This is a genomic window from Paracraurococcus lichenis (genome assembly GCF_030657435.1).
Taxonomy (GTDB): domain Bacteria; phylum Pseudomonadota; class Alphaproteobacteria; order Acetobacterales; family Acetobacteraceae; genus Paracraurococcus; species Paracraurococcus lichenis.
On record NZ_JAUTWS010000014.1, the window covers coordinates 53,692 to 164,269 of the forward strand.

100 protein-coding genes and 1 pseudogene (1 of these 101 cut by a window edge) are annotated in these 110,578 nt (G+C 71.8%); 47 read left to right on the forward strand and 54 right to left on the reverse strand.

The genetic code is table 11. The features are described from left to right. The 12 genes from Q7A36_RS16085 to Q7A36_RS16140 form a co-directional block, all read right to left on the reverse strand. Positions 1–503, reverse strand: the 5' portion of a protein-coding gene (locus Q7A36_RS16085; protein WP_305104740.1) for an electron transfer flavoprotein subunit beta/FixA family protein. Its footprint begins 352 nt before the window's first position; the window shows 503 of its 855 coding nt (coding positions 1–503); the start codon lies at positions 501–503; its stop codon lies off the left edge, out of view. Positions 504–506: 3 nt separating this feature from the next. After that, on the reverse strand, positions 507–830 hold the full coding sequence (gene nifW, locus Q7A36_RS16090) for a nitrogenase stabilizing/protective protein NifW (protein WP_305104741.1): 324 nt from the start codon (positions 828–830) through the stop codon (positions 507–509). Continuing rightward, the gene (gene cysE, locus Q7A36_RS16095) at positions 827–1,588 is read right to left on the reverse strand and encodes a serine O-acetyltransferase (protein WP_305104742.1); all 762 of its coding nucleotides are present in this window, start codon (positions 1,586–1,588) and stop codon (positions 827–829) included. Before cysE ends, nifW begins: the two co-directional genes overlap by 4 nt. 7 nt (positions 1,589–1,595) lie before the next feature. Next, positions 1,596–2,792, reverse strand: a complete 1,197-nt coding sequence (gene nifS / locus Q7A36_RS16100) for a cysteine desulfurase NifS (protein WP_305104743.1) — start codon at positions 2,790–2,792, stop codon at positions 1,596–1,598. Positions 2,793–2,794: 2 nt separating this feature from the next. Further along, on the reverse strand, positions 2,795–3,715 hold the full coding sequence (gene nifU / locus Q7A36_RS16105; RefSeq protein WP_305104744.1) for a Fe-S cluster assembly protein NifU: 921 nt from the start codon (positions 3,713–3,715) through the stop codon (positions 2,795–2,797). Between the two features lie 13 nt (positions 3,716–3,728). Beyond that, positions 3,729–4,049, reverse strand: coding sequence for a HesB/IscA family protein (locus tag Q7A36_RS16110; protein WP_305104745.1), 321 nt, complete (start codon positions 4,047–4,049; stop codon positions 3,729–3,731). A 510-nt stretch (positions 4,050–4,559) separates the two neighbouring features. Then, positions 4,560–4,718: a hypothetical protein gene (locus tag Q7A36_RS16115; protein WP_305104746.1), complete on the reverse strand. Its 159-nt coding sequence runs from the start codon at positions 4,716–4,718 to the stop codon at positions 4,560–4,562. Between the two features lie 2 nt (positions 4,719–4,720). Further along, positions 4,721–4,915, reverse strand: coding sequence for a 4Fe-4S dicluster domain-containing protein (locus Q7A36_RS16120; RefSeq protein WP_305104747.1), 195 nt, complete (start codon positions 4,913–4,915; stop codon positions 4,721–4,723). Between the two features lie 192 nt (positions 4,916–5,107). After that, positions 5,108–6,781, reverse strand: coding sequence for a nif-specific transcriptional activator NifA (nifA, locus tag Q7A36_RS16125; RefSeq protein WP_305104748.1), 1,674 nt, complete (start codon positions 6,779–6,781; stop codon positions 5,108–5,110). A gap of 96 nt (positions 6,782–6,877) precedes the next feature. Further along, a complete protein-coding gene (locus Q7A36_RS16130) occupies positions 6,878–8,065 on the reverse strand; it encodes a homocitrate synthase/isopropylmalate synthase family protein (protein WP_305104749.1) in 1,188 nt (395 codons plus the stop codon). A 176-nt stretch (positions 8,066–8,241) separates the two neighbouring features. Continuing rightward, positions 8,242–10,206: a molybdopterin biosynthesis protein gene (locus tag Q7A36_RS16135; RefSeq protein WP_305104750.1), complete on the reverse strand. Its 1,965-nt coding sequence runs from the start codon at positions 10,204–10,206 to the stop codon at positions 8,242–8,244. Between the two features lie 6 nt (positions 10,207–10,212). Continuing rightward, positions 10,213–11,220 (reverse strand): molybdopterin-binding domain-containing protein, encoded by a 1,008-nt coding sequence (locus Q7A36_RS16140; protein WP_305104751.1) that lies wholly within the window; start codon positions 11,218–11,220, stop codon positions 10,213–10,215. A gap of 105 nt (positions 11,221–11,325) precedes the next feature. On the opposite strand from Q7A36_RS16140, the gene Q7A36_RS16145 reads away from it, so the two are divergent. From Q7A36_RS16145 to Q7A36_RS16155, 3 genes are read left to right on the forward strand one after another with little or no spacing between them, the layout of a single operon-like run. Next, a complete protein-coding gene (locus Q7A36_RS16145) occupies positions 11,326–12,396 on the forward strand; it encodes a type III polyketide synthase (protein WP_305104752.1) in 1,071 nt (356 codons plus the stop codon). Next, the gene (locus Q7A36_RS16150) at positions 12,396–13,082 is read left to right on the forward strand and encodes a methyltransferase domain-containing protein (protein WP_305104753.1); all 687 of its coding nucleotides are present in this window, start codon (positions 12,396–12,398) and stop codon (positions 13,080–13,082) included. Before Q7A36_RS16145 ends, Q7A36_RS16150 begins: the two co-directional genes overlap by 1 nt. After that, the gene (locus Q7A36_RS16155; protein WP_305104754.1) at positions 13,079–14,143 is read left to right on the forward strand and encodes an NAD(P)/FAD-dependent oxidoreductase; all 1,065 of its coding nucleotides are present in this window, start codon (positions 13,079–13,081) and stop codon (positions 14,141–14,143) included. Before Q7A36_RS16150 ends, Q7A36_RS16155 begins: the two co-directional genes overlap by 4 nt. Before the next feature lie 7 nt (positions 14,144–14,150). Here the strand turns inward: Q7A36_RS16155 and Q7A36_RS16160 are convergent, their stop codons facing one another. The 4 genes from Q7A36_RS16160 to Q7A36_RS16175 form a co-directional block, all read right to left on the reverse strand. After that, positions 14,151–14,564, reverse strand: coding sequence for a cupin domain-containing protein (locus tag Q7A36_RS16160; protein ID WP_305104755.1), 414 nt, complete (start codon positions 14,562–14,564; stop codon positions 14,151–14,153). Positions 14,565–14,760: 196 nt separating this feature from the next. Further along, positions 14,761–15,150 carry a cupin domain-containing protein gene (locus Q7A36_RS16165; protein WP_305104756.1) on the reverse strand — a complete coding sequence of 130 codons (390 nt, stop codon included), beginning with the start codon at positions 15,148–15,150 and terminating at the stop codon, positions 14,761–14,763. A 23-nt stretch (positions 15,151–15,173) separates the two neighbouring features. Continuing rightward, positions 15,174–16,142: a tripartite tricarboxylate transporter substrate binding protein gene (locus Q7A36_RS16170; protein ID WP_305104757.1), complete on the reverse strand. Its 969-nt coding sequence runs from the start codon at positions 16,140–16,142 to the stop codon at positions 15,174–15,176. Positions 16,143–16,168: 26 nt separating this feature from the next. After that, on the reverse strand, positions 16,169–17,155 hold the full coding sequence (locus Q7A36_RS16175; RefSeq protein WP_305104758.1) for a tripartite tricarboxylate transporter substrate binding protein: 987 nt from the start codon (positions 17,153–17,155) through the stop codon (positions 16,169–16,171). A gap of 205 nt (positions 17,156–17,360) precedes the next feature. Here Q7A36_RS16175 and Q7A36_RS16180 point away from each other — a divergent pair, with 205 nt between their 5' ends. The 4 genes from Q7A36_RS16180 (at position 17,361) to Q7A36_RS16195 (ending at position 21,242) form a co-directional block, all read left to right on the forward strand. After that, positions 17,361–18,356 (forward strand): catalase family peroxidase, encoded by a 996-nt coding sequence (locus tag Q7A36_RS16180; RefSeq protein ID WP_305104759.1) that lies wholly within the window; start codon positions 17,361–17,363, stop codon positions 18,354–18,356. Between the two features lie 57 nt (positions 18,357–18,413). Continuing rightward, positions 18,414–19,421, forward strand: a complete 1,008-nt coding sequence (locus Q7A36_RS16185) for a sialic acid TRAP transporter substrate-binding protein SiaP (protein ID WP_305104760.1) — start codon at positions 18,414–18,416, stop codon at positions 19,419–19,421. 80 nt (positions 19,422–19,501) lie between these two features. After that, positions 19,502–20,404: a DUF2092 domain-containing protein gene (locus Q7A36_RS16190; protein WP_305104761.1), complete on the forward strand. Its 903-nt coding sequence runs from the start codon at positions 19,502–19,504 to the stop codon at positions 20,402–20,404. Between the two features lie 64 nt (positions 20,405–20,468). Then, a complete protein-coding gene (locus tag Q7A36_RS16195) occupies positions 20,469–21,242 on the forward strand; it encodes a hypothetical protein (protein WP_305104762.1) in 774 nt (257 codons plus the stop codon). Position 21,243: 1 nt separating this feature from the next. Here the strand turns inward: Q7A36_RS16195 and Q7A36_RS16200 are convergent, their stop codons facing one another. Both Q7A36_RS16200 and Q7A36_RS16205 read right to left on the reverse strand, forming a co-directional pair. Next, positions 21,244–22,524: a TRAP transporter large permease gene (locus tag Q7A36_RS16200; protein WP_305104763.1), complete on the reverse strand. Its 1,281-nt coding sequence runs from the start codon at positions 22,522–22,524 to the stop codon at positions 21,244–21,246. After that, the gene (locus Q7A36_RS16205; RefSeq protein ID WP_305104764.1) at positions 22,521–23,072 is read right to left on the reverse strand and encodes a TRAP transporter small permease; all 552 of its coding nucleotides are present in this window, start codon (positions 23,070–23,072) and stop codon (positions 22,521–22,523) included. The genes Q7A36_RS16200 and Q7A36_RS16205 overlap by 4 nt, the downstream gene beginning before the upstream one ends. Before the next feature lie 203 nt (positions 23,073–23,275). Between Q7A36_RS16205 and Q7A36_RS16210 the strand changes: the two genes are divergently transcribed. Then, positions 23,276–24,595 (forward strand): MFS family transporter, encoded by a 1,320-nt coding sequence (locus tag Q7A36_RS16210; protein ID WP_305104765.1) that lies wholly within the window; start codon positions 23,276–23,278, stop codon positions 24,593–24,595. Between the two features lie 80 nt (positions 24,596–24,675). Beyond that, the gene (lpdA, locus tag Q7A36_RS16215; RefSeq protein WP_305104766.1) at positions 24,676–26,067 is read left to right on the forward strand and encodes a dihydrolipoyl dehydrogenase; all 1,392 of its coding nucleotides are present in this window, start codon (positions 24,676–24,678) and stop codon (positions 26,065–26,067) included. Between the two features lie 24 nt (positions 26,068–26,091). Here the strand turns inward: lpdA and Q7A36_RS16220 are convergent, their stop codons facing one another. Continuing rightward, on the reverse strand, positions 26,092–26,355 hold the full coding sequence (locus tag Q7A36_RS16220) for a DUF2798 domain-containing protein (protein WP_305104767.1): 264 nt from the start codon (positions 26,353–26,355) through the stop codon (positions 26,092–26,094). Positions 26,356–26,702: 347 nt separating this feature from the next. Here Q7A36_RS16220 and Q7A36_RS16225 point away from each other — a divergent pair, with 347 nt between their 5' ends. Together Q7A36_RS16225 and Q7A36_RS16230 are read left to right on the forward strand one after the other, a co-directional pair. Then, positions 26,703–27,749, forward strand: a complete 1,047-nt coding sequence (locus Q7A36_RS16225) for a DNA adenine methylase (protein ID WP_305104768.1) — start codon at positions 26,703–26,705, stop codon at positions 27,747–27,749. Beyond that, a complete protein-coding gene (locus Q7A36_RS16230; RefSeq protein WP_305104769.1) occupies positions 27,749–28,021 on the forward strand; it encodes a PGPGW domain-containing protein in 273 nt (90 codons plus the stop codon). Before Q7A36_RS16225 ends, Q7A36_RS16230 begins: the two co-directional genes overlap by 1 nt. 547 nt (positions 28,022–28,568) lie before the next feature. Here the strand turns inward: Q7A36_RS16230 and Q7A36_RS16235 are convergent. From Q7A36_RS16235 to Q7A36_RS16245, 3 genes and pseudogenes are all read right to left on the reverse strand, one after another. Further along, a complete protein-coding gene (locus Q7A36_RS16235; RefSeq protein WP_305104770.1) occupies positions 28,569–29,342 on the reverse strand; it encodes a zinc ribbon domain-containing protein in 774 nt (257 codons plus the stop codon). A 446-nt stretch (positions 29,343–29,788) separates the two neighbouring features. Beyond that, a pseudogene (locus Q7A36_RS16240) lies at positions 29,789–29,906 on the reverse strand (IS5/IS1182 family transposase); the annotation flags it as partial. A gap of 164 nt (positions 29,907–30,070) precedes the next feature. After that, positions 30,071–30,682 carry a TetR/AcrR family transcriptional regulator gene (locus Q7A36_RS16245; protein WP_305104771.1) on the reverse strand — a complete coding sequence of 204 codons (612 nt, stop codon included), beginning with the start codon at positions 30,680–30,682 and terminating at the stop codon, positions 30,071–30,073. A 135-nt stretch (positions 30,683–30,817) separates the two neighbouring features. Between Q7A36_RS16245 and Q7A36_RS16250 the strand changes: the two genes are divergently transcribed. The 8 genes from Q7A36_RS16250 (at position 30,818) to Q7A36_RS16285 (ending at position 42,008) form a co-directional block, all read left to right on the forward strand. Then, positions 30,818–31,987, forward strand: a complete 1,170-nt coding sequence (locus tag Q7A36_RS16250) for an efflux RND transporter periplasmic adaptor subunit (protein ID WP_305104772.1) — start codon at positions 30,818–30,820, stop codon at positions 31,985–31,987. Between the two features lie 25 nt (positions 31,988–32,012). Beyond that, a complete protein-coding gene (locus tag Q7A36_RS16255) occupies positions 32,013–35,186 on the forward strand; it encodes an efflux RND transporter permease subunit (protein WP_305104773.1) in 3,174 nt (1,057 codons plus the stop codon). Positions 35,187–35,847: 661 nt separating this feature from the next. Further along, positions 35,848–37,251: an amidase gene (locus Q7A36_RS16260; RefSeq protein WP_305104774.1), complete on the forward strand. Its 1,404-nt coding sequence runs from the start codon at positions 35,848–35,850 to the stop codon at positions 37,249–37,251. Positions 37,252–37,309: 58 nt separating this feature from the next. Next, positions 37,310–38,554, forward strand: coding sequence for an urea ABC transporter substrate-binding protein (locus Q7A36_RS16265; RefSeq protein ID WP_305104775.1), 1,245 nt, complete (start codon positions 37,310–37,312; stop codon positions 38,552–38,554). A gap of 68 nt (positions 38,555–38,622) precedes the next feature. Continuing rightward, complete coding sequence (locus Q7A36_RS16270) at positions 38,623–39,489, forward strand: ABC transporter permease subunit (protein WP_305104776.1); 867 nt, start codon at positions 38,623–38,625, stop codon at positions 39,487–39,489. Continuing rightward, positions 39,486–40,574 (forward strand): branched-chain amino acid ABC transporter permease, encoded by a 1,089-nt coding sequence (locus Q7A36_RS16275; protein ID WP_305104777.1) that lies wholly within the window; start codon positions 39,486–39,488, stop codon positions 40,572–40,574. The genes Q7A36_RS16270 and Q7A36_RS16275 overlap by 4 nt, the downstream gene beginning before the upstream one ends. Beyond that, complete coding sequence (locus tag Q7A36_RS16280) at positions 40,571–41,302, forward strand: ABC transporter ATP-binding protein (RefSeq protein WP_305104778.1); 732 nt, start codon at positions 40,571–40,573, stop codon at positions 41,300–41,302. The genes Q7A36_RS16275 and Q7A36_RS16280 overlap by 4 nt, the downstream gene beginning before the upstream one ends. Then, positions 41,289–42,008, forward strand: a complete 720-nt coding sequence (locus Q7A36_RS16285; protein WP_305104779.1) for an ABC transporter ATP-binding protein — start codon at positions 41,289–41,291, stop codon at positions 42,006–42,008. The genes Q7A36_RS16280 and Q7A36_RS16285 overlap by 14 nt, the downstream gene beginning before the upstream one ends. A 126-nt stretch (positions 42,009–42,134) precedes the next feature. On the opposite strand, the gene Q7A36_RS16290 is transcribed toward Q7A36_RS16285, so the two are convergent. Continuing rightward, complete coding sequence (locus Q7A36_RS16290; RefSeq protein ID WP_305104780.1) at positions 42,135–44,825, reverse strand: EAL domain-containing protein; 2,691 nt, start codon at positions 44,823–44,825, stop codon at positions 42,135–42,137. 573 nt (positions 44,826–45,398) lie between these two features. Here Q7A36_RS16290 and Q7A36_RS16295 point away from each other — a divergent pair. After that, entirely contained in the window at positions 45,399–49,382 is a 3,984-nt protein-coding gene (locus Q7A36_RS16295) for a bifunctional diguanylate cyclase/phosphodiesterase (RefSeq protein WP_305104781.1), read from the forward strand. On the opposite strand, the gene Q7A36_RS41590 is transcribed toward Q7A36_RS16295, so the two are convergent. Together Q7A36_RS41590 and Q7A36_RS16300 are read right to left on the reverse strand one after the other, a co-directional pair. Further along, entirely contained in the window at positions 49,353–49,628 is a 276-nt protein-coding gene (locus Q7A36_RS41590; protein ID WP_370655673.1) for an IS66 family transposase, read from the reverse strand. The genes Q7A36_RS16295 and Q7A36_RS41590 overlap by 30 nt on opposite strands. Continuing rightward, complete coding sequence (locus Q7A36_RS16300) at positions 49,625–49,834, reverse strand: hypothetical protein (protein WP_305104782.1); 210 nt, start codon at positions 49,832–49,834, stop codon at positions 49,625–49,627. The genes Q7A36_RS41590 and Q7A36_RS16300 overlap by 4 nt, the downstream gene beginning before the upstream one ends. Before the next feature lie 213 nt (positions 49,835–50,047). On the opposite strand from Q7A36_RS16300, the gene Q7A36_RS16305 reads away from it, so the two are divergent. The 3 genes from Q7A36_RS16305 to Q7A36_RS16315 are packed head-to-tail and all read left to right on the forward strand — an operon-like array spanning position 50,048 to position 53,586. Next, a complete protein-coding gene (locus Q7A36_RS16305; protein ID WP_305104783.1) occupies positions 50,048–51,010 on the forward strand; it encodes a sugar-binding protein in 963 nt (320 codons plus the stop codon). Positions 51,011–51,019: 9 nt separating this feature from the next. Next, complete coding sequence (locus Q7A36_RS16310; protein WP_305104784.1) at positions 51,020–52,585, forward strand: sugar ABC transporter ATP-binding protein; 1,566 nt, start codon at positions 51,020–51,022, stop codon at positions 52,583–52,585. After that, positions 52,585–53,586 (forward strand): ABC transporter permease, encoded by a 1,002-nt coding sequence (locus tag Q7A36_RS16315; protein ID WP_305104785.1) that lies wholly within the window; start codon positions 52,585–52,587, stop codon positions 53,584–53,586. Before Q7A36_RS16310 ends, Q7A36_RS16315 begins: the two co-directional genes overlap by 1 nt. Positions 53,587–53,821: 235 nt before the next feature. Here Q7A36_RS16315 and Q7A36_RS16320 read toward each other — a convergent pair whose 3' ends face one another. From Q7A36_RS16320 to Q7A36_RS16335, 4 genes are all read right to left on the reverse strand, one after another. Then, entirely contained in the window at positions 53,822–55,468 is a 1,647-nt protein-coding gene (locus Q7A36_RS16320; protein ID WP_305104786.1) for a virginiamycin B lyase family protein, read from the reverse strand. A gap of 77 nt (positions 55,469–55,545) precedes the next feature. Next, complete coding sequence (locus Q7A36_RS16325) at positions 55,546–56,067, reverse strand: DUF2721 domain-containing protein (protein ID WP_305104787.1); 522 nt, start codon at positions 56,065–56,067, stop codon at positions 55,546–55,548. A gap of 62 nt (positions 56,068–56,129) precedes the next feature. Then, positions 56,130–57,077 carry an SMP-30/gluconolactonase/LRE family protein gene (locus tag Q7A36_RS16330; RefSeq protein ID WP_305104788.1) on the reverse strand — a complete coding sequence of 316 codons (948 nt, stop codon included), beginning with the start codon at positions 57,075–57,077 and terminating at the stop codon, positions 56,130–56,132. A gap of 70 nt (positions 57,078–57,147) precedes the next feature. After that, positions 57,148–58,167, reverse strand: coding sequence for a calcium-binding protein (locus Q7A36_RS16335; protein WP_305104789.1), 1,020 nt, complete (start codon positions 58,165–58,167; stop codon positions 57,148–57,150). 147 nt (positions 58,168–58,314) lie between these two features. On the opposite strand from Q7A36_RS16335, the gene Q7A36_RS16340 reads away from it, so the two are divergent. From Q7A36_RS16340 to Q7A36_RS16370, 7 genes are all read left to right on the forward strand, one after another. Beyond that, positions 58,315–60,012, forward strand: coding sequence for an acyl-CoA dehydrogenase family protein (locus Q7A36_RS16340; protein ID WP_305104790.1), 1,698 nt, complete (start codon positions 58,315–58,317; stop codon positions 60,010–60,012). Between the two features lie 58 nt (positions 60,013–60,070). Further along, positions 60,071–60,745, forward strand: a complete 675-nt coding sequence (locus Q7A36_RS16345; protein WP_305104791.1) for a methyltransferase family protein — start codon at positions 60,071–60,073, stop codon at positions 60,743–60,745. 68 nt (positions 60,746–60,813) lie between these two features. Next, entirely contained in the window at positions 60,814–61,968 is a 1,155-nt protein-coding gene (locus Q7A36_RS16350; RefSeq protein WP_305104792.1) for a Gfo/Idh/MocA family protein, read from the forward strand. A 145-nt stretch (positions 61,969–62,113) separates the two neighbouring features. Beyond that, positions 62,114–63,271, forward strand: a complete 1,158-nt coding sequence (locus Q7A36_RS16355; protein WP_305104793.1) for a dihydrodipicolinate synthase family protein — start codon at positions 62,114–62,116, stop codon at positions 63,269–63,271. Continuing rightward, positions 63,271–64,089, forward strand: coding sequence for a sugar phosphate isomerase/epimerase family protein (locus Q7A36_RS16360; protein ID WP_305104794.1), 819 nt, complete (start codon positions 63,271–63,273; stop codon positions 64,087–64,089). The genes Q7A36_RS16355 and Q7A36_RS16360 overlap by 1 nt, the downstream gene beginning before the upstream one ends. Before the next feature lie 160 nt (positions 64,090–64,249). Continuing rightward, complete coding sequence (locus Q7A36_RS16365) at positions 64,250–65,728, forward strand: hypothetical protein (RefSeq protein WP_305104795.1); 1,479 nt, start codon at positions 64,250–64,252, stop codon at positions 65,726–65,728. A gap of 24 nt (positions 65,729–65,752) precedes the next feature. After that, entirely contained in the window at positions 65,753–66,133 is a 381-nt protein-coding gene (locus tag Q7A36_RS16370; protein ID WP_305104796.1) for a hypothetical protein, read from the forward strand. A gap of 237 nt (positions 66,134–66,370) precedes the next feature. Here the strand turns inward: Q7A36_RS16370 and Q7A36_RS16375 are convergent, their stop codons facing one another. After that, positions 66,371–67,624 (reverse strand): alpha/beta fold hydrolase, encoded by a 1,254-nt coding sequence (locus Q7A36_RS16375; protein ID WP_305104797.1) that lies wholly within the window; start codon positions 67,622–67,624, stop codon positions 66,371–66,373. Positions 67,625–67,748: 124 nt separating this feature from the next. On the opposite strand from Q7A36_RS16375, the gene Q7A36_RS16380 reads away from it, so the two are divergent. The 3 genes from Q7A36_RS16380 (at position 67,749) to Q7A36_RS16390 (ending at position 70,495) form a co-directional block, all read left to right on the forward strand. Then, positions 67,749–69,089: an ABC transporter substrate-binding protein gene (locus Q7A36_RS16380; protein ID WP_305104798.1), complete on the forward strand. Its 1,341-nt coding sequence runs from the start codon at positions 67,749–67,751 to the stop codon at positions 69,087–69,089. Between the two features lie 68 nt (positions 69,090–69,157). Further along, a complete protein-coding gene (locus Q7A36_RS16385) occupies positions 69,158–70,036 on the forward strand; it encodes a phytanoyl-CoA dioxygenase family protein (protein WP_305104799.1) in 879 nt (292 codons plus the stop codon). A 60-nt stretch (positions 70,037–70,096) separates the two neighbouring features. Next, a complete protein-coding gene (locus Q7A36_RS16390; protein ID WP_305104800.1) occupies positions 70,097–70,495 on the forward strand; it encodes a low affinity iron permease family protein in 399 nt (132 codons plus the stop codon). A gap of 287 nt (positions 70,496–70,782) precedes the next feature. Here Q7A36_RS16390 and Q7A36_RS16395 read toward each other — a convergent pair whose 3' ends face one another. Further along, entirely contained in the window at positions 70,783–71,775 is a 993-nt protein-coding gene (locus Q7A36_RS16395; protein WP_305104801.1) for a tripartite tricarboxylate transporter substrate-binding protein, read from the reverse strand. 154 nt (positions 71,776–71,929) lie between these two features. Next, positions 71,930–72,901 (reverse strand): Bug family tripartite tricarboxylate transporter substrate binding protein, encoded by a 972-nt coding sequence (locus tag Q7A36_RS16400; protein ID WP_305104802.1) that lies wholly within the window; start codon positions 72,899–72,901, stop codon positions 71,930–71,932. Between the two features lie 120 nt (positions 72,902–73,021). Here Q7A36_RS16400 and Q7A36_RS16405 point away from each other — a divergent pair, with 120 nt between their 5' ends. The 4 genes from Q7A36_RS16405 (at position 73,022) to Q7A36_RS16420 (ending at position 76,413) form a co-directional block, all read left to right on the forward strand. Then, on the forward strand, positions 73,022–73,633 hold the full coding sequence (locus Q7A36_RS16405; RefSeq protein ID WP_305104803.1) for an NIPSNAP family protein: 612 nt from the start codon (positions 73,022–73,024) through the stop codon (positions 73,631–73,633). A gap of 5 nt (positions 73,634–73,638) precedes the next feature. Beyond that, on the forward strand, positions 73,639–74,454 hold the full coding sequence (locus Q7A36_RS16410) for a sugar phosphate isomerase/epimerase family protein (RefSeq protein ID WP_305104804.1): 816 nt from the start codon (positions 73,639–73,641) through the stop codon (positions 74,452–74,454). A gap of 322 nt (positions 74,455–74,776) precedes the next feature. Next, positions 74,777–76,111: a hypothetical protein gene (locus tag Q7A36_RS16415; RefSeq protein ID WP_305104805.1), complete on the forward strand. Its 1,335-nt coding sequence runs from the start codon at positions 74,777–74,779 to the stop codon at positions 76,109–76,111. After that, complete coding sequence (locus Q7A36_RS16420) at positions 76,108–76,413, forward strand: hypothetical protein (RefSeq protein ID WP_305104806.1); 306 nt, start codon at positions 76,108–76,110, stop codon at positions 76,411–76,413. Before Q7A36_RS16415 ends, Q7A36_RS16420 begins: the two co-directional genes overlap by 4 nt. Positions 76,414–76,485: 72 nt before the next feature. On the opposite strand, the gene Q7A36_RS16425 is transcribed toward Q7A36_RS16420, so the two are convergent. The 4 genes from Q7A36_RS16425 to Q7A36_RS16440 all read right to left on the reverse strand — a co-directional run bounded on the left by Q7A36_RS16425 (position 76,486) and on the right by Q7A36_RS16440 (position 79,160). Then, positions 76,486–77,460: a Gfo/Idh/MocA family protein gene (locus Q7A36_RS16425; RefSeq protein WP_305104807.1), complete on the reverse strand. Its 975-nt coding sequence runs from the start codon at positions 77,458–77,460 to the stop codon at positions 76,486–76,488. Between the two features lie 169 nt (positions 77,461–77,629). Next, entirely contained in the window at positions 77,630–78,001 is a 372-nt protein-coding gene (locus tag Q7A36_RS16430) for a VOC family protein (protein ID WP_305104808.1), read from the reverse strand. Then, complete coding sequence (locus tag Q7A36_RS16435) at positions 77,998–78,927, reverse strand: histone deacetylase family protein (RefSeq protein ID WP_305104809.1); 930 nt, start codon at positions 78,925–78,927, stop codon at positions 77,998–78,000. Before Q7A36_RS16435 ends, Q7A36_RS16430 begins: the two co-directional genes overlap by 4 nt. Then, positions 78,924–79,160, reverse strand: coding sequence for a sulfurtransferase TusA family protein (locus Q7A36_RS16440; RefSeq protein ID WP_305104810.1), 237 nt, complete (start codon positions 79,158–79,160; stop codon positions 78,924–78,926). Before Q7A36_RS16440 ends, Q7A36_RS16435 begins: the two co-directional genes overlap by 4 nt. A gap of 44 nt (positions 79,161–79,204) precedes the next feature. Between Q7A36_RS16440 and Q7A36_RS16445 the strand changes: the two genes are divergently transcribed. From Q7A36_RS16445 to Q7A36_RS16455, 3 genes are all read left to right on the forward strand, one after another. After that, entirely contained in the window at positions 79,205–80,161 is a 957-nt protein-coding gene (locus Q7A36_RS16445) for an ROK family protein (protein ID WP_305104811.1), read from the forward strand. After that, the gene (locus Q7A36_RS16450; protein ID WP_305104812.1) at positions 80,158–80,547 is read left to right on the forward strand and encodes a hypothetical protein; all 390 of its coding nucleotides are present in this window, start codon (positions 80,158–80,160) and stop codon (positions 80,545–80,547) included. Before Q7A36_RS16445 ends, Q7A36_RS16450 begins: the two co-directional genes overlap by 4 nt. A gap of 178 nt (positions 80,548–80,725) precedes the next feature. Next, positions 80,726–81,481 (forward strand): DUF4410 domain-containing protein, encoded by a 756-nt coding sequence (locus Q7A36_RS16455; RefSeq protein WP_305104813.1) that lies wholly within the window; start codon positions 80,726–80,728, stop codon positions 81,479–81,481. 224 nt (positions 81,482–81,705) lie between these two features. Here the strand turns inward: Q7A36_RS16455 and Q7A36_RS16460 are convergent, their stop codons facing one another. After that, positions 81,706–82,527, reverse strand: a complete 822-nt coding sequence (locus tag Q7A36_RS16460; RefSeq protein ID WP_305104814.1) for an ABC transporter permease — start codon at positions 82,525–82,527, stop codon at positions 81,706–81,708. Beyond that, a complete protein-coding gene (locus Q7A36_RS16465; protein ID WP_305104815.1) occupies positions 82,527–83,465 on the reverse strand; it encodes an ABC transporter permease in 939 nt (312 codons plus the stop codon). The genes Q7A36_RS16460 and Q7A36_RS16465 overlap by 1 nt, the downstream gene beginning before the upstream one ends. Before the next feature lie 139 nt (positions 83,466–83,604). Here Q7A36_RS16465 and Q7A36_RS16470 point away from each other — a divergent pair, with 139 nt between their 5' ends. The 3 genes from Q7A36_RS16470 (at position 83,605) to Q7A36_RS16480 (ending at position 88,000) form a co-directional block, all read left to right on the forward strand. Then, a complete protein-coding gene (locus Q7A36_RS16470; RefSeq protein WP_305104816.1) occupies positions 83,605–84,069 on the forward strand; it encodes a (2Fe-2S)-binding protein in 465 nt (154 codons plus the stop codon). A 3-nt stretch (positions 84,070–84,072) separates the two neighbouring features. After that, positions 84,073–86,268, forward strand: a complete 2,196-nt coding sequence (locus Q7A36_RS16475) for a xanthine dehydrogenase family protein molybdopterin-binding subunit (RefSeq protein WP_305104817.1) — start codon at positions 84,073–84,075, stop codon at positions 86,266–86,268. Between the two features lie 181 nt (positions 86,269–86,449). Then, positions 86,450–88,000, forward strand: a complete 1,551-nt coding sequence (locus Q7A36_RS16480; RefSeq protein ID WP_305104818.1) for an alpha-amylase C-terminal beta-sheet domain-containing protein — start codon at positions 86,450–86,452, stop codon at positions 87,998–88,000. A 45-nt stretch (positions 88,001–88,045) separates the two neighbouring features. On the opposite strand, the gene lepA is transcribed toward Q7A36_RS16480, so the two are convergent. Then, positions 88,046–89,851, reverse strand: coding sequence for a translation elongation factor 4 (gene lepA / locus Q7A36_RS16485; RefSeq protein ID WP_305104819.1), 1,806 nt, complete (start codon positions 89,849–89,851; stop codon positions 88,046–88,048). A gap of 172 nt (positions 89,852–90,023) precedes the next feature. On the opposite strand from lepA, the gene Q7A36_RS16490 reads away from it, so the two are divergent. Further along, complete coding sequence (locus Q7A36_RS16490; protein ID WP_305104820.1) at positions 90,024–90,500, forward strand: hypothetical protein; 477 nt, start codon at positions 90,024–90,026, stop codon at positions 90,498–90,500. Positions 90,501–90,522: 22 nt separating this feature from the next. Here the strand turns inward: Q7A36_RS16490 and rsmA are convergent, their stop codons facing one another. The 11 genes from rsmA to Q7A36_RS16545 form a co-directional block, all read right to left on the reverse strand. Continuing rightward, the gene (gene rsmA / locus Q7A36_RS16495; RefSeq protein ID WP_305104838.1) at positions 90,523–91,353 is read right to left on the reverse strand and encodes a 16S rRNA (adenine(1518)-N(6)/adenine(1519)-N(6))-dimethyltransferase RsmA; all 831 of its coding nucleotides are present in this window, start codon (positions 91,351–91,353) and stop codon (positions 90,523–90,525) included. Then, positions 91,350–92,669: a peptidylprolyl isomerase gene (locus Q7A36_RS16500; RefSeq protein WP_305104821.1), complete on the reverse strand. Its 1,320-nt coding sequence runs from the start codon at positions 92,667–92,669 to the stop codon at positions 91,350–91,352. Before Q7A36_RS16500 ends, rsmA begins: the two co-directional genes overlap by 4 nt. Positions 92,670–92,703: 34 nt before the next feature. After that, on the reverse strand, positions 92,704–93,318 hold the full coding sequence (locus tag Q7A36_RS16505; RefSeq protein WP_305104822.1) for a biliverdin-producing heme oxygenase: 615 nt from the start codon (positions 93,316–93,318) through the stop codon (positions 92,704–92,706). After that, on the reverse strand, positions 93,315–95,558 hold the full coding sequence (locus Q7A36_RS16510; protein ID WP_305104823.1) for a GAF domain-containing protein: 2,244 nt from the start codon (positions 95,556–95,558) through the stop codon (positions 93,315–93,317). Before Q7A36_RS16510 ends, Q7A36_RS16505 begins: the two co-directional genes overlap by 4 nt. Next, complete coding sequence (gene ppsR / locus Q7A36_RS16515; RefSeq protein WP_305104824.1) at positions 95,555–96,904, reverse strand: transcriptional regulator PpsR; 1,350 nt, start codon at positions 96,902–96,904, stop codon at positions 95,555–95,557. Before ppsR ends, Q7A36_RS16510 begins: the two co-directional genes overlap by 4 nt. A 181-nt stretch (positions 96,905–97,085) precedes the next feature. Next, positions 97,086–98,600: an ABC transporter ATP-binding protein gene (locus Q7A36_RS16520; RefSeq protein WP_305104825.1), complete on the reverse strand. Its 1,515-nt coding sequence runs from the start codon at positions 98,598–98,600 to the stop codon at positions 97,086–97,088. Further along, complete coding sequence (gene biuH / locus Q7A36_RS16525) at positions 98,597–99,268, reverse strand: biuret amidohydrolase (protein ID WP_305104826.1); 672 nt, start codon at positions 99,266–99,268, stop codon at positions 98,597–98,599. The genes Q7A36_RS16520 and biuH overlap by 4 nt, the downstream gene beginning before the upstream one ends. A gap of 156 nt (positions 99,269–99,424) precedes the next feature. Next, entirely contained in the window at positions 99,425–100,441 is a 1,017-nt protein-coding gene (locus Q7A36_RS16530) for a formamidase (RefSeq protein ID WP_305104827.1), read from the reverse strand. A 25-nt stretch (positions 100,442–100,466) separates the two neighbouring features. Beyond that, positions 100,467–101,381 (reverse strand): ABC transporter permease, encoded by a 915-nt coding sequence (locus Q7A36_RS16535; protein WP_305104828.1) that lies wholly within the window; start codon positions 101,379–101,381, stop codon positions 100,467–100,469. Continuing rightward, positions 101,381–102,496 carry an ABC transporter permease gene (locus Q7A36_RS16540; RefSeq protein ID WP_305104829.1) on the reverse strand — a complete coding sequence of 372 codons (1,116 nt, stop codon included), beginning with the start codon at positions 102,494–102,496 and terminating at the stop codon, positions 101,381–101,383. Before Q7A36_RS16540 ends, Q7A36_RS16535 begins: the two co-directional genes overlap by 1 nt. Positions 102,497–102,503: 7 nt before the next feature. Beyond that, positions 102,504–103,622, reverse strand: a complete 1,119-nt coding sequence (locus Q7A36_RS16545; protein WP_305104830.1) for a BMP family ABC transporter substrate-binding protein — start codon at positions 103,620–103,622, stop codon at positions 102,504–102,506. Between the two features lie 260 nt (positions 103,623–103,882). Here Q7A36_RS16545 and Q7A36_RS16550 point away from each other — a divergent pair, with 260 nt between their 5' ends. Then, positions 103,883–104,758 (forward strand): hypothetical protein, encoded by an 876-nt coding sequence (locus tag Q7A36_RS16550; RefSeq protein WP_305104831.1) that lies wholly within the window; start codon positions 103,883–103,885, stop codon positions 104,756–104,758. Between the two features lie 571 nt (positions 104,759–105,329). Next, a complete protein-coding gene (locus Q7A36_RS16555) occupies positions 105,330–105,665 on the forward strand; it encodes a hypothetical protein (protein ID WP_305104832.1) in 336 nt (111 codons plus the stop codon). A gap of 411 nt (positions 105,666–106,076) precedes the next feature. On the opposite strand, the gene trmB is transcribed toward Q7A36_RS16555, so the two are convergent. The 3 genes from trmB to dapB all read right to left on the reverse strand — a co-directional run bounded on the left by trmB (position 106,077) and on the right by dapB (position 109,103). Next, entirely contained in the window at positions 106,077–106,787 is a 711-nt protein-coding gene (trmB, locus tag Q7A36_RS16560) for a tRNA (guanine(46)-N(7))-methyltransferase TrmB (protein WP_305104833.1), read from the reverse strand. A gap of 158 nt (positions 106,788–106,945) precedes the next feature. Next, complete coding sequence (gene metK, locus Q7A36_RS16565) at positions 106,946–108,133, reverse strand: methionine adenosyltransferase (RefSeq protein WP_305104834.1); 1,188 nt, start codon at positions 108,131–108,133, stop codon at positions 106,946–106,948. A 193-nt stretch (positions 108,134–108,326) separates the two neighbouring features. Further along, a complete protein-coding gene (dapB, locus tag Q7A36_RS16570; RefSeq protein ID WP_305104835.1) occupies positions 108,327–109,103 on the reverse strand; it encodes a 4-hydroxy-tetrahydrodipicolinate reductase in 777 nt (258 codons plus the stop codon). A 166-nt stretch (positions 109,104–109,269) separates the two neighbouring features. Here dapB and Q7A36_RS16575 point away from each other — a divergent pair, with 166 nt between their 5' ends. Then, positions 109,270–109,842: a flavodoxin family protein gene (locus Q7A36_RS16575; protein WP_305104836.1), complete on the forward strand. Its 573-nt coding sequence runs from the start codon at positions 109,270–109,272 to the stop codon at positions 109,840–109,842. Here the strand turns inward: Q7A36_RS16575 and Q7A36_RS16580 are convergent, their stop codons facing one another. After that, on the reverse strand, positions 109,843–110,268 hold the full coding sequence (locus tag Q7A36_RS16580; protein ID WP_305104837.1) for a PRC-barrel domain-containing protein: 426 nt from the start codon (positions 110,266–110,268) through the stop codon (positions 109,843–109,845). Between the last annotated feature and the right edge of the window lie 310 nt (positions 110,269–110,578).

A 110,578-nucleotide genomic window follows, 5' to 3' on the forward strand; every position in this document is an offset into this window, starting at 1 on the left:
TCGGACCGGCGGCGCACCGTCATGGTGCCGGCCACCGGATCCAGCGCATCGATCGCCGCGACATAGGTGAGCTGGTTGAGGCCGAGGCGGCGGGCGATGCCCGGGCCGACCTGGGCGGTGTCGCCATCGATCGTCTGCTTGCCGGTGAAGACGATGTCCGGCGCGCCCCAGGTCTCGCCGATCTTCCGGATGGCCTGGGCCAGGGCGAAGCTGGTCGCGAGGGTGTCGGAGCCGGCGAAGAAGCGGTCCGTCAGCAGCACGGCGCGGTCGGCGCCGAAGGTCAGCGCCTTCCGCAGTGAATCCTCGGCCGAGGGCGGGCCCATGGTCAGGATCGTCACCTCGCCGCCGAGCCGGTCGCGCAGGCGCAGCGCCTCCTCGACGGCGAAGAGGTCATAGGGATTGATGACCGTCGGCACGCCCTGCCGCATGATCGTATTGGTCACCGGATGGACGCGGATCTGCGCGCTGTCCGGCACCTGCTTGATGCAGACGGTGATGTGCATGGCTCAGGCCTCCAGGATGGAGGAGAGCGGGACGAAGGCCTTGCCCGCCGGGCGCACCGCGTCCTGGTGGACCTTGAAGACCCGCTGCTCGATGGGTGAGGAGGCGACGAAATCCGCATAGGCCCGCGCCAGATGCGCGCGGACCAGGGCTCGCGCCTCCTCCTCCGGCTTGCCCTCCAGCGCCTCGCCGCGGAGATAGTCCCGCATGCGGCGCAGGATGTGCAGCCGGGCGACGTTCAGGACCTGCTGGTCGAAGGGGACCTCCAGCAGGGTGAAGAAGTCCTCGGCGGCCGAGACCCGGCCGAGATCCTCCAGGATGGGGCTCATGGCGCCTTCCCTTCGTCGCAGATGTCGCAGCCCGGCACGGCCTCGCCGCGCCGCGGGCGCTGGAGATGCGCGACGCGCGCCTCCAGGAAGTCGATGCGGTCGAGCAGCGCCGAGAGCGCCTGGCCGACCGGGTCGGGCATCAGGTGATGCTCGAGGTCGATGCGGCCATGGGCGAGGCGCCGGCGCTCCCGCGGGTCGCGCACCACCTTGCCGGGAATGCCGACCACGGTCATGCCGGGCGGCACGTCCTCGATCACCACGCTGTTCGCGCCGACGCGGGCATTGGCGCCGACCTCGATCGGGCCGAGGATCTTGGCGCCGGCGCCGACCAGCACGCCATCGCGCAGCGTCGGGTGGCGCTTGCCGGGCGACCAGCTCGTCCCGCCCAGCGTCACGCCGTGATAGAGCGTGACGTCGTCGCCGACCTCGGCCGTCTCGCCGATCACAACGCCCGCGCCGTGGTCGATGAAGAAGCGGCGGCCGATCGTCGCGCCCGGATGGATGTCGACATTGGTGGTCAGCCGAGCGAACCAGGAGAGCAGCCGCGCCGGGAAGCGCGCGCCCGCCTTCCAGAGCCGGTTCGCCAGGCGGTGCAGCAGCACCGCATGCACGCCCGGATAGGTCAGCAGGATCTCCAGCGTGAAGCGGGCCGCCGGGTCGCGGGCCTTCACGCAGGCGACGTCGTCGCGGAGCGTCCGGAGCAGGCCGGGCATCCGGACCTCCAGCGAGGCGATCTGCTCGGCGGCGGCGCCCGGCATCACACCCTCACACATAACTGGGCGCAAATTGCGTCTGGCCGTTCTTCGACCAGAAGGGCGAGAGCGCGCGCAGCTTCTCGATGACCGGCGGCATCGCCTCGAGCACCTGGTCCACGTCCTCCTCGACGTTGTCGCGGGAGAAGGAGAAGCGGATGGCGCCATGCGCCGCGGTATAGGGCACCTTCATCGCCCGCAGCACGTGGGAGGGCTCGAGCGAGCCGGAGGTGCAGGCCGAGCCGGAGGAGCAGGCGATGCCCGCCTTGTTCAGCAGCAGCAGGATGCCCTCGCCCTCGACGAATTCGAAGGCGATGTTGGTGGTATTGGGCAGGCGGCTGTCCTGGTCGCCGGTGACGATGGCATTGCCGATGCGCTGCACCAGGCCCTTCTCCAGCCGGTCGCGCAGCGCCCGGACGCGGGTATTCTCCTCCTCCATATGGGCGAGGGCGAGTTCGGCGGCCTTGCCCAGGCCGACGATGCCCGGCACGTTCTCCGTCCCGGCGCGCCGGCCGCGCTCCTGGTGGCCGCCGCGGATCATCGGCCGCAGCCGCACGCCCTTGCGGACATAGAGCGCGCCGATGCCCTTCGGCGCATGCAGCTTGTGGCCGGAGAGCGAGAGCAGGTCGATCTCCGAGTTCTTCAGGTCGATCGGCAGCTTGCCGACGGCCTGCACCGCATCGGTGTGGAACAGCGCGCCGGCCTCATGCGCGAGCTCCGCCAGCGTCTCGACCGGGAAGATGGTGCCGGTCTCGTTGTTCGCCCACATGATGCTGGCGATGGCGGTCTTCGGGCCGAGGGCGCGGCGATAGGCCTCCACATCCAGCCGGCCGCGGGCATCCACAGGGATGTGGTGCACCTTGATGCCGCGGCTCTTCTGCAGCCATTCGCAGAGATTGAGGATCGCCGGATGCTCGACCTGGGTGGTGACGATCTCGTTCCGCCCGCCCTGCGTCTCCAGCGCGGAGAGCAGCGCGGTGTTGTCGGATTCCGTGCCGCCGCCGGTCCAGACGATCTCGTGGTCGAACTCGGCGCCGAGCAGCGCCTGCAGCCGCTCCCGCGCCGTCTTCAGCGCGCCGCTGACCGAGGCGCCGAAGGCATGCATGGAGGAGGCATTGCCGAACTGCTCGGAGAAGTAGGGCAGCATCTCCTGCACCACGGCAGGGTCGACGCGCGTCGTGGCATTGTTGTCGAGATAGACCGGGCGCATGGTCAGTGACCCTTCACGGGAATGACGCGGAGCGGCGTGCCGAGCTTCTCGATCAGCTTCTCCTGGATGCCGTTCACGGTGACGCTCGCCATCTGGCAACCGACGCAGGCGCCGGAGAGCTTCACCATGACCCGGTCGCCATCGACGTCGACCAGCTCGCAATCGCCGCCGTCGCGCTTGAGGAAGGGCCGCAGCTCCTCGATCGCCGCCTCGATCAGCCGGATCTTCTGCAGCGTCGTCAGGCCCTGCTTCGCCGCGGGGGCCAGCGGGGACTGCTTCTGCTTGCGCCGCACCGGCGCGACGGAGTTGGACGGGTCGAAGGCGAGCGAGGCCTCGAGGATCCCCTCCTCCACCATCGCCGCATTGGTCTTCGCCAGCACGCCCTCGACGCCCTCGACGCAGGTGCCGCAGCTTCCCGCCGCCTTGGTGAAATGCGTCACCTGCTCGACCGAGGTCAGGCCGTTGATGCGGATCGCCCGCTCCAGCATGCCCTCGTCGATGCCGAAGCACTTGCAGACCAGCGCGCCTTCCTCGTGGTCGTCATGCCATTCCTCGCCCTTGTAGTTGGCGATGGCGGCGCGCAGCGCCTCGTAGCCCATGACGGAGCAGTGCATCTTCTCCGGCGGCAGGCCGCCGAGGAAGTCGGCGATGTCCTGGTTGGTCAGCTCCAGCGCCTGCTGCACGGTCTTGCCGATGATGATCTCGGTCAACGCCGAGGAGGAGGCGATGGCCGAGCCGCAGCCGAAGGTCTGGAACTTCGCCTCGGTGATGACCTCGGTCCCCGGCTCCACCTTCATCATCAGCTTCAGCGCGTCGCCGCAGGAGATCGCGCCGACCTCGCCGACCGCGTTCGCCTCCTCGAGCACGCCGGCGTTCTTCGGGTTGAAGAAGTATTCCTTGACCTTGTCGGTGTAGTCCCACATGGCGCGCGCCCCCTCAGCCGAAGGACTTGCCGCAGGAGCATTTGCTCGCGGCATTCGGGTTGTCGAAGGAAAAGCCGGAGCCCTCGAGCGCGGTGACGAAGTCCACCACCGTGCCCTTCAGGTATTCCTCGCTGACGGCGTCGACATAGACGCGGACGCCGTCCTTCTCGATGACGACGTCGGTCGCCTCGGGCTGCTGCACGATCCCCATGGCGTATTTGAAGCCGGAGCAGCCGCCGGCCTCGACCATGATGCGGAGACCGGTGTCGGGCGCCTGCGATGTCCCGAGAGCCTGGCGAACCGCCCTCACGGCGCTGTCGGTCAACTCGATCATGCCTGCCTCCGCGTTCCGCAGCGGGCCCGCCTGGCGGACCAGCCTTTCGGAAGCCTTGGCAGCAAGGCCCGTGCCAGAGCCGGAAACCAAGGAATTCCGCGGCTTTCCGCGCGAGGACGGCATCCCGACACGGATGCTGTCGTGATGCCGACATGGCGCGTGTCGGCCCAAGCCGACACTGGCTTCGCGCCGCATCGATGCGCGCGCGGCCGCACGCGCCGCGGGCGGCGGGTGCGGTTCGCCATCGCTGTGGGGGAGAGGCGGCGGTGGCCGCGCATCCGGCGCGGCAGCACGCCGCGGGCGTCGGGAGGTGCGGCGCGTTCAGCCTCGGGGAGGGGGACCGGCGGTTCGCCGGGTGCGGCGACCGGCAGGCCTTCGCTGGCACGCCGGCGCCTGCATGGTCCTTGCCGGCCGGCACGGATGCCAGCCGGCATGTCCTGTCGTGTGACGCCGCATCGGCATCCTCGCCATGCGCCGCCCGGCAGCCGGCGGGATGTCCGCCGGTCGGGGTCAGTCCGCCGCGGCCTGTCCGCCGGCCTCGGCCGCGGCGCCGCTGCGGGGCGCCGTCGGCGGCAGGGTCTGCAGCCAGCCCTGCATCAGCCGCGCCCAGGGCGCGGCACCCTCCGCCACAGGGGCCGCACGCGCCGCCTGGTCCGGCGCCGGCGTCATGCTCAGGCCTTGATGCAGGTCTTCGGCACGGGGCAGACGGCCGCGCATTGCGGCGTGTCGAACTGGCCCTCGCACTCCGTGCACTTCTTCGGGTCGATGATGTAGGTGTCGCCCTTCATGCGGATGGCGGCATTCGGGCACTCGAACTCGCAGGCGCCGCAGACGGTGCACTGGGAGGCGACGATCTTCAGGGCCATGGCACTCTCCTTGACAGGCCGCGTCGGGTCTCGGGCGCTTGGCACGACGGGGCCGTCCTCGCCGCGCCCTGCTGCCGCGCCGCGGATCGCAAGCCCCGTGCCATGAAAAAAGCCGCGGAAATCCGCGGCTTTTCACTCCACATCGCCTGTCCGCTCCCGGACAGGCGCGTCCGCTTCCTGACAGCGCCCGTGCTACAGCTTCTGGATCGGGATGCCGTGCTTGCGCAGCGCGTAGCCGATCTGGCGCGGCGTCAGGTTCAGCAGCCGCGCCGCCTTGGCCTGCACCCAGCCGGTCTTCTCCATGGCCTCGACCAGCCGGTCGCGCTCGCTCCTGCCGCCGCCCTGCAGGGCGGCGCAACTCTCGGCCTTGTCGCAGGGCGCCTCCGGCGCCTTGGCCGCCGGCGCGGGCCGCGTCACCACCGGCAGCGGCGCCGCCGGCTGCCCCGGCTTCCACAGCAGGGCGGAGAGGCAGCCGTCGTTGCGGCAGGCGAAGTCGTGCTCGACGATGCGGGCGCCCGGCGTCAGCGTCGCGGTGCGGCGGATGCAGTTCTCCAGCTCCCGCACATTGCCGGGGAAGTTGCACTGCGTCAGGACGTCGTAGGCGGACCGGTCCAGCGCGATGCCGGTCGCGTTCTCCTTGTTGAAGCGCGCCAGGAAATTGTCGGCCAGCAGCGGGATGTCGCCGCGCCGGTCGCGCAGCGGCGGCAGCAGCACCGGGACAACGCTGATGCGGTAGTAGAGGTCGGCGCGGAAGGTCCCCTTCGCCACCGCCTCCTCCAGGTTGCGGTTGGTCGCCGCCACCAGCCGGACATTGACCTTCAGCGTGCGGCTGCCGCCGACGCGCTCGAACTCGCCCTCCTGCAGCACGCGCAGCAGCTTGGCCTGGAAGGCGGCCGAGATCTCGCCGATCTCGTCGAGGAAGAGCGTGCCGCCATCGGCCAGCTCGAACCGCCCCTTGCGGGTATTGAGCGCGCCGGTGAAGGCGCCCTTCTCATGGCCGAAGAGCTCGCTCTCCAGCACGCTCTCGGGCAGGGCGGCGCAGTTCAGCGTGACGAAGGGGCCCTGCGCGCGGGCCGAGAGGTTGTGGATCGCCTGCGCGAACAATTCCTTGCCGGTGCCGGATTCGCCGCGCAGCAGGACGGTGACGTCGCGCCGCGCCGCCACCCGCACCTTCTCGACCACCGCGCGGATCTGCGGGCTGCGGCCGACGATGCCGGCGATGCTGCCGGGCAGGGGCGCGCTCGGCGCCGCGTCGCGCGCCTTCTCCATCCGGCGCTGCTCGTCCAGCAGCCGGTCGCGGTCGCGCGCCAGCACGCGGTGCAGGCGGATGGTCTGCGCCATCAGGTTGCCGACCATCTTGAGGAAGCGGATGTCGCTGTCCGGCTCGATCGTCGGATGGTCCGTCCAGGCCCGGGCGATGATCAGCAGGCCGAGCGTCCTCTCGCGCTCGCGGATCGGCACGCCGATGAAGGTGAAGCGCCGGTCGGGCGCGCCCCAGAGCGAGGTGTCCCAGGGCCCGAACTCGTCATGCGCCGCGACGTCGTCCAGCACCACCGGCACATGGGTGACGACGATCTGGCCGATGGCGCGTTCCGGCATCGCCTGGAAGCAGCGCTCGGCATCCGCCTCGTTCAGGCGCCCGCCGGTAATGAGTTCCGGCTCGCCCGCCTCGTCGAGCAGCACGATCAGCCCGAGGCTCATGTCGAGAAAGCTGTCGAGGACGCCGAGCGTCGATTTCAGGATCCGCGGCAGCGAGTCCGGCCGGCACAGGATTTTTGAAATTTCATATATCCCGTGGAGGTCCATGCTTCTTCGAGGCGCCTTCGGGATCGCTTCGACATCCGTGGCCATGGGCACAGCCGGCATGGTCGCCTCCAGGGCACTGCCATCAGGGAGCGGTTGCGGAAGCCGGTGCGGGCGCTTTCCACTAAGGCTAGGGAAATTGCGTCCGACTTCGCAAGCCTATTTCGCAGTGCACAATCCCATATGGCGCGCCGCATGCAAGCCCCGCAGATCGGCCAGGCTCACGGCACGCTTCGTCCGCTCGGCCAGGGCGCGCACGGCCTGCAGCAGGTCCTGCGCCGCCGCCGCATCCGCCTCCAGCCCGAGATCCTCGAGCGCATGCAGCACCGCGGCGAGGCCGGAATGCTTGCCCAGCACGATGCGCCGGGCCCGCCCGAAGAGCGCGGGGTCGAGCGCCTCGTAGGTGCCGGGATCGCGCAGCAGGCCGCTGACATGGATGCCGGATTCATGGCTGAAGGCCGCCTCGCCGACGATCGGCTGGCTTTCCGGCACCGCGCGTCCCGCCGCCGCGGCGACGATGACGGCGAGGCCGCAGAGGCGGGAGAACTCGGCGCGGCTGCGGTGCCGCCCGGTGCGCGCCAGGGCGACGGCCACCTGCTCGAGCGGCGCATTGCCCGCCCGCTCGCCGAGGCCGAGCACGCAGACGCTGGCATGCGTCGCGCCGCCGGCGACGGCCGCGAGCGTATTGGCCGTGGCGAGGCCAAGATCGTCATGGCCGTGGAATTCGAGGTCGAGGCCGGTCGCCGCGCGCATCCGGCGGAACAGGTCGCGGGTGCCGAAGGGCTCGAGCACGCCGAGCGTATCGGCGAAGCGGAACTTGCTGCCGCCGGCCGCCTCGACGGCCTCCAGCACCCGCAGGATGGTCTCGGGCTCGGCGCGGCTGGAATCCTCGCCGCCGACCATGACGTGCAGCCCCGCATCCTGCGCCAGCGGCAGGATGCGGGCGATGCGCGAGAGGACGTCGGCCGGCCCGGCATAGCCCTTCGCCCGCATCTGCCGCGCCGACATGGGGACGGAGAGGCTGACATGGCGGAGGCCGGTGCGCCGCGCGGCCGCCACGTCCTCCTCCTTCATCCGGCCCCAGGCGATGACCGTGGCGCGGCGCGCGACGCGCCCGATCTCGGCGATGACCTCGATCTCGGCCTCGCCCATGGCGGGCGTGCCGGCCTCGATCTCGTCGATGCCGGCCTCGTCCAGGGCGTGGGCGATGGCCAGCTTCTCCGCGCGGGTGAAGCTGACGCCGGGCGCCTGCTCGCCGTCGCGCAGCGTGCTGTCGTTCAGCCGGATCAGGCGCGGCGCCGCCTCGGCCAGGGTGGGGGGCAGCGCGGGGGGCATGATGTCGGGCATGGCGCATTCCCGTCCGAGGATGGCGGGGTTCAGCAACCGGCATGCCAGGGGCGCGGCACCGGCGCCGGCGGGCGGTGCGGCCTTGTCGTGCAAGGGCTTGGGCAGGCCGGGCGGGTGGCGGGGGATGCGCCATGCGGGCCGCGGCGCTGTCGGGCCGCGTCGGATATCCGACGACGTTATGAAGGCGGACTGAACCCCAGCGCCGCCAGCCGCGCCTGCACCGCCGGCATCGCGATGGCCGCGAGGAAGGCGCGCACCGCCGGCCGCTCCGCCCGCGCCTCCGGCAGGAAGAAGTCGTAGTGCTCCTCGGCCAGCGGCAGGAAGCCGAGGTCATAGGCGGCGGCCACCGTGGCGATGGCGACGCCCCAGTCCGCGCGGCCCTGCGCCACCGCCGCGGCGACGGCATTGTGCGACTTCGGCTGGTTGGCATGGCCCGGCGGCCGCGCGCCCTGCAGCAGCCCGTCCAGCAGGATGCGCGTGCCGCTGCCGGCATTGCGATTGACCAGCAGCAGCGCCGGATCGGCGGCGGCGCGGCGCACCGCCTCCTCGCCGGTGAGTCCCTCGAAGCGCGGGTCGCCGCGGCGATGCACCACCCCCTGCATCCGCCGCCAGCCCGGCACCAGGCGCAGCCCGGGCGCGAGGAAAGGCGCGTTGTAGGTCCCGGTCTTCGGGTCCAGCAGATGCGCCCCCGCGAGGTCGCATTCGCCGCGCTTCGCCGCGGCCAGGCCGCCGAGGCTGCCGACCGCCAGCGTCCGGGCGCGGATGCCCTCGGCGGCCAGCACCTCCAGCACCGCGTCGAGGCCGAGGTCGTGGCTGCCGATGATGGTCAGGTCGGGCGGATGCGCGGCGCCGATCAGCCGCACCTGCACGCTGGCGCCGGCCTCGGCGCCCGCATCCAGCGCCGGGATGGCGAAGAAGCCGTCCGCCTGGGAGAAGGCGGTGACGCTGCCCGAGCCCTTGCCGAGCGGGAAGGCGCGCAGCCCGCCCTCCGCCTCGGACAACGAGACCATCACGTATTCCGTCCGCCCGAGCTCACTCGGCGTGCGGACGGCGAGCCTGGCCGCGACCTCAGCCTCCTCGCGCGCGGGCAGGCCGGCGAGCGCCCGGATGACGGGGACGACGAATTCCTGGAAGGTGAAGACCGCGCTCGTCGGGAAGCCCGGCAGCACCACCACGGGCCTGGCCTCGACGACGGCAAGGCAGAGCGGCTTGCCCGGCTTCAGCGCCACGCCATGCACCAGGATCCCCGGCGGCCCGAGGCGCGAGAGGATGCGGTGCGAGACATCGCCCGCGCCTTTGCTGGTGCCGCCCGACATGACGACGAGGTCGGCCTGCGCCAGCGCCGCGCGCACCGCCTCCTCCAGCGCCGCCTCCTCGTCGCGGAAGATGCCCATCGGCACCGGCTCGCCGCCATGCTCGGCGATAGCGGCGCAGAGGATCGCGGCGTTGCTGTCGTAGATCCCGCCCTGCGGCAGGGCGCTGCCCGGCGGCACCAGCTCGTCGCCGGTCGAGAGCACCGCGACCCGCGGCCGGCGCACCACCGGCACGGCATCGAGGCCGGCGGCGGCCAGCATGCCGATCTCGCGGCTGGTGACGAGGGTGCCGGCGCGCAGCAGCGTCTCGCCGCGGGCGATGTCGCTGCCGGCGAAGGCGATGGACTGGCCGGGCGCGGCCGGCCGCGCCAGCAGCATCTCCGGCCCCGCCTCGCCTTCCTCGCAGCGGGTGTGCTCGATCATGACCACCGCATCCGCCCCGCGCGGGATGACGCCGCCCGTCGCGATGGCGGTCGCGGTGCCGGGCGCGACCTCGATCGCCGGCGCCGTGCCGCAGGCCAGCAGCTCGGCATTCAGCCGGAAGCGGCGCGGCGCGGCCTCGGTCGCGCCCGCGGTATCGGCGGCGCGCAGCGCGAAACCGTCCACCGAGGCGCGGTCGAAGGGCGGCGCATCGGCCAGCGCCGCCATCCCTTCCGCCACCACCCGGCCGAGGCTGGCCGCGAGCGGCACGGTCTCGGCCGGCAGGGGCCGCAGGTCGAGCGCGGCGCGGAAGCGGGCCGTCGCCTCCCCGGCGGGGAGGACATGGAGAAACTGCTCCTGCCGCGCGGCACGGCGGATGCGGTCGAGGAGGTCGGTCGTGTCAGGCATCGTGGCTCATAGCGGCTCGAGTTCCACCGCGTTGCCGGCCTCGTAGCCCTCGACGCCCGGCGGCACGAGAAGGAGGGCGTCGGCCGCGGCCAGCGCCCCGGCGGGCAGGGCACCGGTGGCGAGCGGCTCGGCCAGGCCGGAGGGCAGCAGCCGGACGGGCAGGATCTCCAGCAGGCCGACGGCGGAGGCGACCTTGCGGGCCAGGGTCGCGCGGATGGGCGGCGGCGGCAGCGCGCCGGCGAGGTGCCGCAGGGCGGGGCGGCCGAGCAGGTACCAGGCCGCCAGCGCCTCCTCGGCCAGCGGCGGGAGGACGAGGGCCGGGCGCCCATCGCGCAGGCCGAGGCCCACCGCCATGCCGGGACGGGCGCCGAGGCCCTGGACCAGCAGGCGGTCCGCCGCGTTGCAGAGGAGGAGGTCGCCTTCGCCGCCGTGGTGCAGCGCGCCGCCCTCGGCCGCGACCAGCGCGGCGAGCAGCGGGTGCAGCGGCTCCGGGCCAAGCCAGCCGAGGCGCGGCAGGCGCACCGCGACCTCCGCGATCCCGCAGGCGGCCAGCGCCGGCAGGTCGCGCGGCCCGAGGCGCTCCCCCGCCGCGCGGATCGCCGCGCCGGCGGCGAGGTCCTCGCCCGACAGCCGCGCCCCCTCCCCCGGCGCCACGGGCTCCGTCGCCTGGGCGAAGGGGCCGTCCTCGACCAGGGCGAAGGGCGGCAGGACCGCATCGGCGCCGGGGGGCAGCGGATCGCCGGCCGCGACCCGCAGCGGCGCCGAGGGCAGCGGCACGGGGACATAGGGGCCGGCGCCGAGCGTATCCGCCGCCGCGACCGCCCAGCCCTCCCGCAGCGCCATGGGCGCCGCCGGCACCGGGCCGGGCGCCGCCAGGGGTGCGGCCAGCACGCGGCCCAGCGCCTGCGCCACCGGCAGCACCACGGGCGCGACCGGGCCCGGCAGCAGCGCCAGCAGCCTCGCCAGCGCCTCCGCCGGCGCGGTCAGCCGCAGCGGTGCCCCCTCGCCTGCCATCCCGTCCCCAGCAAACCGTCACTGTCCAGGTGGGGATGCCATCGGCAACCCTCCATGGCCAGCACAGCACAGTGGGGCCTTGGTGACGACGGAGCGAAGCCCCCCATGTTCGGGGGCGTGACCCAGGCCCATATCAATCGCATCGCGACCGCCCTGCCGCGGCACGAGGTGCACGACGCCTTCCGGCTCTTCGCCGGGCGGCAGATCACCGACCCGCGGGTGCAGACCGCCTTCGCGCGCCTCGCCGAGCGATCGCAGATCGACCGGCGCTACTCCGTGCTCGAGCCCCTGCCGGACGCGAGCGGCACGGTGGACGCCTTCTACCTGGCGGACCGCTTCCCCGGCACCGGCGCGCGCATGGCGCGCTACGAGGCCGAGGCGCCGGCCCTGGCGGAAGCCGCCTGCCAGGCGCTCGGGCTGGAGGCGGAGGGGCCGGGCATCACCCACCTCATCCTCGCGAGCTGCACCGGCTTCGCCGCGCCCGGCCTCGACCACTGGCTGATCCGCCGCTTCGGCCTGCCGGGGACGGTCGAGCGCAGCGTCGTCGGCTTCATGGGCTGCCAGGCGGCGATCAATGCGCTGAAGCTCGCCCACCATGTCGTGCGCAGCGACCGCCGGGCGCGGGTGCTGGTGCTGAACCTCGAGCTCTGCAGCCTGCACCTGCAGCCCTCGGCCGCAATCGAGCAGTTGCTCTGCTTCCTGCTCTTTGCCGATGGCTGCAGCGCCGCGCTGGTGACGGCCGAGGCGGAGGGGCTGGCGCTGGAGGGCTTCCACGCCGCCCTGGTGCCGGAGGCCGCCGACCAGATCACCTGGCGCATTGGCGATGGCGGCTTCGACATGACGCTCTCGGGCTTCGTGCCGCTGACCCTGGCACGCGCCCTGCCGGACCAGGCGGGGGCGATCCTGGCGGGGGCGCGGACGGAGGATATCGACCTCTGGGCGGTGCATCCCGGCGGGCGCAGCGTGCTGGATGCGGTCATGCACGGCCTCGACCTGCCGGAGGCGGCGCTGGATGTCAGCCGCGCGGTGCTGCGGGAGCACGGCAACATGTCCTCGGCGACCGTCATGTTCGTGCTGGAGCGCATGATGCGCGAGGCGTCGCGCGGCCAGCGCGGCTGCGCCCTGGCCTTCGGCCCCGGCCTCTCGGCCGAGACCATGCGGTTCCGGGTGGCGTGATGCTCTCGGCCCGCAGCACCGAGGACGAGTGGATGGACGACGCCGCGGCGGGCGAGCCGGAATTCGCCGCCGCGCTCGAGGAACTCGGCCGCATAAACCGCCTGACCCTGGCCTTCCGCCCGGTGCTGGGCTGGCTGGACCGGCTGGTGCAGCGGACCGGCGCGCGGGAGTTGTCGATCCTGGATGTCGGCTGCGGCGGCGGGCAGATGCTGACGGCGATCGAGGCCTGGGCAAGGAAGCGCGGGGTGGCGGTGACGCTCGCCGGCCTCGACCGCAGCCCCTGGGCGGCGCGCTACGGCGAGGCGCATGGCGTGCCGGCGCGCTTCATCACCGCCGACCTCTTCGCGCTCGACCCGGCCGAGCGCTTCGACGTCGTGCTCTGCAACCTCTTCACCCACCACCTGCGCGACCCGGAGCTCGTGCGCTTCCTCCATTGGCTGGAGGCGCGGGCGGCGCGGGGCTGGCTGATCTCCGACCTGCACCGGCACTGGCTGCCCTGGGGCGTGGTCTGGGCCGGATTCCGGCTGATGCGCTACAGCCCGATGGTGATCCACGACAGCACCGTCTCCATCGCCCGCAGCTTCACCCGGGCGGACTGGGAGCGGGTGCTGGCCGAGGCCGGGGTGCCGGCGGAGGTCCGCTGGGTCTTTCCCTTCCGCTGGAATGTCGGCGTGATCCGCGCGTGATCGACACGGCCGTCATCGGCGCCGGGCCGGCCGGCTGCGCCGCGGCGATCGCGCTGGCGCGGGCCGGGCGGGAGGTGCTGCTGCTCGAGCGGCAGGCGGCGGCGCGGGAGAGCGTCTGCGGCGAATTCCTCGGCGCCGATGCCGCGGCGGCGCTGCGCGGCCTGGGGCTGGATCCGGCGGCGCTCGGCGGCCTGCCGCTGCGCCGGGCGCGCGTCGGCTGGGGCCGGCACGAGGCCGGCTTCGCCCTGCCCTTCGCCGCCTGGGCCCTGCCGCGGCAGATGCTGGACGGCGCGATGCGGGTGGCGGCGATGGCGGCCGGGGCCGAGTTCCGCGCCGGCGTCGCGGTGCTGGCGGCCGAGCCCGACGCCGCGGGCTGGCGGCTGCGGACCGGCGCGGGCGAGGTCCTGGCGCGGCGGGTCGTGCTCGCGACCGGCAAGCACGCGCTGCGCGGCCATCCGCGGGCAGGCGCGCAGCGCGGGGCGCTCGGGCTGAAGCTGCACCTGCAGGGGGTCGAGCCCGGCGATGCGGTGACGCTGCTGCCCTTCGCCGGCGGCTATGCCGGGTTGCAGCCGTTGCCGGGCGGCGGGGCCAATCTCTGCGCCGCGCTGCAGGGCGGGGCCGGGGCCACCGCGCGCGATGCCGGCGCCTTCCTCGCGCACATCGCCGGCGGCTCGGCGCTGGGCGCGCGGCTGCTGGCGGGGGCGCGCCCGGCCTGGGACCGGCCGCTCGCCGTCGCGGGCCTGCCCTATGGCTTCCGCCAGGGCACGGCGGGGCCGCCCGGCCTCTACCGCGTCGGCGACCAGGCGGCGGTGATCCCGAGCTTCGCCGGGGAGGGCATCGCCCTCGCGCTGCATTCCGGCCTGGCCGCGGCCGCGGCGATCCTGGCGGAGCGGGAGGCGGCGGAATTCCACGCCGCCTGGCGCCGCCGCAGCGCGGGGCCGATGCGCTGGGCCGCGCTCGGCGCCTGGGTGCTGCGGCAGGCGCCGGGCGGCTTCGCCCTCGGGGCGCGGCTGGCCCCGGCGGCGCGGCTGGTCGCGCGGCGGACGCGGATGGCGGCCTGACCCCGCGTCACTTCGGGTCGGGGATCGTCAGCACCGTCTCGTCGGTGTTCACCACGAAGATCGCGAGCATCCGGGAAGGCTCCGTGTCGCTGGCATTGGCGCTGACGCCGTGGTGGTCGCCCGGCAACTCCGAAAAGCTCTCGCCGCGCCGGTAGACCCGCTCCGGCCCCTGGTTGACCCGGCTGCGCACCGCGCCTTCGAGCACCGTCGCCTGGATGAAGGCGGAGGGCGCATGGGCATGGGCGGGCGAGGAGGCGCCCGGCCCGTATTCGACGAGGACGCCGCGCAGGCTCTTGCCCGGCACGCCCGGGATGGCCTGGTCGAAGACGAGCGTGACCCTGGCCTGGCCGCGGCCGAGGTCCTCGGCGGTGGCGAGCGAGGGCAGGATGAGCATGGCCGCGAGCATCAGGCGCTTCAGCATCTCGGGTCTCCCTGTGGGGTGGGCGGGTCAGGCCTGGGCCAGCCGGGCTTCGAGGCGCGTCAGGCCGAGCTTCTTCCCGATGAGCCCGCTGCCGCCGATGATGACGATCCGCATCCCGCTGCCCCTGATCCGTTCGAGGACAGGACGAGGCGGCGCCGGCCGGCGTGACGCCGGCCGCGACGGCATCACCGAAGCGTCATAGGGTCGGCGGCCAGATCCCCTCGACCGGGATGGCCTCCGCCTCGCCGGGCCAGGGCGGCATGGTCGTGCCCAGCGTGGTGAGGGGTTCGTCGCCGTCCGCGCGGAACTGGAAGCGCGTGCCGACGGGGATGGAGAGGGAGAGGCCGGGGACGAGCTCCACCACCTCCTCCCGCCCCTCCGCGGCGCGCCACATGCGGCCGCGGCCGGAGAGGACGTACCAGACCTCCTCCACCGTCCGGTGCCGCACGGCGCGGGAGACGGCGCCCGGCGGCAGGGTGAACTGCGCCAGGCTGCCGCGGCCGCAGCCTGCGAGGATGCGGACCTCGGAGCCGTCGGGCGCCATGGCCTCCGGCCGGTCGGACAGGCGCTTGGTCTCCCAGGTCATGCCGCAGGCCCCCCGATCCGGTATCAATCGATGCTGAGGCCGAGCCGCGCCACCATCTGCTTCTCGTAGGCGACGCGCTCCCGGGCGAAGGCCAGGTAGGCGGCCGGGCCCAGGTATTCCCGCGGCATGTCCCAGCGGCGGATGATCGCCTGGCTCACCTCGTCCTCCCAGGCCTTGCGGAAGGCCTGGTGCAGCGTCCCGACGATCTCCGGGTCCATCCCCTTCGGGCCGGCGATGCCGTAGGGCGAGGTCACGGTCATGCCGTAGCCGAGGTCGTGCAGCGTCGGCGCGTCCGGGAAGGCCGCGAGCCGCTCCCGCGTCCAGACCGAGAGCAGGCGGAGTTCCCCCGTCTCGACATTCGGCCGCCAGGAGGCGCTGTCGGCTACCACGTCGATCTGCCGGCCGAGCAGCGCCGTCACGCCCTCCTGGCTGCCACGGAAGGGGACGTGCGTCATCTGCACGCCCTCGCGCTCGCAGATCTCCTCCATGGCGATGTGGTTGGTGGTGGCGATGCCGCTGGTGGAGAAGGTGACCTCGCCGGGCTTCCGGCGCGCCGCCTCGATCAGGTCGCGGAAGGTCTTGTACGGCCCGTCGCTGCGCACCGCGGTGCCGAAGAGGAAGCCGCTGACCTGCATGACATAGGTGAAGTCGGCGACGGGGTCCCAGGTCTTCTGCTTCGTCAGGAAGGGGTGGCGCAGGATCGAGAGGTGGTGGTGCGCCAGCGTGTAGCCGTCCGGCTGCGCCTGGTTCACCAGGAAGATCGCCGCCTGGGTCCCCCGCGCGCCCGGGCGGTTCTCGATCACCACGGGCTGGCCGAGGTCCTTGTTGACGATCTCGAACATCTGCCGGTGCAGCGCGTCCAGGCTGCCGCCGGGCGGCCAGGGGATCAGGAAGCGGATCGGGCGGTTGGGGAACTTGCCTTGCGCCAGGGCAGGCGCTGCCAATGCGGCCGCGGCCAGCCCGAGGGCGCCGCGGCGGGTGAAGGGCCTCATGCCTCGTCTCTCTCCCGGTCTCTTCTTCAGTCGATGCGCAGGTTCAGCTTCCGGGCCATCCCCTGCTCGTACTCCGCCCGGCGGGCGATGAACTGCCGGTACTCCGCCGTCGGGTAGTATTCCAGGGGCATGTCGAATTGCGCACGGACCGCCGTATTGGCCGGGTCCATGAGCGCGGCGTGGAAGGCATCGTGCAGCGCCCTGGTCACGCCCGGGTCCATGCCCTTGGGGCCGGAGATCCCGTAGGGCGAGGTGATGACCATGTCGTAGCCCAGCTCGCGCAGGGTCGGCGCCTCGGGGAAGCGGGGCGAGCGCTCGGCGGTCCAGACGCAGATCAGCCGCAGCGCCCCGCTCTCGACCAGCGGCCCCCAGGAGGAGGAGTCGGCGACGCTCATCACCTCCCCGGCCGTGACGGCGACGGCGGCCTCGTTCGAGGCGCGGTAGGGGACATGGACGATGTCGATCCTCTCCCGCGCTGCGATCTCCTCCATCGCCAGGTGGTTGGTGGTGGCGATGCCGGAGGTGGCATAGGTCAGCCGCCCGGGGTTCGCCCGCGCGTGGGCGAGGTAATCGGCCCAGGACCGGATCGGCCCGTCCGCCTTCACGACGATGCCATACATCCAGCCGCAAAGCCCGATGACGTGGGTGAAGTCGTTGACCGGGTCCCAGGGCGGGGTCCGCACGATGAAGGGCCGGCGGACGATGGACATGTGCATCTGCCCCAGCGTGTAGCCGTCCGGCTTCGCCTGCGTGGTCAGGAACTGCGCGCCGAGGGTGCCGGAGGCGCCCGGCCGGTTCTCCACCAGCACCGGCTGCCCCAGCGTCTTCGCGGCCAGCTCGGCCAGCGAGCGGAGCTGCGCATCGGCTGAGCCGCCGGGCGGCCAGGGCACGATCAGGCGGATGGGCCGGTCGGGGAATTTCCCGGGGTTTGTTCCCTGGGCCAGCGCCGGCGCGGCGAGCGCCCCGGCACCGAGGATGAGTGCGGCACGGCGGCCGGTCCCGGCATGCGGCATGGATGTTCCTCCCGTTGCTTGCCGGCAATGTGGCGGGCCGCGCGGCATGGGGGAAGCCCCGGCCGCCCGCGGCCTCGTGCCGGCCCGGCCTCCCCTGCTCCCGGGCGGGTCACGGCGCCCCGGCGGGTCCGGCCGGGCAGCCTTTGCTCTGGGACCGTCGGCGCCGGCCCGGTAGGCTGCACGCCAACCCTCAAGGAGAGTCCCGATGCGCCTGACCGGATCGCTGCTGCTCGCCGCCCTGCTGGCCGGCCCTGGCCTCGTCAGCCCCGCCTGGGCCCAGCCGGCGACGGAGAAGCTGCCGCAGTCCCTCTACGACACCATGGTGGCGGGCAATGGCCGCATCTATCCGGGCTACCGCGTGAACCATACCAAGGGCGCGCTCTACGAGGGCACCTTCACCCCCGCCCCGGGCGCCGCGTCACTGACCACCGCGCCGCACCTGCAGTCGACGCCTTCGACCCTGGTGCTGCGCTACTCCGATGCCGGCGGCGTGCCCGACGTGCCGGACACCGCGCCCTCCTCGGCCATCCGCGGCCTCGCCTTCACCTTCCGCCTGCCGGACGGGACGGAGACGGACCTGATGATGATCAACGTGCCGGTCTTCGCGGCGCGGACGCCCGACGAGTTCCTCGGCCTGCTGCGGGCGGTGCAGGCGACCAAGCCCGACCTGCCGGCGCCGACCCCGATCGCGCAGTTCCTCGGCAGCCATCCGCAGGCGCTGCGCTTCGTGCAGATGCCCAAGCCCGTGCCGCAGAGCTTCGCCACTGAGCGCTTCTTCGCCCTGCACGCCTACCGCCTGACCAATGCCGCGGGCGAGACGCGCTTCGTGCGCTTCCGCGTGGTGCCGGAGGCCGGCACGGCCTATCGCGCGCCGGAGAGCCTGGGCGGCGCGGCGCCCGACCTGCTGTTTGACGAGATCCGCACGCGGGTCGCGGCCGGCCCCGTGCGCTACCGGCTGGAGGGCCAGGTGGCGGCCGCCGGCGACGTGACCAACGACCCGACCGTCGCTTGGCCGGAGGACCGGCAGGTGGTCGAACTCGGCACCATCAGCGTCACGCGCGCCGTGCCGGACAGCCTCTCGGCGGAGCGCAAGGTGGGCTTCCTGCCGAACCGGGTGCTGCCGGGCCTCGCCCTCTCGGACGATCCCTTCCTGCAGACGCGGGCGGATGTCTATGCCATCGCCTTCCCGGCGCGGCAGTAGCGCCGGGCACCCTTGCGGCCCCGCACCGGATTTCGGCAGGATAACCCTCAGGAAAGCATGAGGGAGGAGTCCATGACGGGGCTGCCGGGGATCACGCGCCGCGGCGCGCTGGCGACGGGCGGGGCGCTGCTGGCGGCGCCCGCCATCGGCAACCGGGCCGCGGCGCAGGGCACGCGGCTGCGCTGGGCGCATGTCTACGAGGTGAACGAGCCCTACCACCAGGAGGCGCTCTGGGCGGCGAAGGAGATCGCCGCCCGCACCAATGGTCGCTGGGCCATCGAGGTCTTCGCCGCCTCCGCCCTGGGCAACGAGCCGCAGATCAACCAGGGGCTGACCCTCGGCACGGTGGACATCATCTACACCGGTGTCGCCTTCGCCGGCGCCAGCTACAAGCCGATGGCGCTGAGCCACGCGCCCTATGCACTGCGCGACTACGCGCATTTCCAGGCCTACAAGGGCAGCGACCTGTATAGGGAACTGGTGGCGGGCTACGACAAGCAGACCGGCCACCATGCCCTGGCGCTGACCTATTACGGCGACCGGCACGTCACCGCGAACCGCAGCGTCATGCAGCCCGGCGACATGAAGGGGCTGAAGCTGCGGGTGCCGCAGGCGCCGAGCTTCCTGATGTTCGCCAAGGCGGTGGGCGCGAACGCCACGCCGATCGCCTTCGCCGAGGTCTACCTGGCGCTGCAGTCCGGCACGGTGGACGCGCAGGAGAACCCGCTGCCGACCATCCAGGCCAAGAAGTTCTTCGAGGTGCAGAGCCACGTCTCGCTGACCGGGCACATCACGGACAGCCTGCTGACCATCGTCAGCAGCGGCGCCTGGCGGCGGCTCTCGGCGCAGGAGAAGGAGGTGTTCCAGGCCGTGCTGGCCGAGGCGGCGGAGCGCTGCGGCAATGCCATCCGGGCGCAGGAGCAGGAACTGGCCACCTGGTTCAAGGGGCAGGGCAAGACGGTGCAGGCGCCGGACCGGGCGGCCTTCCGCGCCGCCTGCGTGCCGCTGCACAACGACGGGACGGGCTGGACGAAGCAGCAATACGACCGGCTGCAGGCGCTGTAGGCCGGGCGCGCCGCCCCGGCCGCGGGCGGACATGCCGTTTCCGGATAGCGGTTTCACCCCTCCTCCTGCCCGGACCGGGCATGATGGGCGCCGGCGATGCGGCGCCGCCGCGCCGGGCGCAGCAGGCGGAGGACACGGGCATGGGTTCTTTCCCGGCCGCGCGCGAGGCGGGCCTCATGGCCCTCGTGCTCGGGGCGCTCGTGGCCGCACCCCCGGCGCTGGCCCAGGCCCCGCCGGCCCAGCCCCCGCCGGCCCAGGCTCCGCCGGCCCCGCCGCCCGCCCCGCACCTGTCGCCTCAGGTCACGCTCGAGCCGCGGGCGATGGAGCTGTTGCAGGTCATGTGCGCGCGGCTCGCCGCGGCCCGCTCGCTCGGCTTCAATGCCGTCGCCACTTATGAAAGCCCGGCCCGCACCGGCCATCCGCTCGCCTATGCCACGGCCTTCCAGGTGCTGATGCAGCGCCCGGACCGGCTCCGGGTGCTGATGCCGGGCGACGGCCCGCCCTCGGAATTCTACTACGATGGCCGCCGCATGGTCGCCTTCGCGCCGCAGGAAGGCCTCGCCGCGGTGGCCGAGGCGCCGCCCAGCATCGATGCCATGCTGAAGGCAGCCTTCGAGCAGGCGGCGATCTACTTCCCCTTCGCGGACTTCATCGTCAGCGATCCCTGCCGCGACCTGACCGACGGCCTGCGCATTGCCTTCGTGGTCGGCCAGTCGAAGGTGGTGGGCGGCACCACCACCGATGTGCTCGCGATCGCCAACGACGCCGTGCAGGGCCAGCTCTGGATCGGCGCGGAGGACCGGCTGCCGCGGCTGTTCCGCGCCACCTATTTCGACGACCCGGCGACCTATCGCCATGCCGTGGCCTTCAGCGACTGGGTGCTGGACCGGCCCGTGCCGGCCGACGCCTTCGCCTCGGTTGGCGCGGCGCAGGCCCGGCCCATGCCCTTCGCCCGCCCGGACGCGCCGGTGCGCGCCCCCTGACCCCATGGTGGGACGAGCAGAGCCCACGCATCGCCGTTCCGCCGCAGCGCCGAGGAGCCCGCCCATGCGCAAGCCCTTCCTGATCTTCGGCCTGGTCGCGGCGGGCATCGCCCTGACCGCGCCGCCGGCCGCCGCCTGGTACCGCGGCAATGCCTGGGGCGGGCACACGACGGGCAGCGCCGGCGACTGGACGCATGAGGGCTTCCGCGGCGGCACCGCCTCCGGCGGCGGCGGATCCTGGAGCGGCACCGGCTTCCGCGGCAGCACCGCCTCGGGCGGCGGCGGGTCCTGGAGCGCCGAGGGCTATCGCGGCGGCTCGGCCGCCGGCGGCGGCGGCAGTTGGGGCGCCACGGGCTGGCGCGGCGGCACCGCCGCGGGCGGCGAAGGCTCCTGGCATGCGGCGGGGGCCGGTGGCGCCACGGCCTCGGGCGGCGAGGGGGCCTGGACCGCGACCGGGCGCTACGGCGGCACCGCCTATGGCGGCTATGCCAGCCCCTATGGCTACCACGGCGCCTATCCCTATTACGGCGCCTATCATCCGCCCGCGGTGGTGAACAGCTATGGCACCGGCTGCTACAATTGCGGCGGCTGGGCCGCGGGCGCGGCCGTCGCCGGCGTCGCGATGGGCGCCGCGGCCGGGGCCGCGGCCGCCTCCGCCACCCATGCGCCGCCACCGCCGCCCGCGCCGGGCTATGCGGTGGTCGGCGCCGTGGTGCCGGCCCTGCCGGGCGGCTGCCTCTGGCGCCCGCTGCCGCGAGCCTATGAATGCGGCCCGGAATGGCTCCGGCCGGCCTATGGGGCGAACGGCGTCTACTACCGGGTCATCCCGGCGCCCTGAGTCACCGGTACCACATCGTCGGCAGCCACATGACCAGCCCCGGCACATAGGTACACAGCAGCAGCACCCCGATCAGCGGCACCATGAAGGGCAGCACCCCCCTTGCCGCATCCTCGAAGCTGATGCCCGCGACGCGGGCCAGGATGAACAGCACGATGCCGACGGGCGGCGTCAGCAGGCCGATGCAGAGGTTCAGCACCATGATCAGGCCGAAATGCACCGGATCGACGCCGATCGTCTCCATCACCGGCAGCATGATCGGCGTCAGGATCAGGATGGCCGGCAGCGGCTCGATCGCCAGGCCCACCACCAGCAGGAAGACGTTGGCGATCAGCAGGATGAGCCATTTCTGCTCGGTGATCGCCAGCACCCAGCCCGCCACCTGCTCCGACACCTTGGTCGTGGTCAGCAGCCAGCCGAAGATCTCCGACCCGGCGACGATCAGCAGGATGGTCGCGGTCACCTCCACCGTCTCGAAGCTGACCTTGACCACGGCCCTGAGGCCGAGCGTGCGGTAGACGAAGACGCCGAGCAGGAGGGCATAGGCGACGGCGCAGATCGCGCCCTCGGTCGGGGTGAAGGCGCCCGCGCGCATGCCGCCGATGATGATCACCGGCGTCAGCAGCGGCAGGATGCCGCGCGCCAGGGTCCGCCCCAGCTCGTAGACCCGGAACTTCGCATCCGTGCCGTAGCCGCGGACGCGCGCGTAGTACCAGACCATGCCCATCAGGCAGACCGCGGTCAGCAGGCCGGGGATGATGCCGGCGGCGAAGAGCTGCCCGATGCTGGCATTGGCCGAGACGCCGTAGATGACCAGCGGCAGGGAGGGCGGCAGCAGCGGCCCGAGCATGGAGCTCGCCGCGGTGATGCCGACGGCGAATTTCGCATCGTAGCCATGCGACTTCATGGCCCGGACCTCGATGGTGCCGAGGCCCGCGGCATCGCCCACCGCCGTGCCGCTCATGCCCGCGAAGACCACGCTGCCCACCACGTTCACCTGCGCGAGGCCACCCCGCATCCAGCCCACCGCGGCGACGGCGAAGTCGTAGATGCGCTCGGTGATGCCGGAGCTGTTCATCAGCATGCCCGCGAAGATGAAGAAGGGCACGCAGAGCAGCGGGAAGCTGTCCACCCCGCCCACCATGCGGTGGACGATGGCGAGCAGCGGGATCGAGCCGTCGACGAGGGCGAAGAGGATGGAGGCGCCAGCGAGCGAGATCGCGACGGGCACGCCGAGGGTCAGCAGGCCGAAGAAGCCCAGCAGCAGGATGGCCGCCGTCATGCCACCACCTGCTGCTCGGCCGGGCCCTCGCCGCGCGCCCATCGCCGCCAGATCCACCAGGCCTCCCGGAGCGTCATGCCGACGAAGGAGAGGAAGACCGGCCAGTAGACCCAGGCGAGGGAGGCATCCAGGCTGTCCATCGGCATCACGCCCATGCGGTCCGCGAGGTCGAAGCCGACCCAGGCGCCGAAGGCCCAGAAGCCGAGGCGGATGAGGTCCTGCAGTACCCAGAGCGCCCGGCGCGCGGGGAGCGGCAGGGCCTGCTCCAGCGCCTCCACCCGGATATGCGTGTTGCGCCGCACCGCGCCGATGGAGCCGACAAAGGTCAGCACGATCAGCATGTAGCGCGCGACCTCCTCGGTCCAGGCGACGCTGTCGTTCAGCGCATAGCGGGTGAAGAATTGGGTGAAGACCAGGATGCCCAGCACCCAGAGCAGGGCGAGACCCGCCCAATCCTCCGGGCCATGGCCGCGGAGGCTGAAATGCCGGAGGTCGTCGGCGAAGCCGGCCTCCTCCGCCCCTGCGATGCCCTCGAACGGCTTGTCCACCTGCCGGCTCCCCTGTCGTTGCGGGAAGGCGACACGGGGCGGGAGATTCTGTCAAACGGGAACTCTCGCCATCGCCGCCTTGACGGCGAGGCCGGGACGGACGGCCCGCCCCCGACCCGGCGCCCCGTCCTGCCGCACCACACCCGCGGCGTCGCGCGCCACCCCGCCCGGCCCGGCGCGTTGCCGCGGCGGGAGGACCCGCCATGGACAGCACCACCCCCATCCCCGACGACGCCGCCGACCGGCGCCGGCGGATCCTCGCCATCGTCGGCGGGTCCTCGGGCAACCTGGTGGAATGGTACGATTTCTACGTCTATTCCTTCACCTCCCTCTATTTCGCCGCCGCCTTCTTCCCCTCCGGCGACCGCACCAGCCAATTGCTGAGCGCCGCCGGGGTCTTCGCCGCCGGCTTCCTGGTCCGGCCGCTCGGCGGCTGGCTCTTCGGGCGGCTCGCGGACCGGCGCGGGCGGCGCTTCTCCATGATGGCCTCCGTCCTGCTGATGTGCGGCGGCAGCCTGGCGATCGCGGTCCTGCCGACCCATGCCTCCATCGGCCTCCTCGCCCCGGTGCTGCTGACGCTCGCGCGCCTCGCCCAGGGCCTTTCGGTCGGCGGGGAATACGGGACGAGCGCCACCTACATGAGCGAGGTGGCCGCCTCCGGCCAGCGCGGCTTCTATGCGAGCTTCCAGTACGTCACGCTGATCGGCGGGCAGTTGCTCGCCGTGCTGGTGATCGTCCTGCTGGAGGCGCTGCTGACCGGGGACCAGATGCGCGCCTGGGGCTGGCGCGTGCCCTTCGTCGTCGGTGCCGGGGCGGCGGTGGTCGCCCTCTTCCTCCGCCGCGCCCTGCACGAAACCCAGAGCGCCGAGAAGGCCCGGCGGCAGGAGGCCGGGTCGCTCGCCGCCCTGCTGCGGGACCACCCGCGGCCCCTGCTGCTGGTCCTCGGGCTCACCGCGGGCGGGAGCCTCTCCTTCTACGTCTTCACCACCTTCATGCAGAAATACCTGGTCAATACCGCCGGGCTGCCGACCCGGACGGTCAGCGCCACCATGGCGGTGGTGCTGTTCCTCTACATGGCGATGCAGCCGCTCTTCGGCGCGCTGTCGGATCGCGTCGGGCGGCGGACCATGCTGCTGGCCTTCGGAGCGGGCGGCACGCTGATGACCGTGCCGCTGCTCTCGCTGATCGGACGGACCCATGACCCGGTGACGGCCGGGCTGCTGGTCCTGGCCGGGCTCGCCGTGATCTCCTGCTACACCTCCATCAGCGGGCTGGTGAAGGCCGAGCTCTTCCCAGGGGAGGTGCGGGCCCTCGGTGTCGGGCTGCCCTATGCGGTGGCCAATGCGCTCTTCGGCGGCACGGCGGAATATGTCGGTCTCTGGTTCAAGTCCGTGGGCGCGGAGGCCGGCTTCTTCTGGTATGTCACCGGCTTCTTCCTCCTCGCCCTCGTCACTGCCTGGGCGATGCCGGAGACGCGGCGCGAGAGCCACCTGGCCCGCGAATACGGCATGGGTCGGGCTTAGACACTTGACGGGGTTGCTTCACCGACCCGTTGGCGGCAGGTTCCGGCCGAAATTTCCCCTGAACGGATGCTACCCGCCCCATGCCTGAGAGCTTCGACGTCATCGTCATCGGCGCCGGTCCCGGCGGCTATGTCTGCGCCATCCGCGCCGCCCAGCTCGGCATGAAGGTCGCCTGCGTCGAGAAACGCGCGACCCTCGGCGGCACCTGCCTGAACGTGGGCTGCATCCCCTCCAAGGCCCTGCTGCAAAGCAGCGAGCATTTCGAGGAGGCGAAGCACAAGATGGCCGAGCACGGCGTCCTGTTCGACGGCGTGAAGCTCGACCTCGCCAGGATGCAGGCCAGGAAGGGCGAGGTGGTCTCGGCCAATGTCAAGGGCGTCGAGTTCCTCTTCAAGAAGAACAAGGTCACCTGGCTGAAGGGCGCCGGCCGCATCCTCGCCCCCGGCAAGGTGGAGGTCGCGGGCGAGACCTACGAGACCAAGAACATCGTCATCGCCACGGGCAGCGAGAGCACCCCGCTCCGCGGCGTCGAGGTTGATGAGAAGCAGGTCGTGACCAGCACCGGCGCGCTGGAGCTGGAGAAGGTCCCCGGCCACCTCGTCGTCATCGGCGGCGGCGTGATCGGGCTCGAGCTGGGTTCCGTCTGGCGGCGCCTCGGCGCCGAGGTGACAGTGATCGAGTTCCTCGACCGCCTCGTCCCCGGCATGGACAACGAGGTGGCGAAGCAGCTCGAGCGGACGCTGGCCAAGCAGGGCCTCAAGTTCCGCCTGAAGTCCAAGGTGACCGGCGCGGCCAAGGGCGCCAACGGCGTGACCCTGACGGTCGAGCCCGCCACCAGCGGCACGCCCGAGGAGATCAAGGCCGATGTCGTGCTGCTGGCCATCGGCCGCCGCCCGCATACCGAGGGGCTCGGCCTCGCCGAGGCCGGCGTCGCGCTCGACGAGCGCGGCCGGGTGAAGACCGACGCGCATTTCGCCACCAACGTCCCGGGCATCTATGCCATCGGCGACGTCATCGCCGGCGCCATGCTGGCCCACAAGGCCGAGGACGAGGGCGTGGCGCTGGCCGAGATCCTCGCGGGACAGGCGGGCCATGTGAACTACGCCGCCATCCCCGGCGTGATCTACACCTGGCCGGAGGTCGCCTCGGTCGGCGCGACGGAGGAGGAGCTGAAGGCCGCGGGCATCGCCTACAAGGCCGGCAAGTTCCCCTTCACCGCCAATGGCCGCGCCCGCGCCATGGGCGACGTCGATGGCTTCGTGAAGATCCTGGCGGACGCGAAGACCGACCGGGTGCTGGGCGCGCATATGCTCGGCCCCGATGTCGGCACGCTGGTCGCCGAGATCTCGCTGGCCATCGAGTTCGGCGCCTCGGCCGAGGACGTGGCGCGGACCTGCCACGCCCATCCGACGCTGAACGAGGTGGTCAAGGAGGCCGCGCTGGCCGTGGACGGCCGCGCCCTGCATATCTGACCGCCATCCCGCCCCCGGCGCGGCTCACCGCGCCGGGGGCGGCGCGACCAGCAGCGAGACCACCCTCCGCACCACCGGCAGGGCGAGCAGCAGGGTCGGGAAAGCGACCGGCCAGGACAGCGCCCAGGCCGCCGGCCAGGCCCGCATCGCCTCCGCCGTCGGCCCGAGCGCGCGGAGGGTGGCGACGCCGGAGACCACGCAGGTCATCACGACGGAGAGGATGAGGGGCAGGAGGAAGGCAGCGCTGCGCGGCGGCAGCTTCCCGAGACGTGGACGGGGGAGAGGCATCGGCCGATCCTTGGATGGCTGGCCCGTCGCCCAGGGCAGGTCACAGTCGTGCATCGCTGTCCCTTCGGCGGGTGGGCCGGGGTGGATGCGTTGCCTGACGTGAGCCGCTTACGGCCGGGCTTCCGCCCGGCACGCAGTTGCTACCACTCGGCACTGCCGCTGCCAAGGGCGGCGCCCGATCTGGCGGGCCGGGCCGCCTCCGCGCCTCCGCCGCGAACGGCACCCCGGACAGCCCCCCCGGGGATTGCGCCGCAACGGGATCCTGAGCAGGTTTTCATTCCGAAGGTCCGGGCCGCGCGATGCGTGGCCCGGACCGCGCATGCAGGCCCAGGCTGCCAGGACTCCCCATGATCAAGTACATCGGCAGCAAGCGCGCCCTCCTCGCCCATATCCTCTCGGCCATCGGCGCCAAAGCCCCCGCCGGCGCCCGGGTGCTCGACCTCTTCTCCGGCACCGCCCGCGTCGGCCACGCATTGAAGGCCGCGGGCTACCGCGTCGTCGCCAACGACCACAACGCCTTCGCCCATACCCTCGCCACCTGCTACGTGCAGGCGGATGCCGGCCGCTGGGCCGAGCCGGCGCGGCGCATCCTCGCCGACCTGCAGCGCCTGCCGCCCCGCCCCGGCTGGTTCACCGCAACCTATTGCGAGCAGGCGCGCTTCCTGCACCCCGACAACGGCGCGAAGGTGGAGGCGATCCGCGAGGCGATCGCCGCCCTGGGCGCCGAGCCGGAGCTGGAGGCGGTGCTGCTGACCGCGCTGCTCGAGGCCGCCGACCGCGTCGATTCCACCGCCGGCCTGCAGATGGCCTACATGAAGCAATGGGCGCGGCGGGCGCTGCAGCCGCTGCGCCTCCGCCTCCCCGCCCTGCTGCCCCGCCCCGCTGCCGGCCCCTGCCAGGCGCTCTGCGGGGAGGCGGAGGCGGTCGCCGCCGCGGTGGACTGCGACCTCGCCTATCTCGACCCGCCCTACAACCAGCACTCCTACCTGCGGAACTACCATGTCTGGGAGACGCTGGTGCGCTGGGACCGGCCGGAGGTCTATGGCCTGGCGCAGAAGCGCACGGACTGCCGCACCCGCCTGTCGGACTTCAACAGCCGCCGCCGCATCGGCCCGGCCCTGGCGCGGACCATCGAGGCGCTGCGCTGCCGCGCCGTCGTCGTCTCCTTCAACGACGAGGGCTACCTGCCCCGGGCGGAGCTCGAGGCGATGCTCGGCGCCCGCTTCCATGTGGAGGTCATTGAAATTCCCCACGACCGCTATGTCGGCGCCAAGATCGGCATCCACAACCCGCAGGGCATCAAGGTCGGCCAGGTCGGCCGGCTCAGGAACATGGAATATCTCTTCGTGGCGACCGAACGACGCATCCCCCTTCCCTCCCCGCAGGCGGCGTGATGGCGGGCCAGCCCTCCCTCGCCCGCAAGGTGGCGGGCTTCCTGCTGCTCGGGCTCGGCGCGCTCGGCCTGGTGCTGCCGCTGCTGCAGGGGATCCTCTTCCTCGCCCTCGGCCTCTTCATCCTGCGCGACCAGTACGACTGGGCACGGGCGGCGATGGACAAGCTGCGCGCCCGCTGGCCACGCCAGGTGGAGGGGGTGGAGGCGATGGAGGGGCGGCTGGTCGCCTGGTCGCAGCGCCAAGCCGAGCGGGTGCGGCGCCTGCTGCCCTGAGCCCGCGGCCGTCCGCCCTGGGATATCAAATTCGATATCGAAATAGATACGGCGGATCGGCGCCCCTTCGGGCCTGTCCTTGCGGCTCTGGTCCATGGGGCCGATCTCCGGTTGCGGCCACCCCTGCCGCAGCCGGCTGTCTCATCGAACCGGGCCGCACCCCAGGATGCGGCATCCGACGGCCGAGCGGCGCCGGCCGGCATCGGCGCCCGCGCCGCCATGCGCCGCGAGGGCGGTCCTCTCGACGAAGCGCCGAAGGAGAGCCTCGCCAGAACTCTCAAGGCCGAACTCGTCAACGCTGCCGACTACGCCACCCAATCAGGCGCAAGGCATGCCTCGCACCGCCGCGACGTGTTCGCCTCCCGGGAGGTCCGGTACGACCCTCGGCGCCTCCGTCCGGCGCCCGGCTACATCACCCCGGAGCGGATGGGGATCGCCGCAGCCTATCACCCCCGACCCGGCGTCCACACAGGCCGGAGATGTCCAGTCGGGCAAGGCCGGGGCAGTTCCGATCCGTTGCATACTGAACGCGGCAATGCGGGCCGTGTTACCGCGCTGCGGCAAGGATCGGCTGCCAGAGATAGGCGCCGCCGACCCGGGCCGCAGAATGATCGGCCGGCAGGCGCCGAAGCAGCATGCGGCGGGCCGGCGCCAATCCTTTCGCTGCGGCAGCACTGACCACCATGCCGAGCGGTGGCGCCGCCAGGCACATCGCATGCGCGTCCTGTCGTACCGGCCCCTCCATCACCACATCGGTGCGCATGGGCCCGAGGAGTTCAGCCTCGACCGCCGCAATGGTGCTGCCCTTGACGAACAGGGTGTCGCCCTCGTGCAGCACGATCCGTAGCCCTGCGAAGCGGCGTCCGACGTCGAGGACGACATTCAGGCCGGCGTCGAAGGCGCGATCGAGCCGATCCGTCGCTGCAAATTGCTGCATGCCGGACGCGGCCGTCGGATCGAAGCGGAAGGCAACCTCTGTCCCGCTGGCAAACGCCGGCCAGCCGCCGAACATGCGCGCAGCCTGGGTGCAGGCTTCCAGGAACTCCATCGCGTCGCCCGTCTGTTCGGACAGGTCGCACACCAGTAGCACGAGGCTTTGCCTCTGCGGCAGGTCTGCCGCGACCGGCGGCGCGACATCACGATCCAGCGTCGCGTCCTTTGGCGCGGCCAGTGGTACCACTGCATGCGAGGATGACTCGCAGCAGCCACAAACTGCGGCGCCTTCAGGGAGTGGCGCACCGCAAGCCGGGCAGGCGCGCTGCTCGGGCGTTGTCGTGCCCTGTGCAACGGTGCCGGATCTGCGCTGACGATCGGACATCATCCAACTTCCTGGCGTAGGCTTCCTTTTGGCATAGGGAGTGCAGGTGCCACCCTATCATGGTAACCCACAACGTTCTAAGGCGGCGATCGATCCCGAGGAATAGGATGTGACCTGCACCCGCCGATATGACGCACCGCACAGCACGCGCCGTTGCAATGCGTACCCGCCGGCGCATTGCCAGACAGTGAACTGCGATGTGGGACGGTGGATGAAGGATGGCGGGTTCCCGATGCCAAGACAGGCAATCTGGACGTCCCCGGCTTCTGTGGACAAGGGTTGGGGACGATCGGGCTGCGCTCAGATCCATCGTCTCTGGCGTGCTGTCGCCGAGGGCCGAATGGAGTCGATCACGGCTGCACCGACTCTCCATGGAGGCGAACACGTCGCGCTTCATCGCGGATGACGCAGGAGTCCATCCGGGATCATTTGTTCATGTGGCAGAGCCTTCACGGCATCAGTCGGACGGAGGCCCAAGTCAGGCAGCACAGGCCTGACCGGTTCCGGCACTCCCAATCCTTGGCCAGCACGACAGCGGTTCAGCGAGGCGATGGTCCGTTCGACGATCGCGGCGTCCCCTTTTTCTGCGCCCTTGACGATCCATGGACACCATCGACACCGCCAGCCCCCAAGCGGACTTTCGCGGCTTGGGCCACACGTCGTGCGGCCCAGCCCTTTGAAGCGAAAGCCTGCTCGGGGTTTTATTGCAGCGCAAACCCGAAGGGGTTTGCTTAGCTTCCCGATGTGTCAGGTGCGGCCAATGCGGCCGCGAGCAGCCGCTCCGCGGCGGTCTCAAGCGCCGTCGCGGCATCGGCATTGCCGAGATAGGGCGCAGCACTGAACGCCCCTTCCAGCAGCAGCAGGAGCGTGTCGCCGAGCACCTCGGCACTGTCGGCGCCCGCCTCGGCGCAGAGGCGGCGCAGGCGCTCACGCGCTGCGCGCTTCTCGGCATCCGCCAGCTTGCGCGCGGGGTGTTCGGGATCGGGGAATTCGGCAATCGCGAGGCCCATCGGGCAGCCGCGGAAGCCAGGCATGCGCAGCACCTCGGCGGCGGCACGGATATAGGCGAGCGGCCGGTCGCGCGGCGGCACCGCCTCGCTCAGCGCCTCGGCATAGGTGCAGGCGGCGGCCTCGCAATCCTCGCGCAGGATCGCCTCCACCAGCGCGTCCTTCGAGGGATAGGCGCGGTAGAGGCTCATCTTCGTCGTGCCGGCGACGCGGCAGACCTCCTCCACGCCGGTGGCGCGGATGCCCTGCCGGTAGAACAGCTCCTTCGCGGCATCGCGCACCCGCTGCGCCGCGGGGCGCGGGTTTCGGGGTGCGAGGTTGCGGCCCTCCGACACGGCTTGTCCTCCTGCGTGCTCGCTACCTGCCTGTTCGCTCGCGAATTCGCGATATCGAGCTGCCTTGCCATGATACCGACCGGTACGTATCCATAGGACGAACCGGTCGGTATCATCCGGCCCCGGAGATAGGCTATGTCCTCCCCCCTGCGCAAGTCCCTGGCTCCGCTCGCTTTCGCGCTCGCGCTGCCGGCCCTGCCCCTGTCCGTCCAGACCGTGGCCGCCCAGACCCCGCCCGCCCCGCCGGCCGTGACCGTGGCGCAGCCGCTGCACCGGACGGTGACCGAGTGGGACGAGCACATCGCCCGGCTGGAGCCCTTCGCCCGGGTCGAGCTGCGCCCGCGCGTCTCCGGCCAGGTGGAGCAGGTGAACTTCCGCGACGGCCAGCTTGTCCGCGCCGGCGACCTGCTCTTCACCATCGACCGCCGGCCCTTCGAGATCGCGGTGGAAGCCGCGAGGGCCGAGGTGGCGAAGGCGCAGGCCAAGCTCGACTTGGCGGGGCAGGAGATCGACCGCACCATCCCGCTGGTGCGCGACCGCTTCGCGCCGCAGGCGCAGCTCGACACCCGCCGCGCCGCCCAGCGCGATGCCGAGGCGGCGCTCGCCGCCGCCCGCGCCCAGCTCCGCAATGCCGAGCTCGAGCTGACCTGGACCGAGGTGCGGGCGCCCAATGCCGGCCGCGTCTCCGACCGCCGGGTCGATGCCGGCAACCTGGTGCAGGCCGGCGCGACGCTGCTGACCACCATCCTGACCGTCGATCCCGTCTATGCCAGCTTCGACATGAGCGAGGCGGACTACCTGCGCCTCGCCCGCCAGACCCGCAGCGGCGCCCGCGCCTCGGACCGCGAGCCGGGGCGCACGCCGGTGCAGCTCCGCCTCGCCGACGAGCAGGGCTTCGAGCATGCGGGCCGGCTGGACTTCCTCGACACCGCGCTCGACCAGCGCTCCGGCACCGTGCGGGCGCGCGCCGTGCTGCCGAACGCGGACCTCTTCCTGACGCCCGGCATCTTCGCCCGGCTGCGGCTCTGGGCCGGCGATACCGATGCGCTGCTGGTGCCGGACGCCGCGGTCGCGGCCGATCAGGCCTCGCGCATGGTGCTGACCGTCGCACCGGACGGCACCGTCGTGCCGAAGCCGGTCGTGCTCGGCCCTGTCGTGGACGGGCTGCGCCTGGTGCGCAGCGGCCTCGCGCCGGAGGACCGGGTGGTGATCGCCGGCCTGCACCGCGCCCGGCCGGGAAGCCGCGTGACGGCCGAACAGGGGCGGATCGACGCGACCACGGCGCAGCTCGCCGAGAACCGCTGAGCACCCGGCCCGAGGAGTCCCGGCCATGCGCCTTGCCCGCTTCTTCATCGCCCGGCCGGTCTTCGCCGCGGTGATCTCCATCGCCATCACCCTGATCGGCGCCATCGCCGGCTTCCGCCTGCCGATCAGCGAGTACCCCGAGATCGCGCCGCCGACCGTGACGGTGACCGCGACCTATCCCGGCGCCTCGGCCCAGGTGATCTCCGAGACGGTGGCGACGCCGCTCGAGCAGGAGATCAACGGCGTCGACAACATGCTCTACCTCTCCTCCCAGGCGACCGGCGACGGCCGCCTGACGGTCAGCGTGGTGTTCCGCCAGGGCACCGACGTGGACAGCGCCCAGGTGCTGGTGCAGAACCGCGTCGCGGTCGCCCAGCCCCGCCTGCCGGAGGAGGTGCAGCGCCTCGGCCTCGTCGTGCGCAAGGCCTCGCCCGACCTGCTGATGGTCGTGCACATGCTCTCGCCCGACGACACGCGCGACCAGCAGTACATCTCGAACTACGCGACCATCAACGTGAAGGACCGGCTGGCGCGGCTGGACGGCGTCGGCGACGCGCAGGTCTTCGGCGCCCGCGACTATGCCATGCGCATCTGGCTCGACCCCGCCCGCGTGGCGGCGCGCGGCCTGACGCCGGGCGAGGTGCTGGCGGCGCTGCGGCGCGCCAACCTGCAGGTGGCCGCCGGCGGGCTGAACCAGCCGCCCACCGGCGCCGGGGCGGGCCAGGCCTTCCAGATCAATGTCGAGGCGCTGGGCCGGCTCATCTCGCCGGAGCAGTTCGGCGAGATCGTGGTGGCGACCGGCGCCGGCGGCGCGCCGGTGCGGGTGCGCGACCTGGCCCGGGTCGAGCTCGGCAGCCAGGACTATACGGTCAATGCCTATCTGAACAACAAGGTGGCGACGGCGATCGTCATCTACCAGCGCCCCGGCTCGAACGCGCTGGCCACCGCCGCCGCGGTGCGCGGCACCATGGCCGAGCTTTCCAAGTCCTTCCCCGCCGGGCTGAGCTACAGCGTGGTCTACGACCCCACGCGCTTCATCGCCCAGTCCATGGAGGCGGTCGCCCATACCTTCGGGGAGGCGGTGCTGCTGGTGGTGCTGGTGGTGATCCTCTTCCTGCAGTCCTGGCGCGCCGCCATCATCCCGCTGCTGGCGATCCCGGTTTCCATCATCGGCACCTTCGCCGTCATGGCGGCGCTCGGCCTCACCCTCAACACGCTGTCGATGTTCGGCCTGATCCTCGCCATCGGCATCGTGGTGGACGATGCCATCGTCGTGGTCGAGAATGTCGAGCGGCACCTCGCCGAGGGCATGGCGCCGCGCGAGGCGGCGGAGCGCACCATGGACGAGGTCGGCTTCGCCCTGGTCGCCATCGCCCTGGTGCTCTGCGCCGTCTTCGTCCCGACCGCCTTCATCGCCGGCATCGCGGGCGCCTTCTACCGGCAATTCGCCGCGACCATCGCGGTGGCGACGCTGCTCTCGGCGCTGGTCTCGCTGACCCTCTCGCCGGCGCTCGCCGCGCTGCTGCTGCGGCCGCATTCGCATGCCGAGGCGCGGGGCTGGCGGGCCTGGCTCTGGGCGCCCTTCGGCCTGTTCTTCCGCGGCTTCAACCGCCTCTTCGAGGCGCTCTCCCTCGGCTACGGCGTGCTGACGCGGCGCCTGGTGCGGGTCGCCGGCCTGCTGCTGCTGCTCTATGCCGGGCTGCTGGCGGTGACCGGCCAGACCGTGCGGACCACGCCGACGGGCCTGATCCCGCCGCTCGACCGCGGCTACCTGATCGCCGCCTTCCAATTGCCGCCCGGCGCCGCCCTGGCGCGGACCGATGCGGTGATCCGCCGCGCCTCGGAAGTGGTGCTGCAGGTGCCGGGCGTGCGCGATGCCGTCGCCTTCACCGGCTTCGACGGCGCCACCTTCACCAATGCGCCGAATACCGGCGTCATCTTCCTCGGCCTGCAGCCCTTCGAGGAACGCGAGGCGGCCGGCATCTCCTATGGCAGCATCATCGGCGCGGTGCAGGCGCGGCTGGCCGAGGAGCGGGAGGCGCTGGCGCTGGTCATCCCGCCGCCCTCGGTGCCCGGCATCGGCACGGGCGGTGGCTTCAAGCTCTATGTCCAGGACCGCAGCGGCCGCGGCGCACGGGAACTGGAACGGGCGACCGGGCAGATCGTCGCGGCGGCGAACGGCCTGCCGGAGATCGCCATGGCCTTCACCCTCTTCAACACCTCGACGCCGGTGCTGCGGACCGAGGTGGACCGCAGCAAGGCGGAGATGCTAGGCGTGCCGCTGGCCCGCGTCTCCGAGGCGCTCTCGGTCTATCTCGGCTCCATCTTCGTCAACGACTTCAACATCCTCGGTCGCACCTACCGGGTCACCGCCCAGGCGGAGGAGGGCCAGCGCCTGACCCCGCGCGACGTGGCGCTGCTGCGCACCAGGAACGATGCCGGCGAGATGGTGCCGATTGGGGCGCTGGCCAGCTTCCGCGACGACACAGGTCCCTACCGGGTGCCGCGCTACAACCTCTATCCCGCCGCCGAGATCCAGGGCGCGGCGAAGCCGGGCGTCTCCACCGGCCAGGCCATCGCCGCCATGCAGGCGCTGCTGGCCGAGCGCCTGCCGGAGGGCTTCGGCTACGAATGGACCGAGATCGCGCTACAGGAGACGACGCAGGGCGACACCGCGCCCATTGCCTTCGGCCTCGCCGTCATCTTCGTCTTCCTCCTGCTCGCGGCGCTCTACGAGAGCTGGCTGCTGCCGCTGGCGGTGGTGCTGATCGCGCCGATGTCGGTGCTGGCGGCGCTGGCCGGCGTGCTGTCGCGCGGGCTCGACAACAACGTGCTGGTGCAGGTCGGGCTGGTGGTGCTGGTCGGGCTCGCGGCGAAGAACGCGATCCTGATCGTGGAATTCGCCCGGGCGGCGGAGGCGGCGGGGATGAGCCGCTGGCAGGCGGCGGAGGCGGCGGCGCGCACGCGGCTGCGGCCGATCCTGATGACCTCGCTCGCCTTCATCCTCGGCGTGCTGCCGCTCGCCGTCGCGACCGGCGCGGGCGCGGAGATGCGGCAGAGCCTCGGCACCGCGGTCTTCGCGGGCATGCTCGGGGTGACGGGCTTCGGCCTGCTCTTCACGCCGGTCTTCTACGTGGTGGCGCGCAGCCTGGCGCGCAGGTCACCGGTACCCGGGACCGCAAGGCCGCAGTCGACCTGAATGCCAGGGCAGGCGGCGGCGAAGGTGCAGGCCGCCTGCCGTCGGGGCCATGCAGGCATGCCTCGACGGCCGCCGGCAGGGCTCTGCGCAACCAGAGTGACGTGCCCATGACGCCTGGCGTCATCGCCCGGGAGTAGCGGATCGAGGAGGGCGATCGCCTCGGCCGCCAATGGCGTGGAGCCGCCCCGGGCAGGTCGCGACGCTGCCCGCGGCGACATCCACCAGCCCCATCAACCAGCCACCGGGGACGTCGTCCACCGGATGGCTTGGTGGCACGGATCGGCCTGCGGGCCTCTTGTCGCAAGGCCGCAGCCTGCGACCCCGTCGAACCGCATGCGCGCACGCGGTTGTGCGCATTGACGGAACCACAGTCCGGTGCCGCCACCAGGAGGCCCGCGAAAGCCCTTCCCTCGCCAGGCGTGGCGCCGCGGCCGCGCACATGCCGGGAAGGCGCGACACGCCGCTCGCCACGGTCGGGCCGGCCGCAGCGATGCAGCCGCCGTGATGGCGAACAGACGGGGCATGCTTCTCGCCCTGGGCGTGTATTGCGCGTCGCGGCGCGGGCATGCGCAGAATGGCAGGGCCAGTGCAGGCGGGCACCTTGCCTGCCGCCTTGCGGCCGACGCTGGCCGCCTGCGCGCCACCAGAAGGGAGAGGGCCGATGGCTTCCAGCGGATCGGATTGGCATTACCTCGAACTGACCGAGATCGGACGCCGCATCCATGCGCGGGAGATCTCGCCGGTCGAGGCGACGACCGCGCAGCTCGAACGCATCGGCGCGCTGGATGGGCGGCTGAAGAGCTACGCATGCCTCATGGCCGACCAGGCCCTCGCCCAGGCGCGCGCGGCGGAGGCAGCGATCGCCCGCGGCGACATCCGCAGTCCGCTGCACGGCGTGCCGATTGCGGTCAAGGACCTCTGCTGGACGCGGGATGCGCCGACGGCCGCCGGCATGCCGATCCACAAGGAGTTCCGCCCGCGCGAGGACGCGACAGTGGTGCGCAGGCTGGAGGCTGCCGGTGCCGTCATCCTCGGCAAACTGCAGCTCACGGAAGGCGCCTATGCAGACCATCATCCGGATGTGCCACCGCCGGTGAACCCGTGGGACGCGGGCACCTGGTCAGGCGCCTCCTCCTCCGGCTCGGGCGTCGCCACGGCCGCGGGGCTCTGCTACGGCTCGCTGGGATCGGATACGGGCGGGTCGATCCGCTTCCCGAGCGCGGCGAATGGCGTGACCGGCCTCAAGCCCAGTTGGGGCCGGGTGAGCCGCTACGGCGTGTTCGAACTCGCCGCGACGCTCGACCATGTCGGCCCGATGGCGCGGAGCGCGGCCGATTGCGGCGCGATGCTGGGCGCGATCGCCGGGGCCGACCCGAAGGATCCGACCGCGAGCCTGGAGCCGGTGCCGAACTACCTCGCCGGGCTCCGGCGTGGGCTGAAGGGCCTGCGCATCGGCATCGACCGCGACTTCAATGCCGGCGCGGACACCGAGATGCAGCGCGCGACGGAGGAGGCGCTGCGTGTCATCGCCTCGCTCGGCGGCGAGATCCGCGCGGTGACGTTTCCCGCGGTCGAGCAGATCGTCGAGGACTGGTTTCCGCTCTGCGCCGTCGAGACCGCCGTGGCGCATGAGGCGACCTATCCCGCCCGCAAGGCGGAGTATGGCCCGGCCCTCTCGGCCCTGATCGAGCAGGGGCGCGGCCTGTCCGGGCTGGACTACCAGAAGATCGTGCTGCGCCGGCACGATTTCGCCGGGCGCGTGCGTGCCCTGTTCGAAGGCATCGATCTTCTCGTCGTGCCGGCGCAGGGCTTCGCCTCCCCGACCGTTGCCAGGATGGCGACGCTCGGGCAGGACCCCGCGCTGATCGCCACCTTGCTGCGCTTCACCTGCCCCTTCGACATGAGCGGCAGCCCGACGATCACCTTGCCCTGCGGCTTCACCGAGCGTGGCACGCCGATTGCCTTCCAGTTCGTGTCACGCCACTTCGATGAGGATGTGCTCGTGCGCGCCGGCCATGCCTACCAGGAGGCGACGGATTGGCACCGCCGGCACCCGGCGCTGTGACGGCCGCAGCGGCAAAGGACCTTGTCGCACGCCCAGGCATGCAGGAGGGGGAGAGACCATGGCCATCGAACGCAGGACCGCGCTGACGCTCGCCAGCGGGCTGGCCGCTGCCGCCGTGCTGCGCCATCCGCTGGCGCGGGCGCAGTCGAAAAACCCGGTGAAGGTCGGGCTGCTCGAGGACATCTCGGGCGACCTCGCCGTCTATGGCAGGCCGAAGCTCAACGGCTCCATCCTGGCGATGGAGGAGATCAACAAGGCCGGCGGCATCATGGGCCGGCCCATCGAGCTGATCCATCTCGACCCCCAGGGGGACAATGCGCGCTACCAGGAATTCGCGCGGCGCCTGGTCCAGCGCGACAAGGTGGAGGTGCTGATCGGCGGCATCACCTCCGCCTCGCGCGAGGCGATCCGGCCGATCCTGAAGCGGGCCGGCATCTTCTACTACTACACCAACCAGTACGAGGGCGGCGTCTGCGACCGCAACATGGTCTCGACCGGGGCGGTGCCGGAGCAGCAATTCTCCACCCTGATCCCCTTCATGGCCGAGAAATTCGGCAAGCGGGTCTATACCATCGCCGCCGACTACAATTTCGGCCAGCTCTCCGCCGAATGGACCCGCACCCTGATGAAGGAGCAGGGCGGCCAGGTGATCGGGGAGGAGTTCATCCCGCTCGGCGTCTCGCAATTCGCGCAGACCATCCAGAACATCCAGCGCGCGAAGCCGGACTGGCTGATGTGCCTCAATGTCGGTGCCGCGCAGGACAGCTTCTTCGAGCAGGCCGCGGCGGCGCGGCTCGACGTGCCGATGGGCAGCTCCATCAAGATCATGCTGGGCTTCGAGCACAAGCGCTTCGCTCCGCCCGCGCTGAACGGCATGCACGCAGTCGCCAATTGGTTCGAGGAGATCGACACGCCGGAGGCGAACGCCTTCAAGGCGCGCTGGCGTGCCCGCTGGCCGGAGGAGACCTACATCAACGACATGGGCTACAATGCCTATGTCACGCTCTTCCTGCTCAAGGTGATGGCGGAGAAGGCGAACTCCTTCAAGGCGGCCGACCTGCACAAGGTGGCCGCGGGCGGCGGCATCGCCGTGGATGCGCCGGAGGGTCGCATCACCCTCGACCCGCAGAGCCAGCACATGTCGCACCGGATGCGCATGATCTCGGTGGACAAGGACCACAAGGTCACGATCCTGAAGGACTTCGGCGACATCAAGCCCTACTGGCTCGGCCAGGTCGGCTGCGACCTGACGAAGAAGGACGACAACGAGCAGTACTCGCCCTCCAGCCTGCCGCGGCGCTGAGACCGAACCGGCGGGCCCACCCCGGGCCCGCCAGCCATCCAGGCCAGCCATCCAGGAAGGAGCTGTGCATGTTCGCCGAGGCTTTCTCGATCGCCTGGCAATTCGCCGACGTCTTCGCCTTCCTGGTGCTCTCCGCCGCGGGCCTCGCCATCGTCTTCGGGATGATGGGCATCATCAACATGGCCCATGGCGAGTTCATCATGTGCGGCGCCTATGTCACCGCGGCCGGCGTGCAGGTGGGCCTGCCGCTGCCGCTGGCGATGCTGCTCGGCACGGTCGCCGCAGCGATCGCCGGCGTGGTGGTGGAACGCCTGGTGGTGCGCCACCTCTACCGCCGCCCGCTCGACTCCCTCCTCGCCACCTGGGGGCTGTCGCTGATCGTCACGCAGGGCCTGCTGATCCTCGTCGGCTCCTCCTTCCCCGGCATCGGCACCCCGCCCGGCAGCTTCACGATCGGCGAGTACAGCTTCGCCGCCTACCGCCTGGTCCTGTTCGGCGGCGCGGTGGCGGTCCTCGCCTTCCTCTGGTGGCTCTTCCTGCGGACACGCTTCGGCATCCTCGCCCGCGCCACCATGCAGAACGCCGCGATGGCGCGGGCGCTGGGCGCGCGGACCGACCGGATCTACGCCCTGAGCTTCGGCCTCGGGGCCGGCCTCGCCGGCTTCTGCGGCGCCCTCTATGCGCCGACGATGACGCTCATCCCGACCATGGGCGTCACCTTCATCGTGGAGAGCTTCGTCACCGTCGTGGTCGGCGGCGCGAATGTCCTGCTCGGGACCGCGCCGGCAGGGCTGATGCTGGCCGCGGTGCGCACCACGCTCAATGCCGGCTACGGACAGATCGCCGGGCAGATCGGCATGCTGCTGGCCGTGATCCTCATCATCCGCGTGCTGCCGGAGGGCATCTCCGGCTGGCTTGCCCGGCGGGGAGCGTGACGACGGAGATGCTCGCGCTGCTGAACGGTCCGCAGACGCTGGGCCGGGGGCCCGGCTTCTGGGGCAGCTTCCTCCTGGTGATCGCCGTCGCGGCGGCCTTCCCGCTCTTCGGCGACGAATTCGCGGTGGGCAACACCGCCTATTTCCTGCTCTGGGTCTTCATGGCGCTCGGCCTCTGCGTCATGTGGGGCTATTGCGGCATGCTCTCCTTCGGGCAGACCTTCTTCTTCGGCATCGGCGGCTATGCCTATGGCGTGCTGGCCATCAACCTGGGCGGCCAGGACGGCACGACCTTCCTGGCCCTGGCGCTGGCGGTCTGCCTGGCCGCCGCCGCGGCGGGCATCCTCGGCTATTTCATGATCTGGGGCCGCATCGGCGGCGTCTTCTTCGGCATCGTCACCCTCTCCATCACGCTCGCGCTGGCCTTCTTCCTCGGCCAGACGGCCGGGCCGCAATGGCGCATCGGCGGGGCACGCCTCAACGGCTTCAACGGCATGCAGGGCATGGAGCCGCTGAACATGCCCTGGCTCGAGGAGTCCACCCTCTACTTCGAGGGGGCGGCGCTCTACTGGCTCGTGCTTGGGATGCTGGTGCTCGTCTATCTTCTGCTGCGCATCCTGGTGAACAGCCGCTTTGGCAATGTGCTGGTGGCCATCCGCGAGGATCCCCTGCGCGCGGAGTTGCTCGGCTACGACGTGCGCAGGTTCCAGCTCGCGGCCTTCGTCATCGGCAGTGCGCTCGCCGGGCTCTCGGGCGCCCTCTACACTTCCTGGGGGCAGTTCATCGCACCGTCCATCATCGGCCTGCCCTTCGCGGCCATGCCGATCGTCTGGGTCGCCTTCTCCGGGCGCAGCGACCTCACGGCGACCCTGGTCGGCACGCTCGTCTTCCTCGCCGCCTACCAGACGATCACGGTGTACAGCCAGCAGGCGGCGCTGGTGCTGACGGGGACCCTGCTGCTCGCCGTGGTGCTGGTGGCGCCGCAGGGTTTCGTGATCGGCCTGGTGCAGGGGATCCGGCGGGCGGCGACCGGACGGCGGCGCCGGCCCGCGGCCGCTGCCGTGGCGCGGGAGGTCGCGCGATGACGGAGATCCTGGCGACCCGCGAGCTCTCGAAGAGCTTCGGCGGGCTGGCCGCGGTCAGCGGCGTGTCGCTCGCCGTCGAGCAGGGCCAGGTGCATTGCCTGATCGGCCCGAACGGCGCGGGCAAGAGCACCCTGTTCAAGCTGATCGTCGGCACCTACCCGCCGAGCGCCGGCGCGGTGCTGTTCCGTGGCGAGGACGTGACCGCGGCCCGGCCCTTCCAGCGCGTGCGCCGCGGCATGAGCATCAAGATGCAGCAGCCCAGCATCTTCCGCGAGCTGCCGGTGCGGCAGAACCTGCATATCGCGCTGCAATACCATGCCGACCGCGGGCAGATGGGCGAGGAGGAGGAGCGGCTGCTCGAGCTGCTCGGCCTCGCGGCCGCCGCGGAGACCCCCGCGGGAACGCTCTCCCACGGCCAGCAGCAATGGCTCGAGATCGGCATGGCGCTCGCCCTCAAGCCCGCGCTGCTGCTGCTCGACGAGCCCACGGCCGGTCTCTCCCCCGAGGAGACGGAGCGGACCGGCGACCTCATCCTGCGCCTGGCACGGGAGGGCATGACCGTCCTGGTGGTGGAGCACGACATGGCCTTCGTACGGCAGGTCGCGCAGCAGGTCACCGTGCTGCATCTCGGGCGTGTCTTCGCCCGAGGCTCGGTGGCGGAGATCACCGCCGACCCGCGCGTCGCGGAGATCTATCTCGGCAAGGGGCATCACCATGCCCGGCATTGAGGCGACGCCGGTCCTCGCGGCGGCGGGCGTCTGGGCCGGCTATGGCGGCACGCCGATCCTGCAGGGGGTCGATCTCGCGATCGGCCGCGGCGAGATCGTCGGCCTCATCGGCCGCAACGGCGTCGGCAAGACCACCGCGATGCGCTGCCTGATCGGCCTGCTCCGGTCCTCGGCCGGCACGATCCGGCTGATGGGGGAGGACGTGACCGGCCGCGCCGCGGACGCGCGCGCGCGCGCCGGCATCGGCTATGTGCCGCAGGGCCGCGACGTCTTCCCCCGCATGACGGTGGAGGAGAACCTGGTCATGGGCGAGCTGATCGGCGGCCCGCGCGGGCGCAAGCTCGTGGATCTCGTCTATCAGCGCTTTCCGATCCTGGTGCAGCGCCGGCGCCAGATGGCCGGCACGCTCTCGGGCGGCGAGCAGCAGCAGCTCGCCATCGGCCGGGCGCTGATCGGCAATCCCTCGATCATGCTGCTCGACGAGCCTTCCGAGGGCATCCAGCCTTCCATCGTGCAGATGATCTGCGAGGCGCTCCGCGCGGTGCGCGACGAGCTCGGCACCACCTTCCTTTTCGTCGAGCAGAACCTCGACACGATCCTCGACATGGGCGAGCGCTGCTACGTGATGGACAAGGGCCGCATCGTCACGGAAATACCGCGCGGCGGGGTGACGGAAGAGGCCGTCCGGGCGCAGTTGCTGCTCTAGTTGTCTGGCTGCGGGATCTCCTTGGCGGCCACGGCGCGCTGCTTGGCCGGGGCATGGGCCAGGGCCGTCCTCAGCGACCCGCGGCCCTGGCCTTATGACTGGGGACCGGTCATGGACGAACGGCTCTCAGCCTGTGACGGTCTGTCCGGCCCAGGACCGGAGGCGGTCGAGCAGTCCGGCGACCTCGGCGGCGGGACAGGGCCGGCTGAAGAGGAAGCCCTGGACCTCGCGGCAGCCCTTGGCCGCGAGTTCCTCGAGCTGCTCCGGCGTCTCCACCCCCTCCGCCGTCGCCCCCTTCCCCAGCCCGGCGCAGAGATCGACCACCGCGCCGACGATCGCCCCGCTCTCCCGGGTCTGGCCGAGGTTGCGGATGAAGCTGCGGTCGATCTTGACCTTGTCGAAGGGGAAGCGCTGGAGGTAGCTGAGCGAGGAGTAGCCGGTGCCGAAATCGTCCATGGCGATGCGCACCCCGATCGCCTTCAGCCGATGCAGCGTCGAGAGCGTCGCCTCCGAATCCTTCAGCATCACCGTCTCGGTGATCTCGAGCTCGAGCCGGTGCGGGGCAAGCCCCGAGGCCGCCAGCGCCCCGGTGATCGCCTCCAGCAGGCCGCGGCTGGCGAACTGCGTCGGCGACAGGTTCACCGCCACATGCAGGTGCGCCGGCCAGCGCATCGCCTCGGCGCAGGCCGCCCGCAGCACCCACTCTCCGATCGGCACGATCAGGCCGGTTTCCTCCGCCAGCGGGATGAAGCGGTCCGGCGGCATCAGCCCGCGCTCCGGATGGCGCCAGCGCAGCAGCGCCTCGAAGCTGGTCACGGCGCGGCTGCCGACATCGAGGATGGGCTGGTAGAACAGCTCGAACTCCGCCGCCGCCAGCGCCTGCCGCAGGTCGGTCTCCAGCCCCCGCCGCAACTGCATCCTGACGTCCATCTCCGGCTCGAAGAAGCGGAAGCAGCTTCGGCCATCGCCCTTGGCCCGGTAGAGCGCCATGTCGGCCGACTTCATCAACTGCTCCGCCGTCGCGCCGTCGGGCGGCACGATGGCGATGCCGATCGAGGTGCCGATGACCACGTGATGGCCTTCCAACTCATAGGGCGCCGCCACCGACTCCACCAGCCGCTGCCCCAGGACCGTCGCGTCCTGCGGTGTCCGCACCCCGTCCTGGATGATGGCGAACTCGTCGCCGCCAAGCCGCGCGACGGTGTCGGTGTCGCGCACGGCCGCCTGCAGCCGCTCCGTCACCTGGCGCAGCAGCAGGTCGCCGACCGGATGGCCGAGGGTGTCGTTGACCTCCTTGAAGCGGTCGAGATCGAGGTAGAGCAGGGCGAAGCCATGGCCGCGCCGGGCCCGGGCAATGGCCTCGTCGAGCTTGATCCGGAACAGGGTCCGGTTGGGCAGATCGGTGAGCGCGTCGTGATGGGCGAGGTGGACGATCCTCGCCTCCGCCGCCCGCCGCTCGGTCACGTCCTCGAAGGTGACCAGCCAGCCCCCGTCCGCGGTCGGCGTGAAGCATTCCGAGATGCTTCGGCCGTCCGGCAATTCGCGGAACATGGAGGAAGCCTCGCCGGCCGCGTGCAGATCCAGGTTCCGCGCCCTGGTGGTCTCGGCATCGGCGCGGGTCATGCGGCCGGCGCCGATGGCATGATCAAGCATCGCCTCGAAGGGGACGCCCGGCGCCACGCCCTCCGGCGGCAGGCCGAACATCTCGGCGAAGCGCTGGTTGGCGACGACTAGGCGATGGTCGGCGGTGAACATGCAGAAGCCCTGCATCATGCTGTCGACGGCGGCGGCGACCTGCGCCTGCTTCTGCCGCCGTTCCTCCGCCAGCGCCACCTCGGCCTCGGCGGCCTGCCGGGCCGCGACGGCGGCCGCAACCAGGGCACGTTGCCGCAGGTGGCGCCAGGCCAGGACGGCGGCCGCCAGCAGGACCGACTCCAGCAAGGCGAGCACGGCCAGCGCGGTGCCGCGTTGCGCACGCCATTCGGCCAGCACCGCATCCATCTGCCGGGAAACCGAGATGGACATCGGGAAGGCCGGGACCGGGCTGCGGGCGATGAGCCTCTGCTGCTGGTCCAGCGGGCTCCGGTCCATGCTGACCCTGATGCCACCAGCGCCAAGTAGGCCGCTGATCGGCGGCAAATTGGGGACGACCTTGCCGATGGCCGCCTCTATTCGGGGATGGCGGAGGATAAGAGTACCGTCTTCCTTGAACAGCGCCACGGCGCCGCCTTCGCCGAGTTCGATGTTCTCGTAGAATTCCTCGAAGGCCCTGTGCTTGACCGAGGCGCTGAGGATGCCGAGGAAGGTTCCATCCGCCGCTTGCAGCCGGGTTGAGACGTAGAAGATCCATAGCCCGGTGGCAGGCGACTTGCTCGGTCCGCTGATGAAGGTTTGCAGGCTGGGATCGCTCCTCATCATCTTCAGGGCGACCGCTTCCGGAAAGCGCTCCCCTTGCACCGGCCAGGCAAAGGAGCGCGTCAGCAGCGCACCCTCCGGATCAAGGATCGAGAGAATAGCGATCTGCGGCATGGCCGCGACGCGGGCGCGCAGTTCCCTGTGAACGTCGTAGCTGGAAATGCGCTCCGCAAAGAATGCCGGGCTGGCCAGGACGCCTTCCGAGGCCAGCCACTTGATGATGCCGTCCTGCAGAATTGTATGATTGCTGAAGCTGTTTGCGGTATGGCTGGCGAGGGTGACGGACAGGTTTCGCAGCTCGCGCGTTGCCTCGGCGACTGCGCGATCACGCTGATGGGCCAGCCACAGGTAAGCGGTCAGCGCCACCCCCAAAGCGAGCAGCAGGGCAACCGGGAGCAGCAAGCGCTCGCCCAGATGGTCCCTCCGCTGCGGTTCCCGCCGTGCCTCATCGGAAAACCGCAGACGGCCGGGCAGCGCCGTCCCGGCTGGCCGCAAGGCAGAAGCAGCTCCTGTCTTTCGCATGATGGTCAGGCCGCCTCACCCGGGTCGAAGTCGCTGGCCAACCAACTAGCGCTCCATCCCAGTTGGCAACAATCGTGGGTTGTGCCTCACCGCTTCGAGATCAAAGGACAGCCGGTGGGGAAGGAGGCGCGGGAGATGCCGATCCGTCCCGGGCCTCACCAGGCCGCCCGGCCATGACGACCGCACCAACGCTCGCCAGCGATGGTGCGAGGCCTCCAACGCCTCGCACCAGCACGGACCAGCGGCCGGCTCCGCCCCGGGAACGTCGAAACCGATCAGGTCGGCGACAATGCTACGGCGCGCCCGCAGCCAGCTACGTCATCTGAGGCACCGGCTTCACCCTCCGCCCCTTCCTTCGCGGTACTGGGAGCGGCGCGCTCGTGAACCGCCGCTGCCCTGTCCCGTCCATCCCGGCCGGGGAGGTATCGAACCCCTGGGGTCCAGAGCCACTCCATGCCCACTCTCCACCCGCTCGTCCGCAGGTGGCTGGACGGCGCCCAGCGCCTCCGGGACGACGCGGCAAGGTCGGATACCACCGAAGACAGGCGAGCCTCGCACTGGCGGATGCTGTGCGGCGCCGCCTTCGCCCTGGCCATCGCTTTCGCTGCCATCGGCTATCTCATCGCGCAGCGCGACGCGGCACTACGCGATGCCGAGCGCGAGGTACGGAATCTCTCCCTGGTGCTGGCCGACTGGATCGAGGACGGATTCCGCGCGGTTGAGCAGCTGGGAAGTGGCGTCGCCGAGTGGATGCGCGCCGAAGGCATCGACACCGCAGAGGAGTTCGACAACCGGCTTGCGACGGTGCACGCGCAGGAAGCCCTGCGTGCGCGGGCGGCGGGGCTGCCCCGCGTCGACCGCCTCTTCCTGGTCGATGCACGCGGCAAGCTCATTGCCACCTCCGCCGTCTTCCCGGCGCCCAGCATCGACGTCACGGGGCGCGACTACTTCCAGGCCCTGCACCGGAAGGAAGGTCCGGATGCCGTCCTGAGCGCCCCGGCGCGCAATGACATCGATGGCAGGTGGACCGTCTTCGCCGCCCGTCGCCTTCGGGGACCGGACGGGAGCCTCCTCGGCATCGTGGGCGCCGCCATCGACCTCGAGCGGTTCGAGGCGCCCTTTGAGCGGCTCGCTCTTGGCCGAAGGGGCTCCGTCGCTCTCCTTCGCCGCGACGGCCTGCTGCTCGCACGCCACCCCTGGGCCGACGCCGCCATCGGCACCTCCATCGCGCGGAGCGAAGCCTTCGTCAGGCTCCTGGCGCAGGGCAGCGGCGCCATGCGATCCCGGGCCACGGTCGACGGCGTGGACCGGATCCTCGGGGTTCAGGCGCTTGGCAGCTACCCCCTGGCGATCCTGGCGACCCGCGCGACCAAGGAAGTGCTGGCGCCCTGGCGGCGCGAGGTCGCCCGTGTGGGCGTGGCCGCGACGGCACTGGCGGCCCTGGTCCTGGTCGGCGTCCTGCTTGGCGACCGGCAGGCACGGGCACGGGCCGCACTTCGCCGGACCCGGGTTGCGCAGGCCGTGGCCGAGGCCGAGCTCGCCCTTTCGCGTGAGCGCGAGGCGGCGGCCCGAGAGCGTGAGGATGCCGCACGGGCGCTTGCCGAGCGCGATGGCGCCCTGCGCGCGGTCTTCGAGGCGGGAACGGTCGGCGTCGCCGAGATCGACATCGCCGCCCGTCGCTTCGTGCGGGTCAACGCCCGCTATTGCGCGATGACGGGACGGTCAGCGGCCGAGCTCCTCGGCGGGCTCGGCCCGACGGACGTCGTCCATTCCGACGACCTCGAAGCCGAGATGGCAGGCCTGCAGGCGATCGATGCCCTGGGAGCCCGGGACACCGAGGCGCGCTACCTGCGCCCGGATGGCGCGGTGGCCTGGGTGCGACAGAGCCTTGCCATCTCGGCACGCGACACGGAGGGTCGGCCGACCCGCTGCGTCGCCATCGTCCAGGACGTCACCGAGAGCCGGGCCGCCGCCGATCGGCTGCGGCAGAGCGAGGCGCTGCTGCGGCTGGGCATGGAGGCGGGGCGGATCGGCGACTTCGTCCGCGACTTCGCCACCGGGCTGTTCCACTGCGGTGCCGGGACGCGCGCCATGTTCGGCCTGCCGCCCGGCGAGGAGCCGGTCCCGCCCGAGGCCTGGATGGCCACCCTGCACCCCGAGGACCGGGACCGCGTGGTGGCGGAGATCCGCGGCGCCATCGCCCGCCGCGCCGCGGCGGTCGGTTGCGACTACCGCGTCCTGCGCCCGACCGATGGCGGCTTGCGCCACATCGAGATGCGCGCGCGCTACGTGTACGACGCGGCCGGCCGCCCGGTGCGTTCCTTCGGCGTCACCATCGACGTCACCGAACGGCGGGAGGCCGAGGACCGGCTGCGGGCCAGCGAGGAGATGCTGCGGCTCGGCATGGAGATCGGCCATATCGGCACCTTCACCCGCGACGCGGAAGGCAACATCCACTGCGGGGCGCAGACCCGGGCGCTGCACGGGCTTCAGGGGGGCGACGAGCCGATCCCGACCGCCACTTGGCTCGCCACGATCCTGCCCGAAGACCGTGGGCGCATCGTGGCCGCGCTCGCCGACGCCCGCGAACGCGGGGTGCCCGAAGCCTCCTTCCTCTACCGCATGCGCCGACCGGGCGATGGCACGGTGCGGCACATCGAGGCCCGCGCGCGCTACCAGCGCGATGCCGGCGGCCGGACGGTGGGCACGGTCGGAGTCATCGTCGACGTCACCGCGGCGCGCGAGGCGGAGGCGCTGCTGCGCCTCAGTCTCGAGGTCGGACGCATCGGTACCTTCCGCCACGACTTCCTGGCGGATATGGTCACCATCGGCGCCGAGATGCGAGTCATCTACGGCCTGGCGCCGGGGGAGGCCGTGATCCCGGCCGCCGAGTGGCTCGCCCCGATCTTGCCCGAGGATCTGCAACGCCTCCGGGCTGGAATCGACCGCGCGGTGGCCGGCAGCGCCGCCTGGGGGGCCAGCGACTACCGCATCCTTCGCCCGGCGGATGGGGCGCTGCGCCATGTCGAGGCGCGCGTCCGCTACGAATACGACGCGGACGGGCGCCCGCTCGCGGCGGTGGGGGTGGTCATCGACGTCACCGAGCGGCGCGAGGCCGAGGATCGCATCGCCCATCTGGCGCACCACGACACCCTGACGGGGCTGCCGAACCGGGCGCTGTTCCGGCAGCGGCTGGACGAGGCGCTGGCCCGGACGCGGCGGAGCGGGGGCTTCGCGGTGCTCTGCCTCGACCTCGACCGCTTCAAGGAGGTCAACGACACCCTCGGCCACCCCGCGGGCGACGCCTTGCTGCGGACCGTCGCCGAGCGCCTCGGCGCGGAAATGCGGGAGACGGACACCCTGGCGCGGCTGGGCGGCGACGAGTTCGCCATCGTGCAATCCGGCGTGGACCGGTCGGGCGATACCGTCACCCTGGCGCGCCGCCTCGTCGAGGTGCTGTCCATGCCCTTCGACCTCGACGGCCACCGGGCCATGATCGGTACCAGCATCGGCATCGCCATCGCGCCGCAGGACGGGGCGGATGGCGATGCCCTGCTGAAGGCGGCGGACATGGCGCTGTACCAGGCCAAGGTCGAGGGGCGCGGGACCTGGCGCTTCTTCGAGCCGGAAATGGACCTGCGTGCGCAGATGCGCCGCGAGCTCGAGTTCGACCTGCAGCGGGCGCTCGAGGCAGGTGAGTTCGAGGTGCACTATCAGCCGATAGTGCGCGCCGACGACCGGCAGGCGATCGGCCTGGAGGCGTTGCTCCGCTGGCGCCACCCTGAACGCGGCCTGGTGTCGCCGGACCGCTTCATCCCGCTCGCCGAGGAGATCGGCCTCATAGTCCCGCTCGGCAAATGGGTGTTGCAGCACGCCTGCGCGGAGGCCGCGCGCTGGCCCGGCGCTCTCAAGCTGGCCGTGAATCTCTCCCCGGCCCAGTTCGCCAGCCCGGGGCTGGTGGACGCGGTGGCCGGCGCCCTGGCGGAGGCTCGGCTGGACCCGGGCAGGCTCGAGCTCGAAATCACCGAGACGGTGCTGCTGCGCGACATCGAGGCAACGCTGGCCACCATGCACCGACTGAAGGCGTTCGGCGTTCGCATCGCCATGGACGACTTCGGGACCGGCTATTCCTCGCTGAGCTACCTCCAGCGCTTCCCGTTCGACAAAGTGAAGATCGACCGCAGTTTCACCCGCGCGCTGGGGCAGTCCCGCCGGAGCGACGCGATCGTGCGTGCGGTCACCGACCTCTGCAGGGGCCTGGAGATGACCACCACCGCCGAAGGCGTCGAAACCGAGCAGCAGTTCGCGGCTCTGCGGCACGAGGGCTGCGACGAGGTCCAAGGCTATCTCTTCGGTGCGGCAAGACCCGCCGCCGAGATTCCGGCGATGCTGGGACAACTGGCTGCCCTATCGACGGCGCGCCAGTCCGCCCGATGATCGGCGTTCAGCGGCAGATCGGCGCCTAGTCGCGTAGGCATCGGCGTGCAGCCAACCGGCATGGCCGGCCAGGCGCTCCCGCGGCCGCTCGCCCTTGCGGTCGGGTGAGTCGTGGGAGATCGCCGCCGGCGGCCCTTTGCCGCCCCAGGGCCTGGGGTCGAAGGCATGGAGCCGGAACCGGCCGATGCGCGTCCGGCCGCGCCCCGGGGCGAGGACGCGGATGGCGGTGTCGCCGGTCCGGATCACGCCCTGCGCCAAGGCCTATGCGCCAGGGCGTCGGTGCCGATCGCCCCGGCCAGCGGCCGCAGCCACCAGGCGCCCTGCCCCACCCGGTCGGCGAGCGTCCGGCGCTCGATCGCCGCCCCCTCGCGCGCCAGGCTGGGCGCCGGCCGCGAGAAAGCGGGGCCACGATCATGGCCGCGGCTGCTCCGTCCTGCCGGAGTGCCGCGCATGGACGGGACGGGCCCCGGCGCGATCCCGCTGCGCCGCCTGGCCGTGGCGGTCCGATCCGGCAGCCTGGCCCGTGCAACGCAAGGCGGCTGGCGGATTTTTCACTCCTGCAGCGCACCGGCCACGGCTAGCCTGCCCGCCTGAGCCGCCGATTCGGTCGCGGCTGGGCAAGCGGCAGGTCAGCCGCCAAGTGTCATCGAAGGGGGGAGAACGGCATGAAGCGGCGCGACTTCCAGATTCTCGCGGGCAGCAGCCTCGCATTCGGACTTGCCGCCCCCGCAACGCTGCGGGCGCAGGCCAAGCGCAGCCTGGCCTTCGTGGTGAATGTCTCGGCCGATTTCTGGACCATCGCCCGGCGCGGGATCGAGAAGGCGAACCGCGAGCATCCCGATTTCGACATGGAGATGATCATCCCCGCCCAGGCCAGCGCCGCCGAGCAGCGCCGCATCCTGGACGAGTTGCTGGCGCGCAAGGTCGCGGGCGTCGCCATCTCCGCCATCAACCCCGCCAGCCAGACCGAGGTGCTGAACCGCGTCGCCGCGCAATCGGTGCTCTTCACCACCGACAGCGACGCGCCGGCCAGCAACCGCATGGTCTATATCGGCACGGACAACGTCGCCGCCGGGCGGAAGGCGGGCGAGGAGATGAAGAAGGCCATGCCGGAAGGTGGCCGCGCCATGCTCTTCGTCGGCACCATGGATGCCGACAATGCTCGCGAGCGCGTGCAGGGCATCCGGGAATCGCTGCAGGGCGGCAAGATCGAGATCGTCGACATCCGCACCGACGAGAGCGACTTCGCCCGCGCCCGCCGCAACGCGGAGGACGCGCTGGCGCGCGAGCGCAACCTCGGCATGATGGTCGGCCTCTGGGCCTACAACACCCCGCAGATCTACCAGGCGGTGCGAGAGGCCGGGCGGCAGGGCCAGGTGAAGGTGGTGGGCTTCGACGAGGACGCGCTGACGCTCCGCGGCGTCGCCGACGGCACCATCCATTCCACCGTCGTGCAGCAGCCCTACGAGTTCGGCTACCAGTCGATGAAGGGCCTGGTGCGGGTGCTGGGCGGCGACCGCGGCTGGATCCCCGGCAGCAAGCAGGTGATCGTCGACACCAAGGTCATCGACAAGACGAATGTGGGCGAGTTCCAGTCCTACATGCGCCAGCTCCTGCGGGGGAGCTGAGGCGCCGCCGTGGCGCAGCCGCCGCTGCTCGCGCTCGAGGGCATCCGCAAGACCTATCCCGGCGTCGTCGCGCTCGACGGCGTCTCCCTGCACCTGTCGGCCGGCGAGGTGCTGGGCCTCGTCGGCGAGAACGGCGCGGGCAAGAGCACGCTCATGAAGGTGCTGGGCGGCGTGGTCCGCCCGGATGCCGGCAGCATCCGCCTGCATGGCCGCGACCACCCGCACCTGACGGTGGCCGGGGCGCAGGCGCAGGGCATCGCCTTCGTCCACCAGGAACTCTCGGTCTTCGACAACCTCGACGTCGCGGCGAATGTGCTGATGGGGCGGGAGCCGGTGCGGGGCGGCCCCATCCTCGGCCCATTGGGACTGGTCGACCGCGCCGCCTGCCGCGCCCGCGTCGCGCCGCTGCTGCAGCGGCTGGGCGCGGATTTCGGGCCGGAGGCGCCGGTCGCAGCGCTCTCCATCGCGCAGCGCCAATTGGTCGAGATCGCCCGCGCGCTCTCCATGCAGGCCCGCATCATCATCCTGGACGAGCCGACCAGCAGCCTGACGCTGTCCGAGACGGACCGGCTGCTGGCCGCGGTCGCGGCGCTGCGGGCGGCGGGGACGGGCATCATCTACATCACCCACCGCCTCGGCGAGATCACCGCCTGCGCCGACCGCGTCACCTGCCTACGCGACGGCCGCGTGGTCGGCCACCTGGCGCGGGGCGAGATCACCCATGCCGCCATGACGCGGCTGATGATCGGGCGCGACCTGAAGTCGCTCTATGTCCCGCCGGCCGCGCCGCCGCGCCCGGGCGGGCTGGAGGCCGCGGGCCTCGTCACCCAGGCCTTCCCGGACCGCGCGGTGGACCTCGCGGTACGGCCGGGCGAGATCCTCGGCCTCGCCGGGCTGGTCGGCGCCGGCCGCACCTCGCTCGCCCGCGCGCTCTTCGGGATCGAGCCGGCGCTCGCCGGCGCCATCCGGCTGGACGGCGAGGCGATCGCGCTGCGCAGCCCGCGCCAGGCGATCGCGCGCGGGATCTACCTGGTGCCGGAGGACCGCAAGCGTTCCGGCCTCGTGCTCGACATGACCATCGCGGAGAACGTCATCCTGCCGGACCTGCAAGGCCATGCCAGCGCCTGGCTGCTGGACCGCGGCGCGGAGGCGCGGACGGCCGAGGCGCAGCGCCGCGCGCTCGGCATCCGCGCACCCTCGGTCGGCACCGGCGCCGGCACCCTCTCCGGCGGCAACCAGCAGAAGGTGGCGCTGGCGCGCTGGCTGGCCATGCAGCCGCGCGCCATCCTGCTGGACGAGCCGACGCGCGGCGTCGATGTCGGCGCCAAGGGCGAGATCTATGCCCTGATGCGCGGCCTGGCCGACCGGGGCGTCGCGGTGCTGATGATCAGTTCCGACATGGAGGAGGTGATCGGCGTCAGCGACCGCGTCGCCGTCATGCACGAAGGCCGGATCACCGGTATCCTGGAGAGGGCGCAGGTGAGCGAGCCGAACATCCTCCGCCTCGCCACCGGCCAGCGGCCGGAGGAGAGCCTCGCCGGCCAGGCCGAGACGCTGGGCGCGGAGGAGGTGTGATGGGGCGCAAGGAACTCGGCCTGCTCGGCCTGATCGTGCTGATCGCGGCGGTGACCTCGGCGCTGAACCCGCAATTCCTCTCTGCCGTGAACCTGATGAACATGGCCAACCTGATCGGCCTGTTCGGCATCTTCTCCATCGGCCAGGGGCTGGTGATCATCACCGGCGGCATCGACCTCGCGGTCGGGTCCATGCTCGCGCTGCTGGGCGTGGTCTTCCTCAACCTGGTGGCGAACCAGGAGGTCGCCTGGCCAATCGCCATGCTGGTGGTGCTGGCGGGCGGGCTGGCCATGGGTCTCGCGCATGGGCTGCTGGTGGCGCGGCTCGGGCTGCAGCCCTTTGTCGTCACCCTCTGCGGGCTGCTGATCTATCGTGGCGCGGCGCGCTACTACACGGGCGATTCCACCATCAGCCTCGGCTTCGCCGAGGGCGTCGACACCATCACCTGGCTGGCCGCCGGCCGCACCCTCGGCATCCCGCACAGCTTCATCGCCCTGCTGCTGGTGGCGCTGGTGATGGGCGTGGTGCTGCACCGCTCGGTCTTCGGCCGCTACCTCTATGCCGTCGGACGGAACGAGGAAGCCACGCGCTATGCCGGGATCAATACCGGCGCGGTGGTGGCCGGCGCCTATGTGCTGGCGGGCCTGCTGGCGGGCATCTCCACCATCCTGCTGGTCTTCTACACCAGTTCCGTCTCGCCCTCCTCCTTCGGCAATTTCTACGAACTCTATGCCATCGCCGCGGCGGTGCTGGGCGGCTGCTCGCTGCGCGGCGGGGAGGGAACGGTGCCCGGCATCCTGCTCGGCACCGTGCTGCTGCAGGTGCTGCAGAACCTGGTGAACATCCTCGGCATCCCCTCCTCGCTGAACTTCGCGGTCATGGGCGGCGTCATCCTGCTCGGCGTGCTGGCCGACCGGCAGTTGGCGCAGCGTCGGGCCGCCTCCGTCCGCGTTCCGGCAGGCACCGCGGCGGCGGCCGCACCGTCAGCCTCGCGTCCATGAATGCAGCAAGACCGAAGCCCTGGCCTGGTCTGCCCGAGTGCGCCCCGCAAGCGGCGCGCCTCGACCTGCGGTCGCGTCGAGGCCGACTCGGACCGGCAAGGGTCCGACGCCGCGCCGGACAGGAGGCCGCCGCACAGGTTGTCGGACATCTCCTGCACGCCGCCGGCACAATGACGACACCGCTTCGGGCGACCAGGTCGATCAAGCTCCACGCGGTCATTTCGCGTCGGACCCCTTAATCCAGCGGCTCGAGCCGCAGGATCGAGGCGCCGTGGTTGCTGCCGGCCCAGAACTGCACCCGCTCGGTTTCCGTCACGAAGACCCGGCGGATATTGGTCGGCCGCGGCAGCAGGTATTCCACGAACTCGCCCGTCTTCGGGTTCAGCCGCGCCACCTTGTCGGTCAGCATGGAGCCGGTCCAGGCCTCCCCGTTCCGGTCGGGCGCGACGTCATAGGGGAAGAACCAGGGGGTCGGCGGCCGCCATTCCCGGAAGCTCTCCGTCCGCGGGTCGAACATGCCGATATTGCCGGCCTTCCATTCGCCGAACCAGAAGCGGCCGTCCCGGTCCAGCATGCCGCGGCGCGGGGAACTGTCGGGCGTCGGCGTCGGCCAGGTGCGGATCTGCCCGGTCTTCGCATCCACGCGCCCGACATCGCCGCGGCCGAAGACGGTGAAGAACACGTTGTTCTCGGCGTCCGTCGAGAGATCGTAGATGTTCGGGCTCGGGATCGGGAAGGGCTGGAAAACCTCGATGGCGCCGGTCGCCACGTCCATGCGGTAGATCGAATAGGTCCCGCTGTCCTCGATCCAGAGCTTGCCGTCCACATGCAGGTGGCGCGGCTCCACCTCCGTCGTCTGGGTGCTGTCGCGGTTGAGATGCGCGGGCAGCGGATAGATGCGGAACTGCTCGGTCCGCGGGTCGAAGCGCGCGACGCCGCCCTGGTAGGAGAGGCCGAGCCACAGATGGCCGTCCCGGTCCGCCCGCAGCGCCAGCGAGCCCTTCGGCGCATCCGGCCTCAGGGTCGGGACCTCCCATTCCCGGATCTCGCCGGTCCTGGGATCGAGGCGACCCAGCACCTGCTCGGTGAAGCTGTTGTACCAGACCATGCCGTCCGGCGTGACGATGACGTCATGCGGCTGGCGCGTCGGCTCCGGCAGGTCGTATTCGGTGACGATGACGCGCGCGGCGCGGCCGGCCGGTCGCGGGAAGGTCTTCAGCGCGAAGTCGAAGCTCTCCTTCTGCCGCAGGTTCACCCTGGCCAGATAGGCCGCCTGCCGCTCGAAGACCTTCAGCCGCGCCGCCTGCGCCGCGGCGGACTGGTTGGCGACGCGGTCCGCGACCAGCACCTGCGGCCGCAGCAGGGAGGAGGCCTGGGCATAGCCCGCCATCCGCCGCTGGACATCCACGAACTCCGCCTCGTCATGGTCGGAGAGGAGCGGCTGCACCAGGCGGTGGCAATTGGTGCAGTTCTGCAGGAAGTGCTTGTCCGCGTCGCCGCCGGGGAGGCTCTCGATCCACTCGGCATTGGTCAGTTGCATCGGCAGGTCGCGCGCCGGCCGCAGCACCAGCGCGGCAGAGGCGGGCGCCGCCGTCAGCGTGACTGCCTCCGGCCCCGCCAGGTCCCAGCCCGCGGCGCGGATCGAGAGCCGCGTCGGCCCCGCCGCGAGCCGTCCTTCGGGGAAGGCGAAGCGGCCTTCGGCATCGGTCACCACGGTGACGGTAACGTTCGTGCCCTCCCGCTGGGCGCTCACCAGCACGCCGGCCATCGGGCCTTCCTCGGCGGAGCGGACCGTGCCGCTGAGCGCCTCCGCCTGGGCGATGCCGGCCCAGGCCAGCAGGCCAAGGGCGAGGAGGCCCGATCGGGCCGGGACGAGGGGCATGGACGACCTCCGCTCCGGCATCGGGCGCCGGTTGCGGCCAGCCTAGACCCACGCTCCCGCGCGTGGGAACAGCCCCGTCACTCCGCCGCGACGGCGCGGCCGCGCCGGGGATCGTCGATGACCCCCGCCTGCTGGCCAAGAGCGGCCGCGAGTTCCGGCACGTCCATCAACTCGCCATCCACCGCACGCCGGATGATGACGTTCTCCCGGATGACCAGCGCCGCCGCGATGACGACCAGGCCGAGCCCGCCGATCATGCAGGCGGCGCCGATATATTTCAGCAGGCCGAGATGCGGCAGCAGCACGTTCACCGCGCCCAGGATGAGCGTGGAGATCAGCAGGATGGCGGCGGAGAGCCCGAGCGTCGTCGCCAGCCGCATCAGCGCGAAGCGCCGGCGGTAGAGCATCACCTGGTCGCGGACATTGCCGCGGCGGCCTTCCTGCTCGATGCCGCCCCGGCACTGCTCGATCAGCGACCGGTAGCGATCGAAGGCGGCGGTGTAGCGCTGCTGCAGGTAGCCCATGAAGATCCAGGCCGCGAAGACGATGGAGGCACTCGGCCCGACCGCGGTCAGGATGTCCTTGAGTTCGAAATTCATGCGATGCGGCTTCATGTGGCGGAGGAACCCGGCCCGAACGGCCGGGCACCGCCGCGGTTCGGTCAGCCGCCCGCAACCCCCTGGGTGTTGACGTAGAGCGCATAGAGCGATTGCGCCGCCGCCATGAACAGCCGGTTCCGGTGCCGCCCGCCGAAGCAGACATTGGCGCAGCGTTCCGGCAGGTGGATATGCCCGATCGGCGCGCCGGCATCGTTGATGACGCGCACGCCGTCATGCTCCGGCGTCATGCCCCAGCCGCACCAGAGGGTGCCGTCGATGTCCACGCGGAAGCCGTCCGGCGTCTCGCCCGGCCCGCAGCGGTAGAAGACGCGCTTGTTGGCCAGCTTCGTCCCGCCCACCACGTCATAGGCCAGGATATTGCGCGGATCGGACCGGCTCTCGATGATATAGAGGATGCTCTCGTCCGGGCTGAAGGCGAGGCCGTTCGGATGGTCGATGTCGTCGGCGACCAGCGCGATCTCCCCGGTCTGGCCGTCCACCCGGTAGACATGCGTGTGCGGCAGCTCGGCCTCGAGCTTGATGCCCTCGTAGAAGGCATAGGTGCCGAAGGGCGGGTCGGTGAACCAGATGGAGCCGTCGCTCTTCACCACCACGTCGTTCGGGCTGTTCAGCTTCTTGCCCTGGTAGCCGTCGGCCAGGACCGTGATGCTGCCGTCATATTCGAAGCGCACCACGCGCCGGCCCTGATGCTCGCAGGCGACGATGCGGCCCTGGCGGTCCCGCGTATGGCCATTGGCGTTGTTCGACGGCTTGCGCCAGACGGAGACGGCGCCTGTCTCCTCCTCCCACTTCAGCACCCGGTTGTTCGGGATGTCGGACCACAGCAGGCAACGCGCATCGCCGAGCCAGACCGGCCCCTCCCCCCAGCGCGAGCCTGTCCAGAGCCGCTCCACCGCCGACAGCGCCAGGTGGTACCGCTTGAAGGCGGGATCGAGCGCGACGATCGACGGATCCGGATAGCGCTCGCTCGGCTGCCAGGTCATGGACATCTCCCCTGTGGTCGCGGCGCCGATCCTGCCGGGCGGCCGGCGCCGCGCCAAGGGGGGCTGCCGCTCCGGTTCAGGCGAAGAGGATGTCGCCCGCGACCGGCGTGCTGCCCTGCACCGTGATGCTGCCGCCGCCCGGCAGCCCGATGACCGTCGCGCCGGCCAGCGACGTCAGCGTCAGGGCCGAGACCCCGTGCACGCCGGCCGGCGCATAGGCGGTCAGGTCGATATGGTCCTTCCCGGTCTCGAAATCGCCGATCGTGTCCTGGCCGCTGCCGGGCAGGAAGACGAAGGTGTCGGCGCCCGTGGTGACGCTTGCGCCCTTCACCGAGGCGTCGCCGTACATCAGGTCGTTGCCGCCGCCGCTGACCAGCCGGTCGTCGCCGCAGACCGCGTTGCCCGAGGCATTCTCGGCATCGCCGAACATCCGCGCGCCGTTGCCGAGATCGATGATGGTGTCGTTGCCGCCGCGGGCATTGCCGCCCATGAACTGCGCATCGCCGATCAGCAGGCCGCCGAAGCCGTAGAGCAGGTCGTTGCCGCCCTGCGTGCCGTCGGACATGCCGATGCCATCGCCGAAGAGCTGGTTGCCCGCGCCCCGTCCCGCCACCAGCAGGTCGTTGCCGCCCCTGGCCGAGCCGGTCAGGCTCTCCGCATCGCCGTAGAGGAAGTTGAAATTGATGCTGCCATCCGCGCCGTGCAGCGCATCGTTCCCGCCCCGGGCGTCGTCCGTCAGCGTCCTGGCATCGCCATGCGCCGAATTCCGCGGCCCGTCGCCGCACCAGATCACGTCGTTGCCGCCGCGGCCGGAGCCGCTGATGGTCAGCGCGTCGCCGTAGAGATTGGCGAAGGAGCCGCCGCCGCCCGGCAGCCTCGGCCCGAATATCACGTCATTGCCGCCGCGCGCCTGGTCGGTGATGGCCTGCGCATCGCCGTAGATGTCGAAGCCCGGTCCGCCATCCGGGATGTCGGGGCCGGAGAGAACCTGTGCCCTGCCGTGGGCATTGCCGGACAGCGTGCCGCTGGTGTCGCCGTAGATCGGATAATCCGCCATCTGCGTGTCCTCCATGGCCCGGCGGCGGGACTGGACCATGGGCCGGGCATCCTGGGGTCGTCACAGCTAGGTCATGTTCAGGCTTTTCCCGTAGCGGTTTCCCGCCGGCACGCCGCGCCCCGAGGCCTGGGCGATGGCCTGCCCGCCGGACGGCGCTATTCTCCTGCCGAGCCAAGGGAGGACCGCATGGATATCGGCATGGCCGCGCCGGTGGCCGCAGCCCCGACGGGTGCGGCCGCGGTGCCCGACAGCGCCGGGCTGAACCTGTACCGCGCCGATCCCTGGTTGGCGCCGCTGCTCGGGCTCTACCTGCCGCCCGACCTGCTGGCGCATCTGCGGCCGCACCTGGACCGCATGGGCGCGCTGGCCGGCGGCAGGCTGGACGACCTGGCCGGCCTTGCCGACCGCAACCCGCCGGTGCTGCGCCACCGCACCCGGCGCGGGGAGGACCGCCAGGCCATCGACTATCACCCGGCCTACCGGGAGATGGAGCGGATCGCCTTTGCCGACTATGGCCTGGCCGCCATGTCGCATCGCGGCGGCGTGCTGGGCTGGCCCGCGCCCATGCCACCGGCCGCGAAATACGCCCTCACCTACCTCTTCGTGCAGGCCGAGTTCGGGCTGTGCTGTCCGCTCTCCATGACCGATGCGCTGGCCCGCACGCTGCGCCGCTTCGGCGACCCGGACCTCGTCGCGCGCTACCTCCCCGCGCTGACCGCGACGGACCTCGACGCGCTGCGCCAGGGCGCGATGTTCATGACGGAGCAGGGCGCGGGCTCCGACATCGCCGCCACCGCCGTCCTGGCGGAGGAAGCGCCGGACGGCACCTGGCGCCTCTCCGGCGACAAGTGGTTCTGCAGCAACCCCGATTGCGGCGTGGCGCTGGTCCTCGCTCGTCGGAAGGGCGGCCCTGCGGGGCTGCGCGGCGTCTCGCTCTTCCTGCTGCCGCGCGACCTGCCGGACGGCACGCGTAACGCCTACCGCATCGTGCGTCTCAAGGACAAGCTCGGCACCCGCAGCATGGCGAGCGGCGAGGTGCGGCTGGAGGGCGCGACCGCCTTCCTGGTCGGCGAGCCCGAGGCCGGCTTCCGGCAGATGGTGGACATGGTCAATGCCTCCCGCCTCTCCAATGGCATGCGCGCCGCCGGCCTGATGCGCCGCGCGGTGACCGAGGCGGCCTTCGTCGCCCGCCACCGCATCGCCTTCGGCAAGCGGCTGGTGGACATGCCGCTGATGCGCCGGCAGTTGATGAAGCTGGCCCTGCCGATGGAGCAGGCGCGCAGCATGGTCTTCCAGGCGGCCGAGGCGCTGCGCCGCAGCGATATCGGGGAGGAGGGCGCCTATGCCCTGCTGCGCATCCTGACGCCGCTGCTGAAATTCCGCGCCTGCCGCGACGCCCGCAAGGTCACCGGCGATGCCATGGAGGTGCGCGGCGGCTGCGGCTATATCGAGGAATGGGCCGACCCGCGCCTGCTGCGCGACAGCCATCTCGGCAGCATCTGGGAGGGCACCAGCAACATCGTCGCGCTCGACGTGCTGCGCGCGGCGCAGCGGGAGGGATCGCTGCCGGTGCTGCGCGCCCATGTCGCGGCGCTGCTGGGCAATGGCGGGCGCCTGCCGGAAGCGCTGCCGCTGTTTGACCGGGCGGCGGCGCTGGCCGGGCGGGCGCAGGAGAACCCCGCGCTGGCAAGGCAGGCGGCCAGCGCGCTCTATCACCTGACCAGCGCCGCGGCGATGGCCTGGGAGGCGGAGAGGCTGGAAGACCCGGTACGGCTGGAACTTGCCGGACTGGTCATCCGGCACCGCGTCCTGCCGAAGGATCCGCTGGCCGACGAGGACATCCCCATCCCCGACAGGCTGCTCGACAAGCTGCTGGCCGAGTAAGCGCAGGGGGAAGTATCCCCCTGCAACCCCCTCCATGTCTCCGAGTTCGGCGCCCGTCATGCTGCTGCGCCTTGTCCTTCAGACCGCCGTGTTCCTCGTCCTCCAGGGCGCGCTGCTCTTCGGTGGCGCCGGCACCATGGGCTGGCGCGCGGGCTGGGGGCTGCTCGGCATCCTCGGCAGCGGCAGCCTCGTGGTCGGCCTCTGGCTCCGCCGCCGCGACCCGGCCCTGCTGCGCGAACGCATGACCCTGCCCGTCCATGCCGACCAGGCCAGGCGCGACAAGTGGCTGCTGCTCGGCATCGGCCTGCTCTGGTTCGCCTGGCTCTACGCCATGGGCGCCGATGCCGCCGCACGCGGCTTCGGCGGACGCTGGCCGCTCCGGGTCCTCGGCGCGGCGCTGACCATCGCCGCCTATGCCCTTGTCGCCTGGACCTTCGCCGCCAACAGCTTCGCCTCCCCCGCCGTGCGCCTGCAGCGCGACCGCGGCCACAGGGTCATCGACACCGGCCCTTACGCCGTCCTCCGTCACCCGATGTATGCCGGCGCGCTGCTGCTCTTCCTCGGCATCCCGCTGCTGCTCGGCAGCCCGCTCGGCCTGCTCTTCGTCCCGGTCTTCGTCGTCCTGCTGGCAATCCGGACCATCTGGGAGGAGGCGGCGCTGCGCGCCGGCCTGCCGGGCTACGCCGCCTATGCCGCGCGCGTCCGTCACCGCTTCGTGCCGGGCCTCTGGTAACCGCCCCGCGTTGACCCTGCCGCCCGCCCGGCCGCATGCTCCGTTTCAACCGAGGGGAGGGTCCAGGGATGGCGGAGCGCCGGATCGGCATCATCATGAACGGCGTCACCGGGCGCATGGGCACCAACCAGCACCTGGTCCGCTCCATCGCCGCCATCCGCGCCGATGGCGGCGTGCGCCTGGCCAATGGCGACAGGGTCATGCCCGACCCCATCCTGGTCGGCCGCAACCGGGAGAAGCTGGAGGCCCTGGCCCGCGCCCATGGCGTGACCCGCGTCAGCACCGACCTCGAAGCCTGCCTGGCGGACCCGAAGGACGAGCTCTTCTTCGACGCCGCCACCACCCAGCTCCGCGCCGGGCTCATCCGCCGCGCCATCGCCGCCGGCAAGCACATCTATGTCGAGAAGCCGACCGCCGACCGGCTGGAGGACGCGCTGGACGTGGCGCGTCGTGCCACGGCCGCTGGCATCAGGCATGGCGTGGTGCAGGACAAGCTCTTCCTGCCCGGCCTGCGGAAACTCAAGATGGTGATCGACAGCGGCTTCCTCGGCCGCATCTGCAGCGTGAAGGGCGAGTTCGGCTACTGGGTCTTCGAGGGCGACCTGCAGCCGGCCCAGCGCCCTTCCTGGAACTACAAGGCGGCCGAGGGCGGCGGCATCATCCTCGATATGCTCTGCCACTGGCGCTACGTGCTGGACAACCTCTTCGGCGAGGTGGAGGCCGTGAGCTGCCTCGGCGCCACCCATATCCCGCAGCGCATCGGCGAGGACGGCAGGCCCTACGCGGCCGACGTGGACGATGCCGCCTATGCCACCTTCCAGCTCAAGGGCGGGATCGTCGCCCACATCAACTCGTCCTGGGTGACGCGCGTCCGCCGCGACGACCTGGCGACCTTCCAGGTGGACGGCACGCATGGCAGCGCCGTCGCCGGCCTGCAGAAATGCTGGACGCAGAGCCGCGTCAACACGCCGAAGCCGGTCTGGAACCCCGACATCCCGCAGGCGATCGATTTCTTCGCGGGATGGCAGGAGGTGCCGAGCACCCAGGACTATCCCAACGGCTTCCGCGTGCAATGGGAGCTCTTCCTGCGCCACCTGGCCGGCGAGGTGACCACCTTCCCTTGGGACCTGATGGCCGGCGCCCGCGGCGTGCAGCTCGCCGAGGCCGGGCTGCGGAGCTGGCGGGAGCGGCGCTGGATCGATCTGGAGCAACTCGAAGCGTAAGAACGGGGGAAAGTATTCCCCCGAGCCCCCTTCTATTTCTCTGAGTCTGGTTGCCGCCGCGCGGCGAGTGCCAGACTCAGAGAAAAAGGGGGGTGCGGGGGTTCTCCCCCGCTCTTTCTTCTTCCTTCGCCGAGGAGACCCGAGCATGCCGACCATCACCCTGCCCGGCGCGGACGGCCTCGCGCCCTTCACACTCAGCCCGCCGCGTGACTTCCCGAAGGCAACGCCGCCCTTCCCGCGCATCGCGCTCGCCGCCGCGCATGTCGTCGCCGATCCGCTGGCCGAGCAGGATCCCTGGCTGGACGCCAAGGTCGATTGGGACCGCACCATCGCCTATCGCCGCCATCTCTGGTCGCTCGGCCTCGGCGTCGCCGAGGCGATGGACACGGCGCAGCGCGGCATGGGCCTCGACTGGGCCGCGGCGCTGGACCTGATCCGCCGCAGCCTGGACGCCATGCGGGACGTGCCGGGCGCCGTGATGGCGAGCGGCGCGGGCACCGACCACCTCGCCCCCGGCCCGGACATCACCATCGACGACGTCATCCGCGCCTATGAGGAGCAGTGCGAGGCCATCGAGAAACTCGGTGGCCGCCTCATCCTCATGGCATCCCGCGCACTCGCCAAGGCCGCGCGCGGGCCGGCCGACTACGAGCGCGTCTATGCCCGCATCCTGTCCCAGGTGAAGGAGCCGGTGATCATCCACTGGCTCGGCGAGATGTTCGACCCGGCGCTGGACGGCTACTGGGGCCATGCCGAGCATTACACGGCCATGGAGACCGCGCTTTCCGTCATCCAGGCCAATGCCGCCAAGGTGGACGGCGTGAAGATCAGCCTGCTCGACAAGGAGAAGGAGGTCGTCATGCGCCGCCGGCTCCCGTCCGGCGTGCGCATGTACACCGGTGACGACTTCAACTACCCCGAGCTGATCGCCGGCGACGCGGACGGGCATTCCGACGCGCTGCTCGGCATCTTCGACCCCATCGCGCCCGCGGTGGGCGGGGCGCTGGCCAGGCTGTCGCAGGGCGACCTGCCGGGCTTCCACGCCATCCTGGCGCCTACCGTCCCGCTGTCGCGCCATGTCTTCCGCGCGCCGACGCGCTTCTACAAGACGGGCGTGGTCTTCCTCGCCTGGCTGAACGGCCACCAGGACCACTTCGCCATGGTCGGCGGCCAGCAATCCGCCCGCAGCATCGGCCATTTCGCCGAGCTCTTCCGCCTGGCCGATGCCGCCGGCCTGCTGCGCGATCCGGACCTTGCCGCGGCGCGCATGAAGACGCTGCTCGCCCTGCACGGGATCGCCTGATGCCGAAGCCTGGACCGCTTTCGCTCAACACCGTCACGGTGAAGGAGCGCTGGGGCCTTGCCGAGTGCATAGAGGGCTGCGCGCGCCACGGCATCCCCGGCATCTCCCCCTGGCGGGACGTGCTGGCCGCCATGGGCGTGCAGAAGGCCGCGCGGCGCATCCGCGATGCCGGGCTGACGGTCACGGGCCTCTGCCGCGGCGGCATGTTCACTGCACCCGACGCCGCCGGCCGCCGTCGCGCGATCGACGACAACCGCCGGGCCATCGCCGAGGCCTTCGAACTCGGCGCCGCCTGCCTGGTCATGGTCTGCGGCGGCCTGCCGCCCGGGTCCAAGGACCTGCCGGGCGCGCGGGAGATGGTGCGGGACGGGCTGCACGAGATCCTGGCCGAGGCGCGCGCCGCCGGCGTCACCCTCGCGCTGGAGCCGCTGCACCCCATGACCTGCGCCGACCGCAGCGTGCTCTCGACGCTCGCCCAGGCGCTCGACCTCTGCGACCAGCTTGGCGCCGGCACTGGCGTCGCGCTCGACGTCTACCATGTCTGGTGGGACCCGGACCTGGAGCGCCAGATGGCCCGGGCACAGGGGCGCATCGCCGCCTTCCATGCCTGCGACTGGCTGGTGCCGACGACCGACACGGTCTTCGACCGCGGCATGATGGGTGACGGCGTCATCGATATCCCGCGCATCCGCGCCATCGCGGAGGCCGCGGGCTACAAGGGCTTCGTCGAGGTCGAGATCCTCTCGAAGCGCTGGTGGCAGGAGAACCCGGACGACGTGCTGGAGGTCATGAAGCTCCGCCACACGACGGCGTGCTGACGGGCTGGCGAAGGCGTCGCCCGGAGGCGGTACCAGACGACCGGGACGGTGTGACGCGCCGCACAGACCGAACATGCCCTGGCATCTCATAACTCTCCCGCAGCCTGGCGACGACAGCCCGCGGTCCCGACGGCGCCGGCCCGGCAACAGGGAGGCAGCTGTGGCGACAGTCATTGCGAGCGCGGCTCCATTCTCCGACGCTGAGCGCAGCACCGTCGAGGCCCCGTACTCGGAGACGACGCGCTACCTTGCCGCCGCAGCACATTCCGACAGCGTCTTCCGGCAGGCCGTGCTGGAGCAGATCCACGCTGCGGAGTTCCGCTGCAAAGCACCCGAGTTCGGCATCGACGAGTCCGTGGTGATCAAGCAGTGCCAGATCGCGGATCGTCGCCGCAAGATCGTCAACCTGCTGCTCCTGAGCGTGCTCATCCTGTTCCTCCTGAGCGGCGACTTCGTGCCCGACCTAGCCTTCGCTCTCGACCAGCCCGACTATCTCGGTGACGCTTTCGAGTATAATGCGCCCGGATTGCTGCTTGCCCTGCTGGCCTGCGCGGCCATCGTGTTCGGCGAGAATCTGGTCAGCGAGCATTTCACCCTGCGGCGGCGCTTCGCCAGAATGCGCTCGCAATCCCCCCTTGATGACCGCCGGCCATCCTCGCCGCGGCAGAATATCGTGGTCTATGGTGGGTACTCGCCATTCGTCGGGTCGGGCCTGGAGCTCCGCGACTGGTCGTTCTCGGTCAACCTGCACCGCAAGAAGGACGATTGCACGCGGGCGGGCGGCAGCGGCGCCGTTTCGGTCGATGGACTCATCGGGCAGATCCGGGCGCGGATGTCCATGCTGGCGATCCCGGGCCTCGAGCACTACCCTGTCCTGTTTGCCGATGGCCGGCATATCCGGCAGGACCGACAGCTCATGTCCTCGCCCTACAGCCTGCCGCCGCGCTCCGTACCGGAGGAGCTGCTGGACGACCGCGACGATCCGCAGGAAATCTGCCGGCGGACCTATCTCTGCATTTCGGTCACCGACTGGAACGGCGAGATGGTGCTCACGACCTACCTGCGCTTCAAGAAGGGGGAGGCGCACCTCTTCGCCGAAGCCAGCCACTTCGTGCTGCCGCCGCTGAAGCACGGCCACTACGCCGTCGACTCGCTGGACCCCTCGCTCAGGATCAAGCGGGTCCTCCAGCTGGCGCTGGTCTCGACCCTCGTCGCGCCCTTCCGGCTGCTGGCGGCGCCCTTCCAGGTCTACGCCATGCTTGCGGTGCCCTTGCAGCGCTGGTCCGGCCGCCGCCAGACCAGGCGCACCATCCGGGAGAATCCGCTCTTCAACTACGGGGCCGTGACCAGCATCCGCCAGCTCGCGATGGAGAACCGCTTCCGCGTTTTCTTCCAGAAGCTCGACCGCGACATGCACCTCAAGACCATTGAGCAGTGCCTGATCGACTCGATCGTCGACTACCTGGACGAGCGCGACATCGACACCTCGGACATCAAGGAGAGGCGATCGACCATCCTCAATCAGGGTGTCGTCATCTCGGGCGGCGTCGTAACCGCCGAGAGCATTGCCGCCGGCCATGGTGCAACCTCGGTCGTCTCGAAGGTGAAGGCGGCAGCGGGCGCCAAGGGCGCGGGCTGACGCGGCGGCGGAGGAGACACAGACATGCAGAACAATCGGGGCATCATCATCACCAACGGCGCGCAGACCATTGGTCAGATGGTCGCGGGCGACGGCGCGGCCGCGCACATGGTCGGCAGCCGAACGGGCGACGACGATGCGGCGGTACGAGAGGCCCTCACGCAGCGCCTCGACGACCTCATCCGCGCCTTACAGGCCGAGGGCAGCAGCCTGCCCGACGGCCCCTACCTGGTCGGCGACGCGCGCAGGGTCGTGGCCGAGGTCGCGAAGCCCGAGCCAGACAGCGGCAAGGTGTCGTCGCTGCTGAACGTCATCGAGCAGGGTACGAAGGGCATGGCCTCGGTCGCATCGATTGTGGGTTCCATCCGGACGTTGGCCACGGGCCTGCTTGGGTTGGGGTCCTGACGCCGCATGTGCGGATCAAGGCGGGTGCCGGCGTCGTTCATGCTCGCGGTCGCGACGCCGCCCGCGTCTTGTCCCGCCGGTGACGCCGCGCTTCCGCGAGCGCCTGGAGCGGTTCCATGCTGACCGGCCAGCGGGACAACGCTCCGCCTCATAGACCGCAGGGCCGAACCTCGCCTCCGGGCCGGGACCCCATGCGAGCTCGCATGGGTCCGGGCTTCCGTTCCCCGGCAATCCGGCCTATCGCCCCGCTGTCATCCCCTCCAGCACCGGCAGCAGGTGCGGCTTCAACCCCGGCCAGTTCTCGCTCATCGGAAAATGCCCGAGGCCCGGCATGATCACCGCCTTCGCGCCGGGGATCGCCGCCGCGGTCGCGCGCGTATCCTCCGGCCGGCAGGAATAGTCGAACTCGCCGGTCAGCAGCGCAACGGGGCAGCGCGCCGTGTCGATGCGCGCGAGCTTGCCGCGCAGGTCGCCTTCCTCGGCGTAGAAATGCAGGTCGCCGCGGAAGACGCCCGGCCCGCCCTGCATGTAGTGCCACAGCGTCTCCCATTTTTCCGAGTTCGGCGCCGAGGGACCGATCAGCCCGGAAACCATCGCCCCGCAGACCTCCCCGCCATGGATGCGCGGGTGGTGCAGCACCGACAGGTCGTAGTAGCTGCCGGTGAAGGCGCTGCCCTGCAGGCCGATGACGCCGCGCAGGCTCTCCGGATGCTCCGCCGCCAGGTCCAGCACGATGCGCCCGCCGATGGAGCAGCCCATGACGATCGGCCGGTCGAGCCGGAGCGCCCGCGCCACCGCCATCACCAGTCCCGTATAGCCCGCGGTCGTCAGCCGGTACTCCTCCGCCTGCCAGCCTGCCGGCGGGCTCGACTTCCCGTGCCAGGGCATGTCGAAGGCGATGCAGCGGAAACGCCTGATGATGTCGGCGTCGTTCAGCAGGTCGCGCCACTGCCGCCCGTCGCTGCCGGCGGTGTGCAGCAGCAGCAGCGGCGTGCCCTCGCCGGCCTCCTCGACATAAACGCGGTGCGGCCGTCCCTCGATATCCATGCGGAGGTAGCGGCCGGTGATCGGCTCGAAGCCCGGCTCGCCCCAGGGGGTGGGCGCCGCCGCCGGCACCGCGGGCGCCGGCCCCTGCCGCAGCAGCGCGAGCGCGCCCTTGAACCAGGCGAGATGGGCGAAGAAGAACGTCGTGTCGCCCTCGATCCGCAGCGCCCCCTGCCGCCGCAGCGCCATCAGGTCGGTCCAGCCCGGCACGGGTTGCGGCGATAGGAAGCGCGCCATCCCCTCCGCCGTGAGCCGCAGCGCGAGCTGGAAGCCGGGCAGCACGAAGGGCCCGCGCCGCAGCTCCGCCACCTGCCCGCGGCGGATGCTGGCCAGCCAGGCCTTGTCGCCGATCTCGATCAGCACATCCGCATCCAGCGTGCGGCCGCGGCGCGCCAGCGCCTCCTCGGCTGCCACCCGTGCCGGCCATGCGGCCATCGCCTGGTCCATGGGCGTCCTCCCCTCCCGTTGCTGTCAGGCTACCGCGCCGGTCCGTCGCGGTCACGCCGCTGGACGCCCGGCGCCGCCGGCCGGTAGCCTCCCCGCAGCGGCAACGACCGCGGGGAGGATGACGATGACCCAGGAAGGACCGCGCCGGCCCGGCCGACGGGAGGCCATGGCGCTCGGCGCCGGGTTGCTGGCCGCCAGCGCCCTACCGGCCCGCGCCATCACCGCCGCCGATGTCCGGCCGCCCGCCTATGCGCTCGAGCGCGGCGCCCGGCTCCGCGTCCTCCGCCCCGCCAAGTTCATCGATCCGGACGAGGCCATCTTCAACGAGAACTCGAAGCGCTTCACCGAGCGCACGGGCATCGAGGTGCGGGTGGATTACGTGAATTGGCCGGACATGCCGGTGCAGGTCGCGGTCGCCTACAACACCGGCCAGGGCGCGGATGTCATCATCGGCTTCGGCGCCGATCCGCACCTCTATGCCGACAAGGTCACGGACATGACCGACCTCGCCGACTATCTCGGCGCCAGGTATGGCGGCTGGTACGACCTGGCGCAGGTCTACGGCAGGCGGTTCCGGAACAACCAGTGGCTCGGCCTGCCGATGGGCGGCACGACCGGGCCGGTGGTGTACCGGAAGTCCTGGGTGAAGGAGGCCGGGTTCGACGACATCCCCAACGACCTCGGCGAGTTCCTGAAGCTCTGCCAGGGGCTGAAGCGCATCGGCCATCCCTGCGGCTTCGCCCTCTCGCACGCCCCGGGTGACGCGCCGGGCTATGCCAACTGGCTGCTCTGGTCGCATGGCGCCTCCCTGACCGACGAGGAGGGCAAGGTCACGCTGGACACGCCGGCGGTCGCCCGCGCCCTCGACTACGCCCGCGCGATGCAGGAGACGATGGTCGCCGGGACCATGTCCTGGAACGGCGCCTCCAACAACCGCGCCTTCGTCGCCGGCGAGATCGGGCTGACGCAGAACGGCGTCTCCATCTACTATTCCGCGAAGACCAGCGGCGATCCCGCGCAGAACGCGGTTGCCGCGGACACCGACCATGCCGAGATGCCCTATGGTGCCGCGACCAAGGCGCCGGAGACGGCGCTGACGCTGAACGCCATGGTGCCGCGCTATACCCGCGTGCCCAATGCGGCGAAGGAGTATATCCGCTTCATGATGGAGGCGGAGCAGTACGACCGCTGGCTGACCGGCTGCCTCGGCTACTGGTCGCAGCCGCTGCGGGCCTATGCCGGCAGCGCCGTCTGGTCCTCCGACCCCAAGCTCGGCGTCTACAAGGATGCCATGGATACGCCCTTCTACGAGGGATATCGTGGCCCGATCACCGCGGCCGCCGGCGCCGTCGCCGAGAACTGGGTGGTGGTGGACATGTTCGCCCGCGTCGTCACCGGCCAGCAAAAGCCGGCCGAGAGCATGCGGGAAGCGCAGCGCGCGGCGCAGCGTTGGTACAGGACCTAGCAGCCAGGATCCGCCCGGGGCGCAGCCCAGGACGATCGGACGGCCAAGAGAACGGGAAGGAACGGCCCATGCTCACGCAGGCCCAGAAGGACGAATACGACCGCGTCGGCGCCATCGTGGTGCCCAATGTCCTGACGCCGGAGGAGGTCGCCGAGCTTCGCGCCGTGACCGACGGCTTCGTCGAGCGCGCGCGGCAGGTGACCGGGCACGACGCGGTCTACGACCTCGAGGACACGCATTCGCCGGACCAGCCGCGCGTGCGGCGGATCAAGGCGCCGCACCTGCACCACGAGGCCTATGCGCGGCTGGTGCGGCACCCGCGCATCGTCGCGGTCCTGCAGGACCTCTGGGGCCCCGACATCCGCTTCGACACGGCCAAGCTCAACATGAAGTCGGCCGGCTTCGGCGCGGCGGTCGAATGGCACCAGGACTGGGCCTTCTACCCCCACACCAACGACGACCTCGCCGCCGTCGGGGTGATGATGGACGACATGGCGCTGGAGAACGGCCCGCTGCTGATCATCCCGGGCAGCCACAAGGACCCGGTGGTCCATGACCACCACGGCGAGGATGGCCGCTTCTGCGGCGCCATGGACCCCGGCAAGCAGGAGGTGGACTACGGCAAGGCCGTCCCGCTCACCGGCAAGGCGGGCTCGATCACCGTGCACCATGTGCGGGCGGTACATGGCTCGGCGCCGAACCTCTCCGACCGCGACCGGCGGCTGCTGCTGTTCCAGTTCCGCGCGGCGGATGCCTGGCCGCTGCTCGGCTTCCCCGAGGGGATCGAGGCCTACGACCGGCTGATGGTGGCGGGCCGGCCCGGCCTCTCGCCGCGGCTGAAGGACGTGCCGGTGCGGCTGCCGCTGCCGCCGGCGTCGAAGCAGGGCTCGATCTACGAGAACCAGAAGGGCTTGCGGAACCGCTTCTTCGCCGCCGCGGCGGAATGAATGACCGACTCGTAACGACAGCGTGACGCATCGACGCGGGCGCCGGAGCGTTCCGGCGGCATGGCTGCCGAACCCTCGCTCTTCGCCCGCGTCGCGCAATGGGCCTCCTGCCAGGCAGGACGGTCCTGGACCTTCGTCGCCGCCGCCGCGGTGGTGGTGCTCTGGGCCCTGTCCGGCCCCTTCTTCGGCTGGTCGGACACCTGGCAGCTCGTCATCAATACCGGCACGACCATCATCACCTTCCTGATGGTCTTCCTGATCCAGCACGCCCAGAACCGCGACACCCAGGCGATCCATGTGAAGCTCAACGAGCTGATCCGCGCGACGCATGGCGCCCATAACCGCCTGATCGCGCTGGAGGACCAGAGCGAGGAGGAGCTGGCCGCGGCGCGCGAGGAGATGCGCCGGGTGGCCGAGGCGGCGGAGGCGGCGCGCCGGCTGGTCGAGGTGAAGCGCTAGCAGGCTGTCGGATCGGGGTCCGCTGGCGGGGCGAGGGAGGCAGCGATCAGGTGGCGAGGCACGGAGCGGAACACGCTCCACCGCCGCCACCACGACATGCGCCGCGTCGTCCCCGGGCCGCCAGTCCTCGGCGTCCGGCGGCAGCAGGAAAGGCCCGGTCGCGGCTGAACGGAATGAACCCTGTCATGCCCGCCGGATGCGCCGATCCCAGGCCGGACAGGAACCCGACAGCCCGCTACCCCGAGGCTCGACCGCTCCCTCGCCCATGCCGGGCAGCCGGCTTCCGTTCAGTCGGCGTATTGCCCCGCCGCCTGGATGATCGGCTTCCACTTGGCGATGTCGTCCAGCCAGAATTTGTGGTGCGCCTCGGGCGTCGCCATGGCCTGGGCCACCGGCGCGGTGCCGAGCTCGGCGAAGCGCGCGACCAGCCGCGGGTCGCGCAGCGCCGCCTGCAATGCCTGGGAGAGCCGCTGCGTCACCTCCGCCGGCGTGCCCTTCGGCGCATAGAGGCCGTGCCAGACCGTCACCTCGAATGCCGGCAGCCCCGCCTCGGCCGAGGTCGGGATGCTGGGCAGCGCCGCGACGCGCTCCTTCGTCGTGACCGAGAAGACCTTCAGCGCGCCGCTGTTGATCTGCTCGGTCGTGTTGGTGGTCTGGTCGCACATCAGGTCGACGCGGCCCGAGAGCAGTTCCTGCATCGCCGGGCCGGTGCCGCGGAAGGGCACCGTCGTCATCGGCGCGTCCACCGCCGTCATCAGCAGCAGGCCGCAGAGATGGCTCGCCGCGCCGATGCCGGCATTGGCGTAGTTCAGGCGTTCCTTCTGCTTGCGGATGACGGCGATCGCCTCGGCCAGCGTATTGGCCGGGAAGTCCTTCCTCGCCACCAGCGTCATCGGCACCTCGGTGACCAGGCCGATGGTCTCGAAGCCGCCCACGGGGTCATAGGCCAGGCGGCGGTAGAGCGTCGGCGCCGTCGCCATGCCGATATGGTGCAGCAGCAGCGTGTAGCCGTCCGGGCGGGACTGCGCGACCTTCTGCGCGCCGATGGTGCCGCCGGCGCCGCCGGCATTCTCCACCACCACGGTGGTGCCGAGGTCGCGGCCCATTGCCTCGGCGACAAGGCGGGTGACCGTGTCGGTCGGGCCGCCGGCGGCGAAGGGGACGATGACGGTGATGGGACGGGCCGGGAATGGCTGCGCGGCGGCCGGGCCGGCCGCCAGGCCCCAGGGGGCGCCGAGGGCAGCCAGCGCCAGCAGGGCGCGCCGGGCGAGACGGGACATGCGGTTCCTCCTGCGGGCGCGCCGGCGCCCGGATCAGGGGCGGGCACCTCGCGCGGCACCATCCGAATGTCAAGAGTGCAATCCAGCCGTTAGCCGTTCCTTAACTCATATCAACTCCTTATTGATTGAACGGCCCATCAGCTTGCCCTTCGGGCTATTCCGGCTGGATGCCGGCCGCGCGCAGCAGCGCCACGCCGCGCGCCAGTTCCTCCTGCAGCCAGGCCATCAGCCGCGCGGGCGTGTCGATCTCCGGCGCCGGCTGCACGCCGAGTTCGGCCAGCCGCGGCGCGGCCCGCTGCGCGCCGGCGCCGAAGGCGGCCTGCAGGGCGGCCGTCGCGGCGGGCGGCGTGCGCGCGGGGGCGAGGGCGACCAGCCAGGCCTCGTGCCGGAAGGCGGGCAGCCCGGCCTCGGCCGCGGTCGGGACCTCCGGCAGGCTGGCGACCCGCTGCGGCCCGGCGATGCAGAGCGCCCGCACGCTGCCGCCGCGGATATGCCCGAGCGCCGAGGCGACCGGGTCCACGGCGAAGATCGCCTCCCCGGTGATCACCGCCTGCATGGCCGGGCCGCCGCCGCGGTAGTGCACCGGCTCGATTTCGGCGCCGGTGACGGAGCGGAAGACCTCGCCCGCCACATGCACCGCGCTGCCGATGCCGGCGCTGGCGAAGTGGTGGCGGCCGGGCTCGGCGCGGAGCTTCGCCACCAGCCCGGCGAGGTCGCGCACCTCCAGCCTCGGGTTCACCACCAGCACCTGCGGGATGCGGCCGAGATGCGCGACGCCGGCGAAGTCGCCGATGGGGTCGTAGGGCAGCTTCGCCACCAGGGCGGCGGCGATCACATGCGCATTGCTGTGGATGAGGATGGTCTGGCCGTCCGGCGCCGCTTTCGCCACGGCATCCACGCCGACGAGGCCGGAGGCGCCGCCGGGCCGGTTCTCCACGATGACGGGCTGGCCGAGGGAGGGCGCCGCGGCCTCCGCCAGCACGCGCGCGACCACATCGGTGGTGCCGCCCGGGGCGAAGGGGACGATGGCGCGCACCGGCCGGTCCGGCGACCAGCGGGCGGGCTGGGCCAGCGCCCCGCCCGGCAGGGCGGCGGCGAGGGCGAGGAGGCTGCGGCGATGCGGCATGGGGCGGACGTCTCCCTGCTTCGTTGCGGACGGAGATGGCCCCGGCCGCCGCCGCCGTCCAGCCGGTTGCGCCCGCCGCGACCCCGCCGCACCATCCGCGCGCCATCCCGGGGGACGCCCATGCAGCGCTTCGAGCTTGCCTTCCTCTCCACCACCATCGGCGCCGCGCCCAAGGCCGCCCCGGCGATCGAGGCCTGGGCGAAGGCGGGCAAGGGAAGGCTGCACGCGGTCTGGGCGTCGGAGATCGGCCTGCTCAACCAGATCCTGGTGCTGCGCAGCTTCGAGGGTGAGGCGGACCTGGCCGCGGAGCGGCAGCGGGCGCTGTCCAGCAGCAGCCCCTTCGGCTGCGGCGAGTGGCTGACGGGGCTCTCCATGGACGCCTATGCGCCCTTCCCCTTCATCCCGCCGGTGCCGGAGGCTGGGGCGCTCGGCCCGGTCTACGAGGTGCGGAGCTACATCCTGAAGACCGGCGGGCTCGAGCCGACCATGGCGGCCTGGAAGGCGCAGTTGCCGGCGCGGCTGGAGTTCTCGCCGCTGGTCGTCGCCATGCACGCCGTGGATGGCCCGCCGCGCTTCACCCATATCTGGGCCTACAAGTCCATGAACGACCGGCTGGCGATCCGCGGCGACGCCGTCGCGCGCGGCATCTGGCCGCCGAAGGGCGGGCCGGACTGGCTGGCCGAGATGCGCAACACGATCTGCCTGCCGACCGCCGTCTCGCCGCTGCAGTAGGGCGCATGGAGCCCTTCCTTTCCCTCGCGCACCTGACGGTGCTGGACCTGCCGCCGCCGGCGGTGGTCCGGGTGGCGGCGGCGGCCGGCTGCCGCGGGGCGGGGCTGCGGCTGATCCCGGTGGCGCCGGGCGCGGCGGGCTACCCGCTGCAGGACGACCCGGCGCTGCTGCGGGAGACGCTGGCGGTGATGGCGGGGACGGGCGTCGCGGTGACGGATCTCGAGATCGTCATGCTACGGCCGGAGACGCGCATTGCGGACTTCCTGCCCTTCTTCGAGGCGGGGGCGCGGCTCGGCGCGAGGCATGTGCTGGTGGCGGGCTACGACCCGGACGAGGCACGGCTGACCGCGCGCTTCGCCGCCTTCTGCGAAGCCGCCGCGCTCTTCGGCCTGACCGGCGACCTGGAATTCATGCCCTGGACCCACGTGCCGGACCTGCCGGCCGCGATCCGGGTGGTGCGCGGCGCGGCGCAGCCGAATGGCGGCATCCTGGTGGATGCGCTGCATTTCGACCGCTCGCGGAGCCGCGTCGAGGACCTGGCCGCGGTGCCGCGGGACTGGCTGCACTACTGGCAGCTCTGCGACGCACCGGCCGAGCGGCCCGCGACCACCGAGGGGTTGCTGCACGGGGCGCGGGCGGAGAGGCTGTTTCCCGGCGAGGGCGGGCTCGACCTGCCGCCGCTGGTGCGGGCCATGCCGCCGGAGATCCCGGTGAGCCTCGAGATCCCGATGCTGGACCTGGCGAGGACCGTGGGGCCGGAGGAGCGCGTGCGGCGCGCCGTCGCCGCCGCGCGCCGGGTGATGGCCGCTGGCCGCGGTTGAGACGGACGCGCTCAACCCTTCTCAGGCGGCCCCAGGCAAGCGCCGCTGGGGCTGCGCCGGGTCGGGCAGCCGTGCCGCTTGCGCCAGGCTTGTTGAACCGACGAAGGCCCGCGCGGCCGCCCGCTTCTCCGGATTGCGCGGGAGCATCCTGCAACTCTGTCCTTCCCGTGAATTCCCAACCCGCAGCTTCGGCGCAAGACAATGCGCGACACCGCTGGGATCATGGGCAATGACGCAAAGTTCCAAGGCAGCGGCTGCCGTCATGCCCCGCACAGAGAGGGTCCGGGACACGGAGACCTGGGTCTGCTGGGGCCTGGCAGGATTGCTGCTCGCCGCCTGCGCCGCCTATGGCCAGTGGATCACGGCAGGTGTTTCGCTGCCTCCGGACCTCGACAGCTTCCGCGACATCGCCGTGATGCAGGGGCTGCTGGACGGCAACTGGTTCGGCGATCCCACCACGCCGGGCACGCCACGTTATTACCCGCCGCTCGTGCCCGTGCTCTACGGGGCGACGCAATTCGTGTTCGGCGGCACCGACCTCGTCGGTTTCAGTGCCCGGGCCGCGCCCTGGCTGAACCTGATCTCGCCGGTTCTGTTCTTCCTCATGGCGCGCCGGTTGCTCGACAGCCTGCCCGCCGCGAGCGCTGCGCTGGCCGTCTTCGTCCTCCTCAACGGCGTGCGTGGAGCCTACTGGCTGTTTGGCGGCTATACCCCCTGGCCCGCCGCGCCGATGCTCGCGCTGGCCCTGTTCTTCGCGGCTGTCATGCTCCTGCGGGCGCGCGTCGCCGCAGGGCGCATCGGCGATGCGGCGCTGGTGGGCGCAGCGGCCGGGCTTGTCGGGCTCGCCCACCTGGTCCCGGCACTCCTCCTGTCCGCCATCATCCTGGCCGCGGCAGCCACGGCGCAGGGACCGCGCCTGCGCATGCTGGCCTGGGTCGCGGTTGCAGGCGCGGCGGAGTGCCTGGTGATGGCACCCTACCTCCTGCCGCCCCTGGCGACGGATGGTGTGCTGAACCGTGCCGGCGGTGCCTGGACCGACCCGGCACTGACGCTCCGTGCCGGGGCAGTGGCGAAGCTTGCGCTGCAGCACGCGCCGGGACTGGCCGCCGTCACCACTCTCTGGTGGTTGCGGCGGGACGTGCAGTTGAGCCGCGTTTCCGCCGCCATAATCGCCACCTGGATCGGCGTGCCGCTGCTCTTCCTCCTGCGGCACTATGCCTGCGCTGCACTGCCCCTCGGCGGACCCGCAGCCTGCCGGGTGTTCGTGGTGCCCGCTCACCACCCGCAGCCTGCCGGGTGTTCGTGGTGCCCGCCCACCATTGGCACCTTTACCTTTACACGGGTTGGTCCTGCCTTATCGGCTTGGCGATCTGGGAAGTCGCGCGCCGCTGGGTTGCGCAGCCGCGCACGCGATCGTCTCTCCGGCGCCGTATCGCGGCAGGCGCGGCAGCAGCCGTCACGCTCGGAATTGGCTGCGCCGGCATGGCGACCCGGCCATTCGATCGGGCGCTGCGGGACCGGAGCCTGCTGCCGGCGGAGTCGGCGATCATGGATGTCGTGGCCTATCGCTGGATCCTGGCGAACACCCGTCCGGACGCGCTCTTCGCCACGCCGGACCGGGATTGGACGCTCTTTCGTACCGACGAGGACGGCGTGACGCATGGTGGCCCCGAGGCCTTCACCGTGATGGCGGCCGGCCGCGCCCTGGTCGCCGCACCCCGGGCCTTCTCCAATCCCTTCACCCGCTGGGAACCACGCGACGCGCAGCGGCGCCGGGTGGTCGAGGCCGTCACCGGGGAAGGGCCGGCCGTGGTACCCTGTGCCGATGTCGAGGCCGGACTATGGGCCCTGCTGCGGGCAGACTCGGAAATCGTGCCCGATCGCGCCAGGACGGTGTTCCGTTCCGACGCCCATGCGGTCCATCGGGTGCTGCCCGGCGCCTGCCGGGAGACGCGCTGAGCAGGGCCAGAATGCCGGCGCCGTCGGGGCGGCAGGAAACCGCCCCGTCCGCGGCTGGCGCCCGATGCGCCTTCACCCCTCGACGTCGATCGGGGCGCCGCCCGCCGCGACGGACCGCACGATCGCCTCGAAGCACGCCACCGTCGCCACGGCCTGCTCGGGCGGTAGCGGATAGGGCGCGCCGCCCGAGGCCGCCGCGGCGAAGGCCTCGAGCTCCGCCCGCAGCGTGTCCACCGGCGCGAAGACCATGCGCTCCGGTTCGCGCCCGTCCTCGCGCAGCACCACCTCCGTGTCGCTGGTCGTCTCCAGGCTGGCGCGGTCGCCGAAGACATGGATGCGCCAGTAGCGCGGCGTCGCCCGCACCGCCGAGAGCGTGCCGGAAAGGCCACTCGCGAATTCCAGCATCACCGAGAGGCTGTCGAGCGCGCCCGGCGGCGGCTTGTGCCGCAGGAGCTGCGTCGAGACGCGCCGTGCCGGCCCGACCAGGTTGGTGAAGGCATCCAGCACATGCACGCCCGTCCCCGTCAGCCCGCCCGCCGGCGATTCCGCCGGGTCGTGCCGCCAGGGCGCGAAGTTCTGGGAGGAGTTGAGGTTGCTCGAATGCCCCTCGATGTGCATCAGCCGGCCGAGCCGCCCCTCCGCGACGATGCGCCGCATGGCCTCGATCGTCGGCAGGAAGCGGCGGTTGTGGCCGATCGCCAGCGGCACGCCGGCGGCGCGGCAGGCCTCCACCGCCGCCACCGCCTCGGCCCGCGTCAGGGTCAGCGGCTTCTCGCAGAAGACCGGCTTGCCGACCGCCGCCACGGCCCGGATCTGCAGCAGGTGCGTGCTGTGCGGCGTCGCGAGGACCACCGCCTGCACCGCCGGGTCGGCCAGCAGCGCCTCGAGGCTCGTCGAGAAGCGGATGCCGTAGTCGGCGCAGACCGGCGCCCCGGCCTCGGCACGCCGCGCGGCGCCATGGACGAAGCGGATGGCGTCGCTGCCCTTCGCCGCCTCCAGCAGCATGCGCCCCCACCAGCCGAGGCCGAGGATGCCCGCGGTGACCATGGCCCGTTCCCCCGATGCTTCGGCCGGACTCTCCGGCCGGGCATCCGGGATGGCAAGGCCGGGGTGCTGGAGCATTCCCACGCTGCACAGTCAGCGTGAGAATGCTCCAGCTTTACATTCTGAGAGCAGATTCACGCCTCCGAGCGTTTCCACTCTGCGGCGATCTGCTCTAGCCCGGCCCGGCGAAGAGCAGCAGGTTGCCGTCCGGGTCGCGCAGCACGAAGTCCTGCGCGCCCCAGCTCCGCCGGGTCAGTGGCCGGTGGAGAGCCGCGCCCGCGGCCTCGAATTCCGCGGCCAGCGCCTCGGCATCCTCGACCGTGATGCTGGCCGCCAGGTATTCCTCCCGCGCCGCCACCGCCGGGTCCAGCAAAGGCGCATCGACATGGCGGAGGTTCAGCCAGGCGGCGTCGCGCGCCACCTGGGCGTAGAAGGCCGGGTCGCCGTGCCGGAAGACCTCGGCGAAGCCGAGCGTGCCGAACCACCGGATCGCCCGGTCGATGTCGGTGACGAAGAGCTGCGGGATGGCGGCGCCGAGGCTCATGCGCGCATCAGCACCCGCACATGCGCCGCCGTGCTGTGCGCCAGCGCGTCCAGGTCGTAGCCGCCCTCGAGCAGGCTGACGACCCTGCCCTTGCAGTGCGTCTCGGCCAGGGCGCAGAGCTCGGCGGTCAGCCAGGCGAAATCCGCCTCCCGCAGCCGGAGCTGCGCCAGCGGGTCGCGGGCATGCGCGTCGAAGCCGGCGGAGATCACGATCAGCCCCGGGGCGAAGGCATCCACCGCCGGCAGCAGCCGGCCCGCCCAGGCCTCCCGGAAGGCGGCGCCGTCGGCGCCCGGCGGCAGGGTCGCGTTGAAGATGTTGCCCACCCCGCGCTCCCGCACGTCGCCGGTGCCGGGATAGAGCGGCCATTGGTGGGAGGAGGCGTAGAGGATGGAGGCATCGCCCTCCACGCAGGCCTGGCTGCCATTGCCGTGATGCACGTCGAAATCGACGATGGCCACGCGTTCCGCGCCATGCTCGGCCTGGGCGTGCCGTGCCGCGACCACGGCATTGGCGAAGAAGCAGAAGCCCATGGGGCGGCTCGGCTCGGCATGGTGGCCCGGCGGGCGGGTGGCGCAGAAGGCGCGCCGCACCTCGCCCCGCATCACCGCATCGGTTGCCGCCACCGCCGCGCCGGCGCTGCGCAGCGCGGCCTCGGCGCTGCCCTCGGACATGATGGTGTCGCCGTCGAGCGGCACGCTCTCCCCCGCGGGCGGGCGGATGCCGAGGATCGCCTCCACGTAGTTCCTCGGATGGACCCTGCAGAGCTGCTCCACCGTCGCCTCGGGCGCCTGGTCGCGGATCAGCTCGGAGAAGTCCTCCTGGTCGAGCGCCTTCAGCACCGCGCGCAGCCGGTCCGGGCATTCCGGGTGGTAGTCGCCGGGGTCGTGCAGCAGGCAGGCCCGGTGGGTCAGCAGCAGGGTGCTCATGCGGGATCCGCCCTCTTCCTCAGGACGAAGCGATAGACGCCGGCATCTTCCGCGAAGGACACCAGTTCGTGCCCGGTCTCCTGGCAGAACGCGGAAAAGTCCTTCACGCTCGCCGGGTCGGTGGCGAGCACGGTCAGCCGCGCGCCGGCCGGCAGGCCGCGCAGCGCCTTGTTGGCCTTCAGGACGGGAAGCGGGCAGGTGAGGCCCTGCACGTCGAGCAGCGTTTCCGACATTGCCCGAAGTCCAGCACCCGCGCCCCGCTGCCGCAAGGCTTGCGATGGGGCCCGCGCCCCCGCACTTTCGCGGCATGTGGCGCATCGGCATCGACCTCGGCGGGACCAAGACGGAGATCGTGGCGCTGGACCCCGGCGGGGCGGTCCGGCTGCGCCGCCGGGCGCCCACCCCGCCGGACTATGCCGGGGTCATCGGCCTGATCGGGCGGTTGGTGGAGGCGGCGGAGGCCGAGCTGGGCGTCGCCGCCACGGTCGGGGTCGGCATCCCCGGCAGCCTCTCCCCCACGACCGGGCTGGTCCGCGGGGCGAATTCCACCTGGCTGAATGGCGGCAGGCTGGATGCGGACCTGGCGGCACGGCTCGGCCGGCCCGTGCGGATCAGCAACGACGCCAATTGCCTGGGCGTGAGCGAGGCGGCGGACGGCGCCGGGGCGGGCCATGCCACCGTCTTCGCCGTCATCCTCGGCACCGGTGTCGGCGCGGGGATCGTCACCGGGGGCCGCATCCTGGAGGGCCGCAACCGCATTGCCGGCGAATGGGGCCACAACCCGCTGCCCTGGATGACCGCGGAGGAGCATCCCGGCCGCCGCTGCTGGTGCGGACGGCAGGGCTGCATCGAGACCTTCCTCTGCGGCCCGGCGCTGGCGGCCGAGGCCGATGGGCCCGGCGCGCGCGACGCCGCCGGCCTGCCCGCCCGCGCCGCCGCCGGCGAGGCCCGGGCCGCCGCGGCGCTGGAGCGCCATGCCGACCGCTTGGCCCGGGCGCTGGCGCATGTGATCAACATCCTGGACCCGGACTGCATCGTCCTGGCGGGGGGCCTGTCCAACATGGACCACCTCTACGACCGCGTGCCGGCGCTCTGGCGCGGCTTCGTCTTCAGCGACGGCGTGTCGACCCCGCTGCTGCGGGCGCGGCACGGCGACAGTTCCGGCGTGCTCGGCGCCGCGCGGCTCTGGGACGCCCCCCTCGGGGATGCCCCCGTTGAGGATGCCTGGGCATGAAGGCCGGGCTGCTCCCCGGCCTGCTCTACGGCGTGCTGGCCTTCCTCTGCGGCGCCGTGCTCGGCCCGATCCGGGAATTGCTGCTGGCGCCCGAGATCGGCGCCCTGCCGGCGGCGCTGCTGGAAGGCGTGGTGCTGGCCGTCGCGCTCTTCGTCGTCGCCCGCGTGGCGGCGCGGCGCCTGCCGCCGGAGGCCGGGCGCGACCCGCGCGCCGCCATGGCGGTCCTCGGCGTGGTGGTGGTGCTGGCGGGGGAGGTCGCGCTGGGCGCGGTGCTGGATGCCTCCGGCCTCTCGGAAGGGCGGGCGCCGCGCGGCGGCGCGGAACAGGCCATCGGGCTGGTCCTGCTGGCCTGGCTGGCGGCGCTGCCCTTCCGGGTGCGCCGGTAGCACCCTGGCCGTCCGGCGCCACGCGCCGCCGGCTTCACGTCACCGTCATGCTGCGGGACGGCGAAGGAACGTCCGGCCCGTCCTGCCGGCCTGTGGGTTCGAATTTTCGGTGCATTCCCCGGCCGCGGACCGATACGGTTTTCTCCAGGCCGCATCCCGCGGCGGAGGAAGGCTCCGGATGGCTTCACCGCTCGGGCTCGGTCGCCGTCCCCTGCTGCGGACCGTGCTGCTGGGCACGCTGCCGGGCCTCGCGGCCTGCGGCCAGCCTCAGGTCACGGTCGAGCGCGCCTATGCCGGGCCGCGCCTGCCGCAGCCGAGCCGCATCCTGGTGCGCGACTTCGCGGTCGCGCCCGATGACGTGCGGCTGGACAGCGGATTCCGCGGGCGCGTGGAGCAGAGCCTCTCGGCCGCGAGCCCGACCGACCAGCGGCTGGCGGCCGCCCGCGCCGCCGCCTCCACCCTGGCCGAGGCGCTGACCCAGGCGCTGCGCGCCACCCCGGACCTGCCGGTCGAGCGTGTCCCGCCCGGCGCGCCGCCGATGCCGGGACGCACGCTGCTGGTGGATGGCCGGCTGCTGGCGGTGGACGAGGGCAACCGCACCCAGCGGGTGCTGATCGGCTTCGGCCGCGGGGAGAGCCGCATGGCGGCGGAGGCCGATCTCCTCTGGATCGAGGCCGGGGCCGCGCCGCGGCTGATCGAGACCCTCGATAGCGATACCGACAGCGGCCGTGCCCCCGGCCTGGCGGCGGGGCTCGGCGTCGGCGCGGCGGCGCGGCGCCTTGCCACCTCGGCCGCGGTGGGCGGCGGCGTGCATGCGGCCATCGAGGGCAGCCGCGCCGACGACGCCGACGAGGCCCGGCGCATCGGCACGGCGCTCGGCGCCCGGCTGCGGGAGTTCCTCGCGCAGCAGGGCTGGATCGCGCCGCGGCAGTAGGAGGTGCGGGCCCGGCGCCTGCGGAGCGGATCCACGCGCCACCAAGCGCCGCTCAGGGCCCCGATGGAGGAGGCCGCGCGCGCAAGCCGGCCGCGGCAAGCCGGGGCGGGGGGTAATGCCCCGGAGCAGAGCACCGCAGGGTGGAGACGCCCGCGGGCGAGACGCTTCCCTGCACGGCAGGGGCCTGGAGCCTCCTCGGGCTGCAAGACCAGCGGGAGAAGGCATCAAGGACGTCGCCGCACGCCATCCGCGACCAGCGTGCAGCCGGTGACGGCCAGCAGGATGGCCAGACCCGGCCAGACCGCCGTCAGCGGCGCCGAGAACACCATCTCCTGCGCATTGGAGAGCATGTTGCCCCAGGACGGCGCGGGTGGCTGGATGCCGAGGCCGAGGAAGGACAGCGTGCTCTCGGCCAGGATGGCGCCGGCGACCGAGAGGGCGCTGGCGACGGCGATGGGCCCGGCGATGTTCGGCAGCACGTGCCGCAGCAGGACGCGCCCCTCGCCGGCGCCGGCGACGCGCGCGGCGGCGACATAGTCCAGCGAGAGCTGCGTCAGCGCCGCGGCGCGCGCGAGCCGCGCCACGCCGACCCAGCCGAAGACCACCAGGATCGCGGCGATGCGGGCGATGTCCGACGCTGCCTCGCCGCGCGGCAGGCCGAAGCGGCCGGTATCCATCGCCGCCAGCACCACCAGCAGCGGCAGCGCCGGCAGGGCGAGCATCCCGTCCGCGAGCCGCATCAGAAGCGCCTCCGTCCAGCCGCCGGCCCAGGCGGCCAGCAGCCCGATGGCGGTGCCGAGCAGCGTCGCGCCGAGCGCGACCGCGAGCGCGACGGCGAGCGAGACCCGTGCGCCGTAGAGCAGCCGCAGCAGGATGTCCCGCCCCAGCTCGTCGGTGCCGAGCGGATGCCGCGCCGAGGGCGCGGCGAAGCGGTCGAAGAGGTCCGGCGTGAAGGGGTCGTGCCCCAGCCAGGATTGCAGGAGGGGCGCCAGCAGCGCGCCAAGCGCGAGCGTGCCGAGCAGCGTGAGGCCGAGCCTGAGCCGCATCAGCGCGCGAGCCGCGGGTCGATCAACCGCTGCGCCAGGTCGGCCGCGAGCGTCGCCAGCATGGTCACCAGCGCCGCCAGCAGCAGGGCGAGCAGGGCGAGGTTGTAGTCGTTGCCCATGACGGCGTCGTAGATCAGCTTGCCCATGCCGGGGCGGGCGAAGATCTGCTCCGTCACCAGCGCGCCGGAGACAAGGGCGCCGGCATCCAGCGCCAGGATGGTCACCACCGGGATCGCGGCATTGGGGAAGGCGTGGCGCCAGAGGATCGCGCGCTCCGGGAGGCCCTTCATCCGCGCGGTGCGGATGTAGTCGGCGCCGAGCTCGGCCTGCATCGCCGCCATGGCGTGGCGGGCATAGGCGGCGAGGTTGGCGGTGGCGAGCGTCGCCACCGGCAGCAGCAGGAAGCGCAGGCTCTCCAGCGCGCCCGGTGCCTCCGGCAGGCCACCCGCCGGCAGCCAGCCGAGTTCGACCGCGAAGAGGATGATGAGCAGGATGCCGAGCCAGAAGGTCGGCATGGACTGCGCCAGGATGGCGGCGGCATCCACCGCCGGCGCCGCCGCCCGCCGCGCCGCGCCCCAGGCGCCGAGCAGCACGCCGAGGCCGGCCGAGAGCAGCAGCGACCAGCCGAGCAGGACGAGGGTGGAGCCGAGCGCCGGCCAGAGCACTTGCGCCGCCGGCACGGCGAAGAGCCGGGAATGGCCGAACTCCCCCCGCAGCACCGCGCCGGCCCAGGCGAGGTAGCGACGGTGCAGCGGCACATCGAGCCCGTGCAGCGCCCGCAGCCGCGCCGCATCCGCCGCGGTGAGCTGCGGGTCGGCCATCAGGGCGAGGTCCACCGGATCCCCGGGCATCAGCCCCATGACGAGCCAGGTGGCGGCGGAGAGCAGGACCAGGGTGACCGCGATCTGCAGGAGGCGGCCGAGGATGAGGCGCGGCATCGGCCGGCAGGCTAGCCCGGAAGCCCGCCCGGGACGAAACCTGGCCGGGCCGGAGGAGCGCGGAGACGCCCGTAGGCATGGATCCGCCCCGCAAAGCCTGTAGGCTGCGGGCCAAGAGGATCGTCCGGAGGAGGAGCCCATGACGGCCCCCGTCACCCTGCAGGTCAATGGCCGCACCGCGACCGTCGCGGCCGAGCCCGACACCCCCCTGCTCTATGTCCTGCGCAACGACCTGGCGCTGAACGGCGCCAAGTTCGGCTGCGGCCTCGGCCAGTGCGGCGCCTGCACGGTGCTGGTGGACGGGCAGCCGGTGCGCTCCTGCATCACCGAACTGGCCTCGGTCGCCGGGCGCAGCGTGACGACGCTCGAGGGGCTCGGCACGCTCGACAACCTGCATCGGCTGCAGCGCGCCTTCATCGCCGAGCAGGCGGCGCAGTGCGGCTACTGCATCCCCGGCATGATCATGGAGGCGAAGGCGCTGCTGGACCGCCGCGCGGAGCCGACCGAGCCCGAAATCCGCGACGCGCTCTCCGACCATCTCTGCCGCTGCGGCACCCACAACCGGATCGTCGCCGCGGTGCAGCGCGCGGTGCGGGAGGGCTGAGCCATGCAGGGCATGATCACCCGCCGCGGTCTCGGCGCCGGCGCCGCCGGCCTGACGCTGCTGTTCAGCCTGGCGCCGGCCGGGGCGCAGCCGCGCCGGCTGCCGGGCAGCCTCGATACCAACCGCCGCCTCGATGCCTGGCTGCGCATCGACCCCGCGGGCACGGTGACCGTCTGCACCGGCAAGGTGGAGATTGGCCAGGGCGCCGTGACGGCGCTGATGCAGATCGCGGCGGAGGAGCTGGATGTCTCGCCCGCCCGCATCCGCATGATCTCCGGCGACACCGCGCGCACGCCGGACGAGGGCTTCACCGCCGGCAGCCAGTCCATGGAATATGGCGGCATCGCGCTCCGCTACGCCGGCGCAGAGGCGCGGGCGATCCTGCTCGGCCTCGCCGCCGAGAGGCTGGGCGTGCCGGCGGCCTCGCTGACGGTGGAGGACGGCAGCATCCGCACGCCGGGCGGCGCGGGCACCACCTACTGGGCGGTGGCCGAGGCCAACAGCCTGGCCAGGGAGGCGACGGCGAGCGTGGCGCCGAAGCCGCCCGGCCAGTACCGGATCGTCGGCACCTCCCACCCGCGGCTCGACATCCCGGCCAAGGTCACGGGCGGCGCGATCTACGTGCAGGACATGCGCCTGCCCGGCATGCTGTTCGGCCGCATCGCCCGGCCGCCGAGCTACCAGGCGAAGCTCGTCTCCGTCGACCTCGACGCCGTGCGCGCCCTGCCCGGCGTGGTGGCGGTGGTGCGGGACGGCCGCTTCCTCGGCGTCGTCGCGGAGCGCGAGGAACAGGCGATCAAGGCGCGGAAGGCGCTGCGCGAGGCCGCGCGCTGGGAGGTGCCGGCGGCGCTGCCCGACCCGGCCCGGCTGCACGAGACGTTGCGCGGGCTGAAGACCGATGACACCGTACCGTCGGAGAAGAAGGGCGAGGCGCCGCCCGCGGTGCGGCGCTTCGCGGCGACCTATACCAAGCGCTACTTCGCGCATGCCTCGATCGGACCCTCGGCCGCCGTCGCGCTCCATGCCGCGGATGGCGCCAGCCTGCAGGTCTGGTCGCATAGCCAGGGCGTCTTTCCGCTCAAGCGCGACCTGGTCCGCGTGCTGAAGCTGCCGGAGGCGGCGGTGACGGTGACGCATGCGCAGAATGCCGGCTGCTACGGCCACAACGGCGCCGACGATGCGGCGCTGGACGCGGCACTGCTGGCCCGCGCCGTGCCGGGGCGGCCGGTGAAGCTGCAATGGATGCGCGACGACGAGTTCCAGTGGGAGCCCTACAACCCGGCGATGGAGATGCACCTCGCGGCCGGGCTCTCGGCCGAGGGCCGCATCGTCGAATGGACGCACGAGGTCTGGAGCAACCACCACAACAACCGGCCGCTGAACCCGAAGGAGGGCTCGAACCTGCTGGCGAGCTGGCACCTCGCCGAGCCGCACCCGATGGTCTATCCGCGCGCCCTGCCGCAGCCGAACGGCGCGGGCGACCGCAACGCGGTGCCGCTCTACGACTTCCCGAACCAGCGCATCGTCCACCACCTGATTCCGGAGATGCCGGTGCGGACCTCGGCGCTGCGCACGCTCGGCGCCTATGCCAATGTCTTCGCCCTCGAATCCTTCATGGAGGAACTGGCCGCGGCAGCCGGCGCCGACCCGGTGGAGTTCCGCCTGCGGCACCTGAAGGACCCGCGGGCGCGCGCCGTCATCGAGGCCGCTGCGAAGCTGGCGGCGGAGGATGCGGGCGAGCTGCCGCGCGGCTTCGGCTTCGCCAAGTACAAGAACGTCGCCGCCTATGTCGCCTGCGTCGCGGAGGTCTCGCTGGACCGCGCCACCGGCGCGGTGCGGGTGCCGCGGGTCTGGGCGGCGGTGGATGCCGGGCAGGTCATCACCCCCGATGGCCTCAGGAACCAGATCGAGGGCGGGATCATCCAGGCCACGAGCTGGACGCTGAAGGAGGATGTGCTCTTCGACCCGCAGGGCATCCTCTCGAAGGATTGGGGCGACTACCCGATCCTGACCTTCCCCGAAGTGCCGAAGATCCGCACCGTGCTGCTGAACCGGCCGGAGGAGCCGCCGCTCGGCGCCGGGGAGGCGAGCCAGGCGCCGGTCTGCGCCGCCATCGCCAATGGCCTCACGCGCGCCATCGGCCGGCCGATCCGCGCCCTGCCCTACACCGCCGAGCGGGTGAAGGCGGCGCTGGCCTGACCCGGCCGGCCGCGCGGGGGACCGTTGCGGCCGGGGCCGGCGTGCGGCGGGGCACAGACCGGGCGCGCCTTCCGGCGGCGGAATCCGCCCCGGCCCGGAGGCGGTGCCGCGGCTTGCGCGGGCGCCGCACCCTCTCCCCTGCCTTCGGCCGCCCGTCCGCCCCGCGCCGAGGAGCCGCACCATGCCCGATGGCGAGCCCCGCCTGCCCCGACGCCATCTGCTCAAGACCCTGGCCGCCTGTCTCTCGCTCGCGGTGCTGTCCGGCGCCCCGGCGCCGGCCCGCGCCCAGGCGGGATTCGGCGACGACCGGGTGATGCTGCAGGGCTTCTACTGGGAGTCCTATCGCCACGGCCATGCGGACCTGCCCGGCTATGGCGACCGGCACTGGTACCGGATCCTCCTCGACGAGGCCGGCGCCATCCGCGACGGGCGCTTCGACCTGGTCTGGCTGCCGCCGCCCTCCTTCGCCGGCGACCGCAGCGCCGGCTACAACCCGAAGGAATACTGGCGGCTGGACAACAGCTACGGCAGCGTCGAGGAGCACCGCGCCATGCTCGTCGCGCTGCTGCAGGCCGGGGTGGAGCCGGTGGCGGACATCGTCATCAACCACCGCGACGGCTCAACCCGCTGCGCCGATTTCCGCAACCCGGCCTGGGACACCCGCGCCATCACCCGCGACGACGAGGGATTCAGCAACCCGAATTGCGAGATCTACCAGACGCCGGTGGCGCAGCGCGGCGCGCCGGAGGAGGTGCCGGACTATGCCTCCCCGCCCCCGGGCGGGACGACATATGCCTATGATTCCTTCCGCGACCTCGACCACACCAACCCGCAGGTGCGGCGTGACATCATCAAGTATCTCAGGTCGCTGCAGAGCCTGGGCTATCGCGGCTGGCGCTACGACATGGTGCATGGCTATCACGCGCGCTGGCTGGCGCTCTACAACCGCGCGACCACGCCGACCTTCTCCGTAGGCGAGTACGACTGGGGCGCGCAGGCGGCGCAGCGCGGCTGGATCTGGAACACCGCGACCAGCCCCGGCCGGATGGAGACGGCGAGCAGCGTCTTCGACTTCTCCACCATGTTCACGCTGAAGGACAACAAGGGCCGCTACGAGGCCTGGTACGGCCCGGGCGGCCGCGGCATCGGCCTGGTCGGCGACAACACGAATGGCCAGCCCTGGCGCAACCGGGCCGTGACCTTCCTCGAGAACCACGACACCGGCTACCGCACCAACGAGGACGGCACGCCGCAGCGGGACCACGCGCTCGACAGCTTCGCCAATGGCTGGGAGGTGGAGCAGGCCTATGCCCAGGTCCTGACGCATCCCGGCCTGCCGACCGTCTACTGGAAGCACTATTTCGACTGGGGCCCCGACCTCCGGGCGAAGATCCGCGCCCTGGTCAATGCACGCAAGGTCGCCGGCGTGCATGCGGGCAGCGAGGTGAGCCTGCAGGCCAATGCGCGGGAGGCCGGCGTCTATGCCGCGCGCGTCGCCGGGCGGAACGGCATGCTCTATGTCCGGGTCGGCGGCGAGGATGCGCAGTGGCAGCCCTCGGCCTCCGGCTATGCGGATTACCGCGAATATGCCGCAGGCGCGGGCTGGCGCGTCTGGGTGGCGCTGCCGGGCAACCCGGCGGTGCAGCAGGCGGCGACGCGGCCGGCCCTGCCGGTCCCGGACTACCGCCCGGCCGCGGGGATCGAGGTGCCGGACACGCTGGTGGGCGACTGAGCCCGATGCGGTCCGCCTGCCCCGGCACCGGGGCAGGCGCTTCGCTCAGGCATCCATCTTGAGGGCGGCGATGAAGGCGCTTTGCGGGATCTCGACCTTGCCGAATTGCCGCATGCGCTTCTTGCCCTCCTTCTGCTTCTCGAGAAGTTTCCTTTTGCGCGTGATGTCGCCGCCGTAGCACTTGGCGGTGACGTCCTTCGACAGGGCGCTGATGGTCTCGCGCGCGATGACGCGGCCGCCGATCGCCGCCTGGATCGGGATCTTGAAGAGCTGGCGGGGGATCAGCTCCTTCAGCTTCTCGCAGATGGAGCGGCCGCGCCGCTCCGCCTGGCTGCGATGCGCCATGAAGCTCAGCGCATCCACCGGCTCGTTGTTCACCAGGATGCTGATCTTCACCAGGTCGCCCGGCTCGTAGCCGTCCATGGCGTAATCGAAGCTGGCATAGCCGCGCGAGACCGACTTCAGCCGGTCGTAGAAGTCGAAGACCACCTCGTTCAGCGGCAGGCGGTAGACGGCCATGGCGCGGCTGCCAACATAGGTCAGCTCCACCTGCTGGCCGCGCCGCTCGTTGCAGAGCGTCAGCACGGCGCCGAGATAGTCGTCGGGGACCATGATGGTCGCCTTGATCCAGGGCTCCTGGATCTCCTCGATGATGCTGCCATCCGGCATGTCGGCCGGGTTGTGCAGGTCCATCGTCTCGCCATTGGTCTTGGTGATCTTGTAGACCACGGAGGGCGCGGTCGCGATCAGGTCGAGGTCGAACTCGCGGCTGAGCCGCTCCTGCACGATCTCGAGGTGCAGCAGGCCGAGGAAGCCGCAGCGATAGCCGAAGCCGAGGGCGGCGGAGGTCTCCGCCTCGTAGTGGAAGCTGCTGTCGTTCAGCCGGAGCTTGGCGAGGCTCTCCCGCAGCTTCTCGAAATCGTCGGCATCGACGGGGTAGAGGCCGCACCAGACCACGGGGATGCTGGGTTTGAAGCCCGGCAGCGGCTCGGAGGCCGGGTTGCGGTCGTCGGTGAGGGTGTCGCCCACATTGGTGTCGGCCACCGTCTTGATGGCGGCGGTGACGTAGCCCATCTCGCCCGGCCCGAGGCTCTCGACCGGGATCATCTTCGGCGCGAAGACGCCGACCTGCTCGATGGTGTGGACCGCGCCGGTCGACATCATGCGGACCTTCTGGCCCTTCCGCAGGTGCCCGTCCTTGATCCGCACCAGCACCACCACGCCGAGATAGGCGTCGTACCAGCTATCGACCAGCAGCGCCTTGGTCGTTGCGTTCGGCTCGCCCTTCGGCGCGGGCAGGCGGGTGACGATCGCTTCCAGCACGCCCTCGATGTTCAGGCCCGTCTTGGCGCTGATCTCGACGGCGTCCGAGGCGTCGAGGCCGATCACGTCCTCGATCTGCTGCTTCACCCGCTCCGGCTCGGCGGCCGGCAGGTCGATCTTGTTCAGGACCGGGACGATCTCGTGGTTCGCGTCCAGCGCCTGGTAGACATTCGCCAGGGTCTGCGCCTCCACGCCCTGGGAGGCATCGACGACCAGCAGCGACCCCTCGCAGGCGGCGAGGCTGCGGCTCACCTCATAGGCGAAGTCCACATGGCCGGGCGTGTCCATCAGGTTCAGGGTATAGGTCTTGCCGTCCTTCGCCTGATAGGCCAGCCGGACGGTCTGGGCCTTGATGGTGATGCCCCGCTCCCGCTCGAGCTCCATGTTGTCGAGGAGCTGTTCCTTCATCTCCCGCGCCGTGACCGCGCCGGTGTTCTGGATCAGCCGGTCGGCCAGGGTGGATTTCCCGTGGTCGATATGGGCGATGATGGAGAAATTGCGGATCAGGTCGAGCGGGGTGTCGGGCATGGGGGTTCCGGCGGCCGAAGTGGGGCCTGGGGGGCGCCCGGCCATTCGCTGTGGGGGGAGATAAGGCAGCGGGCGCGCAAATCAAAGCTTCCGCGCGCGGCGGTGGCAGGCGGCGTTCATTTACGCTTACGGGATCGCGAGGAAGAACCGGCCCACTACCGGGAGCCCTCGCATGTCCCTCGCCCACCGCCTGTTCCAGCACCTCCTCGCCGCCGCGCCGCCCGCCCTCGGGCTCACCGCGCTCGGCTGCGGCCTGGCGATCGCGGCGCTCGATCGGGGCGAGGCCGCGCTGCAGGTCGGGCCCGGCGAGATGATCCGCTACCTCCCGGAGTCGCGCATGCAGCCGGCGCCCGGGGTGGCCACGGCGGTCGAGGCCATGCGGCTCGCCGGGCAGGGGCTGCAGGCGCGGGCGGAGGGCGAGGCCTGCCGCTTCGACGCCGCGGCGATGCGGCAGGCCCCGGGCAGCCTGCTGGTCGTCGCCGTCGAGCCCGGCGGCGCCATGCTGCATCTCCGCTGGGCCGGCGGACCGACCGATGCCGCGGCCGATTGCGGCACGGAGGCCGAGATCAGGCTGAGCCGGGAGGGATTCGTCCGGCTGCGCAACCTGGCCGCCTTCGGCCTGCCGGCCCTGCCGCCGGCCAACTTCTGAGGCCGCGCGGCGGGGCCGGCCGTCACCCCCCGCGCGCCAGCAGCGCCCGCGCCATGCGGTCGAACTCCGCCACCGTCAGCGTCTCCGCCCGCCGCTGCCCCTCGATGCCGGCGGCGGCCAGCAGCCCCTCGGCATCGCCCAGGGTCTTCAGCGCCCCCCGCAGCATCTTTCGCCGCTGGCCGAAGGCGGCCGCGGTCAGCCGTTCCATGGCACGGAACAGCGCCGGGCCGGGATCCTCCGGATGCGGGACGAAGCCCACCACCGCCGACCAGACCTTCGGGGCCGGGCTGAAGGCGCCGGGCGGCAGGCGCAGCAGCAGGCCGCAGCGGCAGCGCCACTGCGACAGCACGGCCAGCCGCCCATAGGCCTCGGTGTCCGGGGCGGCGCAGATGCGCTCGGCCACCTCCTGCTGGAACATCAGCGCCATGCCCTCCAGCGCCGCGGCGCCGCGCAGCCAGCCGACCAGCAGCGGCGTCGCCACGTTGTAGGGCAGGTTGGCGACGATCTTCCGGGGTGCCGGCAGCAGCGCGGCCGGGTCGATGGTCAGCGCATCCGCCTCGATGACGCGGAGCCGCCCGGGGAAGGCCGCCTCCAGCTCCGCCAGCGCCGCCACCGCGCGCCGGTCCAGCTCCACCGCCGTGACAGCCGCGGCCGGGGAGGCGAGCAGGGCGCGGGTTAGCCCGCCCGGACCCGGCCCCACCTCCAGCACCTGCCGCCCCTCCAGGTCGCCCGCCAGGGCGGCGATCCGGCGGCACAGCGCCTCGTCCAGCAGGAAATGCTGGCCGAGCGACTTGCGCGCATCCAGCCCGTGCCGGGCGATGGTCTCCCGGAGCGAAGGAAGCGTCCCGCTCAGCTCCGCATCTCGATCTGGGCGCGCCGGCGCAGGTCGCGCTGCAACTGGCGGGACAGGTTCTCCACCCGGTCGCGAAGGAGCTGCTGCTTCGCCTGGTCGGGCGTCAGCTCCGCCAGGTTCCGCTGCTCCCGGCTGCAGACCATCATCACCAGCACGCCGTCCGGCGTCAGGATGGGCTGGGAGGCCTTGCCGGGCGCCAGGCCCGCCAGCAGGTTCTTCAGCGGCGGCGGGTTCAGGGTCTCCAGCCGGATCGTGCCGGGATCGACCGGCCGGTCGCCGCCGGCGCCGCGCGCCGCGGCCTCCACGGCCTCGCAGCCCCGCGCCCCGGCGGCCAGCCGCTGCGCCTTCTCCACCTGGTCGCGCTGCTGCTGCGTCGGGGCGTTCGGGTCCAGCGTGCCGGCGAAGGGGAAGAAGGCCTGGCGCATGGTGATCAGCGTCGCCAGGTCGCGCCCGCTCTCGCGCTTCTGCCGCAGGGCGACGATCTGGAAGCCGCCGGGCACGCGGATGGGGTTGCTGACGGCGCCGGGCGGCATGCGCTCGATGACGGTGAAGACCTCGGGGTCCAGCTCCTCCTTGCGCACCCAGCCCATGTCGCCACCCTGCAGCGCGGTCTGCGCCTGGCTGAACTGGGTGGCGGCGATCGGGAAGGGCGTGCCGCGCCGGAGCTGGCCGATCACGTCCTCGACGAAGCGCCGCGCCTCCGCCTCGGCCGCGGGGTCGTCGACGGGGATGAAGATCTCGGAGACCAGGTATTCCGGCTCGCCGACCCGCGCCTGGGCGCTGCGGATGGCCTCCTGCACCTCGGCCTCGCTCGGCTCGGCCGTGGGGCCGAGCTGCTGGCGCAGCAGCCGCGCCCAGCCGATCTGGGTGCGGATCTGGTCATAGAGCACGCGCGGCGCGACGCCGATCTGGGTGAGCTGGGCGCGCAGGTTGCCGGGCGGCAGGTTGTTGCGCTTCTCGAGCTCGCCGATCGCGTCCGCGATATCGGCATCGGTCACCGGGATGCGGCGGCGCTGCACCTCCTGCATGCGCAGGCGCTCATCGACCAGCAGGCGGGTGACCTGGGGGGTCAGGCGGTCCAGCGTCTCCGGCGCCACGGCGATGCCGGCATTGAGGGCGAAGAGCCGGGCGCGGCCGATCACGTCGGCGCGGCTCACCACCTCGCCGTTCACGACGGCGACGATGCGGTTGGCCTGGGCGGCCGCCTGGGATTGCGGCGGAAGCTGCGCCGCCGCGCGCTGCCCGAAGGCGGGCGCCGCCAGCAGCAGGGCCAGGGGCAGCAGGAGGGATCGGGCGCGGAGCGGGGAGCGCGGCATGGCCCCGCTCTCTACAAGGCAAGCGGCGGGAGGGCTAGGGCGCGCCGGCGAACCAGGCCTCGAAGGCGAGGAAGGTCGCCTCCGCCGCCGCCAGCATCTCCGCCCGCCGCGCCGGCTCGGCGCCGCAATGCTCCAGCGCCGCGCAGCAGGCCCGCCACATCGCCCCGTGCCGGGCGCCATGGCCGAGCAGGAAGCGCCGCCCCGCCTCCCCCGGCGGCAGCAGCCCGTCGAGCGCGCGGGCAAGCTGCCGGCCGCCGAGCGTCGAGCCCTCCGTCACGTAGAGGCAGCCGAGGGCGCGCGGCACGGTGCCGAGCGCCGGCAGCGGCGCGAGCGGCACCGGCCCTGCGGAAGCCCCGAGCGCGGCCCCGAGCGTGGCAAGGTCGGCCTCGATCAGCCCGGCCCGCCGCCGCTGCGCGATGTCGATGCCCCAGGGGATGAGGGAGGGGCCAAGGGAGGGGGCATCGGCCAGCGCCGCCTCCACCGCCGCGTGGAAGCCGAGCAGCCGCCGCAGCAGGGCGACATAGCCCGCCCGGCCGATCCGCCCCTCTGCCAGGGCCTGCAGCGCGGGCAGCCCGTGCAGCCGGGCATGGATCGCATCCGTCGCCGCGCGCAGCGCGTCGCGCGCCGTCGCCGCTGCCGCCGCGCTCATTCCTGGGCCGGCCCCGCACCAGGCTCCTGCGCGGCGTGGCGGATCAGCCCTTCCAGCACCTCCGCCGCGCGGTGGGCGGAGATGCGGACCTGCTCCAGCATCTCCGGGATGCGGGCGACCTCGACGCCCTCGGTGATCTCGAGCGCCGCGAGCTGGGCATTCTCCACCACCGCCTGCAGCAGCGTGCGGTAGACAAGGTCGGACTTGGATTCGAGCGGCCCGGCGCGCAGCCGGTGGCTCTCCAGGATGCCCTCCTGGAAGCGACGGCGGGCGGATTCGACCGCCTTGCGGTCGGAGAGGTCGGTGAAGATGAAGACGAAGCCCAGCGCCCGCTCGGGCGCGGAGAAGACCGGGTCGGCGCGGACCAGCAGCGGCAGCTCGCCCTTGGCGGTGCGCAGATGCACCTCGCCGCGCCAGCTCCGCTTGTTCCGCAGCACGTCGTGCAGGCGCAGCGCGACATCGGTCCGCTCGACGAAGAGCGGCAGCAGCTCCTCCAGCCGCTTCGGCGCGGCCGGCGCGTCCTCCAGGCCCGTCGCCGCCGGCGGCAGCAGGCGGATGAAGGCGTCGTTCGCCAGCAGGATCCGTCCCTCGGAATCCCCCACCACCGCCGGCTGGTCGGCGCGGCCGACCTGGCGGCGCACCTGCTCGAGCTGGTCGAGCGCGATCAGCATGCGCACGGCGCGGAACTGCAGGATCACGTCGGTGACGGTGTCGCCGATCAGCCGCGCGGTGGCGAGATCGGTCGGCGTCCAGCGCTCCGCCGTGCCCTCCACCACCTGGTGCCACTGCGCGAAGGAGCGGCGCGGCGAGAGCTGCGCGGGGTCGTCGCCGACCAGCACCGGCTTGAAGGGATCGCCGCCCCAGATGACGGTCTGCACCTGCTCCGGCCGGAACCAGATCAGCCATTCGCCCGGCGTCTCGGAGACCCGGGTCGCCAGCAGGCCGGCGGCGCCGGGCGTCAGCGCCGCGAATTGCGGCTCCTCCTGCGCCAGCGCCGTGCGGGCGATCACCGGCGCGCGCGGCTGCGCGTCCAGCCAGGCGCCGAGCGCGCGCAGCTCGCCGGTCGAGGGCACCTCGCCGGCGAAGATCACCTGGCCCTCGAAGAGCAGCGCGGCGCCATTGGCGTTCAGCGGCTGCAGCAGGGTCTGCGGCTGGTCGAACAGCGCGCCGCGCCAGTCGCCCTCCCGCCCGATCGCCTCGATCATCCGCTGCTCGAGCCGCCGGACGGCGAGCTCGGCCTGCGCCTGCACGAAGCTCTCGAGCGCGGCGAGGCGCACGCCGACCGCCTCCGACAGCAGCTCGCAGGCGGCGCGGATCGGGAAGGCCGTGCTGCGCGGGGTATTGTGGTGGCAGGCGACGAGGCCCCAGAGCCGCCCGCCCACCATCAGCGAGGTGACGAGGGTCGCCGCCACGCCCATGTTCCTCATGTACTGCACATGCATCGGCGAGATGCTGCGCAGCATGGAGAGCGAGAGGTCGGTGTCCTCGCCCGTCAGCGGCGAGTGGCGCGGCAGCAGCGGCACCGGCGCGTAGCCGATATCGGCCAGCATGCGCACGCGGTTGCGGACATAGAGGCGGCGCGCGATCTGCGGGATGTCGGAGGCCGGGTAGCGGTTGCCGAGATAGGGCTCGAGCTCCGGCCGGCGCTGCTCCGCCACCACCTCGCCATGGCCCTCGTCGTCGAAGCGATAGACCATGACGCGGTCATAGCCGGTCAGGGCGCGGAAGATCCGCGCCGTCTCCTCGCAGAGCATGCGCGGCGAATAGGTGGAGAGGATGGCGGCGAGCGCCTTCTCCACCCGCTGCGAGAGGTCCGGCGCCTCGCCCGGCCGCTCCAGCTCCAGGATCACGCCCGCGCCGGCCTCGCTGCCCTTCGCGCTGCCGGGCGTGCCATGCGGGGCCGGGCGGTGCACCAGCCCGTCGAAGGTCGCCGCCGGCCAGCCGGCGGTGCAGCGGAGCGCGGCCGGGATGGCGTCCAGCCGCTGCGCCAGCACCGGGGCGATGCGCGCGGCGAGATCGCCGCCCAACGCCTCCAGCCGCCGGCCGAGCGGGTCCAGCCCGAGGAATTCCGGGGCATTGGCGCTGGCCTGCACCACCGTCAGGTCGGGTTCCCGCAGCAGCAGCAGGACGCCGTGCGGCTGGATGGAGGCAGAGAGGTGGATCTGCTCCCGCTCGCAGTTGGAGAGGTCAGCCTGGCCGAAAGGCAGCGCAGTGGACGCTGTCGAAGCCAGGCCCGTCATCCATCCCCGTCCCGTCCCGTCTCGCTCTCGGCATCGAGGCCGTAGCGGTTGAGCTTCATATAGAGGCTCTGGCGGCTGAGACCCAGTAATTCCGCCGCTGCCGTCCGTCGACCATTGGCCAGTTGCAGGGCGATGTCGATGCAGTGGCGTTCGATCACCGCCGCGGTGTCGCGGACCAGGGCAGGCAGGGGGGTGCGGCCGACCTGGCCGGTGATGTCGGAAAGGGCGAGGCGCAGCGGGTCGTCCGAGGGCGCCGGCGCGAGGCGACGGCTGACGTCGCGGATGACGACGGCGACGCTGTCCGCCGCCGCGCCGGTGCCGAGCACGGCGGAGATCTCGACCTCCGCCTCCGCGCCCATCTCGCCGGTGAGGCTGGTGCCGAAGAGGCGGACGCTGCCATGCTGCTGGAGCTGGCCGAGCAGCACCGCCAGGGTCGCGCCCGGGCGGGCCAGCCAGCGGTCCAGCGACTCGCCGATCACTTGCGACGGGGCGCCGGCCTGGGCGAGGTCGAGGAAGGCCCGGTTGGCGCGGCGGATCACGCCCTGCCGGTCCAGCAGCAGGAAGGCGTCGGGGATCTGCTCGATGATCTCCTCGAGCTGCACGGCCTCGGGCGGCACGGGGTCGGGCGCGAGGCCGACCGGGGCGAGCTGCAGCAGGAAGACCGGCGCGGGGTCGGAGGCCATGAGGGTGGCCTTCATGGTCCAGGGCGCCTGCTCCGGCCCCATGCGCACCATGATCCCGGGCACGCGGCCGAGGCGGCGGGCGCGCAGCAGCATGGTCTCGACCGTCTCCTGGTCGCGCGGCGCGACCTCCTTCAGCACCTCCCAGCCCGGGGCGATGCCGAGGCTGCGGATGGCCGCCGGGTTGGCCTCCACCACGCGGAGCGTATCGGCGCGGACCAGCAGCACGGCTTCCGAGGAGGCGTCGAAGAGCAGGCGGGAGCGGGTCTCGATCTCCCGCAGCTTCCAGTAGTCCTGCTCCCGCGCCTGCTGGGCAGCGAGGAGACGGGACTGGAGCTCCGCCACCGCCTGCAGGTTCTTGCCCACCGCGACCAGGCCGGACTGCCCGCCGAGCCGGACGGTGGTGTATTCCATCGGCACTTCCAGGCCGCTCGGGAAGCGCTGGGTGAGCTGGTGGAAGGCGGAGACGCCGGCGGTGCGGGCGTCGTTGACCATGCTGCGGACGCGATCGACGCCGACGGTGCCGACGGTCTCGGCCCAGGGGCGGCCGACCCAGTCCTGCACCGCCTCGCCGGTCATGGCCTCGGAGAGGGCGACCCCGCGGATGACCCCGTCCATGTCGAGGGTCAGGGTGACATCCGGCTGGGCTATGGTGACGCGGCTCATCGACGCGGCCTTCCCGGGCCATCGGGCGGGTGGAAGGCGGCCAGGGCCTTGCCCATGGGTCCGTGATCCTCGAACGGGTTGATGCGCCGGGTAACGCGGGGCGCAACGATCACGTTGCAAGGTGTGGGCCCGGCAAGCGCCGGCGTCAATGCGCGATTGCGATTTCCGCGCCGAGTCGCGGCTAATGAGATCCCAGCATATGGGCGCCGATGGACTGCGCATCGGCGCCCTGCCCCGGCGTCTCGTGCACCACCCGGCCGCCATGCATGACCACGATCCGGTCGGCCAGTTCCAGGATCTCGTCCAGGTCCTCCGAGACCAGCAGCACCGCCGCGCCGGCATTGCGCGCCGCCATGATCCGCGCCCGGACCTCCGCCACCGCCTTCACGTCGAGGCCGAAGCAGGGATTGGCGACGATCAGCAGCCGCACCTCCCCGTCCAGCTCCCGCGCCAGGACGCAGCGCTGGACATTGCCGCCGGAGAGCACGCCGATCGGCGCCTCGGCCGAGGGGGCGCGGACGCGGTAGGCGCCCATCAGCCGCCTCGCCCGCCCCACCATGCCGCGGCGGTCGAGCCAGGACCGCTTCCCGCCCCGGGCGTCGCGGTCGAAGGCGCGGAGATTGAGATTCTCGGCGACGCTCATGCGCGGGACGCAGCCGTTGCGCAGCGGCTCCTCCGGCAGCACGCGCACCGCGCGGGCCTGGGCGAGGTCGCGGGAGCCGTCATAGGGCGCGCCCTCCACCAGGATGGCGCCGCCCGAGGGGGCGCGCTGGCCGCCGAGCACCTCCACCAGCGCCGACTGGCCATTGCCCGAGACGCCGGCGATGCCGACGATCTCCCGCGGGCGGACGGCGAGGGACTCGATCGCGAGGCCGGCGCGGCCCTGGTCGCCCCGGGTGGTGACCCCGCGCAGTTCCAGCCGCGGCGCGGGCTCCGGCGCGCCGAGCCGCTCGGGCTCGGAGGGCGCCTGCGGCTCGCCGATCATCATCGCCGTCATGTCGGCAGGCGTGAGCCCCCGGGCCGGCCCGCCGCCGGTGCGGCGGCCGCGGCGGAGCACCGTCACCTCGTCGGCGAAGCGGGCGACCTCCTTCAGCTTGTGGGAGATGACGATGGCGGTGATGGCGCCGGAATGCGCGAGGCCGCGGACCAGGCCCAGCATCTCCTCGGCCTCCTGCGGCGTCAGCACGCTGGTCGGCTCGTCCAGCACCAGCAGCCGGCGCTCGAGGTAGAGCTGCTTCAGGATCTCGGTCTTCTGCCGCTCGCCGGCCGCGAGGCTGCCGACCTCGGCATCCAGCGGCACCTGGAAGGGCATGCGCCGCATAAAGGCGTCGAGCGCCACGCGCTCCTTCGCCCAGTCGATCACCGCGGGGACGTTGGCGCGGGACATCACCAGGTTCTCCGCCACCGTCATGGCGGGGACGAGGGTGAAGTGCTGGTAGACCATGCCGAGGCCGAGCGCATCGGCATCGGCGGGGCGGCCGATCTCGACCTCCCTGTCGTCCACCAGGAAGCTGCCGGCATCCGGGCGGTAGTAGCCGAGCAGGCACTTCACCAGCGTGGACTTGCCGGCGCCGTTCTCGCCGAGCAGGAAATGCATCGAGCCTCGGGCGACCTTCAGCGACACCTTGTCGAGGGCGGTGAAGCTGCCGAAGCGCTTGTCGATGCCGATGGCCTCGATGGAGATGGCTGTGGTCATGCCAGGCCCTTCAGGAACGTCTCGCTGTCCGCCACCGCGCCGAAGACGCCGCCCTGCATCGTCACCATCTTGATTGCCGCCGCATGGTTGCCCGGGTCGGTGGCGCCGCAGCAATCCGTCAGCAGCAGGCATTCGAAGCCGCGGTCGTTCGCCTCGCGCATGGTGGTGCTGACGCAGACATCGGTGGTGATGCCGGTGAGGATGAGGTTGGTAATGCCCCGGGTGCGGAGGATCAGCTCGAGGTCGGTGGCGCAGAAGCTGCCCTTGCCCGGCTTGTCGATGACGACCTCGCCCGGCAGCGGCGCGAGCTCGGGGATGATCTCCCAGCCCGGCTCGCCGCGCACCAGGATGCGGCCGCAGGGGCCCGGGTCGCCGATGCCGGCGCCGATGCGCCGGCTGCGCCAGCGCTTGTTCTCCGGCAGGTCGGAGAGGTCGGGGCGATGCCCCTCCCGCGTATGGATGACGTGGCAGCCCTTCGCGCGCATCGCCGCCATGACGCGGCGGATGGGCTCGATCGGCGCGCGGGTGAGCGAGAGGTCGTAGCCCATGGCATCGACATAGCCGCCCTGGCCGCAGAAATCGGTCTGCATGTCGATGACGATGAGCGCCGTGTTGGCGGGGCGCAGGTCGCCGTCATAGGGCCAGGGATAGGGGTTGGCGTCGATCATGCTGTGGCTCCCTGAAGGTCGGGGAGGAGGGGAACCTCCTCCCCGAACCCCTCCACCCTTTTTCTGTGAGTTCTGCACCCGCCGCGCAGCGGCACCCGACTCCCAGAAAGCGGTGAGAGGGGGTGCGGGGGAGAGAGGTAGCCCTCTCTCCCCCGCTCACTCCGCGGCATCCTTGTAGGTCTCGCCGTAGCGCCGCGTCGGCTTCGGGAAGCCGCAGCTCGTCCCGTCGGTGAAGCGCACGCTGTCCTCCCAGGGCAGGCGGTACTGTCCGGCGACCAGGTCCTGCATGTAGGTGTAGGGGCAGTCCCCTGCCCCGCCCGCGACCGCGGTGAAGCCGCGATGGCCGAACTGGTAGATGTTGTTCTCCACCGCCCAGTGCGCCCGGGCCTCCCGCACCAGGTCGGGGCGGACCTCGGCGGTGACGATCTCGTCGGCGCGGCCGTTCCTGCCATCGGCGATGATGCTGCCGTCGAAATTGCAGACCATCGCCTCCCCCATGGAGTCGAAGGTGCCGTTGCTGCCGCACATGCAGACATTGGCCGTCACCATCAGGTTCTGGAAGGCATTGGCCTGGTTGGTGAAGCGCCAGGCCTCGCGGATCGGCGCGGTGTAGCCGGCGGTGCGCAGCATGATCTCGGCGCCCTTGTAGGCGGCCTCGCGCGCCATCTCCGGGAACATGCCGTCATGGCAGATGATCAGCGCGATCTTCGCGCCCTTCGGCCCCTCGATCACCGGGATGCCGAGATTGCCCGGCTCCCAGGGCTCCACCGGCACCCAGGGGTGGAGCTTGCGGTAGTAGAGCTTCAGTTCGCCCTTGTCGTCGAGGATGATGCCCGAGTTGTAGGGATAGCCGCCGGGGTTCCGCTCCATCAGGGAGAAGCAGCCCCAGATCCCGTGTTCCCTGCAGGCCGCCTTCCACAGCGCGACCTCAGGCCCGTCCAGCGAGCAGGTCACCTCGTCCCGCGTGTCCATGGACAGGCCGTGCAGCGCGTATTCCGGGAAGACCACCAGGTCCATGCCCGGCATGTTGCGGCGTGCCTTGCCCACCATGGCGGCGATCCGCTCCGCCTGGCGCGTCACGTCGGCGCGGGTCTCGATCACCGGCAACTGCAGTTGCACCAGGCCCAGCACGACGCCGTTCGGCGACTTGTTCAGCCCACCCAGTCCGTTCATGGCGATGTCTCCCTCAAATGGCCGGTCAGCGCCCGATGGACAGCTCGCCCGGCATCCCCTTCAGCGTCCGGCCCGGCCGCACGGTGGCGATCAGGATCGCCAGCGTCACGGCATAGGGCGCGGCGTAGAACAGGTAGTAGCCCCAGGTGATGCCGATGGTCTGCAGGCTCGGCCCGAGCGCGCCGGCCGCGCCGAAGAGCAGCGCGGCGGTGATGCAACGCACCGGGTTCCAGCGGGCGAAGACCACCAGCGCCACCGCCATCAGGCCCTGGCCGCTGGACAGGCCCTCGTTCCAGCTCGCGGGATAGCAGAGCGAGAGGAAGGCGCCGCCGATGCCGGCCAGCGCGCTGCCGGCCGCCGTCGCCAGGAAGCGCATGCGCCCGACCGGCAGGCCGAGGGCGCGCGCGGCGTCCTCGCTCTCGCCGACGATCCGCACGCGGAGCCCGAGCCGCGTCGCGCGGAACATCCAGGCCATGGCGAAGGCGGCGGCGATGCCGAGGAAGAGGAGCGGGCTGACGGCGAGCGCGTTTTGCAATTGCGGGCTCTCGGCCCAGGCGCCGAGCGGGATGTTCGGCAGCAGCGGCGCCGAGGGCTGGACATAGGGCTTGCCGAAGAAGAAGGCGAGGCCGGTGCCCGCCAGCATGATGGCGATGCCCATGGCGACGTCGTTGACGCCCTTCAGGCCGCAGACCGCGCCGTGCACGCCGCCGATGGCCATGCCCGCGAGCATGGCGGCCAGCACGCCGAGCCAGGGGCTGTCGGTCTCGTAGCTGACGGCATAGGCGATCATGGCGCCGAAGACCATGACGCCCTCATTGCCCAGGTTGATCCGCCCGGCGCGCTCGGTCAGGCATTCACCGAGCGAGACGAAGAGGAAGGGCGTGCTGACGCGGAGCGCGCCGCCGAGCATGGCGACGAGGACGGTGGCGATCGCGTCCATCAGGCCTCCGTCCTCCGCGGCTGGAACCAGGCGAAGCGGCCGAGCAGCGTGTCGCTGGCGAGGATGGCGATGAAGATGAAGCCCTGCAGCACCAGGACCGTCGCATCCGGCAGGTCCATCCGCCGCTGCAGCAGGCCGCCCGCGGCGCCGAGCCCGCCGAGCAGCACCGCCATCGGGATGATGGCGAGCGGGTTGTGGCGGGCGAGGAAGGCGATGAGGATGCCCGACCAGCCATAGCCGGCGATGAGCGAGGCATTGGCCCGGCCATGCACCGCCGCAACCTCGACCATGCCGGCGAGGCCGGCGCAGGCGCCGCCGAGCAGGCAGGCGCCGATCATGAGGCGCTCGACCGGCAGGCCCTGCAACTGCGCCGCCCGCAGGTTGCCGCCGGTGACGCGCCCGGCGAAGCCGAGCGCGGTGCGCGCGATCAGCACCCAGGCGCCGATGCAGGCGAGCAGGCCGAGCAGCAGGCCGGGATGCACGTCGGTGCCCGGCAGCTTCGGCAGCATGAGCTCGTCGCCGAGGCCCCAGGTGGAGGGCTTGTTGAGGCTCGCCGGGTCGCGCAGCAGCCCCTCGACCAGGTGGTTGAAGAGCGCGATGCCGATATAGGCGAGGACGAGGGAGGCGATGGTCTCGTTCACCCCGCGCCGCGCCCGGAGCCAGCCGGAGAGGCCGATCCAGGCGGCGCCGGCCGCCATGCCGGCGAGGGCCATGACCACCCAGACGAGGAGCGCGGGCGCGCCGAGGATGGGCAGCGCGGCGGCGATGGCGGCCAGCCCGCCGAGGGCGATCGCCGCCTCGCCGCCGATGATGACGAGGCCGAGCCGCGCCGGGATGGCGACGCAGAGCGCGGTGAGCAGCAACGGCGCCGCGCGCTGCAGCGTGTTCTGCAGGGAGAACCAGGAGCCGAAGGCGCCGCGCCAGACGAGCTCGACGAACTCGGCCGGCGAGCGGTCGAGGGCGAGGAGGAAGAGCGCGAAGCCCGCGAAGGCGGCCAGCAGGGCGAGCAGCGGGGCGAGCCCCGCCTCGGCCGCCCGCCGCCAGGGATACCAGCGATCGACGGGCGCGACATCCGCGCCCGAGATCGCGCCGACCGCCTCGGCCGCGCTGCTCATGCCGGCCTCAGGCGATCGCGCCGATGACGCCCTCGACCAGCCAGTTGGTCGATTCCAGCTCGATCGCCGTCTCGGGCAGCGCCTTGCCCTCGGGCACCACCACAGTGCCCTTGTTGTCGCGGAGCGGGCCGCGGAAGGCGGCGAAGCCGCCCTTCATGATCTCGGCCTTGACCTTGTCGGCGCGCTCCTTCGCCGCGGCCGGGACCGCCGGGCCATAGGGCGACATCTTCACGAAGCCCTCGGCGATGCCGCCGCGGACGAAATTGCCCGGCGCCCGGCCGGCCTGCATGTCCTTGGCGAAGGCCTCGTAGACCTTGATCCAGTTCCACTCGGCGCCGGTCAGATAGCCTTTCGGCGCGAGCTTGGCCTGGTTGGCATGGTAGCCGCAGGTGAACATGCCGCGCCGCTCGGCGGTCTCGATCACCACCTTCGGGCCGTCGACATGGCAGGTGACGACATCGACGCCCTGACCGGCGAGGCTGTTGGTCGCCTCCGCCTCCTTGACCGGCATGGACCACTCGCCGGTGAAGATGACCTGCACGGTGATGGAGGGATCGACCGAGCGGGCGCCGAGCAGGAAGCTGTTCACGTTGACCAGCACCTGCGGGATGGGCTTGGCCGCGACGAAGCCGAGCTTCTTGGTCTTCGTCGCATGCGCGGCGACGATGCCGTTGAGGTACTGGCCCATGCCGATATAGCCGAAATAGCTGCCCGTGTTCATCGGGTGCTTGCCCTGCTGCCAGAGCCCGCCGCAGTGGCGGAACTCGACCTTCGGGTACTTGGCGGCGACGCGCAGCATGTAGGGGTCGAAATAGCCGAAGGAGGTCGGGAAGAGCAGCGTCGCGCCGTCGAGCTTGATCATGCTCTCCATGGTGCGCTCGACATCTGCCGTCTCGGCGACCTTCTCCTCCTCGACGACCTTGATGTCCTTCAGCTTCTTCAGCGCGGCGGCGGCCTCGGCATGCGCCTGGTTGTAGCCGTAGTCGTCCTTCGGGCCGACATAGATGAAGCCGATGGTGGTGGTCGCGGCCGCGGCGGGCCGGGGCAGGCCGAGAGCGAGGGCGGGCGCGGCGAGGGCGGCGCCCTGGAGCAGGCGGCGGCGGGGCATCGGCTCGTCGAGGGGCATCGGTCGCTCTCCCAGGGCTCCGGCGGCAGGCCGGCATGGGACGGGATCAGCAACCCTCGTGCCAGCACCGCATCGGGCGGCGGCGCCTGGATCGGTGCCGGGTGCTGCCTGGAATTCGGGCAACGGCGTGTTTCAAAACATGTTTATATCACATAAAATTGTGGCACATTTGTTGCCCTCACCTGGGCCGGCGCAGCGCTGCGCCGCGGCCCCGGGCCTGTCCGGGCCGGCACGCATCCCTCGGGGGAAGGATCTTGTCGATGCGGATAGTCTCCACTGCGCTCCTCGCCGCGGCCCTGCTGGCCGCACCGCTCACCGCCTTCGCGCAAAGCGAGACCGAGGAGGCCGCGACGCCCGGCTTCGACGACACCTCGGCCGAGTACCGCTACGGCCCGAATTACCGCGAGCCGGGGATCCGCGGCATGGTGCCGAAGCACATCGTGACGCTGACCTATGTCGACGGCGGCAAGATGTGGAGCAACTTCGTCAACATGGACGTGCTCTTCTCCGCCGACAACGACCCGACGGGCAGCCAGGGCAAGCACGGCAACCAGGCGGTCGAGTTCTACGGCCTCTATCGCGGCGACCTCAGCCTGAACATGGCCACCCGCAGCACGATGTTCAGCCTGAACCCGGTGCTGCGCGACGTCTCCTTCCAGGTCGGCTTCGACGGCAACACCAAGAACACGGAATTCGCCTCCTCCAAGAAGCTGCTGGTGGTCGGCCCGAACTTCCACTTCAACACGCCGGGCTTCCTCAACATCGCCCTGCACTTCTCGAAGGAGTGGAACAACAACGGCATCGTGGACAAGCCGGTCACCTTCGACCCGGCCTTCGAGGCCGAGATGGTCTGGGCCATCCCGCTCGCCTTCACCGGCCTGCCGCTGAACTTCCAGGGCTTCTTCAACGTCGTCGGGCCGAAGGGCAAGGACGGCTTCGGGGCGGGCACCAAGACCGAGGTGCTGACCGAGCCGCGCCTGACCCTCGATCTCGGCGCGCTCGCCTTCGACAAGCCGCACAAGCTCGACGTCTCGCTCGGCTACCAGTACTGGCTGAACAAGTTCGGCAACAACCACGAGACGGTGCCGGGCGCGCTCGCCAGCACGGTCTTCGTCGCCGCCCGCTACCACTTCTGAGCGGCCGGGCCGGGGCAGCCTGCCGGCGCCCCGGCCGCGCGCGCGGCGCCGGCCGGGCGCGCAAAGAGCATATCCCGCTGGCAATTGGCGCCGGAATTCAGGGCAGCCCGCGGCAGCCCTGAAGCATTCTCGCAATGATCCTGCGGCGCGGGAATGCTCCGGGCTGCACCCGGTTTCCCTGGATGGCGATTTGTCCTGGCAGGGACCGAGACGCGGTGGTGGACGCGCCTGTCATGCGAGGGCGGGGCGGCCCCGGATCCGCCGGCGCCCGCTCGGCGCCAGGTGAGGCTGCGGCTGATACGCGGCGAGGCCGCCGCTCCGGGCTTACGCGGTGGGTTGTTCCGCCGGTCCAGACCCTCGGACCCGGGCGAGGCACAGTCATGCCTGGTCGCCCGCGGACATGAGGGAAGCTCTGCCTGAAACATTTTGCGTCCCGCAGCGAGAACCCGCATCGACCGCATCGGTTCTGCCTCTGTCCTGCCCGTGAGCGTATCGGCCCATCCGCGTCGCCGGATGTGCGGGGCAGGACCCGCAGACGGGGAGGAAGAACATGAGGAGCATCACATCCGGGATGATCGCCGCGACGCTCGCGGCGGCGGTCCTCGCCGCGCCTGCGGCTCTGGCGCAGCAGCAGGACCAAGGGGCGAGCGCGCGTCATGGGCAGGTCCAGCCCTCCCCCGAGGCGAAGGAGCACCTCGGGCAGGAGATCCGACTGTCCGAGGTTCCGCCGATGGTCCTGCAGGCGGCGCAGCGCGAACTCGGGGCGCCGGTCACGCGGGCGGAGAAGATGACCATCTACACCCGCCCGGTCTACGAACTGGCGGGCAAGAACGCCTCCGGTCAGGAGGTGAAAGTCAAGGTGAACGATGACGGCACCATTCTGCCGAGCGGAACCGAGCGCCGCTGACTGACCGCCCAGGCGGCGGTCCGATCTCGGGTGGCCCCGGCGTCGGAGCCAGCGCCGGGTGCATCGCCGTTCGGCCAGGCCGGGCAGCCACGTTCCATGATGGCTTCGCCGCGCACTCCGGGGTCCGCGCCCGCTGTGGTCAACCGCCATGCAAGAACGCCTGCCTGGCAGGCTGCCGGGTTCCTGTCCGGCCTGGAAGCGGCGCCTCTGGCGGACATGACAGGGTTCAGTCCGTTCGGCCGCGACCGGGCCGTCCTGCTGCCGCCGGACGCCAGGGACTGGCTGCCCGCGGACGACGCGGCGCATGTCGTGATGGCGGCGGTGGAGCGTGGTCCGCCCGGCGCCGTCGCGGCGCGGGCGGTGACGGCGTGGCCCCTACCGGCCCGCCGGATCGGGCGACGCACCGCGGGATCACCGCCGGAGCAGGCGCCAGTAGAGCGGATGGCGGCCCTCCCGCAGCGCCTTGGCCTCGTAGCGGGTGGGCGGCCAGCCCTCGGGCCGGGCCGTGGCCGGTGGCGGAACGTCGAAGAGGTCCTGCGCCGCCATGACCTCGGCGGTCCAGGCCTGGTAGGTCGGGTCGTCGGTGGCGATCCGCCACTCCCCGCCCGGCCGCAGCACCCGCGCCACCACCGGCAGCAGCGCCGGATGGACGAAGCGCCGCTTGGCGTGCCGCGCCTTGGGCCAGGGATCGGGGAACATCAGGAAGAGCCGGTCCAGCGAGGCCGGCGGCAGCAGTCCGAGCAGGTGCCGCGCATCCTGCGGCCAGAGCCGGAGGTTGGGCGGCAACGGCCCGGTCGCCTCCTCCCCCTCCTCCACCAGGCGGGAGAGCAGGGAGCAGAGGCCGTTCTCGAAGACCTCGGAGGCGATGTACCCGACCCGCGGGTTGGCCTCGACATGCGCCAGCGCATGCTCCCCGCCGCCGAAGCCGACCTCGAGCCAGAGCGCCTCGACGGGGATGGCGAAGGCGGCGCGCGGGTCGGTGGCCCCGGCGGGCGAGAGGCGCAGGCGGGGCAGGGTCTCGTCCAGCAGACGCTGCTGGCGCGGGCGGAGGGGATGGCTGCGGCGGCGGCCGTAGAGGCGGTCGGGCACGCCCTCGGCGAGGGGGGGACGATCAGCGGTCATGCGGCGATGTACGCCAGGTGGGAGGGGAGGGAACTCCCCTCCCACACCCACCCTACCTTTTTCTGTGGGTTTGCAGGTTCAACCTGCAGACTCGGAGAAAAAGGAGGTTGTGGGGGGTGCAGGGGGGAGAAGGAGTTCCCTCCTTCTCCCCCCTGCCATCACCGCCCGAAGGCGCGCTTCAGCTCGGGCGCCAGGATATCCGTGCGCTCCCAGGTGAAGGTATCGGCCTTGAGGTCCGGCGCCTGGCCGAAATGGCCATAGGCGCTGGTCACCGCATAGATCGGCCGGTTCATGCGCAGCATCTCGCGGATGCCGCGCGGGGAGAGGTTCACCATCTCCTGCACCACGGAGGCGAGCTTCACCTCGTCGATGTCCTTGCCCGTGCCGTGCAGGTCGAAATAGACCGAGAGCGGCTTGGAGACGCCGATGGCGTAGGAGACCTGGATGGTGCAGCGATCGGCGAGGCCCGCCGCCACCACGTTCTTCGCCACGTAGCGCGCGGCATAGGCCGCCGAGCGGTCGACCTTGGTCGGGTCCTTGCCGCTGAAGGCGCCGCCGCCATGCGGGGCCGCACCGCCATAGGTGTCGACGATGATCTTGCGGCCCGTGAGGCCGGTGTCGCCGTCCGGCCCGCCGATGACGAACTTGCCCGTGGGGTTGACGTAGAACTCGGGCTCCGGCGGGAACCAGCCGGCCGGCAGCACCTCCTTCACGATCGGGCGGATGAGCTCCTTGATCTCGGCCTGCTCCAGGCCCTCGGCATGCTGGGTGGAGACGACGACGCAGGTGACGCCGACCGGCTTGCCGTCCACGTAGCGCAGCGTCACCTGGGACTTCGCATCGGGCTCGAGCCCCTTGGCGCGGGCGTCGCCGGCCTTCCGGTACTGCGCCATCTTGCGCAGGATCTGGTGGGCGTAGAGCAGCGGCGCGGGCATCAGGTCGGGCGTCTCGTTCGTCGCGTAGCCGAACATGATGCCCTGGTCGCCGGCGCCCTCGTCCTTGTTGCCGGCGGCATCCACGCCGACCGCGATGTCGGCGGACTGGCCATGCAGGTAGTTCTGGAACTCGGCATGCCGCCAGGAGAAGCCTTCCTGGTCGTAGCCGATGTCCTTCACCGCGGCGCGGACCTTCTCCTCGAGCCCCTGCATCACGCTGTCGGGGCCGCGCACCTCGCCGGCGAGGATGATGCGGTTGGTGGTGACGAGCGTCTCGCAGGCAACGCGGGCATAGGGATCGGCGGCCAGGTAGGCGTCGATGACGGTGTCCGAGATCCGGTCGGCGACCTTGTCGGGATGGCCCTCCGAGACGGATTCAGACGTGAAAAGGTATTCGCCCTTGTCGCGCATGGCGTCGTTCGTCCTCTTGTCGCGCGGGGACACCGGCGGGCCCCGGCCTGGCCTCACCGGCGGGGGTGCGGGCTGCGCCGCGCACCCCACCCGGTCCCCGGCTGTTTCGCAGCCAAGGTGGAGGGGGTCAAGGCCAAAGATATAAAGACATGCTTATGTGGTGGAACAGCCTGCTCGCCATCCCGCGGGGGTGTCAGGCCATGCCGAGCACATGCTTCATGTCGTAGAGCCCTGGCGCCTTGCCCTGCAGCCAGAGCGCGGCGCGCACCGCCCCCGTTGCATAGACCCGTCGGTCGAAACTGCGATGGGTCAACGCGATGTGCTCGGAGGCCGCGGCGAAGAGCAGCGTGTGCTCGCCCACCACCTGCCCGCCGCGCAACGCGGCGAAGCCGATGCTGCCGGTCCCGCGCGCGCCGGTATGGCCGTCCCGCCCGCTCTCGGTCCCGGCCGCCTCCAGCGTCGTGCCGCGGCCGCGCGCCACGGCCCGCCCCAGCGCGACGGCGGTGCCGGAGGGGGCGTCCACCTTCTGCCGGTGGTGCATCTCGACGATCTCGGCGTCGTACTGCTCCGGCGGCAGGGCGGCGGCCATGCGCTCGGCGATCGCCAGGAAGAGGTTCACGCCGGGGGCGAAATTGGCGGCGTAGACGATCGGGACCTGCCGCGCCGCCGCGGCCACCGCCGCCTCCTGCTCCGCCGAGAGGCCGCTGGTGCCGAGCACGAAGGGCCTGCCGGCCGCGGCCGCGGCCGCGACATGCGCCGCCGCGGCGGAGGCATGGGTGAAGTCGATGACCACGTCGCTCGCGGCGAAGAGGGCGCCGATGTCCGGCAGCACGGGCGCCGGCAGCCCCGCCGCCGCGCCGGCCTCGCGGCGCGTGCCGCCGGCGAGCGCGGCGCCGGCCGCGAGCGCCTCCTCGGCCAGCAGGCGGCCCATGCGGCCGGCGATGCCGGCGATGCCGATGCGGACGGGCATAGGTCTATCTCCCCCGGGACGGAAAGGCTGCTCATGGCCGCGGGCCGCAGCGGCAGCAAGGCCCCGCCGCGGTGATCGCCATCATTCACCCTATCGATTGGAGAACGAGACCGGTCCGGATCATCCCTGCGGCACGTCCCGATGCGGACCTGCAGGAGATCATCCCATGGCGAAGCTCGCCGTCGTCTACCATTCCGGCTACGGCCATACCGACCGTCTGGCGCAATCCGTCCTGGCGGGCGCCGCCGGCGTCCCGGGCATCGAGGCCCAGGCGATCCGGATCGATGCCGAGGGCAACCTGCCCGAAGGCGGCTGGGAGGCGTTGGCCGCCGCTGACGCCATCATCTTCGGCTCGCCCACCTATATGGGCGGGTCCTCCTGGCAGTTCAAAAAATTCGCCGACGCGACGTCCAAGCCCTGGTTCGTCCGCGCCTGGCAGGACAAGCTGGCGGCCGGCTTCACCAACTCCGCCTCGCCCAACGGCGACAAGTTCTCGACCCTCCAGTACTTCGTCACCCTGGCCATGCAGCACGGCATGCTCTGGGTCGGCACCGGCATGCCGCCGGCGAGCCAGAAGGCCACGCCGCCGGATGCGGTGAACCGGCTGGGCGGCTTCACCGGCGCGCTGGCGGCGACGCCGGCGGATGCCTCGGTCGAGGAGATGAATGCCGGCGACCTCGAGACGGCACGGCTCTTCGGTGCCCGGGTGGCCGAGCAGGCGAAGCGCCTCCTCGGCTGATCAGGAGGAGCCGGGGGCGCCCCAGATCGAGCGGGCGCCCCAGTAGTCGTCCACCCGCCTTCCCCAGTCGCCGCCGGACCAGTCCGGCATTTCCGCCGCCGTATAGGCCGGCGCATCCCGGAGACGGTCGGGGTCGAGGTCCACGGCATAGCCGCCGCGCGCGGTGTCGTAGCGGAGGACCGACCAGGGCAGCGGGTGGAAGCGCTCCCCGAAGCCGAGGAAGCCGCCGAAGCTCATCACGGCATAGGCGACCCGGCCGGAACGCTTGTCGAGCATGACATCCTCGATCGTGCCGAGCTGCCCGCCGTCCTGGCCGAAGACCGGCGTGCCGGCGACCTTGCCGGCGGCGATCAGGGGGCGGGGCTCGTCCGGCGCGGGATCCTCGGCGGCGAGGCCGGGCGTGACGGCGCCTTCCGTTCGGGCCATCCGGCGCTCCTCGATGTCGGGACAGGGATTCCGGGGCGGGGGGGGGGCGGGCGGCGGTGCGGGTGGGACCGCGTCCGCACCGCCGCCTGCCAGAACCGCCGCTGGGGGGATGCGACGGTCGGCTGTCAGAACGCCGCGCCCCGATGGCGGTTCCCGCCGAATCGATCGATCCGAATCGGTTCGGCGACGGGGCCGGGCGCCAGAGCAGATCGCCGCAGAACGGAAACGCTCGGAGGCGTGAATCTGCTCTGCAAATCAAAAGCCTAGAGCATTCTCAAGCTGCAGGGTCAGCGGGAGAATGCTCTAGCGC

What these genes read in the sequence shown, in the direction of transcription:
- Q7A36_RS16220 (WP_305104767.1), bottom strand. Translation starts at nt 26,355, where the DNA reads ATGCCTCTCCCCCGTCCACGTCTCGGGAAGCTGCCGCCGCGCAGCGCT.
- Q7A36_RS16575 (WP_305104836.1), top strand. Translation starts at nt 109,270, where the DNA reads ATGGCGAAGCTCGCCGTCGTCTACCATTCCGGCTACGGCCATACCGAC.
- Q7A36_RS16435 (WP_305104809.1), bottom strand. Translation starts at nt 78,927, where the DNA reads ATGAGCACCCTGCTGCTGACCCACCGGGCCTGCCTGCTGCACGACCCC.
- Q7A36_RS16260 (WP_305104774.1), top strand. Translation starts at nt 35,848, where the DNA reads ATGGCTTCCAGCGGATCGGATTGGCATTACCTCGAACTGACCGAGATC.
- Q7A36_RS16340 (WP_305104790.1), top strand. Translation starts at nt 58,315, where the DNA reads ATGGATATCGGCATGGCCGCGCCGGTGGCCGCAGCCCCGACGGGTGCG.
- nifA (WP_305104748.1), bottom strand. Translation starts at nt 6,781, where the DNA reads ATGCCGGCTGTGCCCATGGCCACGGATGTCGAAGCGATCCCGAAGGCG.
- Q7A36_RS16270 (WP_305104776.1), top strand. Translation starts at nt 38,623, where the DNA reads ATGTTCGCCGAGGCTTTCTCGATCGCCTGGCAATTCGCCGACGTCTTC.
- Q7A36_RS16545 (WP_305104830.1), bottom strand. Translation starts at nt 103,622, where the DNA reads ATGCCCCTCGACGAGCCGATGCCCCGCCGCCGCCTGCTCCAGGGCGCC.
- Q7A36_RS16460 (WP_305104814.1), bottom strand. Translation starts at nt 82,527, where the DNA reads ATGCGGCTCAGGCTCGGCCTCACGCTGCTCGGCACGCTCGCGCTTGGC.
- Q7A36_RS16535 (WP_305104828.1), bottom strand. Translation starts at nt 101,381, where the DNA reads ATGGACGCGATCGCCACCGTCCTCGTCGCCATGCTCGGCGGCGCGCTC.
- Q7A36_RS16170 (WP_305104757.1), bottom strand. Translation starts at nt 16,142, where the DNA reads ATGAGGCCCTTCACCCGCCGCGGCGCCCTCGGGCTGGCCGCGGCCGCA.
- Q7A36_RS16410 (WP_305104804.1), top strand. Translation starts at nt 73,639, where the DNA reads ATGGAGCCCTTCCTTTCCCTCGCGCACCTGACGGTGCTGGACCTGCCG.
- Q7A36_RS16285 (WP_305104779.1), top strand. Translation starts at nt 41,289, where the DNA reads ATGCCCGGCATTGAGGCGACGCCGGTCCTCGCGGCGGCGGGCGTCTGG.
- Q7A36_RS16470 (WP_305104816.1), top strand. Translation starts at nt 83,605, where the DNA reads ATGACGGCCCCCGTCACCCTGCAGGTCAATGGCCGCACCGCGACCGTC.
- Q7A36_RS16335 (WP_305104789.1), bottom strand. Translation starts at nt 58,167, where the DNA reads ATGGTCCAGTCCCGCCGCCGGGCCATGGAGGACACGCAGATGGCGGAT.
- Q7A36_RS16520 (WP_305104825.1), bottom strand. Translation starts at nt 98,600, where the DNA reads ATGACCACAGCCATCTCCATCGAGGCCATCGGCATCGACAAGCGCTTC.
- Q7A36_RS16200 (WP_305104763.1), bottom strand. Translation starts at nt 22,524, where the DNA reads ATGACGGCGGCCATCCTGCTGCTGGGCTTCTTCGGCCTGCTGACCCTC.
- Q7A36_RS16325 (WP_305104787.1), bottom strand. Translation starts at nt 56,067, where the DNA reads ATGAATTTCGAACTCAAGGACATCCTGACCGCGGTCGGGCCGAGTGCC.
- Q7A36_RS16500 (WP_305104821.1), bottom strand. Translation starts at nt 92,669, where the DNA reads ATGCCGCGCTCCCCGCTCCGCGCCCGATCCCTCCTGCTGCCCCTGGCC.
- Q7A36_RS16430 (WP_305104808.1), bottom strand. Translation starts at nt 78,001, where the DNA reads ATGAGCCTCGGCGCCGCCATCCCGCAGCTCTTCGTCACCGACATCGAC.
- Q7A36_RS16580 (WP_305104837.1), bottom strand. Translation starts at nt 110,268, where the DNA reads ATGGCCCGAACGGAAGGCGCCGTCACGCCCGGCCTCGCCGCCGAGGAT.
- Q7A36_RS16455 (WP_305104813.1), top strand. Translation starts at nt 80,726, where the DNA reads ATGGCTTCACCGCTCGGGCTCGGTCGCCGTCCCCTGCTGCGGACCGTG.
- Q7A36_RS16355 (WP_305104793.1), top strand. Translation starts at nt 62,114, where the DNA reads ATGCCGACCATCACCCTGCCCGGCGCGGACGGCCTCGCGCCCTTCACA.
- Q7A36_RS16440 (WP_305104810.1), bottom strand. Translation starts at nt 79,160, where the DNA reads ATGTCGGAAACGCTGCTCGACGTGCAGGGCCTCACCTGCCCGCTTCCC.
- Q7A36_RS16135 (WP_305104750.1), bottom strand. Translation starts at nt 10,206, where the DNA reads ATGCCTGACACGACCGACCTCCTCGACCGCATCCGCCGTGCCGCGCGG.
- Q7A36_RS16190 (WP_305104761.1), top strand. Translation starts at nt 19,502, where the DNA reads ATGATGGGCGCCGGCGATGCGGCGCCGCCGCGCCGGGCGCAGCAGGCG.
- Q7A36_RS16370 (WP_305104796.1), top strand. Translation starts at nt 65,753, where the DNA reads ATGCAGAACAATCGGGGCATCATCATCACCAACGGCGCGCAGACCATT.
- Q7A36_RS16510 (WP_305104823.1), bottom strand. Translation starts at nt 95,558, where the DNA reads ATGACGGGCCTGGCTTCGACAGCGTCCACTGCGCTGCCTTTCGGCCAG.
- Q7A36_RS16390 (WP_305104800.1), top strand. Translation starts at nt 70,097, where the DNA reads ATGGCTGCCGAACCCTCGCTCTTCGCCCGCGTCGCGCAATGGGCCTCC.
- metK (WP_305104834.1), bottom strand. Translation starts at nt 108,133, where the DNA reads ATGCGCGACAAGGGCGAATACCTTTTCACGTCTGAATCCGTCTCGGAG.
- lpdA (WP_305104766.1), top strand. Translation starts at nt 24,676, where the DNA reads ATGCCTGAGAGCTTCGACGTCATCGTCATCGGCGCCGGTCCCGGCGGC.
- Q7A36_RS16405 (WP_305104803.1), top strand. Translation starts at nt 73,022, where the DNA reads ATGCAGCGCTTCGAGCTTGCCTTCCTCTCCACCACCATCGGCGCCGCG.
- Q7A36_RS16160 (WP_305104755.1), bottom strand. Translation starts at nt 14,564, where the DNA reads ATGCTGAAGCGCCTGATGCTCGCGGCCATGCTCATCCTGCCCTCGCTC.
- Q7A36_RS16305 (WP_305104783.1), top strand. Translation starts at nt 50,048, where the DNA reads ATGAAGCGGCGCGACTTCCAGATTCTCGCGGGCAGCAGCCTCGCATTC.
- Q7A36_RS16235 (WP_305104770.1), bottom strand. Translation starts at nt 29,342, where the DNA reads ATGATGTCCGATCGTCAGCGCAGATCCGGCACCGTTGCACAGGGCACG.
- nifW (WP_305104741.1), bottom strand. Translation starts at nt 830, where the DNA reads ATGAGCCCCATCCTGGAGGATCTCGGCCGGGTCTCGGCCGCCGAGGAC.
- Q7A36_RS16475 (WP_305104817.1), top strand. Translation starts at nt 84,073, where the DNA reads ATGCAGGGCATGATCACCCGCCGCGGTCTCGGCGCCGGCGCCGCCGGC.
- Q7A36_RS16320 (WP_305104786.1), bottom strand. Translation starts at nt 55,468, where the DNA reads ATGCCCCTCGTCCCGGCCCGATCGGGCCTCCTCGCCCTTGGCCTGCTG.
- Q7A36_RS16265 (WP_305104775.1), top strand. Translation starts at nt 37,310, where the DNA reads ATGGCCATCGAACGCAGGACCGCGCTGACGCTCGCCAGCGGGCTGGCC.
- Q7A36_RS16465 (WP_305104815.1), bottom strand. Translation starts at nt 83,465, where the DNA reads ATGCCGCGCCTCATCCTCGGCCGCCTCCTGCAGATCGCGGTCACCCTG.
- Q7A36_RS16530 (WP_305104827.1), bottom strand. Translation starts at nt 100,441, where the DNA reads ATGAACGGACTGGGTGGGCTGAACAAGTCGCCGAACGGCGTCGTGCTG.
- Q7A36_RS16360 (WP_305104794.1), top strand. Translation starts at nt 63,271, where the DNA reads ATGCCGAAGCCTGGACCGCTTTCGCTCAACACCGTCACGGTGAAGGAG.
- nifU (WP_305104744.1), bottom strand. Translation starts at nt 3,715, where the DNA reads ATGTGGGACTACACCGACAAGGTCAAGGAATACTTCTTCAACCCGAAG.
- cysE (WP_305104742.1), bottom strand. Translation starts at nt 1,588, where the DNA reads ATGCCGGGCGCCGCCGCCGAGCAGATCGCCTCGCTGGAGGTCCGGATG.
- Q7A36_RS16445 (WP_305104811.1), top strand. Translation starts at nt 79,205, where the DNA reads ATGGGGCCCGCGCCCCCGCACTTTCGCGGCATGTGGCGCATCGGCATC.
- Q7A36_RS16150 (WP_305104753.1), top strand. Translation starts at nt 12,396, where the DNA reads ATGCTCTCGGCCCGCAGCACCGAGGACGAGTGGATGGACGACGCCGCG.
- Q7A36_RS16400 (WP_305104802.1), bottom strand. Translation starts at nt 72,901, where the DNA reads ATGCCGCATCGCCGCAGCCTCCTCGCCCTCGCCGCCGCCCTGCCGGGC.
- dapB (WP_305104835.1), bottom strand. Translation starts at nt 109,103, where the DNA reads ATGCCCGTCCGCATCGGCATCGCCGGCATCGCCGGCCGCATGGGCCGC.
- Q7A36_RS16280 (WP_305104778.1), top strand. Translation starts at nt 40,571, where the DNA reads ATGACGGAGATCCTGGCGACCCGCGAGCTCTCGAAGAGCTTCGGCGGG.
- Q7A36_RS16555 (WP_305104832.1), top strand. Translation starts at nt 105,330, where the DNA reads ATGATCGCCGCGACGCTCGCGGCGGCGGTCCTCGCCGCGCCTGCGGCT.
- Q7A36_RS16550 (WP_305104831.1), top strand. Translation starts at nt 103,883, where the DNA reads ATGCGGATAGTCTCCACTGCGCTCCTCGCCGCGGCCCTGCTGGCCGCA.
- Q7A36_RS16480 (WP_305104818.1), top strand. Translation starts at nt 86,450, where the DNA reads ATGCCCGATGGCGAGCCCCGCCTGCCCCGACGCCATCTGCTCAAGACC.
- Q7A36_RS16210 (WP_305104765.1), top strand. Translation starts at nt 23,276, where the DNA reads ATGGACAGCACCACCCCCATCCCCGACGACGCCGCCGACCGGCGCCGG.
- Q7A36_RS16185 (WP_305104760.1), top strand. Translation starts at nt 18,414, where the DNA reads ATGAGGGAGGAGTCCATGACGGGGCTGCCGGGGATCACGCGCCGCGGC.
- Q7A36_RS16130 (WP_305104749.1), bottom strand. Translation starts at nt 8,065, where the DNA reads ATGCCCGACATCATGCCCCCCGCGCTGCCCCCCACCCTGGCCGAGGCG.
- ppsR (WP_305104824.1), bottom strand. Translation starts at nt 96,904, where the DNA reads ATGAGCCGCGTCACCATAGCCCAGCCGGATGTCACCCTGACCCTCGAC.
- Q7A36_RS16110 (WP_305104745.1), bottom strand. Translation starts at nt 4,049, where the DNA reads ATGATCGAGTTGACCGACAGCGCCGTGAGGGCGGTTCGCCAGGCTCTC.
- Q7A36_RS16375 (WP_305104797.1), bottom strand. Translation starts at nt 67,624, where the DNA reads ATGGACCAGGCGATGGCCGCATGGCCGGCACGGGTGGCAGCCGAGGAG.
- trmB (WP_305104833.1), bottom strand. Translation starts at nt 106,787, where the DNA reads ATGACCGCTGATCGTCCCCCCCTCGCCGAGGGCGTGCCCGACCGCCTC.
- Q7A36_RS16380 (WP_305104798.1), top strand. Translation starts at nt 67,749, where the DNA reads ATGACCCAGGAAGGACCGCGCCGGCCCGGCCGACGGGAGGCCATGGCG.
- Q7A36_RS16315 (WP_305104785.1), top strand. Translation starts at nt 52,585, where the DNA reads ATGGGGCGCAAGGAACTCGGCCTGCTCGGCCTGATCGTGCTGATCGCG.
- Q7A36_RS16490 (WP_305104820.1), top strand. Translation starts at nt 90,024, where the DNA reads ATGTCCCTCGCCCACCGCCTGTTCCAGCACCTCCTCGCCGCCGCGCCG.
- Q7A36_RS16425 (WP_305104807.1), bottom strand. Translation starts at nt 77,460, where the DNA reads ATGGTCACCGCGGGCATCCTCGGCCTCGGCTGGTGGGGGCGCATGCTG.
- Q7A36_RS16140 (WP_305104751.1), bottom strand. Translation starts at nt 11,220, where the DNA reads ATGGCAGGCGAGGGGGCACCGCTGCGGCTGACCGCGCCGGCGGAGGCG.
- Q7A36_RS16300 (WP_305104782.1), bottom strand. Translation starts at nt 49,834, where the DNA reads ATGCGCGGCACTCCGGCAGGACGGAGCAGCCGCGGCCATGATCGTGGC.
- Q7A36_RS16330 (WP_305104788.1), bottom strand. Translation starts at nt 57,077, where the DNA reads ATGTCCATGACCTGGCAGCCGAGCGAGCGCTATCCGGATCCGTCGATC.
- Q7A36_RS16505 (WP_305104822.1), bottom strand. Translation starts at nt 93,318, where the DNA reads ATGAGCGCGGCGGCAGCGGCGACGGCGCGCGACGCGCTGCGCGCGGCG.
- Q7A36_RS16145 (WP_305104752.1), top strand. Translation starts at nt 11,326, where the DNA reads ATGTTCGGGGGCGTGACCCAGGCCCATATCAATCGCATCGCGACCGCC.
- Q7A36_RS16385 (WP_305104799.1), top strand. Translation starts at nt 69,158, where the DNA reads ATGCTCACGCAGGCCCAGAAGGACGAATACGACCGCGTCGGCGCCATC.
- Q7A36_RS16395 (WP_305104801.1), bottom strand. Translation starts at nt 71,775, where the DNA reads ATGTCCCGTCTCGCCCGGCGCGCCCTGCTGGCGCTGGCTGCCCTCGGC.
- Q7A36_RS16225 (WP_305104768.1), top strand. Translation starts at nt 26,703, where the DNA reads ATGATCAAGTACATCGGCAGCAAGCGCGCCCTCCTCGCCCATATCCTC.
- Q7A36_RS16295 (WP_305104781.1), top strand. Translation starts at nt 45,399, where the DNA reads ATGCCCACTCTCCACCCGCTCGTCCGCAGGTGGCTGGACGGCGCCCAG.
- Q7A36_RS16450 (WP_305104812.1), top strand. Translation starts at nt 80,158, where the DNA reads ATGAAGGCCGGGCTGCTCCCCGGCCTGCTCTACGGCGTGCTGGCCTTC.
- Q7A36_RS16255 (WP_305104773.1), top strand. Translation starts at nt 32,013, where the DNA reads ATGCGCCTTGCCCGCTTCTTCATCGCCCGGCCGGTCTTCGCCGCGGTG.
- biuH (WP_305104826.1), bottom strand. Translation starts at nt 99,268, where the DNA reads ATGATCGACGCCAACCCCTATCCCTGGCCCTATGACGGCGACCTGCGC.
- nifS (WP_305104743.1), bottom strand. Translation starts at nt 2,792, where the DNA reads ATGCGCCCGGTCTATCTCGACAACAATGCCACGACGCGCGTCGACCCT.
- Q7A36_RS16175 (WP_305104758.1), bottom strand. Translation starts at nt 17,155, where the DNA reads ATGCCGCATGCCGGGACCGGCCGCCGTGCCGCACTCATCCTCGGTGCC.
- Q7A36_RS16120 (WP_305104747.1), bottom strand. Translation starts at nt 4,915, where the DNA reads ATGGCCCTGAAGATCGTCGCCTCCCAGTGCACCGTCTGCGGCGCCTGC.
- Q7A36_RS16115 (WP_305104746.1), bottom strand. Translation starts at nt 4,718, where the DNA reads ATGACGCCGGCGCCGGACCAGGCGGCGCGTGCGGCCCCTGTGGCGGAG.
- Q7A36_RS16250 (WP_305104772.1), top strand. Translation starts at nt 30,818, where the DNA reads ATGTCCTCCCCCCTGCGCAAGTCCCTGGCTCCGCTCGCTTTCGCGCTC.
- Q7A36_RS16195 (WP_305104762.1), top strand. Translation starts at nt 20,469, where the DNA reads ATGCGCAAGCCCTTCCTGATCTTCGGCCTGGTCGCGGCGGGCATCGCC.
- Q7A36_RS16350 (WP_305104792.1), top strand. Translation starts at nt 60,814, where the DNA reads ATGGCGGAGCGCCGGATCGGCATCATCATGAACGGCGTCACCGGGCGC.
- Q7A36_RS16540 (WP_305104829.1), bottom strand. Translation starts at nt 102,496, where the DNA reads ATGAGCAGCGCGGCCGAGGCGGTCGGCGCGATCTCGGGCGCGGATGTC.
- lepA (WP_305104819.1), bottom strand. Translation starts at nt 89,851, where the DNA reads ATGCCCGACACCCCGCTCGACCTGATCCGCAATTTCTCCATCATCGCC.
- Q7A36_RS16345 (WP_305104791.1), top strand. Translation starts at nt 60,071, where the DNA reads ATGCTGCTGCGCCTTGTCCTTCAGACCGCCGTGTTCCTCGTCCTCCAG.
- Q7A36_RS16165 (WP_305104756.1), bottom strand. Translation starts at nt 15,150, where the DNA reads ATGACCTGGGAGACCAAGCGCCTGTCCGACCGGCCGGAGGCCATGGCG.
- Q7A36_RS16230 (WP_305104769.1), top strand. Translation starts at nt 27,749, where the DNA reads ATGGCGGGCCAGCCCTCCCTCGCCCGCAAGGTGGCGGGCTTCCTGCTG.
- Q7A36_RS16180 (WP_305104759.1), top strand. Translation starts at nt 17,361, where the DNA reads ATGCGCCTGACCGGATCGCTGCTGCTCGCCGCCCTGCTGGCCGGCCCT.